Origin of the sequence: Fervidobacterium sp. (assembly GCA_026419195.1) — a bacterium.
In the GTDB taxonomy this organism is placed as follows: Bacteria; Thermotogota; Thermotogae; order Thermotogales; family Fervidobacteriaceae; genus Fervidobacterium.
Genome location: JANZZV010000007.1, coordinates 29,078 through 123,078, shown reverse-complemented (window position 1 = coordinate 123,078; position 94,001 = coordinate 29,078). Strand labels below are relative to the sequence as shown.

83 protein-coding genes, 5 tRNA genes and 1 other RNA gene are annotated in these 94,001 nt (G+C 35.4%); 28 read left to right on the top strand and 61 right to left on the bottom strand.

Annotated features, from left to right (window positions below; translation table 11 throughout):
- Together N2Z58_07075 and N2Z58_07070 are read right to left on the bottom strand one after the other, a co-directional pair.
- Positions 1-551: AAA family ATPase (locus N2Z58_07075; protein MCX7654415.1), on the bottom strand; the 551-nt coding region annotated here is incomplete at its 3' end.
- A gap of 635 nt (positions 552-1,186) precedes the next feature.
- Positions 1,187-1,336, bottom strand: coding sequence for a hypothetical protein (locus tag N2Z58_07070; protein MCX7654414.1), 150 nt, complete (start codon positions 1,334-1,336; stop codon positions 1,187-1,189).
- 68 nt (positions 1,337-1,404) lie between these two features.
- Here N2Z58_07070 and N2Z58_07065 point away from each other — a divergent pair, with 68 nt between their 5' ends.
- Complete coding sequence (locus tag N2Z58_07065) at positions 1,405-1,608, top strand: hypothetical protein (protein MCX7654413.1); 204 nt, start codon at positions 1,405-1,407, stop codon at positions 1,606-1,608.
- A gap of 79 nt (positions 1,609-1,687) precedes the next feature.
- On the opposite strand, the gene N2Z58_07060 is transcribed toward N2Z58_07065, so the two are convergent.
- From N2Z58_07060 to N2Z58_06910, 31 genes are all read right to left on the bottom strand, one after another.
- Positions 1,688-1,764, bottom strand: a tRNA-Met gene (locus N2Z58_07060).
- A gap of 34 nt (positions 1,765-1,798) precedes the next feature.
- A tRNA-Leu gene (locus N2Z58_07055) sits at positions 1,799-1,888 on the bottom strand.
- Positions 1,889-1,924: 36 nt separating this feature from the next.
- On the bottom strand, positions 1,925-3,646 hold the full coding sequence (locus N2Z58_07050) for a phospho-sugar mutase (protein ID MCX7654412.1): 1,722 nt from the start codon (positions 3,644-3,646) through the stop codon (positions 1,925-1,927).
- A gap of 14 nt (positions 3,647-3,660) precedes the next feature.
- Complete coding sequence (locus N2Z58_07045) at positions 3,661-4,422, bottom strand: SIMPL domain-containing protein (GenBank protein ID MCX7654411.1); 762 nt, start codon at positions 4,420-4,422, stop codon at positions 3,661-3,663.
- Between the two features lie 447 nt (positions 4,423-4,869).
- A complete protein-coding gene (locus tag N2Z58_07040; GenBank protein ID MCX7654410.1) occupies positions 4,870-5,160 on the bottom strand; it encodes a hypothetical protein in 291 nt (96 codons plus the stop codon).
- 116 nt (positions 5,161-5,276) lie between these two features.
- Positions 5,277-5,786 carry a peptide deformylase gene (gene def, locus N2Z58_07035; protein ID MCX7654409.1) on the bottom strand — a complete coding sequence of 170 codons (510 nt, stop codon included), beginning with the start codon at positions 5,784-5,786 and terminating at the stop codon, positions 5,277-5,279.
- Complete coding sequence (surE, locus tag N2Z58_07030; protein ID MCX7654408.1) at positions 5,764-6,543, bottom strand: 5'/3'-nucleotidase SurE; 780 nt, start codon at positions 6,541-6,543, stop codon at positions 5,764-5,766. Before surE ends, def begins: the two co-directional genes overlap by 23 nt.
- A 79-nt stretch (positions 6,544-6,622) precedes the next feature.
- Positions 6,623-7,657, bottom strand: a complete 1,035-nt coding sequence (gene ispG, locus N2Z58_07025) for a flavodoxin-dependent (E)-4-hydroxy-3-methylbut-2-enyl-diphosphate synthase (GenBank protein ID MCX7654407.1) — start codon at positions 7,655-7,657, stop codon at positions 6,623-6,625.
- Positions 7,658-7,674: 17 nt separating this feature from the next.
- Positions 7,675-9,165, bottom strand: coding sequence for a site-2 protease family protein (locus tag N2Z58_07020; protein ID MCX7654406.1), 1,491 nt, complete (start codon positions 9,163-9,165; stop codon positions 7,675-7,677).
- Positions 9,166-9,188: 23 nt separating this feature from the next.
- Complete coding sequence (locus tag N2Z58_07015) at positions 9,189-10,304, bottom strand: 1-deoxy-D-xylulose-5-phosphate reductoisomerase (GenBank protein MCX7654405.1); 1,116 nt, start codon at positions 10,302-10,304, stop codon at positions 9,189-9,191.
- The gene (locus N2Z58_07010) at positions 10,283-10,894 is read right to left on the bottom strand and encodes a thiamine diphosphokinase (protein MCX7654404.1); all 612 of its coding nucleotides are present in this window, start codon (positions 10,892-10,894) and stop codon (positions 10,283-10,285) included. The genes N2Z58_07015 and N2Z58_07010 overlap by 22 nt, the downstream gene beginning before the upstream one ends.
- 41 nt (positions 10,895-10,935) lie before the next feature.
- A complete protein-coding gene (locus tag N2Z58_07005; GenBank protein ID MCX7654403.1) occupies positions 10,936-11,361 on the bottom strand; it encodes an SRPBCC domain-containing protein in 426 nt (141 codons plus the stop codon).
- 17 nt (positions 11,362-11,378) lie between these two features.
- Positions 11,379-12,260, bottom strand: coding sequence for a deoxyribonuclease IV (locus N2Z58_07000; GenBank protein MCX7654402.1), 882 nt, complete (start codon positions 12,258-12,260; stop codon positions 11,379-11,381).
- A 120-nt stretch (positions 12,261-12,380) separates the two neighbouring features.
- Positions 12,381-14,129 (bottom strand): ATP-binding cassette domain-containing protein, encoded by a 1,749-nt coding sequence (locus N2Z58_06995; protein ID MCX7654401.1) that lies wholly within the window; start codon positions 14,127-14,129, stop codon positions 12,381-12,383.
- Positions 14,130-14,160: 31 nt separating this feature from the next.
- Positions 14,161-15,105 carry a hypothetical protein gene (locus N2Z58_06990; GenBank protein ID MCX7654400.1) on the bottom strand — a complete coding sequence of 315 codons (945 nt, stop codon included), beginning with the start codon at positions 15,103-15,105 and terminating at the stop codon, positions 14,161-14,163.
- 52 nt (positions 15,106-15,157) lie between these two features.
- Positions 15,158-16,024 (bottom strand): DMT family transporter, encoded by an 867-nt coding sequence (locus N2Z58_06985; GenBank protein MCX7654399.1) that lies wholly within the window; start codon positions 16,022-16,024, stop codon positions 15,158-15,160.
- A 14-nt stretch (positions 16,025-16,038) separates the two neighbouring features.
- The gene (pheT, locus tag N2Z58_06980; GenBank protein ID MCX7654398.1) at positions 16,039-18,381 is read right to left on the bottom strand and encodes a phenylalanine--tRNA ligase subunit beta; all 2,343 of its coding nucleotides are present in this window, start codon (positions 18,379-18,381) and stop codon (positions 16,039-16,041) included.
- A 38-nt stretch (positions 18,382-18,419) separates the two neighbouring features.
- A complete protein-coding gene (locus N2Z58_06975) occupies positions 18,420-19,034 on the bottom strand; it encodes a hypothetical protein (protein ID MCX7654397.1) in 615 nt (204 codons plus the stop codon).
- Positions 19,035-19,069: 35 nt separating this feature from the next.
- Positions 19,070-21,520: a hypothetical protein gene (locus N2Z58_06970; protein ID MCX7654396.1), complete on the bottom strand. Its 2,451-nt coding sequence runs from the start codon at positions 21,518-21,520 to the stop codon at positions 19,070-19,072.
- Positions 21,521-21,551: 31 nt separating this feature from the next.
- A complete protein-coding gene (locus N2Z58_06965) occupies positions 21,552-22,088 on the bottom strand; it encodes a bifunctional nuclease family protein (protein MCX7654395.1) in 537 nt (178 codons plus the stop codon).
- The gene (locus tag N2Z58_06960) at positions 22,069-22,821 is read right to left on the bottom strand and encodes a 1-acyl-sn-glycerol-3-phosphate acyltransferase (GenBank protein ID MCX7654394.1); all 753 of its coding nucleotides are present in this window, start codon (positions 22,819-22,821) and stop codon (positions 22,069-22,071) included. Before N2Z58_06960 ends, N2Z58_06965 begins: the two co-directional genes overlap by 20 nt.
- Positions 22,818-23,441, bottom strand: a complete 624-nt coding sequence (locus N2Z58_06955; GenBank protein ID MCX7654393.1) for a hypothetical protein — start codon at positions 23,439-23,441, stop codon at positions 22,818-22,820. The genes N2Z58_06960 and N2Z58_06955 overlap by 4 nt, the downstream gene beginning before the upstream one ends.
- On the bottom strand, positions 23,438-23,890 hold the full coding sequence (locus tag N2Z58_06950; GenBank protein MCX7654392.1) for a tetratricopeptide repeat protein: 453 nt from the start codon (positions 23,888-23,890) through the stop codon (positions 23,438-23,440). Before N2Z58_06950 ends, N2Z58_06955 begins: the two co-directional genes overlap by 4 nt.
- Before the next feature lie 48 nt (positions 23,891-23,938).
- Positions 23,939-25,516: a hypothetical protein gene (locus tag N2Z58_06945; GenBank protein ID MCX7654391.1), complete on the bottom strand. Its 1,578-nt coding sequence runs from the start codon at positions 25,514-25,516 to the stop codon at positions 23,939-23,941.
- Positions 25,503-26,105, bottom strand: a complete 603-nt coding sequence (gene plsY, locus N2Z58_06940) for a glycerol-3-phosphate 1-O-acyltransferase PlsY (protein MCX7654390.1) — start codon at positions 26,103-26,105, stop codon at positions 25,503-25,505. Before plsY ends, N2Z58_06945 begins: the two co-directional genes overlap by 14 nt.
- Positions 26,106-26,128: 23 nt before the next feature.
- Positions 26,129-26,758 (bottom strand): HEAT repeat domain-containing protein, encoded by a 630-nt coding sequence (locus N2Z58_06935; GenBank protein ID MCX7654389.1) that lies wholly within the window; start codon positions 26,756-26,758, stop codon positions 26,129-26,131.
- A gap of 187 nt (positions 26,759-26,945) precedes the next feature.
- The gene (gene flgG, locus N2Z58_06930) at positions 26,946-27,731 is read right to left on the bottom strand and encodes a flagellar basal-body rod protein FlgG (protein ID MCX7654388.1); all 786 of its coding nucleotides are present in this window, start codon (positions 27,729-27,731) and stop codon (positions 26,946-26,948) included.
- Positions 27,732-27,742: 11 nt separating this feature from the next.
- Positions 27,743-28,510 (bottom strand): flagellar hook-basal body protein, encoded by a 768-nt coding sequence (locus N2Z58_06925; GenBank protein ID MCX7654387.1) that lies wholly within the window; start codon positions 28,508-28,510, stop codon positions 27,743-27,745.
- A gap of 63 nt (positions 28,511-28,573) precedes the next feature.
- Positions 28,574-29,584 carry a rod shape-determining protein gene (locus N2Z58_06920; protein MCX7654386.1) on the bottom strand — a complete coding sequence of 337 codons (1,011 nt, stop codon included), beginning with the start codon at positions 29,582-29,584 and terminating at the stop codon, positions 28,574-28,576.
- Positions 29,571-30,389: a DMT family transporter gene (locus N2Z58_06915; protein ID MCX7654385.1), complete on the bottom strand. Its 819-nt coding sequence runs from the start codon at positions 30,387-30,389 to the stop codon at positions 29,571-29,573. The genes N2Z58_06920 and N2Z58_06915 overlap by 14 nt, the downstream gene beginning before the upstream one ends.
- A gap of 47 nt (positions 30,390-30,436) precedes the next feature.
- On the bottom strand, positions 30,437-30,976 hold the full coding sequence (locus tag N2Z58_06910; protein MCX7654384.1) for a TIGR00725 family protein: 540 nt from the start codon (positions 30,974-30,976) through the stop codon (positions 30,437-30,439).
- 131 nt (positions 30,977-31,107) lie between these two features.
- Here N2Z58_06910 and N2Z58_06905 point away from each other — a divergent pair, with 131 nt between their 5' ends.
- From N2Z58_06905 to N2Z58_06855, 11 genes are all read left to right on the top strand, one after another.
- The gene (locus tag N2Z58_06905; protein ID MCX7654383.1) at positions 31,108-32,238 is read left to right on the top strand and encodes a methyltransferase domain-containing protein; all 1,131 of its coding nucleotides are present in this window, start codon (positions 31,108-31,110) and stop codon (positions 32,236-32,238) included.
- Between the two features lie 5 nt (positions 32,239-32,243).
- Entirely contained in the window at positions 32,244-32,993 is a 750-nt protein-coding gene (locus N2Z58_06900; GenBank protein ID MCX7654382.1) for a hypothetical protein, read from the top strand.
- Positions 32,994-33,011: 18 nt separating this feature from the next.
- Positions 33,012-34,781 (top strand): response regulator, encoded by a 1,770-nt coding sequence (locus N2Z58_06895; GenBank protein ID MCX7654381.1) that lies wholly within the window; start codon positions 33,012-33,014, stop codon positions 34,779-34,781.
- A gap of 30 nt (positions 34,782-34,811) precedes the next feature.
- On the top strand, positions 34,812-35,375 hold the full coding sequence (locus N2Z58_06890) for a chemotaxis protein CheB (GenBank protein ID MCX7654380.1): 564 nt from the start codon (positions 34,812-34,814) through the stop codon (positions 35,373-35,375).
- A gap of 22 nt (positions 35,376-35,397) precedes the next feature.
- A complete protein-coding gene (locus tag N2Z58_06885; GenBank protein ID MCX7654379.1) occupies positions 35,398-36,705 on the top strand; it encodes a response regulator in 1,308 nt (435 codons plus the stop codon).
- Positions 36,706-36,731: 26 nt separating this feature from the next.
- Entirely contained in the window at positions 36,732-37,985 is a 1,254-nt protein-coding gene (locus N2Z58_06880; protein ID MCX7654378.1) for a methyl-accepting chemotaxis protein, read from the top strand.
- A gap of 19 nt (positions 37,986-38,004) precedes the next feature.
- Positions 38,005-38,616, top strand: coding sequence for a nucleoside-diphosphate sugar epimerase (locus tag N2Z58_06875; protein MCX7654377.1), 612 nt, complete (start codon positions 38,005-38,007; stop codon positions 38,614-38,616).
- 23 nt (positions 38,617-38,639) lie between these two features.
- On the top strand, positions 38,640-40,442 hold the full coding sequence (locus tag N2Z58_06870; protein MCX7654376.1) for a methyl-accepting chemotaxis protein: 1,803 nt from the start codon (positions 38,640-38,642) through the stop codon (positions 40,440-40,442).
- 30 nt (positions 40,443-40,472) lie between these two features.
- The gene (locus tag N2Z58_06865; protein ID MCX7654375.1) at positions 40,473-41,780 is read left to right on the top strand and encodes a hypothetical protein; all 1,308 of its coding nucleotides are present in this window, start codon (positions 40,473-40,475) and stop codon (positions 41,778-41,780) included.
- Positions 41,781-41,802: 22 nt separating this feature from the next.
- The gene (gene lgt, locus N2Z58_06860; protein ID MCX7654374.1) at positions 41,803-42,699 is read left to right on the top strand and encodes a prolipoprotein diacylglyceryl transferase; all 897 of its coding nucleotides are present in this window, start codon (positions 41,803-41,805) and stop codon (positions 42,697-42,699) included.
- A gap of 81 nt (positions 42,700-42,780) precedes the next feature.
- Positions 42,781-43,149 (top strand): hypothetical protein, encoded by a 369-nt coding sequence (locus tag N2Z58_06855; protein ID MCX7654373.1) that lies wholly within the window; start codon positions 42,781-42,783, stop codon positions 43,147-43,149.
- Between the two features lie 67 nt (positions 43,150-43,216).
- Here the strand turns inward: N2Z58_06855 and fmt are convergent, their stop codons facing one another.
- Together fmt and N2Z58_06845 are read right to left on the bottom strand one after the other, a co-directional pair.
- Positions 43,217-44,167, bottom strand: a complete 951-nt coding sequence (gene fmt / locus N2Z58_06850) for a methionyl-tRNA formyltransferase (GenBank protein MCX7654372.1) — start codon at positions 44,165-44,167, stop codon at positions 43,217-43,219.
- A gap of 116 nt (positions 44,168-44,283) precedes the next feature.
- A complete protein-coding gene (locus N2Z58_06845) occupies positions 44,284-45,630 on the bottom strand; it encodes an MATE family efflux transporter (GenBank protein MCX7654371.1) in 1,347 nt (448 codons plus the stop codon).
- Between the two features lie 165 nt (positions 45,631-45,795).
- On the opposite strand from N2Z58_06845, the gene rnpB reads away from it, so the two are divergent.
- Positions 45,796-46,128: RNase P RNA component class A (rnpB, locus tag N2Z58_06840), an RNA gene on the top strand.
- 322 nt (positions 46,129-46,450) lie between these two features.
- Here rnpB and N2Z58_06835 read toward each other — a convergent pair.
- Positions 46,451-47,620: a 6-phosphofructokinase gene (locus N2Z58_06835; GenBank protein ID MCX7654370.1), complete on the bottom strand. Its 1,170-nt coding sequence runs from the start codon at positions 47,618-47,620 to the stop codon at positions 46,451-46,453.
- A gap of 168 nt (positions 47,621-47,788) precedes the next feature.
- Between N2Z58_06835 and N2Z58_06830 the strand changes: the two genes are divergently transcribed.
- Positions 47,789-47,876: transfer RNA gene (locus N2Z58_06830), tRNA-Leu, on the top strand.
- A 66-nt stretch (positions 47,877-47,942) separates the two neighbouring features.
- On the opposite strand, the gene N2Z58_06825 is transcribed toward N2Z58_06830, so the two are convergent.
- Complete coding sequence (locus N2Z58_06825; protein MCX7654369.1) at positions 47,943-48,746, bottom strand: flagellin; 804 nt, start codon at positions 48,744-48,746, stop codon at positions 47,943-47,945.
- A gap of 267 nt (positions 48,747-49,013) precedes the next feature.
- Between N2Z58_06825 and N2Z58_06820 the strand changes: the two genes are divergently transcribed.
- Positions 49,014-50,138 carry a hypothetical protein gene (locus N2Z58_06820; GenBank protein MCX7654368.1) on the top strand — a complete coding sequence of 375 codons (1,125 nt, stop codon included), beginning with the start codon at positions 49,014-49,016 and terminating at the stop codon, positions 50,136-50,138.
- A gap of 26 nt (positions 50,139-50,164) precedes the next feature.
- Here the strand turns inward: N2Z58_06820 and N2Z58_06815 are convergent, their stop codons facing one another.
- From N2Z58_06815 to N2Z58_06755, 13 genes are all read right to left on the bottom strand, one after another.
- Positions 50,165-53,560, bottom strand: coding sequence for a hypothetical protein (locus N2Z58_06815; GenBank protein MCX7654367.1), 3,396 nt, complete (start codon positions 53,558-53,560; stop codon positions 50,165-50,167).
- A 321-nt stretch (positions 53,561-53,881) separates the two neighbouring features.
- Complete coding sequence (locus N2Z58_06810) at positions 53,882-55,579, bottom strand: ABC transporter permease (GenBank protein ID MCX7654366.1); 1,698 nt, start codon at positions 55,577-55,579, stop codon at positions 53,882-53,884.
- Positions 55,580-55,594: 15 nt separating this feature from the next.
- Complete coding sequence (locus N2Z58_06805) at positions 55,595-56,560, bottom strand: ABC transporter permease (GenBank protein MCX7654365.1); 966 nt, start codon at positions 56,558-56,560, stop codon at positions 55,595-55,597.
- Between the two features lie 135 nt (positions 56,561-56,695).
- The gene (locus tag N2Z58_06800) at positions 56,696-58,432 is read right to left on the bottom strand and encodes an ABC transporter substrate-binding protein (protein ID MCX7654364.1); all 1,737 of its coding nucleotides are present in this window, start codon (positions 58,430-58,432) and stop codon (positions 56,696-56,698) included.
- Between the two features lie 2 nt (positions 58,433-58,434).
- A complete protein-coding gene (locus tag N2Z58_06795) occupies positions 58,435-59,439 on the bottom strand; it encodes a dipeptide ABC transporter ATP-binding protein (GenBank protein MCX7654363.1) in 1,005 nt (334 codons plus the stop codon).
- On the bottom strand, positions 59,432-60,430 hold the full coding sequence (locus N2Z58_06790) for an ABC transporter ATP-binding protein (GenBank protein ID MCX7654362.1): 999 nt from the start codon (positions 60,428-60,430) through the stop codon (positions 59,432-59,434). Before N2Z58_06790 ends, N2Z58_06795 begins: the two co-directional genes overlap by 8 nt.
- Positions 60,431-60,729: 299 nt before the next feature.
- Positions 60,730-61,467, bottom strand: a complete 738-nt coding sequence (locus N2Z58_06785) for a hypothetical protein (protein ID MCX7654361.1) — start codon at positions 61,465-61,467, stop codon at positions 60,730-60,732.
- A gap of 33 nt (positions 61,468-61,500) precedes the next feature.
- A complete protein-coding gene (locus N2Z58_06780) occupies positions 61,501-61,764 on the bottom strand; it encodes an exodeoxyribonuclease VII (GenBank protein ID MCX7654360.1) in 264 nt (87 codons plus the stop codon).
- Between the two features lie 48 nt (positions 61,765-61,812).
- On the bottom strand, positions 61,813-63,306 hold the full coding sequence (gene xseA / locus N2Z58_06775; protein MCX7654359.1) for an exodeoxyribonuclease VII large subunit: 1,494 nt from the start codon (positions 63,304-63,306) through the stop codon (positions 61,813-61,815).
- The gene (locus tag N2Z58_06770; protein ID MCX7654358.1) at positions 63,281-65,419 is read right to left on the bottom strand and encodes a DUF5110 domain-containing protein; all 2,139 of its coding nucleotides are present in this window, start codon (positions 65,417-65,419) and stop codon (positions 63,281-63,283) included. Before N2Z58_06770 ends, xseA begins: the two co-directional genes overlap by 26 nt.
- A gap of 67 nt (positions 65,420-65,486) precedes the next feature.
- Complete coding sequence (panC, locus tag N2Z58_06765; protein MCX7654357.1) at positions 65,487-66,323, bottom strand: pantoate--beta-alanine ligase; 837 nt, start codon at positions 66,321-66,323, stop codon at positions 65,487-65,489.
- A 55-nt stretch (positions 66,324-66,378) separates the two neighbouring features.
- Positions 66,379-67,377: a DNA-processing protein DprA gene (dprA, locus tag N2Z58_06760; protein ID MCX7654356.1), complete on the bottom strand. Its 999-nt coding sequence runs from the start codon at positions 67,375-67,377 to the stop codon at positions 66,379-66,381.
- A 37-nt stretch (positions 67,378-67,414) separates the two neighbouring features.
- Positions 67,415-67,702, bottom strand: coding sequence for an RnfABCDGE type electron transport complex subunit B (locus N2Z58_06755; protein MCX7654355.1), 288 nt, complete (start codon positions 67,700-67,702; stop codon positions 67,415-67,417).
- 379 nt (positions 67,703-68,081) lie between these two features.
- Here N2Z58_06755 and pelG point away from each other — a divergent pair, with 379 nt between their 5' ends.
- The 5 genes from pelG to priA all read left to right on the top strand — a co-directional run bounded on the left by pelG (position 68,082) and on the right by priA (position 75,241).
- A complete protein-coding gene (gene pelG / locus N2Z58_06750; GenBank protein ID MCX7654354.1) occupies positions 68,082-69,488 on the top strand; it encodes an exopolysaccharide Pel transporter PelG in 1,407 nt (468 codons plus the stop codon).
- The gene (locus N2Z58_06745) at positions 69,463-70,704 is read left to right on the top strand and encodes a hypothetical protein (GenBank protein ID MCX7654353.1); all 1,242 of its coding nucleotides are present in this window, start codon (positions 69,463-69,465) and stop codon (positions 70,702-70,704) included. The genes pelG and N2Z58_06745 overlap by 26 nt, the downstream gene beginning before the upstream one ends.
- On the top strand, positions 70,685-71,548 hold the full coding sequence (locus tag N2Z58_06740; GenBank protein MCX7654352.1) for a hypothetical protein: 864 nt from the start codon (positions 70,685-70,687) through the stop codon (positions 71,546-71,548). The genes N2Z58_06745 and N2Z58_06740 overlap by 20 nt, the downstream gene beginning before the upstream one ends.
- A 470-nt stretch (positions 71,549-72,018) precedes the next feature.
- A complete protein-coding gene (locus N2Z58_06735; GenBank protein ID MCX7654351.1) occupies positions 72,019-72,870 on the top strand; it encodes a methylenetetrahydrofolate reductase in 852 nt (283 codons plus the stop codon).
- Positions 72,871-72,913: 43 nt separating this feature from the next.
- On the top strand, positions 72,914-75,241 hold the full coding sequence (gene priA / locus N2Z58_06730; protein MCX7654350.1) for a primosomal protein N': 2,328 nt from the start codon (positions 72,914-72,916) through the stop codon (positions 75,239-75,241).
- Positions 75,242-75,390: 149 nt separating this feature from the next.
- On the opposite strand, the gene N2Z58_06725 is transcribed toward priA, so the two are convergent.
- The 5 genes from N2Z58_06725 to N2Z58_06705 all read right to left on the bottom strand — a co-directional run bounded on the left by N2Z58_06725 (position 75,391) and on the right by N2Z58_06705 (position 81,393).
- The gene (locus N2Z58_06725) at positions 75,391-76,950 is read right to left on the bottom strand and encodes a sodium-dependent transporter (protein ID MCX7654349.1); all 1,560 of its coding nucleotides are present in this window, start codon (positions 76,948-76,950) and stop codon (positions 75,391-75,393) included.
- A gap of 302 nt (positions 76,951-77,252) precedes the next feature.
- A complete protein-coding gene (locus tag N2Z58_06720; GenBank protein MCX7654348.1) occupies positions 77,253-78,794 on the bottom strand; it encodes a CotH kinase family protein in 1,542 nt (513 codons plus the stop codon).
- Between the two features lie 49 nt (positions 78,795-78,843).
- A complete protein-coding gene (locus tag N2Z58_06715) occupies positions 78,844-79,527 on the bottom strand; it encodes a hypothetical protein (GenBank protein ID MCX7654347.1) in 684 nt (227 codons plus the stop codon).
- A gap of 21 nt (positions 79,528-79,548) precedes the next feature.
- Entirely contained in the window at positions 79,549-80,688 is a 1,140-nt protein-coding gene (locus N2Z58_06710) for an ABC transporter permease (protein ID MCX7654346.1), read from the bottom strand.
- 21 nt (positions 80,689-80,709) lie between these two features.
- Complete coding sequence (locus N2Z58_06705; protein ID MCX7654345.1) at positions 80,710-81,393, bottom strand: hypothetical protein; 684 nt, start codon at positions 81,391-81,393, stop codon at positions 80,710-80,712.
- 163 nt (positions 81,394-81,556) lie between these two features.
- Between N2Z58_06705 and N2Z58_06700 the strand changes: the two genes are divergently transcribed.
- The 8 genes from N2Z58_06700 (at position 81,557) to N2Z58_06665 (ending at position 87,335) form a co-directional block, all read left to right on the top strand.
- Positions 81,557-81,646, top strand: a tRNA-Ser gene (locus tag N2Z58_06700).
- Between the two features lie 127 nt (positions 81,647-81,773).
- Positions 81,774-81,850, top strand: a tRNA-Arg gene (locus tag N2Z58_06695).
- A 203-nt stretch (positions 81,851-82,053) separates the two neighbouring features.
- Positions 82,054-83,280, top strand: a complete 1,227-nt coding sequence (locus N2Z58_06690) for a competence/damage-inducible protein A (GenBank protein MCX7654344.1) — start codon at positions 82,054-82,056, stop codon at positions 83,278-83,280.
- Positions 83,268-84,269: a LacI family transcriptional regulator gene (locus tag N2Z58_06685; GenBank protein MCX7654343.1), complete on the top strand. Its 1,002-nt coding sequence runs from the start codon at positions 83,268-83,270 to the stop codon at positions 84,267-84,269. Before N2Z58_06690 ends, N2Z58_06685 begins: the two co-directional genes overlap by 13 nt.
- A gap of 34 nt (positions 84,270-84,303) precedes the next feature.
- Entirely contained in the window at positions 84,304-85,287 is a 984-nt protein-coding gene (locus N2Z58_06680) for a D-alanine--D-alanine ligase (GenBank protein MCX7654342.1), read from the top strand.
- Entirely contained in the window at positions 85,277-86,233 is a 957-nt protein-coding gene (locus tag N2Z58_06675) for a M48 family metalloprotease (protein MCX7654341.1), read from the top strand. Before N2Z58_06680 ends, N2Z58_06675 begins: the two co-directional genes overlap by 11 nt.
- A 20-nt stretch (positions 86,234-86,253) precedes the next feature.
- Positions 86,254-86,808, top strand: coding sequence for a metal-dependent hydrolase (locus N2Z58_06670; protein ID MCX7654340.1), 555 nt, complete (start codon positions 86,254-86,256; stop codon positions 86,806-86,808).
- Between the two features lie 20 nt (positions 86,809-86,828).
- A complete protein-coding gene (locus N2Z58_06665; protein MCX7654339.1) occupies positions 86,829-87,335 on the top strand; it encodes a hypothetical protein in 507 nt (168 codons plus the stop codon).
- Positions 87,336-87,387: 52 nt separating this feature from the next.
- Here the strand turns inward: N2Z58_06665 and N2Z58_06660 are convergent, their stop codons facing one another.
- The 6 genes from N2Z58_06660 to rsmG form a co-directional block, all read right to left on the bottom strand.
- On the bottom strand, positions 87,388-88,455 hold the full coding sequence (locus N2Z58_06660) for an ABC transporter ATP-binding protein (GenBank protein ID MCX7654338.1): 1,068 nt from the start codon (positions 88,453-88,455) through the stop codon (positions 87,388-87,390).
- A gap of 63 nt (positions 88,456-88,518) precedes the next feature.
- On the bottom strand, positions 88,519-90,660 hold the full coding sequence (locus N2Z58_06655; protein MCX7654337.1) for an iron ABC transporter permease: 2,142 nt from the start codon (positions 90,658-90,660) through the stop codon (positions 88,519-88,521).
- Positions 90,636-91,622 carry an ABC transporter substrate-binding protein gene (locus tag N2Z58_06650; GenBank protein MCX7654336.1) on the bottom strand — a complete coding sequence of 329 codons (987 nt, stop codon included), beginning with the start codon at positions 91,620-91,622 and terminating at the stop codon, positions 90,636-90,638. Before N2Z58_06650 ends, N2Z58_06655 begins: the two co-directional genes overlap by 25 nt.
- Before the next feature lie 191 nt (positions 91,623-91,813).
- Positions 91,814-92,170 carry a 6-carboxytetrahydropterin synthase QueD gene (queD, locus tag N2Z58_06645; GenBank protein MCX7654335.1) on the bottom strand — a complete coding sequence of 119 codons (357 nt, stop codon included), beginning with the start codon at positions 92,168-92,170 and terminating at the stop codon, positions 91,814-91,816.
- Positions 92,154-93,248, bottom strand: coding sequence for a Gfo/Idh/MocA family oxidoreductase (locus tag N2Z58_06640; protein ID MCX7654334.1), 1,095 nt, complete (start codon positions 93,246-93,248; stop codon positions 92,154-92,156). Before N2Z58_06640 ends, queD begins: the two co-directional genes overlap by 17 nt.
- Before the next feature lie 197 nt (positions 93,249-93,445).
- Positions 93,446-94,001, bottom strand: a 556-nt coding sequence (gene rsmG, locus N2Z58_06635) for a 16S rRNA (guanine(527)-N(7))-methyltransferase RsmG (protein ID MCX7654333.1), incomplete at its 5' end; no start/stop codon positions are given.

The following is a 94,001-nucleotide window of genomic DNA, read 5'->3' as shown; positions in this document are numbered from 1 at the left end:
CCTGTGAGAAAAACAAAGCGAAGATTCTCATCCATACTCTTTATCCTTCCATAAACTTGCCTTAGTACCTCCCTCATATCCTTTGCTTTATCTTTGTCTGATATGTGATCAAGTATTGGCTTTTCGTATTCATCTATCAATAGTACTACTTTTTTATCATACCTCCTGCTCAGTTTCACTACTAACTCATAAACAGCTGATAGACTGATTTCATAGTCTTGAGCAATTTCAACAAGTCGTCTGATTAATGATTTTTTCAGTTCATCAACATCCGAAGTATCCAGATTGTTCATATCCAATCTAACCACAGGAAAGCTTTCCCAGTTCCATTTGTCATATATCCATGTATCAACAAATAATTCTTTCTCTCCTTTGAACAAACATTCGAGTACGCTCACAAGTAAACTCTTCCCAAATCTCCTCGGACGAGACAAGAATACGTATTCGTTGTTTCTTATCATTTCGTACACATATTTTGTTTTGTCTACGTATATGCAGCCTTTTTCTTTTATCTTCCTAAAATCACTTATTCCTATCGGTAGTTCTTTCATCCTACCACCTCATATTCCCATTCTGATACGTTCCTCTTACTACTTTCTATATTCACTTTTAATACTTTTTTCAAGTGCTTCGTTTGCATTTTTTCTATCTTTTATGCAACTTGCCGGTTACACTTTATATATTATACCATTTGATAAATAAAAAAGCAGACCTGAGGATCTGACTTTTGCATTTTTCGACCAAACAATCCTGTATTCATCAAGTTTTTTCTGAATTTGTACCAGGTGCTTGCACAGATCCGTAAGATTTTGTTTGATAGCATACAAATGATAATTCCAACTTCCCATGTAAATGGCATCTGATTCTATCGCTGGACTGGAGCTTATACTTGAACCGGTTTGGAATCAATTCAAGAGTTGTTTTTGTATCTTGGTTGGTTGAATATTTGATACTGAATTTGTTAGTTATAGTTTTCTATCCGCTGTTTTTTCAAGCTTTTCTATTATCCAAAAGTTTGGTGTTTTTGCTATCGTCAGTTATGAGTCTGTGTTGAATGCACTACTGATGCTGCAAATGGTTGTTCTTGCGAGGTTTTGTAGTATTTTTTCGATTAGTGTACGCACGATCAGGGTATCTGTTTGATATTATAGTACAATGCATCGGGACGCTGTTCCTTCAATTGTTTTTAGATACGATGGAAATTTTCAAATAGGCCTACTTCTTTTGTTACCAATATTTTTTCTATGAACTTTATGCCTTTTGTTTTAAAGATATATTTACCATTTTTCCAACCGCATCTTTCAAATTCAAAGATATTTTTACCCAAGGTCACCAAGTAATGAACTCGTAGTAGAAACATTCCCAAAACAACCAATAGTGGAGTATAAACTTGAAGGTAATCATGTGGTGTTAATGGTATCTGACCTGTCGTCTATTTTAAAGGCAGAAAGTTTTGTTATTTTGTGCGAAACAAATAGATTTGAGACAACAAGCAACAAGGTTAGCGAAATTATTGATACTTCAAAGATTTTACACGAATTTAAAATGTTTAGTATGTATAAAGAAAATTTATCCCTTCAAGCAACGGTTGTTGTTATAGTTGAATAGAATGTGTTATCAAAAGACCATGACTAATTGCTCATGATCAAAAAAGAAAGCACCACATTACAACGTGGTGCTTTTTTTCTGGTAGCGGGGGCAGGATTTGAACCTGCGACCTTTGGGTTATGAGCCCAACGAGCTGCCAGACTGCTCTACCCCGCGACGTATATCTGATTAAGATTCTATTATGTTTACCTGGTGCCGGGGATCGGAGTCGAACCGACACGGAGATCTAATCTCCAGCGGATTTTAAGTCCGCTGCGTCTGCCAATTCCGCCACCCCGGCTCCGAAGGATATTATATCACCGTAACTGTTGTTTTGTCAAGCTTCGTTTATTATTTTTGTTATTGCTTCTTTCATCGTTGTCAGTTTCTTTCTTGCCTCTTCTTTCACCTTATCAACTGTATAAATGTATACTTTGAGTTTTGGTTCCGTACCAGATGGCCTAATGGCGTACCAGGAGCCATCACTAAGGAAAAATCTGAGGACGTTTGATGCTGGTATGTGTTGTTCGATTTCTCCAATTATGTTTCCATGCTTGTCAAATATTTTTCTTTCTTTGTAATCGATGTATTCTACAAGTTCAAGAGTGCCTATTTCTTTTGGGAACTTTTTCCTAAAAGTTTCCATAATTCTTCGTATTTTTTCCATTCCTTTGAGTCCTTCGTAGACCAGTGAGAAGTTGTCTTCAAGATAGTAGCCGAACATTCTATACAAAGATTCTAAAACATCGATCAATGTTTTTCCTTGCTTTTTATAATAAGCTGCCATTTCACAGATAAGCATTGACATCATTATTCCATCTTTGTCTCTTACAAAATCTCCTGTTACATACCCAATGCTCTCTTCATAACCAAATTGGAAAGAATATTTACTTTCAAGTGCGTTCTCTAAACCGCATATGTTTTTAAATCCTGTGAGTGTTTCGAATGTTTCAACACCGTATTGTTTAGCTATGTTTTTGCCCAAGTCACCTGTAACAATTGATTTTATTATTATTCCATTTTTTGGCAAAAGTTTTTTAGCTTTTCGTTGTGAAAGTAAGTATTCGATCAGTAGCGCACCAGTTTGGTTACCGTTTAGTGGAATGTACTCGTTGTTGTGTTTTACAATTACAGCGTTTCTATCCGCATCCGGATCTGTGGCAAGTATTAGTTCAGCATCCTTTTCTTTTGCATATTTCAAAGCAAGGTCAAATGCCCTTAAGTCTTCAGGGTTTGGATATTCGACTGTTGGGAATTCACCGTTTGGTTCTTCTTGCTCAGGAATGATTGTAAAGTTTGTAAAGCCACGCTTTGTTAAGATAGTTCTAACAAATTTGCCACCAGTACCATGTAATGGTGTATAGATTATTGGAATATCTTTGTCTATGTCTTCATTCAATGATAAACTTAGTACTTTTTCAAAATAGGCTTCGTCTATCTCTTTACCAACAAGTTTAATTAAGCCTTTTGATAAACCTTCATCGAAGTCTATTTTCTTTATTTTGTCAAAATCATCTATCTTTTTTATATTTTCTTCAATTGTTCTTGCTACATCGTCCATTATTTGAGAACCTTCTTCCCAGTATACTTTGTAACCGTTGTATTCTGGTGGGTTATGGCTTGCTGTTATAACTATCCCAGAAGCAGTTTTTAGATGACGAACAGCGTATGACAAGATAGGAGTAGGTCTTATGTCGTCAAATAAGTAAACTTGTATGCCGTTCCCAGCCAAAATTTGTGCTGTAATACGGGCAAATTCGTATGACATTCTCCGCACGTCATAGGCAATCACTACACCCTTTTTAATGTATTCTTCTCCTTTACTAATTATATATTCAGCGAGTCCCTGCGTGGCTCTTCCAACGGTATATATATTCATTCTGTTAGTACCAGCACCTATCTTGCCTCTTAAACCAGCTGTACCGAACTCGAGGTCGAATAAAAATCTTTCTTTTATTTCTTCTTCATTTCCTTCAATTGCTTTTAGCTCCTGTTTTGTTTGGTCGTCTATATGAGGACTTTGTAACCATTTTCTGTACTGTGCCATGTAATCTCTCATCACTTTCACCTCCACTATTTTGCTTCAAATACAACGTTAACTGTGACCATTATCTCTTTCTCTATTGTGGATGTGTCGTAAGAACCGTAATCGCTTATTTCTACACTATTCGGAGCAAGTACTTGGACAACACCGCTTTTTGCACTGAGAACTTTTCCTACTTTTAGCCCACCACTCTTAGCTATTTCCTCGGCACGTTTACGCGCATCTCTAACGGCTTGTGATAATAACTGGACTCGCTTCTCTGGCAATTTTGAGTAATAGTATTCCACTGGATAAGATTGAAATGCTATGCCTGTGTCAAGTACTCTTTGAGTTATATTTTTCGACTTTTCGTATACATGCTGGACGTCTTTTGTGACTAAGTATATACTTTGATAAAGTACGTATGAGCGCTCGGTCTTAATTTGTGGATCAGAGTACTCTTCGTTAACACTTATTGCGGATAAGTCCAGTTGGTTAATATCTATACCGTTTTCTTTGAATATTTCAAGTACTATTTTTTCGTATGATTTCATTAATTTAAAACCATCCTGCAGATTCGACTCTGAAACTCTGACAGAGTAACCTGATTTCCATTTAGCTATATCCGAAATAACCTTTTCTCTGGAAGAACCAGTTACTGTGAGGGTTTTCTGTGGAAGCCTTGAAAGATAAAGTAAATATCCAAATATTGTCATACCCACAACAAATGAAATGCCAACTATAACGCCAAATACAAATAAATTTCTATGAACCTCTGTAAAACTATACGTTTCCTTTTCACCTGACTTCATATTTACCCCTCCCTTTGTCAAGATTTAGATTGAAGTTTTCTTTTTGCATGCACCTAGTCTATGCTATATCTTACCTTTTTCGACCCCAATTTTTCTACTTCTTTACCTTGATCAAAATGATTAACCTATCAGATTTTTAATTTTGTCTTGTTCATTATATCTTTTTTACTCAAGTTTCCTTTTATTTTTTAACTTGATCACATACGCTGCCTTAACTTAATGGCGTTCCATAATATTATATCACAACAACTGATAATAGCTCACAGAGGAAAAATAGCTGTTTTAGGTTTTCATAAATCAATATTTCGCGAAAAAACATTTACGAAATCAAGAGAGGATTATAGAAATTTAACTTTAAAAACAACAGAATTCAATAGGTCTATTATAAAACATCGCCGAAGCAAACGCTTCGGCTATGTTTTGGCTACTTCTCAATTCAAGACAATTTCATACTTTTTGTTGTTTTGACTTAACATTCTGGTCGTTATCATTTTCATATCCAACCGAGTTTAACCATTCTTTGATATCCATCCCTGTCCAAGCCATAACACGCATCTCTGTCAATGCTGTGTCGATAATATCTTTGTACAACGCCTTTGAGAGGAAATCACCTGAAGCTTTTAGTTCTTTGAGAAAATCTTTAAGCGGTGTTTCTGGCTTTTCGTTGACCTTAATCTTTTTTTCCAGCACATCAAGTTCATACTCAAGTACAAAATTCTTTTTGACTTTTCCATCCATATTTTGCACCTCCTTAGGAGGAAAATTGGCAATCACCTTTATACTTGATTGCCAACTTAATTATATCAGATATTCCAAAAAATTCAATAATTTCCTTTTAAGAAATATTATATAATTTATTCTCTTCTTTTCTCTTTTTCTTTCTTTTTATCTTCCATTATCTTTTTCAATTGTTGTGAAAGTGCAGTACGAGTTTTCGAATCGAGGTGATCTATGAAAAGAACACCATCGAGGTGGTCATACTCGTGTTGGAATATTCTTGCTGTGTATCCTTCTAACAGTTCTTCATGATAGACGCCGTGTTCGTCCTGATATCTTACTCTTATCCACCTGTGCCTTTGAATATTCGCGAATACCCCAGGTACACTAAGGCAACCTTCTTCTCCGATTTCTTTTTCTTCGGATTTTTCCAGTATTTCCGGGTTTACAATCATTTTAAAGCCGGTCCCATCGTCCATACCAAAGAATCGCATAGATATTCCTACTTGTGGTGCTGCAAGTCCAACACCGTCTTCCGTATACATGGTCGATTTGAATTCCTCCAAAATTGCACGTACTTTAGAGAAATCAACAACAGGCTCTGATTTTTTTCTAAGTATCGGATCACCTAAAGTCCTTATTATCACTGTATATTCCCTCCAATTCTTTGAGCAATTCCTCATTGGTCATAAATATACTTATTGGAGTTACGGAAATATATCCATTTTCCAAAGCTTTATAATCAGCTTTTGGATCATTATCATCTTCTATTATGTCTCCTAACATCCAGTAATATTCTCTTCCATATGGATCTATACGTTTTTCAAAATAGTCTTCGTACCTGCGCCTGCTCTGTCGAGTCAGTTTCCATCCTTTTATTTTTTCAAATGGTAATGACGGTACATTTATGTTCAGTGCAGTAAATTTTGGAATTTTTTTAATGTCAAATTCTTTTAGAAATTTGAGTAAGAATTTAGCAGCTGTGTCATATATTGGATCTTTGAAGTCGGCAACTGATATAGCGATAGAAGGTATACCTGCGATAGCTCCTTCAAGGGCTCCACTGACTGTACCAGAATATACAACATCTGTACCTAAGTTTTCTCCACGATTTATTCCACTGATTACCACATCCGGTACCAAATTCTTGTCTTTGTAAATCACGTCAAGCCCTATTTTTACACAATCAGCGGGTGTACCACTGACGGCGTACATTTCAAATGGTTCGTTTATGTCAAGCTTTCTTGCCCACAATGGAAAGCGTAAGGTTATTCCGTGTCCTACCGCACTCTGTTCTGATTCAGGAGCAGAGACTACCACATAGTGTTCTTTGCTTAAGTATCTTGCTGCGCATAGTATACCAGGTGCTGTAATTCCATCGTCGTTGACAAGCAGTATGTTCATTGTTCTCACCTCATTGTTTTGTTTACATGTATAGTGCCTATTATGAGTTGTACTGAGAAATTAATGCTTTAATGAGCTATTATGACTTTTCAATTAGTTCTTTTACTTTATTAATACCGTCTTCCAAGGTATAAGTTCCCACTATCTCACCTTTGTAAAATACTACTACCCCATTCCTAATGCCGGCTATACCTATATCGGCATCTTTACCTTCTCCGATACCATTAACAATACAACCTAAAACTGATATGGTTATATCCTTACTTAGGTTGATGACTTTCTTTTCAATTTCAAGAGCAATTTTCTCGACGTCGAATACTGCTCTTGCACAAGTTGGGCAAGCAATTACATTAGGCCCTGCTCTTAACTTCAGAAATGTAAGTATTTTTTTTGCTGCAATTACTTCATTAACAGGATCACCTGCTATAGATATTCTAATTGTGTCAACCAATCCTTCAGATATAAGTACACCGAGTGCTAGGGAAGACTTTATAAGTGAATTGTATAAAGTTCCAGCTTCAGTTACTCCAACGTGCAAAGGATAATCAACTAATTGTGCGATATATCTGTTTGCTTGTATAGTTTCAATTACATCCGAACTTTTTACTGATACAACTATATTTTCAAAACCATATTTTTCGAGTATTCTAACTTCGCGTAGAGCAGCTTCACCAAGCGCTTTGAAACGTGGCAGGTTCTCTAAGTCCTTAGGTAAAGATCCACTGTTTGCTCCAACTCTTATTGGTATACCATACTCTTTTGCTACTTTAACAATTTCGACAACTTTTTCTTCGCTGCCAATGTTGCCCGGATTTATTCTAATTTTATCAGCGCCACACTTTATACATTCTATTGCTATGCGATAATCGAAGTGTACATCGCCAACTATGGGTACCGAAACGTATCTTTTCAACTCTTTGATAGTTTTGGCACTTTCTATGTCTGGTAAAGAAACCCTAACTATTTCACATCCTGCTTTTACAAGTTGGTCAATCTGTTGCAATGTTGCTTGAACGTCTTTTGTATCAGTATTTGTCATCGATTGTATGGCTATTGGATTACCTCCACCGATTAGCACATTTCCAACTTTTACTATTTTTGATTTTCTCAACATAATCACCTCAGATTGCTTTATTTTGCAAAGAATCTGCTCACATCTAGGAATGTGATGAGAAAAACAAGCCCAAGCAATAGGAAAAACCCTATTGTATGGATTATGTTTTCTACATTTCTGTTTATTTTTCTTCTTGAAAGCATTTCGATTACTGCAAAAACAATTCTTCCACCGTCAAGAGCTGGTAATGGAAAAAGATTAAATATTCCGAGGTTTATGGTGATGATTGCAACAATTGTTAATATAGTTTCCAATCCTACTTGCGCAGCTTGACCTATAATTTGTACCATCCCAACAGGGCCTGTTACATCTTGCAAATTCCGACCTAAGAAGATACCAGGTAGTGTTCGCCATATGTACAATGCAAGTCTGTTACTACGTGCGAACGCTATTGATATACCTCTCAATCCTTTTGGTTTAAATTTCTGAGCAGCTGGTTCAAGTACACCGGGAACAGATAGTACATCAATTAACTTCGATTTTTCTAAGGTAATTTGTGTAGTTTCGCCTGCATTCGTCTGAACTATTACATTTACTTTTTCAGAAACTGGTCTAAGAACACTTTCTACAAAGTCACCATTTGTGGTAAAGTAAAGTTCGTCTGGCTTCAAATTGAGGGATGTCAATAAATCAATTAAATCTGTGCTTCCATTTATCCTCAATCCGTCAACTTCCAGTATTTTGTCACCCTTCTTAAACGGCGGAATATCTTTTGCAAATACGTTTGAAAATTGTCCATAATATATCCCTATGGTATATCTTTCTGGTAATGAGGATACATTATCTACAAATCCTCGTAATTCACCAAAATCAGATTTTATGTTGACAAATTCCTTTTTGTAATTTTTCATATACATTTGAAAATCTAGATTATTTACACTCAATATTTTTCCACCAATGTCTCCCTTGACATCTTTCATGTACACGTAATATTGTTCTTTTGACAATCTTGGCGTAACTGATATCTGTAAAAGTTTGTCATTTCTAAAAATTTCAAGTGTTATAGTTCTTCCTTTACGAATAATGCCTGTCATATCTACATTATCAAAGACGTATTTACCATTTATTTTAAGTACTGTGTCCCCACTTTCCAATCCAGCTTGTTGAGCTGGTGAGCCAGGAATTACTTTGTCAATGACTATAGGTGTGTAGCCCCAGAAAGATATTATTAATACAAAAAGCATATAACCTGCCAGAATTGAGAATAGTGGACCAGCAAAAACAATAAGAAACCTCTTCCACGCACTTACACCATACAGTGAATCTGGATCTTCTTCTTCAGCTGGGTCTTCTCCTTTCAATCTTACGTAACCTCCAAGTGGAAAAGCATTAATTCTGAAGTCAGTTTTTCTTCCTTTCTTTCTGAATATTTCTGGACCGAAACCTATAGCAAATTCATGAACTTTGACACCAAAAATTCTGGCAAACATGAAATGCCCCAATTCATGGACAACAACTATAAACATAAATACGAGTAAAAATGAGATGATGTTGATTAATATCGTCATATTTGTAACCTCCTGGATGTAGTTTAATTTTTCAAATTTTTATTTGCTACTTCTTGTGCAATTTTTCTTGTTAATTTATCAACTTGATAGATATCTTCTATATCATTAACTTTCAAGTTTAGATTGGTAATTTGTTCCACACTTTGTACAATTATTTTTTCGATAGTACCAAACTTGATTTTGCCGCTTAGAAAATATTCTACAGCCACTTCGTCAGCACTGTTGAAGGCAATTCTTTCGGCAAGTGTGTGTCTTTTAGCAATGTTAAGCCCAAAGAAAAAAAGCGGATACCTTTCTTTCTCAACAGGTAACAAACGCATGTCAAAATCTTCAACCTTAGATACATACGATTCGTATTCTCGAAGCGGGTAAGTCAAAGCATACGCTATTGGAACTTTCATGTCAGGTTTGCCAGCATGTATCTTAACAGTACCATCTTTTAAGAATACCACACCATGTATAAAACTTGAGGGATTTATGTAAACTTCTATATTCTCATATGGTAAGTCAAACAGCTCGTGAGCTTCAACTACTTCAAAGAATTTGTTAACCATCGTTGCTGAATCTACAGTTATTCTGCCACCCATATTCCACGTTGGATGTCTAAGAATTTCCTTAGGAGTCATATTTGAAATTCTTTCTAATGGAACATCCCTTACGGCTCCTCCTGAAGCTGTCAATATGATGTGGTGTATATGTGGTTCATAAAGCTGGAATATTGCCGAATGTTCACTATCTACAGGAATAATCTCTACTTTGTTAATACTGGCTAACTTCTTTACAAAATTACCGGCGCAAACCATTGCTTCCTTTGTCGCAAGTGCTATTCTTTTTGTGTAATTCAAAGCTTTTAACGTAGCTTTGACACCTTCAAAACCTGGAATAGCACATATAACTATATCCGGCAACGTTTTCTCAAGTAATTCTTCAATACTTTCAACTTTAACGCCTGCTGACAATTCCAAATAACTATGGTAATATTTAATACCATGCTCCTTAAGAATTTCTTCGGCTGTATTTCTATTTTTTCCAAAAGATATTCCAACTATTTTGAATTTATTTAGTTTTTTTATTACATCGACTGCCTGAGTGCCTATGGAACCTGTGGCACCAAGTACTACAACGGTTTTCTCTTCCAACGTACGTACACCACCTTACCGTTTTTAACTTCTACACTAACTTCGTTTCTGAGTGCTTCATTACTTACTCCGAGTGGTGACTCAATACACATTTTACCGTTAAATTTATATTTGAATCCATCAACAGAAAATTCTGCTTCGCAAAGTGGTATGAACGACCAAGTTTCACCGACTGATGCTTTGAGGTTGTAACTGCCCGCGCAAAGTACTCCAAGTTCACAATTTTCTGAGACTGCGGTTATATTTTTGTATTTACTTATCAAACCTATCATTGCAAGGATCATATCGATTCTTTCACCTTGCCAATTTAGAATTTCTATTTCCGTTGCACCGTGTTTAAAAGCATAATTGATTGCAAGTTCAAGATCAGTTTCGTCTTTTTCGTGTGGATAAACTTGTATTCTCACACCTTTGTTTTCGAAGTACTCTAAGGTTGCGTCAGATATGGAATCTAGATCACCGATGATAACATTGGGCAGAACATTTCTTCTTCTAAGCTCCTCCGCTCCGCCATCAGCTGCTATGATTAATTCTCCGGTTAGGTACATTGTTCCATTTGTCATTCCGTTAAGAACAATGGTGGCCTTCATGTTATCACCTCTGGGAAAGTTTGTCGAAAGATTTTTAATTTTTATATTACTATCAAATCCTTTTCAATGTAAAGTTTTGCTAAAAGCATCATCTGTCCCCATCCGTATGCACAACCGTACCTTACATGAAGCTCGCTTTCGTCTTTGATGAATGTTCTATCTTTTATTGTCACTATCGTTTCGTTATCACCTGTAGGCTGTAGAATAATCTCGACAAATGATCGGTAACCATCTTCGTACTCATACCACCAAAATGACAACAATCGTTCTTTGATAATAGTCACTATTTTTCCAGTGTCAGTAACAACTTCACCATCTGTGAGTCGAAACCACCTGAAGTAGATTTCTCCATCTTCCGAAATTTTCATACCATCTGTAAACCAAGGATCCCAACCATTTTTGTTGAAAAATACCTTCCATACTTTATCAACAGGAGCTTTAAATCTTTCGTTGAATTCCATTTCCATAAGACTTAAGTTTGTACTCACTTTCTAACCTCCTTTGAACTTTGGATCTCAGACCAAATCTGTTTTACCTTGGCTATATCTTCTGCATGTTCTGGGTTATCTCCAGGAGTTTCGAGAATTAATGGTAAGGATGAAAAAACGGAGTTTGAAAGAAAGGCTTTCAATCCACTCTTATTAAGCTTACCATTTCCGATGTTCTCATGTCGGTCTTTGTTAGAACCAAGTTCACCTTTTGTATCGTTAAGATGAACAAATTTGAGCCTTTCAATTCCTATATTCATTTCTATTTCTCTAATTAATTCTTCGATTCCTGATTCATTAGTTATATTATATCCAGCATCGTAACCATGGCATGTATCGAAAGTCACACCGATCCTGTCAGGGTAATCGCACATTTGTATGATGCTTTTCATTTGGGAAAAATTGTATCCAATGTTTCCACCTTTCTTAACAACGTTTTCAAGCAGCACATGTACGTTTTTTACATTTTTCATGACTAAATTGAGTGCTCGTACTATCCTTTCTACACCTATTTGCTCACCTTTCCCAAGATGGCTGCCTGGATGGACGTTGAAATATTTTATGCCAAGTTTCAAGCAGATTTTCATTTCGATTTCTAACAATTGTACAGATTTTTCCCATACATCATCCCTGGGACTTGCTATGTTGATTAGATAACCAGCATGGCACAAAAAATACTCCGGGTTCAAGTTGTATTTCTTTACATTACGCAAAAAGTGCACGATATCGTCCTCAGATGGTAGTTTTGGTTGCCACTGACGCGGATTATGCGGGAAGATTTGGAACGCATTCCCTCCTATTTCTATCGTCTCTTTTGGAACTTTTGAAAATCCTCCACCTATCGGCATGTGTGCCCCAATTATGAGTTCTTTTTTCATTTTTAACACCTCAAATTCGCAAATTCTTTTTTTGAAAGCCATAAATAATTATATCTTAAAATTCTGATTTGTGGTACTTAGCTCCTACCTGGCTTTTTTGTTTGAATGAAGAGTTAGGTATTAATCCTCTTCTCCTAAGGAAAATGAGAGTAAAGTTATTTTTTCTTTTAAATTATCTATCTCTTCCATCATACTGAGCAATTCTTCTTCAAGATTCTGTTTTTGCTGAGTAAGCTCCATGAGCTTTATGTAGTCAAATGTGGAATTTATCTTCTTATCTAAGTCGTCTATTTCTTTTGTTATTTGATTCTCCCTTTGTTGCATTTCTTCTAAACGTTTCTTCAAGCTTTTGAGTTGATTTTTTAACTTCTTTTTCTCTTCGAAGTCTAAGTTCTTTTTCTTCTCGTCTTTTTTAACTTGCTTTGCGAAAAACATTGGTTTGTCAACTTCTATTATGGTGCTATCTTTTATACTTAAGAATCTGTTGCATACGTTCTTAATTAACTCAACGTCGTGTGATACAATTATGATGCTGCCAGAATATTCTTTCAGGGCTTCTTCTAAGGCTTCTACAGTTTCTAAATCCATATGGTTAGTTGGTTCGTCTAAAATTAGCAAATTTGGTCTTCGAAGAAGTATTTTTGCAAGCGCAAGTATTTGCCTTTCACCACCACTGAGTGAATCAACAGATTTAAACACATCCTCTCCCCTAAAACCAAAACGCCCTGCATAAGCTCTGATTATGTAATCTGGTTTATCTGACATTTCTTCGAATAGTTCATCAAAAACTGTATTTTCAAGGTTAAGTTGATCAACAAACTGGTCAACATAAGCAATGTTTACTTTGTAACCATACTTCACATTTCCAGAATATGGTATTTGATTTGATATTATCTTGAGTAATGTAGTCTTCCCGGAACCGTTCGGTCCAACTAAGGCTATTTTATCTTTTTGATAGATAGTGAACGAGACATTCTTCAAAAGGTTGTTCCAATTAACATTCTCAACTTGTAATACAATATAGCCTGTATTTTCTGGTTCAGGTATTTTTATTCTCCTTTGTTCTTCTTCAAGGTAAAGATTTGGCATTTTTTCAAGTTCTTCAAGCATTTTTTCAAGTATTTTTTCTTTGCTTTTTGCTTGCTTGGTAAATTTTTCTCTCCCCCATTTTTTGTATCTTTCTACAATTGTTTTCAACCGTTCAATCTCTCTTTGGATATTTGCTAATTGACGTCTTTGAGTTTCCATGATTCTTTGCCGTTCAATGTGGTAATGTTCAAAATCCATGTCAAATATCCAAACTTTCTCGTTATTGATTTCCCAAAACTTTTTGCATACACTTCTTAGGAAGTCTCTATCGTGAGAGATAATGATGTACCCACCTTTAAATGAATTTAGGAGGTTTTTGAGATATTCTATGCTTTCTATGTCTAAAAAATTCGTAGGTTCATCTAGTAATAGAAAATCTGGTTCTTCAATAAAAAGTCTACCGAGTTGAAGTTTGGTCTTTTCACCTCCACTGAATGTTGATATATCTCTATGCCAATCTTCTTCTTTGAATCCCAATCCTTTGAGTATACTTCTGACTTGTTTTTCTTTTTCCGGTGTACTGGCTACTTTGGAATAATATTCAAAAGGAGATTGCCCATCAAAAGTTCTGTACTGATCCATATAGAGTACTTTTCCAGAACAAGAAATCTCTCCGTTGTATTCATTAAATAAACCAGCAATGGCTTTTAAAAGTGTACTCTTACCAGAACCGTTCTTTCCCATAAGACCTATTCTATCTTTGGGGAAGACCGTTGCATTGAAGTTTGTAAACAAAGTTTTTTGGGGGAAGGATATACTCAAATTTGATATACTTATCACTTTACAGCCTTCCTTTCTTGTTTTTTTAAGATTACAGCAAATTTTTTATACTCATAGGTTGACTTAATAATATTTTAACTTTCTTAGGTAGCAAATTAATCGCTGTGTAAGTTGAAAAGAATACTGCGCTAAAAGTTATGTACCAGTAGTTTTTTAAATGCTTTTCTGTTATGTTAAATCCAAATCTTGAAAGTAATAGCATCAATATTCCACCGAACAAAATGTGGTATCCAAGAATGAAAATAGCATCATCTGAGATTTGCTTGAAGATTTTTCCAAGCACACTTTTAAGTTTATCTTTTTTCTCAACAAATTGTGCTATCCAGACTATACTCAAAACACATGCAATTTCTCCAAATATACTAACAACTGCATTTTTCCCATATTCATCAAAATTCCAGCTTGTCCCTCCATTTAACAGAGCCACAAATATCCAGATTAATAGCGTAGCTAAACCCAAATAATTTTTTATTTCTATTCTCTTTTGATTGAAAAATCTACCAAGTTCAAACATATAGATACTAGCAAATGCAACATCGATTTTAAATGGCAAACTTCCGGGAAAGTACAGTCTTGATATTATTCCAACCATTATTACAGGTATAGTAATTTTCAATTTTCGGGAAATGTAGTATAGCATTTCTGCGGAAAACAGAAACACAAGGTACCATAAAGGTACAATATTAAGCGGTATGCTATCAAGTTTGTCAGTGTTAACCAAAAGAAAGTTCCATAGATAGGTTAGATTTTCAACTTTTTTGAACTCTTTACCCACAAAAAATACCCAGATCAAGTAGTTTATGGCACCTATGTAATAATAACTTGACAAAAGTGGCAACCTTTTCCTGAAAAGTTCTCCTAGCGATTTTGAGTTGTGTAGACATCCCGATAAAAAAGGAAATACAACTATTATGAATGAAACGAATTCGAATAATTTCCACGGTACCTGTGAATGTGCAAGTATAACTATGATCAACGATAAACCTTTTGCATAATCTATCCATTCTATTCTTGACTTGAAGTATTCATCACTTTGTTTGCTGCTTTGAATTGCTCGTACCAGTCTGAATCACTCCCAATATGATTGAAATCATCATAATTATAATTCCGATACCCTGAACAAGGTTTATCCTCTCGTGCAATATAATAGCCGATAGTATCATTGCAAATATTGGTTCGCCAACAAATATAAGTGCTGATACGTTGCTTCCAACAACTCTTTGATATTTTGCCTGAATGACAATCGCTATGATTGTCGCGCTGATAGCAGTAAATGTTGCCACACCAAGTGCCGATAATGAGAATCTCCATGCACTACCAGAGCTTTCATAGAAAATATTAAATCCAGTGTTTAAAATTGCTACCGTCAAAAACTGCGGAGTTAAAAGGGCAAACTCTTCTGTTTCTTTAGAAAAATGTGTTATTAAAACCACATGAAGTGCGTACATTATACCACATATGATTGTCAAGAAATCCCCGAAATTAAAACCTGTGATACCACCATTAGTCAGTAAATACATTCCAAAAGTTGCACCAGCAAATCCAACTATTTGAACGAGTTTAATTTTTTCTTTTTCGATCAAGAACGAGAAGAACGGAACTATAACTATATAAAGGGAGGTGATAAATCCGCTTTTTGTGGATGTTGTAATAGTCAATCCCCAAGTTTGTGTTGCGTATGCTATAGCCATTACAACTCCAAGTATGATCGCTCTCTTCCAGTCAGATTTTCTGAAAATAGCTGCAGATAAAAAAGCTGCGATCCAAAATCGGATCGCGTTGTATAAAAATGGAGATATATTTTCTGTCAAAACCAATTTCTGTATCGGAAAAGTAAGCCCCCACAGAAATGTCAGAATCAGAAGCCAAAATACAGCAACGAATTTTTTATTCAAGTGATCAGCTCCTTTTAGAATCTTGGATTGATATCGAATTTTTCTTTTATCTTCTTTTTAATTTCTTCAAGCGCCAAGTCAACTTCTTCATCATTTAAAGTTCGTTCTGAATGTCTGAATTTGGCGTATATTGTAACACTGTAATGTCCTTCTCCCACTTGCCTGTAAATGTCATCTACCCCAACTTCTTCCACGAGTGGATTTGACTTGTAAATCTCAAGTATCCCAGCTATTTCCGTTCCGATTGGTATCAAATAGGACACGTCTCTTCGTATGTATGGAAATTGCGGAATGTTTTTATATGGCTTCGAGAATTTTGCTATGTCATAAATTTTTTCTATGTATATTTCCCCAATGTATATCTCATCTTTTACATCGTAAAACTTATCAGCCAACTCTGGTTCTAACATACCTAAGAAACCGATTTCTTCGTTTGAAAATTTGATAACAGCACATCGGGTTGGAATTAAGCCATTTATTGAAGCCTTTTGATAAACAACATCAATTCCAAATCTTAAGAAAATCTCATCAATCACTCCCTTGAAAGTATAGAAAGATATCGTTCTTTTGTCTGTATAGTCATCCACTGATTCACGGCCAGTAGCAACTAAGGCAAGAGCCTCTTGTTCGAAGGGTTTGTTATCAACTACATTAAAGACTTTTCCGATTTCGAATAACCTAACATCCTTAATCTGCCTTTTGTAGTTGTAAGAAAGTGACTCAAGAAGACCGTAAATTATACTTGGCCTCATTGTGTCAAAATCAGATATTATTGGATTGCTAATGTTAAGCCCTTTGCCTCTTATTTCGAGTTTCTCAATTACCTTGCTAGATGTAAAGGATAATGTATTTGCTTCGTTGAAACCCATGCTTATCATTAACTGTTTTATCTCATATCTTGTCTTTTGTTTCTCACTCCTACCTCTTTCAGTTGCAAGCATCCGAGGAGGCTCAGAGTGTAAATTATCATAACCATGGATTCTTCCTACCTCTTCCATTATGTCTTCAGGTATAGAAACGTCAAAATATCTGAATGATGGAACGTAAACATTATACCCATCTTTTAATTCTTCAACTTCAAAACCCAGAGGTTGTATGTACTCACCTATATGTCTTATCTCTATACCAAGTACTTTTTTTGGGAGATGTTTTGGTACGAATATTACCTTTTGCTCAAGCTTTTTTTTGTAAGCATCTACAATCTCCGATGATGGTGCACCTCCAGCAAGTTGTTGAATTAGCTCAGAAAGTCTCTCGATCACAAAATATGCATCGTCAAAGTCCACGCCTCTTTCAAATCTATATGACGAATCTGAACTAATACCGAGTTTTCTTGCCGTTCTTCTTATTCTTACTGGATCGAACATCGCAACTTCAAGCAAAACATCAGTTGTAGATTGTGAGATTCCAGATTCTTCACCACCCATAATTCCACCAAGTGCAAGTAGTTTTTCTCCGTCGGTTATCAGAACCTCACCACCACTAAATTCATAAGTTTTACCATCGAGTAACAACATTTTCTCGCCAGGTTGTGCGTCTCTGACAACAATTTTTCCTGCTACTTTATTTAAGTCAAACGCGTGTACAGGGTGTCCTGTTTCAAGCATCACATAATTCGTTATGTCAACTATGTTATTTATTGGTCTAATCCCGGAGGATATTAATCTTTTTTGTAACCACAACGGACTTGGTTCAACTTTCACGTCTCTGATAACTCGAGCCGTGTAGCGGTAACAACCATCCGTATCTATTTCAACCTCAATCTTGTCATTCCCAAGCGATTTAACTGCAGCAATAGGAAATCTGGGAACCCTTTTCAAACCAGCGGCTAATTCGCGAGCTATACCAAAGTAGGAAAGACAATCCGGACGATTAGGTGTTACTTGTATTTCGAAGTACCAATCGTTTAGCTTCAGGAGCTTTATAACGTCTTCACCGAGTGGTAGGTGTTCATCAGTCATGTAAACATGCTCACTTTTTTCAGCTAAACCTATCTCTTCTAATGAACACAGCATACCTTCTGAGGTTATCCCTTTCATTTCCCTTCTTTGTATTTCAACGCCGTTTGCTAGTTTACTACCTTCGAGAGCAACATACACATACTTACCACACTCAACTGAAGTGTCGGCTGTGAGAATTGTTCTGTGCTCGTTACCTATGTTAACGTAACATATAACAAGCCTCTCAGCATGGGGATGTTTTTCTACTTTCTCGATTTTCCCAACAACTATAGGACCAGACAAGGAAAAAACAGGACCATCATTATCGATATCAAAACCAAGTTTTGGTAATTTTTCGTGAATCTCTTCTCTTGATACATTAACGTACTCGTTTAACCATTCTAAGGAAATCTTCACCTACAAGCACCTCCCAGTTCACACCACGCGAAATTCCTTTAGTATATCAAAAATTTCCAAAGAATTGTTATCGAGATCCCGAGTGCTGGGCTTAGTAACCAAGTGAATTGAAATTTTCTTTTCCACAACTTGTAAAGTAACCCAAGTCCAAGTGAAAGAAAGGCAAACAGATAGTTCTTCGCTAAGAAAAATACGAAAAACGCCAATCTTTCAGATATACCATCAAGGTCGTTGTAATTTAAGTCAGCTGGATAGAAATTCCTGAAAATATACGTCACTGCCATTGTAACAACTGCCATACCAAGCAGATAGAGTGCAAATTCTTTGGAAATATACGAATAAACAAATAGGTCTGATACTATCATGTTCAAAATAAATGCGATCAGCAATTCAGATAGTTCAAGCAGATGAATTTTCTTTAAATCCTTTATTTTTGTCCTTATTATATCACCAAAGACATGCAACAAAGCCATTATTGAAAGAACAATTATCCCTTTTTGAGATTTCAACAAGGTATCAAATGTGAAAATAAGTAATGCAAAGATAGACCAGATAATGTGTTCGAAAAGTTTGTAACCTTTGTAGCTTCTTATCTTTGTGTTATCTGTGAAGCCGTGATCTGCAACAAAATGCGCCAAAAAGAGATGTATCATCTTCTGAAACCTCCCAGTTGTGAATTTTTGATTGATTATCCAATTTTGTAGATGAAAACTCCCTCACTTGTCATAATGTAGAGTTTATCTTCCCAAACTGTGGCATCGTAGACTGTAGCAGGAATGTTTTCTACGATTCTATCAATTCTTTTCTTTCCAAAATCGATTAATGTTATGAAATTGTCACCAACAGCAACTATATAATTACCCGTTTCATACAACCCCATATTCCCTATCCATCCTTCACCCACATAAGTATAATTTCCTGCTCTGTTAAAAACTATTAAACCATAAGCTCTTGTTGTTGCTATGACGTAATCGTCAACAACAATAGCGTAAGTCATGTCATAGCTTCTATAAAGACCAACTGGCGCTGTATATTTAATACCATAATAGTATCTGTATATTTCCCGGTTTGTCATCAATATTATCTCATCACCATCGTAAATAACCTTTCCATATATTCCTCTTAGAGTGATTATCAGATTACCAGTTTCATCGATAAAATCTACTTTTTCATTTGGGCGTGGCTTTGCAAAGATAACGAAATCTTTGGTAGATATGAAATCATCAGCAGAAGATTGCTGATAAGTTAACACATCTGCAAGTTTACGATGGTACACTTTATTTTGTGTACCATAACTTATCCCGTCAATTGTTTCTTTTAAGTTTATTATCATCTCTTCCCATACCTTTGTCCCAGAAACGTATAATCCAGTTTCATCTGCCGTGTAAATTATTCCACCATAAACAGCTATTTGAGTACCTGGGAAATTAAATGACTGTATAAACTTCACGTACGGGTTGTCCGATATTTTCCATTCATCTACTTCAAATTGCTGAGCTTTTTCACCAGTTAAGAATCTTTCGAATATCTTTTCTTTTTCACTCGAAACTTTCTCTGAAAACGTGTCGTCTTCGTAGGCTGGTATATCAGGTAATTCATATTCAAAATATCGTTTTAGTTCCTGGACAAATTCATCAGTTGTATAAAAATTACTCCAACTTCCATTGAAAATTTTCAATGTCATATAGGGCAGTCGAGCTGTACCTTTAGAAACCAAACCATCACCGAGATTGATTACCAACTCTGGATAAAATCTCTCAAGTAGACTGGCAGTAACATCAATAGACATAGGAGGCATATTTCCCATGTAAGCAACACTTTCAATATCTGTCCTATATGGTAGGTACCTGAGTTCTTTTAAAAACTCAGAATTTGGAATCAAATCAAAGTAATACACGTTTACTGCCTCGATGTAGGACTTTAAATAAGCTTGCATGCTCGAAATTACAGAACTTGGTAAGTTAAACAACATACCAGCAGGTCCTGGTTTAGAAGGATAAAGCGATATAGCCAATCTGGGATCCACAATGTTTGTCCCATAAAATGGTGTAGAAACATACGCTACTTTTCTGACATTCTTTATCTCAGGATGTTTTGCAAGACAATAATAAACAATGAGTCCTCCTATTTCGTGAGCAAGTATGTCTATTTGTGTTTGTTGATATTTCTTAAGCTCTTGAGCTAACCTCTCTGCTTCAAATATAATCGGACTTGGAAGAGGATTAGATTCTTTAAAAAGCTTAAATGCTGAGGTATAATTGTAAGACCTTGATTCGTTAACAGGGTATTTATACAATGCGATTGATCTGTCTTCGAAAACACTTTGCCAAAGCGAGACACCAGGAACCTTTGTCGATTGGAAGTATCCCGAAAAATTAGGTTCGCTCCCAGGAACTATTAACAACGTAGGTTTTGCAGAAATGGTTTTGTGAATGTCGACTATTCCTGTATCAAGGGTCTTTCCAGGCATTGATACAACACCAATCCACTTTGGTACTATAAAGAAATTCGCTTCAACATAGTAACCTTTATTATCTTTGTTGATAAAACTTCCAGGGATTACATTGTACGTGCTACCATCGCTACTTATGGCTGCAAAAGCAATGGAATTTGAGTCGTTGCTACCTATCAACGAAGATGAAAAATAATAGCGAACAACTATTGGTAACACTGCCATATCGTATCTTCCATCACTTGGAATTAGCTCGTAAATCGGACTGATAAAATTTCCGGTATCGATAATTTTTTGAAGTTCACTTTGATTTGGAATCCTTACTCTGAAAGATTTGTCGTACGGAAAAGCACCCGATGGGATTGAAATTACAAGATTTTCAACCGTCTGTGTTCCTTCAGATATAACAGTTTCTTTTAACCTTGGTCTTGTGGCGAAAAAGAGAACCACGGAAAACAACAAGAAGCTCAAAACCACAATTCCCAAAAGTAATTTTCGTTTCCATAAAGACTTAAACAACACTGTTATCTTAGACAATGCAACTTTTAGATCGAATTTGTCAAATCTACCAGCTCGTTTCACGTCAACTTTTTGTTCTTGTAATGCACTTTTTGCAGTTGGATAATCCTTGTCAACTTTTCTAAAAATTTTGCTAAACTTTCCAAATAGATCACCCAAGTTGGGCATAAATTACCCCTTTCTAGGCTATTTTTTTATCTTATTCTTCAATTTGGTTGCTGTCATCATCAAGAAATTTTCTAAACTCATTTATATCCATATTTTCAACAAATTTTTTGAACTCTTCTTCACTTGAATCGAGACTATCAATATTAATAGCTTCTGTTGCTATAATGTCGTTAGCAACATATATAGGTACACCTGTTTTTAAGGACAATATTATGCAGTCAGATGGTCTGGCATCTATCTCTATGTATGGATTGGCACCTTCTGATAAGTCTTGTTCTGACAGCGCCAAATCCTTTAACACTATTTTTGCGTAAAATATGTTATCTTTCAGCGAATGTATGACAAAGCGTTCAAATTTAAGATTTAGTTCTTTTACTATATTCATTATTAGATCATGTGTTAAGGGTCTATCAAAAGGGACTTTTTCTATGGCGATTGCCATAATACTTGCTTCGCAAGCACCAATCCAAATTGGTAATATTTTCTTCGTATTTTCAATTCCAAGCAAAACCACTGGTGTATTTGATACTTTATCCAGTACAAGCGCTTTAACAATCGCTTTTTTCATAGCTTACCACCTCTTTCAACTTTTTCACACCTTCTTTTATCATATTTTCTACGTGTATCCTCATTTCCTCTTCGCTGGGAAAACTCTCAGGATACACCAAATTATTTATGTATATTCCTACTTTATTCCCGCTAACAGTAAGTTTGTGTTTTGGAATAACTAAGTGATTTCCCCATATAGAAATTGGAAGAACAGGAACTTTTGACTTATACGCAATCTCTAAGCTCCGTGGCTTGAACGGATAAACTTCTCCATCTGGTGACCTTGTACCTTCTGGAAAGATCACAAAGTGGTATCCTTCGTTTAATTTTTTCATAACTTCTCTTATTACAAGAGCTGTTTGACGAATGTTACCTCTATCTATTAATTCACTGCCAAGGTATTTTAAGTAAAGATTAATCATAGGAAACTTTCCAAGTTCTTTTTTGGCTATGAATGGTGTTGGACCAACATAACCGAGCACTAATGGTATATCTAATATACTCTGATGATTACAAGCAACAATATAATTTCTATTAATATCAGGCTTTTTTCCGCATACGTAAACCTTTACACCCAAAAGTTTAAAAGCAATCCTTCCAAAAATTTCAATTTGTCTTAAAACAAATTTCCTTCCATCCCTCTTTCCAAGAATAAAGCCAATTAATAAAACAACCGCACCATAGACAAATATGTACAAAAAAGCACCTACCAAGAACCAAATAGTACGCAAGAAATTTATAACACTTTTCATTTTTGCTTCCCCCAAAACGTTTTCATCCTTGAAAACAAAAGGACCAAGAAAACTATTAATATCGACCATAAATAAATAAGATCGCTGAATCTGTAGACGTACTTTCTAAGTAGAGCTACTCCAACTGCTGAGATTACAAAAGAACCAAATATGATAGCGAATAATCCTACAAATTTCGAACTCTCTCTACTGGCAAAAGAGCCTGCGACAATACCAATTATCAAACCAATCACCACAAGTATGTACCATTCTATTGAGTTTCCAAAAAATGTCTGCAATAAAAACAAAGAAGCAAGAAAAGAAATGACAAAACTACCAGCAAATATAGCTGCTTTGTAAATACCGTAAAAGACTATCCCACATAAGAGAGAAATAACTATGTTCATTATCTCTGGTCGAACAGTGGTAAACAATTCAAGGTCCTTAAAAAATTTCACAAGTGAAGGTGACACATAACTAGCACCGATCGTCCAGCCAAATCCGAAGATTGAAACGAATTCAACAAGATTAGGGAAAAAATAAAAAAACAACGAAATTGGTAACGTAATGTACCAGGTTGTAGAAAAATAATCAGCCCAATCTTTGACATAACTCAAATTTAAGGTATCGAGATTAATCATTTAAAAACATCCCCTTCTACATACTTCTGTACTTCGCAACGTACCCTTTCATCTTCTATCAACTTTTTGGCTTTTGAAATATTTCCCGTAGCAAGGTAGCACAAAGCTAGTTGAACACGCAAGTCAAAAGATTCCAATCCTAATTTTTCCGCCTTTTCGAAAAATAAAATAGCTTCATTGTATTTTTCAATTTCCATTAGTGCACATGCCAAATTGAAGTAAGGTAAAGAAAAATTAGGATCCAATTGTATAGCCTTCCGATACATCTCAATTGATTTTCCGAGCATCCCTTCTCTTCTGTAAAGATTTCCAATGTTATTATACACCTCTGGAATTTCGTATTCCAGAAGAGAAATATATATTTCCAAAGCTTCCTTTATCTTCCCACTTTCCGACAACTCAACAGCTTCTTTAATTTTCTTTAAAATGTCTTCGTTCAATTGACTCAAATTACCGACCACCCATTTCCTAAAAAATAATGGAAAAATATCAGCGATTCATTCTTTTCTCAATTGCTCTGCTTTAATAAGTTGATGAGTATAAAACGATGTATCAAAATACGAAGCATTCTTAAAGCTTACCTTTGCCGTTAATTTTATCACGCCTGGTGGAACAGGGCGCATATATGACCATTTTATGATCCAATTTATTCTCGTTTTCCTACCAAGTAACGTTCCATCAGATGGTGCCCCTGTAAATTTTGACATAATCGGACAGTTTCCGATTGCCCAAACGCCTTGCAACTTGTAACTTATCACTTCTCCATTACAATTTTGCAATGATAAGTACTTTGCTTGTACACTTGCACTTGTAGTTTCTGAAGGAACATAAACATCGTGCTCGAATATACTTAGCGAATGCTGGATGTAGTGTATCTCATCTCCAAATAAATCCTCCACTCTAACGTAGGCATATGCATATTTATCGTCAAATCTTAAGGTATCAATATTCACAAAAATAGGCTTGTCGTCTTTAAGAGTATAAATATCTATACTTTTGTTTTTCCAACTAATTAAAAATAGTGTTGGATAACTGTACTCTATAAGATCTCCAGTTTTTATATCAAACTCCTGCATACCTGCTACAACTTTATTCTTACCGAGGTATATAATATCACCGTAAGGTGTTACTTCAAATGACCATATTTTTTCCTTAAGCTTTATTCCATCAACTTTCGACAAACTTTTCAAATTATAAACATCAATTGTTTGTCTTAAGCCATCAAGTATGTAAAGTTTATCAACAGTGATTTCGGCATCCAAAGTAAATGTAACATATGGTAATTTTTTCTCAACTGCAGATTTTGTATAGGTGTTGTACATAATTACTTTATCAAAGTCAATCAAATATATGTTACCTGCTCTATCAACGCCAGCTACATAAGGTGCTTTTAAATTACCCAGTAATTCTAATTCGTTAGCATCGTAAAGTGATTTATCTGACAACAAGTACATGTTGCCCTCTCTATCGTAAAACAACTGCTTAATGTTGTTTATGACTTTCTTAATTCTTGTCATTCTGTTATTTTTGAAAAATACAATCCTTTTGTTTCTGCTATCTAAAACACAATAGTTGTCCCCAAATACAGCAACACTCACAGGTGTGTGAAAATATTCAATACCATTTACTATTCCACTTGCAGAGTTGATGTACTTTAACTCAAACGTCTTAGAAGGTGATAAATTTAATTTTCTGAAATAATCAACTCTTTGAATTAAATTCTCTATATCATCATTTCTAACAAGCTGAGTAAATGTTTTAAAATCTTCAACGGCTTTGTCGATTAATCCGTTAGCAATTGCCAATCTACCTCTCAGAAACCAAAAATGCGAAAGTTCATTTACATATACACGTCCAGAAAGCGCCTTTTTCGATAATTCGTAAGCTTTGCTGAAATTCCCACTGTACATCTCCAATAAAGATTGTGAAAAATAATTACGCGCTGTCTCTTCGTCAATAACAGCAAAAATGTGACTTACAAAAAATATTAAAATAAACAAGACGAAAAACTGGGTGTATCCACAGCCCGACAAACCTGTGTGTAAAGTATTCATCAATTCCTTACCTTTTTTCATCTTTTTTCTCCATCCAGCCAAGGAAGTAATCCACTATGTTGGTTTTCCTTTCGTTTCCTTGAATAAGTCTTTTTATATTTTCTTTATGTCTTAATAATGAAAACAATGTGAGCGCTAAGAAGACAAGCCAATAATCCTTTCCAAAAATTAATGAAAAAATACTACCAGCTAGCAATCCTATTATTGAAGCAAGAGATACATATTGAGTCAACGCAACAACACTTATCCATATTCCGAGTGCAAATAACCCCGCGGGTGGAAAAATGCCAAAAAGCGTGCCAAGTGTTGTAGCTACTCCTTTACCTCCCTTAAATTTGACAAATGGTGAATAGCAATGTCCGAAAACAGACATTGCACCTGCCATAACCATAGAATTTTCACCATGACCTTTAAATATTATCACAGCTATAACTGCCTTCATTATATCTAAAAACATAGCTAAAGCTCCATACTTCGTGCCCAAATTCCTTAACACATTCGTACCTCCAACATTTCCACTACCTACTTTTGTAATGTCTATTCCTTTTAGCATTGGAATGATATAGCTAAATGGAATGGAACCTATAAAGTATCCCACAACAGCCGCCACAAAAAGCAAAATGATCCCTCCCGTCACTTTACTATGTACTTTTCAAAATTGTCTTCGCCAACTATGTTAATTAGTATCTCTTTATAAGTTGGACGTATGTTTATGATGTTTGTCAGCGCCTGCTTTATTATCTCAAGATCCTCACCAGAGAAATCATCACTGTCTATGGCATCAACAAAATCATGTACAACTTCAGGTATATCCAAATAAGACATTACAATAGCAACTTGCGGACCCAACAAAAACCGCTCTTCACCTTCCAAAAGCATATATCTAAGCAAAGGATAGAATTGCTCTCCAGCACCGAGTTTTGCCAAGGCTTCATAGATAATAAGTTGTGATTCCTCCAGGTCGTATAATTCAAGCGCTTTAAGAATATCCTTAACAGAACGTTTTGCGTTAAGATCTCCAAGCAAATCTATTATGTACAGTAAGCTTATTTTGTTCCTTTCGCCATTCTTAACTGCATTTTTTAAAATTTCCTCTAACTTACCTACAACACTTTCTCCAAGTCTGTAAATAACTTCTGCAGCTATCTCTCGAACATTTTCATCTTCATCCTCAAGTAATTTTATCATATCATCAAAGGCATCTGTACCTTTTTCTCTCAATATTCTATCAATTAGTGCCTGCCTTTCATTAAAGTCATCCATAACGATTCCTCCATTAATCCAAATAAATTCAGATGGTATTTTTTCTAAAATTCTTACTCGGAATCTTTTGTTCCAACTAAATTATTATATCATAGCTTTCAATTATTCACATTCAGTTAAAAAATCCCCGGAGAAAATTGCTCCGGGGACGTCTGCTTATTGATTTTTCAAACTTCTAACCAAGTTATTATCTTCTTAGGTTGCTTGCCGTTTGCAACATTTGATCCGCTGTCATTATTGATCTCGAATTGAATTCGTAAGCTCTCATAGCAGTTATCATATCTACCATTTCTTTAACAACATCAACGTTCGACTTCTCAACATACCCCTGCATTATCGTTCCAAATCCGTCTTGTCCCGGTGTGCCTTCAATTGGTTCACCACTTGCCGTGGTAGCGATGTACAAGTTATCACCTATGGATTTCAAGCCGGCAGGGTTTACAAATCTAACTAATGTTATATTTCCGAGTTGTTGTATAGTGCCATCTGCTAGCTCAGCAGAAACTATTCCATCTGGAGAAATCGTAAGTGAAACGGCATTTTGTGGAATGTTAATCGCGGGAGATAACAATAACCCATTTGCCGTTACTACTCTTCCCTGGTTATCCACTTTGAATTGTCCATCTCTGGTGTACGCAATTCTTCCATCTTGAAGTTGGATTTGAAAAAATCCATCACCACTTATTGCCAAATCCAAGGCATTACCGGTATTTTCTATATTACCTTGTGTAAAGATTTTTGTAGTTGCTGCCAGCCTAACACCGTGTCCAACGTATATACCTGTTGGTGTTGTGGAGTTCTGTGCTGTTGCAGCACCAGCGTTTTTCGAATAACTGTAAATCAAATCCTGAAATTCCGCTTTAACCTTCTTAAAACCAGCGGTATCTACGTTAGCAATATTGTTCGACACAGTATCCATTTTGAATTGCTGAGCCCACATGCCAGTAGCTGCGCTGTAAAGACTATTGATCATCTGACTCCCTCCTATCTCAACGTTCCAACATTATTTATAACCTTGTTAAGTAGTTCGTCATGTACAAGAATAGCTTTAGATGTAGCTTCGTAATGTCTGTGTGCATCTATCATCTTAACCATCTCGCGAACTACATTCACATTGGATTTTTCTAAATATCCTGACAGGATCCTTGTGTTTGACTGTGTTAATTGATCATCCCGTATCAATTGCGCATTTCCAGAAAATAGCGTCTCACCTTGCTTCCTTGGGTTTTGTAATGAGTAGATTCCTATTCTATCAATTATCTCTCCATTCTCGCCCAACACATTTCCGAAATCATCGATGGAAAAATTTTCTGGAAGTTGCAATTGCTGGCCATTGCTATTCAATACGTAATACCCTTGTGTATTAACCAAATAGCCGTTAACATCCCTAATAAATTCACCATTTCTGGTATAATAAACTTCATTTCCTTTCCTGATTGCAAAAAATCCTTCTCCATGTATAGCTAAATGCGTTGGAACGTTAGTCTGCTCTAAAATTCCTTGCTCAAGCCTTGTGCGAACCTCGTCAAGGATAACAGCTTGTTCAAGTCGACCAATTCTTTTAGCCTCAACCTTTTTATCTTCTGGTTTTGGTCTGATTCTGTAGATTTCTTTCTCAAGGTACGTCTTAAAAGCCAAAGCATCAGCTTTATACCCATTTGTCTCCACATTCGATAAATTGTTAGAGATCGTGTCTATTTTCGTTATGTCTACCAGCATTCCCATTGCCGCTGTATAAACACCTCTGTACATAGACACCTCCAAACATCTTTCTCCGTCGAAAATTACAACACTTTGCAAATAAAACTCAGAAATTTATCTTTCATATGTGACTGCCACATGTTTGAGTAATTCTTCATCTTCAAGTAATCTACCAGTACCACGAGCTACACATAAAAGCGGTTCATCTGCAACTTTACAAGGTACTCCAATTTCTTCCTGAATAGCTTTATCTATACCTCTTAACAATGCTCCACCACCTGTGAGAACTATTCCGTGCTGAACTATATCAGCTGAAAGTTCTGGAGGAGTTTTTTCAAGAACAAGCTTGACTCTCGATATAATGTTTTCAATGACAGGTCTCAACATTTTGTAAACATCGGTTGAATTTACAACTTCCGTTCGTGGTAAACCAGTAACTGCATCCCTACCTTTAATCTCCAATTCTAAGTCTTCTATATCAGGATGAACTTTTCCTACCTTTATTTTTATCTCTTCTGCTGTTGATTCACCAATTATCAGCCCGAATGTTCTTCTAATACCCTTAACTATTGCGTCATCAAGAGCATTTCCTGCAAGTTTTATCGAATCTCCAACGACAATACCTCCAAGGCTTATTACAGCTATATCTGTCGTGCCACCACCAATATCGATAACCATATTACCGATCGGTTTCATAACGTCCAAGCCTATCCCTATTGCCGCAGCTGTAGGCTCAAGAACAATATGTACTCTTTTTGCTCCTGCTTTCAAGGCAGCGTCGTAAACAGCTCGTTGTTCAACACTTGTCGTCTTTGTAGGAATGCCTATGACCATGTTACACTTGAAAAATAGACTTTTATTCAACTTTCTCATGAAGTATTTTAAAACTTCGGAAATAATTGTGTAATCAGCAATAACACCATCTCTCATCGGTTTAATTGCGAGTACCTTATCTTCAGGTGTTTTACCAAGCATTTCTTTTGCCTCGTAGCCTATCGCTAAGATTTTATTTGTCTTTCTTTCAATAGCTACAACTGCCGGTTCGTTAAGTACAATTCCTCTACCTTGTTGATAAACTATAAAATTAGCAGTACCAAGATCGATACCAAGATCACTTTTTCCCATACTCTTCTCCCCTTTCAAAGATATATAATCCTGTTATTAACGACAGAACACCCAAAACACTATAAAAAGTTAATGGCGTTTTTAACATAAGATTTTCAGATATTATAGTTACCATTGGAATAAAGTATATGGCATTCGTAGTTCTTCTATCTCCAATCAAAGTAATGGATTTATTCCACAATAAATAACCAAGTGCTGAGCATATTATGCTAAGGTACAACAGACTTAAGAAACTTCTTATTTCAAAAGCTGGCTTCATATTTTGGAAAAAAGAAAATGGAATCAAAGTAACCACACCCCAGAACGTAATTGAAAATATCTGATCTATACCATCGCTATTTTGCATTTTCGTTACATAATGTGTGTAAAGTACCCAAGAAAAAGCTGAACCAAATGCTAAAATGTCGCCTAATGGATTTAATTTCAAAATTCTACCATTTATTATAACAAGTGCTACGCCGAAAAATGCTGTTAAAGAACCGATATAGTGAAAGAAATTCGTCTTTTGTTTGTGGAATATATGTGTGAATATTACGTACAAAATCGGTGCACTTGAAACAATTACAGCAGTGTTTGTGGGATTTGTGTAAACAAGAGCAGTGTTTTCAAAAACAAAGTACATCGTAATACCCCAAAAGCCAGACCAGAAAGCATTGAAATCAAATATTTTCCTATTTTTTGAAAACGGAAACAAAACAACTAAAGCAATCAAAAACCTATAAAATGCTGCAGGAAGTGGGGCAAAGACATTCACAACAAATTTGGTTGCAACAAAAGACATTCCCCAAAAAATAGTTACAACCATTACTGGGATATATTTGAAGTATCTATTCAAATGCTCCACCCCTCTTATCATTTTAAAATTTCTTGTATTAGTTTGATTATTTCCTCAATGTTGTGTGCCTGATATACAGGAACTAATTTTCTATTGTCCAAATACTTGCCATCAATAAGCACTTCAGCAATTCTATCTGTCCATCCACCAGTACCTCTTACTAATACAACTGGTTTCTTATTTGCATAAGCTGCGAGTATTTCCAATCCTGTTCCTATCTCACCACCGACGGATACAATAACATCTACACTCTTTACAAGTATAAATGACCTCATTTGAAAATCAAGACCCGTATTAATCACTAAGGAATTGTATCTGTTTGCGTCAGTACCTTCCCAAGGAAGTACACCTACGGAAAGTCCATTAACATCGGCTACACCTCTACAAACAAGCTCCATCACACCATCTCTTCCGCCTGTGAAAACTACATACCTTTTGCCAAGTTCTCTACCAAGACTTATGCAAAAATCGTATAATGAACTTATAGGCTCTGAATTAATATCTCCAGAATAACCAATAACTCCTATCTTATTTTGCCTTTTCAAAGATTCCAACATTTCATCATCTCCTTGTAATATCTATTTTTGATGTTCTGTTATAAGTATAGCATATGTAATATAAAAAGTGCTATAATATAAAAGAAAATGACAATATGATTTTAAATCTATGAAAAAAGGAATGACAGCACATGCCAAAATTTGACATAATTAGAGAGAAAGTTTTGAGAGTAGTAAAAAGGCATGGTTTGAAAATTGAAGAAGGTCGTTTAAAAAGATTTTTAGAAAATATACAAGACCTACCAATAGTCGACATGCCAGATGAATTAGTAGAACTTCTTGTTATTGAAAATCTCACAATCGGAGAATCTTATTTTTTTAGGGATAGGAAAACATTTGAAAGACTAAAGGAAATAATGACAAGAAAACCAGAATGGAACGTACTCTCCGTAGGTTGTTCCAAAGGAGAAGAAGTTTATACAATGGCGATAATTTCAAAAGAAATAGGTGTCAAATGCAAAGTCGTTGGCATAGATGTGAATCATCAAAGAATAAGTGAAGCAAGAGATGGATGTTATAGGTTCTGGAGTTTGAGATTTTTAACCGATGAAGAAATCGATAAGTATTTTACAAAAAAGGATGATAAATATTGTATAAAAGAAGAGTTCAAAAATAATGTTTTCTTCTATCAGTGTAACATAAACAGCTGTGAAATCGTACATGAAGGTAAATTTGATATAATATTTGTTAGAAGGGTTTTATTATATGTTGAGAATACTGGATACATCCTCAGAAAACTGTACGACTTATTAGAAGACGATGGTTATTTAATAACGGGTAGTGGTGAGTATTTCCCGGAAGTTTACGATCACTTTGATGTTGTTTACCAAGATATAGGTTGCATATTCAGAAAAGTCACTAAAAGCAGCATACCTAAAAAATTACCTGAATTCAAAAAAAAGTATGAAACATCTAAAGGTTCTTACGACGGCACTTTGGCAAACATTCCAAGTCCACGCACCCATGAGAAGAAGCATATTCCACTTGTGATATCAAAAAGTTTTGAGGAGGAAATAAAAATACTTGAAAGTATGTTGGAAAACAGAATATACCAGCAAGCGTACGAAAGAGCAAAGGACTTAGCTTTAAGGTATCCCACGGAATATTTAGTATGGAAATACAAAGCACTTTTAGAAATTGAATTATCGATGAAAGATGAAGCGAAAAAATCTTTGAAAAAAGCTTTCTTTTTAAACCATCACGACGATGAATTATTACAAATTAGGCACTTTATTGAAAGAATCGAGAAGTTCAAGGGGTGAGCAATATGAGGTTTTATACCTGTGAGATAGAACATCAAGCGGGAAAGGTTAACATAGCAATTCTAAAAAGTGAAGTATTAGGAATCAGTACGAAGTTTTATCCTGGCCCAAATCAAAGCGAGCTTATTGGTTTTTCAAAATATGGAGAGTACCTATACCCCGTTGTTACACATTCAAAAGTTACAAATCCAATTTTGAAATACTTTCTCATATTACCAAAATACGCATTCGGGGTTACAAGGATAATAGAAGAAGTTGAAGCAGAAACTATTCAAATATCACCAACCGTCGAAATTTCACATGGATCAGGGCTTGAATCTATTTCGGAATATACAGGCATTATTCAGCTTTCAGGGGAGATTTATTACGTTTACAATATCCACTATGTAAAAATGCCTCTTGATGCAGAGATTGTAACCTCAGAGAAGGATTCACCAAAAACCAGAGGTAAAGAAGAAATACCTAACTTTTTGATTATAGGGGAAAAGTATGCTGTAAGGAAAGAATCTGTAAAGACTATTCTTCAATCTGATTTAGTTACACCGTACAAATTCCACGGTGTGGACGGTTTTGTGGATTACAAGGGAATAATACCTGTTAAGATGATAGATAGTGGACGTTTTGTCGTGGTTTTAGAAACCGAAGCATATCAAACTAGCAAAGTTCGACTCTCTTCTGGAAAAATACTTGTACACGAACAGTCTGGTAAAAAACTTGTTGAGACAGATAGTGGTACGTATGAAATGATAGAATAAATCTTTGGGAGTGAGATTATGGATTTTCTTGAAATATTTTTCCAAGAACTCAAAGAAAAAGGTCAAGAATCAATTGAGCTAATAAAATCTTTTCTACAAACCAAACAGGGAAGTCTAATTAACGAAATTTACAGGATTTTTCATACAATTAAAGGTTCTGCAAGTTTGGTAGGACTTGTAGGGTACAAAGAACTTTTTCACAAGATGGAAGATTATTTTAGGAATTACTCTACCGGAGAATATGAACTTTCCGAAGAGTTTCTCGCTAAATTGCTCTCAGTACTTCCAAGTATCTCGGAGAGAAGCAGCGACATTTCGGAGGAAGAAGTAAAAGAGATTATAGCAAAGCTCGAAGGTAAAAAAGAAATGGAAAGTGTAGTATTACCTTACAGCGTTCAAATGGTATCACCTGAATTTATCCAAGAATTTCTCTCTACAGTTCTTACTGTTGAAAATAGTCTGATGCGAAACGATATCAGAAGCGCGTTACGTAATATCAGGATTATAAAGAGCAAACTAACCTCTACGATGCAAGAAATGTACTATGTGAAACTGAGGACGCTACTTTCGAACTTTGATACACTCGTGATACAAGAAGCAACTCTGGCTAAGAAGAAAGTTAAACTTCATGTAAAAGTTGGAGATGAAATGGTAGAGAAAAAGGATTCCCAATCACTTATTGATATGCTTGTACACCTTGTCAGAAATTCAATTGCACATGGTATAGAGAAACCAGAGATTCGAAAAGATTTGGGAAAATCGGAAATTGGTAATATAACTATAAGAAGTTATATTATGAACAACGAAATCTATCTTGAAGTAGAAGATGACGGACAAGGTATTGATTTTGAGAAAGTCAGGAAAAAAGCAGCTGAAATGAACTTAGGTTATATGAGGCCTGAGGAGATTATCTTTGTTCCTGGATTTTCTACAAAAGATAATGTTGATACCACATCTGGCAGAGGTGTGGGATTAGATGCAGTTAAGAGTTTCGCTACTGCACGAGGTGGTGATGTAGAACTTGTGACGGAACCAGGAAAAGGGACAAAATTCGTAATACATTTTCCTGTTAAGTCTTTCTTAGTGCGTGTCCTCGTAGTTGAAGGTGATGGACAACAGTTTTGTATCAGTACATCCGACATAATTGAAATAATCTCAAAGGCTCAGATATTTGATGGAATGGTAAAATACAAAGATAAATTCTGTGACATCATTTATAGTTCGACTCAACCAAGATTCGGTGTTATAACAAAAAACTACAAAGCTGTGCTTATAGATAACATTGTTGGAACATTTGATGGACAAATTAGTGGAGAAAAGTATCCATCTATCAAAGGCTTTGTGAAAAATGTATACGTATACCCTTTGCCTGTCATCGATGTGGAGAATTTTGTTCAGTACGAAAGGAAGAAGGTGGAAAAAAGAAGCGTACTATTGGTCGACGACTCTTTTGTAACAAGAAATGTTGTCTCCAAGCTGTTGAGGACTTTTGGTTACGAAGTTATCGAAGCAAAAAATGGGATGGAGGCTATAAAACTTATAGAAAAAAAGCCGGATGTGGTTGTATGCGATGTGGAAATGCCAGACATAGATGGATTTGAAACCACAAGACAAATTAAAAAAATAATGCCAAACATACCTGTAATATTGTTCAGCACACTGTCCCATGAACAACTATCCAAGGGCATGGAAGTTGGCGCTGATGCATATATATCTAAAGACGAAACACCTGAAAGATTACTTAAGTTGATTGAAAAATTGGTTTCCGGAGTTTATGTTTCAGATTAACAAGTTTAAAAACAATAATATGGAGTGATAATGTTGAATAAAGTAATTGTAGTGGGTTCAGCAGGAAGTCCTAATGTGGCAATTCGCATAGTTAAAATAGACATGGTTTTGAACATACCTATCATAGTTTGTATTCATTTTACTGGAAGTGCTATGGAAACGTTTGCAAACCACATAATCTTAGAAACCGGTCATAACGTGATCGTAGTTCAAAAACCAACGGAACTGAAACCCGGAATTTATTTACCTGAAGGTGGAAAGGATTTAATCTTTCTTTCTGAAAACATTGTAAATTCTGTTGAAAGTGAAAAAACTGTACATCCTTCCATATCTAAGTTATTTCAGTCACTCGTCAAGTACGGAAGCAATAATACAACAATAATAGTACTTGGCGGGCTTGGTGATGATGGAAGGGAATATGCAAAGATCTTAAAAGATAAAGGTGTTAGATTTATTATTGAAAAATCACCAAGATTTCCATACTTACCTGAGAATATTTCAAAAGAGCTAGATATGCGATATGAAAAACTTGAAATAGAAGAGATAATCGATGTAATAAAGAATTTAAATACAAAACTTAGGCATAAAATTTGAAAAAAGTTCGGGGGGATACTATATGAAAAAAGTACTTGTAATAGATGATTCAACCGTATGGCGGAATTTTCTCCAAAACTTTATAGAAGCTAAAGGCCACAGTGTAGAAGTAGCCAAAGACGGTCTTGATGGAATAAACAAATTTTTTTCGTTTTTGCCAGATATTGTTATAGTTGACTATGTAATGCCAAAGTTGAATGGTATACACTTCACAAGGTTTATAAGAAGCTACAGAGCTGCTCGAAATGTCGGAGTACTTATGCTAACTGGTGCAGAAGAGACTGTGAATCCTTTCTGGGCAAAAAAGAGCGGAGTTGACTTGTTTTTAAAGAAAACTGCTCCACAAGACGAAATAGAAAGAACGATATTGAACTTTATAAACCAACCATTTAATATTGAGTGGTCGAGAGAAATATATAAGATTCATCTCGAACCGTATGGTGAGCTCGTGGATATAATAGAAGAAAGTTTGAAGGAATCAACTTTAGTTCGTGAGATCATAAGTTATTCTGAATTTATTTACGATGAGGAACTTGTACTAAGAAAACTTCATGAACTATTCAGCGAATTGTTTGAATACAAAAGTTTATACATTGGAGTTTCCGTGCTTTCAGAGCTAAGACTATACAGCTTCTCAAAGGAACCAGCTGCTCCAGAAGAGGTCTATTCAGTTGTCTCAAATTTCACTGGGGTAAAATATTATTCGCATGTTGAAACTTATTTTGATGGCAAGCGAAAGCTTTCGGATAAATTCATGATAGAAATAATCTACCAAAAAGATGCCCCCGTAGGTTTCATAATCATAGAAGAGCCGCATATTATCGAGGTAACGCAACAAATACTCTCGATGATAAACACACCGCTTGGCGTACTTTTCACGCTGTTGAACGATTATAAAAATCTTTCCGCTGGTAAAGAAATTGACGAAGTAACGGGGCTTTACAACGAAACCGCTTTCAGAGCAAAGGTAATGTATGCTTTAGATTTTGCTAAGCGGAATAACATACCGTTGACTTTTGCAAAGGTAAAATTGAAGAATCTAAAAGATATAAGCGCAGCACATGGTGAAATGTTCACAAATCGTTTGCTAAGGGAAATCGGAAATTATTTTAGTAAAAAGGTACCAGATTTATCAGCAAGACTAAGCTCAGACCAATTTGTATGCATTTTGCTTGGTTCGAATAAACAAAGAGCAGAACTTCAAAAACAAGAGAGCATAGAAAAGATAAAAGAAATTTTAGTAAATTTTGATAACCTCAAACTCGAATTTGAATGTTCTATAGTCGAGTGGAACGGTGAAACACTTGGTGAAATTATGGAGAAATTATAACAGTCAACAAAAAGGGGGAGATATTTGTGAAGTTGAATCTGAAATATGCATTCATTATTGCAGCGCTTATATTTGGAAGTATTGGAACATTACTCTTATTTTTAATGCCACATGTGGCTAATATAATTGAGGACATTGCGCTAACAAGCTTTCTAAGTGAGATAAAATCGTTTGCGAAGTTAAAAAATTATGACTTTTTGTTCACTGGAAAACCTCATTTCGGATATTACTACGTATTGGACAATGAGGGAATAACCGTTCAACATACTGATTCGTCGAAAATCGGTATAGATGCCAAAACTTCAGTACCTGGACTCTTTGAGTATATGAAAGAAAAAAAGGAAGGTATATATTCTTATGTATATCAAAATATAAAAAGATACATAGCATTTACCTACGATGGAGAAAAATACCTTGCCCACGCGGCAACAGAAGACGATCTCTTCAAGGGGCTAAAAAAGATAAATTCAACAATTCTTAGCTTATTTTTACCAATTTCTATAATATCTTCTCTCGCAATTGGCTACTTTTTTGGCGAACTACTTCTCAAACCAACTAAGAGACAATACTTAGCAACGAACAATTTATTGAGGAACGTTTCAGAAAACATAGTTTCAACTGCTTCTTCAACTGCTGAAATTAAATCATTGGCCCAAAACACAGAAATGGCATCCCTAGAGTTAGACAAAGCAGTAGAAGAATTCGCCGCATACTTTGAGGAAAGTAGAGCAGAGATTGAAACTACTTTGTACAAATTGAAAGATTTTACGAACACAATTGAAGAAATAACACACTCCGTCACTGAACTCACAAAACTAGTAGAGTCAATAACTGGTTTTGTCGAAAAGATAACTGAAGTTTCTGACAATATTACTGTGCTTGCGATTAATGCATCTATAGAAACAAGTAAGGAGAGCATTGATAGAGAGGGTTTATCACGGATTGCAGAAATGATCATGGAACTTTCAAATTCAACACGTTCACTCGCGAAAGAATCCAAGAATTCTTTAAAAGATGTGGAAAAGGTTGTAGCATCAACGGTATTTGTAACCGAGAAGATATCAAAAGATTTGAACCAAGTCAGAGAATCTCTTGGCCTTATAAATCAAATAACACAGGCATCAACGCAAAATACAGAAAGGTTATCAAAAATCTCAAGGGCTACTCACGAATCTGTTGAACAACTTTACGCAGGTGTTGAACAGCTTGAAGAAGCTGTTAATGGGATAAAATTGGAAATAGAAAAATTCGGTAATATGTTTAAAGGGATAAAATTCTAAATCTGAGTGGTGATAAACGATGGAAGGATTTGAATTCTTTGAATATTCGCCCCTTTTCAGACAGATGATGATATTGCAAGCATTGTCAGAAGGTTTGACATCGCACAGCGAGATTGCACTAAAGGCAGGTATTGTTCCTTCGCTTGTTAACAAATATCTGAGAGACTTCTTAAATGAAGAATTAGTGAAAAAGGAAAGAGGGAAATACAAATTAACTTCACAAGGTATAATCAAGCTGAACTACCTCCGTTTAGCTTATCTTTCTGAAATATCAAATTTATACAAGGATATTGAGACCAAATTCCAAGATATCTTTCTAAAACTTGTTGGAAAAAGAGACATATGTATATATGGTGCCGGTGTTGTTGGTAAAATGATTTTTACATTACTTGCCAACAAAGAAAAATTCAATTTGGTAGCCTTTCTTGATGAAGACAATGAAAAAATAGGTAAAAAGATTGAGGGAATACCAATTTTGTCACTAAACACCTTGATCCAAGTAGATGCTGTAATTGTAGCATCCTTTAAAAATGCAGAAACAATGATGGAAAAAGCGCTGAAACACGGATTTAAAAACGTTTACACGGTTGAATTTCTGAAAGACAGGTTAAGATTAATATGGAGGGGTTGAAATTACAAAAGGGGGCGAGCTGGATGAAAATAAGAACCGTCTTGGTTTTTTTCTATCCGTTGTTAATAGTCATTGTTGTGACTTTGCTTTTATTTATGAATTTAACAATTCACCAATTTACCATGGTTAACTGGATGAATTTCCTGGAAAATGAACTGAAAAGTGACTTTGAATCTAAGGTGTTGCTTGAACAAGAAAAAGCAGAAATAGTAGTAAAAACTTTATTGAAAGACAAAAACATTTTAGAAGCTTTCGAGAAAAAGGACAGACAAAAACTTATAGAGTATGTAATGTCTTATGCTGAAATTTATAAAGATTCCGGAATCTATCAGATCCACTTTCACGATGAAAATGTGGTATCTTTTCTAAGAACATCTAACTTGGAGAAATACGGAGACGATCTAAAAGGCTATAGGAAAGACATAATAAGGGTAAAAGAAACTAAGCAGCCCGTTTACTCAATATCCGTAGGTGCGATGGGAGCTATGATAAGATACATAGTACCTGTAATAGTTGAGAAAAAATACATAGGAAGCGTTGAAGCGAATGTCAAAATTGAGAAAACTTTCGCACAAAAATTTTCTGGTGATGTAATAATAAAACTCTTTTTTGATGAAAACAAAAATAAAGTAGATTTAGTGAATAAATCCCGTCAAGACATGGAAGACTTCACCACACTGTTCGACGAAAAGAGAATTCTTGAAGGCAAAATAATAAAATTTATGAAAGGTGGATATGTTTATATATCTTTTCCTATAAAAGATTACAACGGAGATGTTTTTGCAGCCTTTTACAGGAAGATCGATGCAAAAAGCCTCCATAGACATATTCAGGTGAACACTGTAATCACTGTATCGGTAAGCTTAGCGTTACTAATCCTTTCCATCTATTTGAGTAGAAAAATCGCGAAAAACTTCGAAAAAAGGTTACAGCATTTAGTTTCAGAGGTTCATAAAATTTCCGAGGGAAATTTAAATTTGGAGCTAAGTTTTAAAACTGACGATGAGATATCGAATTTGGGAGAGAACATTAGGATCGCAACAGAAAAGCTGAAAATGATACTCAGTGAGATAAAACAGCTTACAAATAGGAGTATCAGCAAAGATATACAATTGTCAAAAATTTCCGAAAATGTTGTTGCAGCAGCTTCTTCTGCATCGGAAATCATGGCCATGAGTGAAAATACTGAGAAAGCATCCATAGAGCTTGATAAATCAATCGAAGAATTTGCTGCGTATCTTCAAGAAAGCAGAGCAGAAGTTGAGGTAACGGTTCAAAAAATTAAAGACTTTACAGACACCATAGAAAAAATAACAACTTCTTATTCACAACTTACAGACCTTGTAGAAACACTTGGCAATTTAGCAGAAAAGATAACGGAAATAGCTGATAATATAACCGTTCTTGCGATAAACGCCTCTATAGAGACAAGTAAGCAAATGATAGACAGGGATGGACTTTCAAGAATTGCTGAGATGATAATGGAACTCTCAAATGCCTCAAGAACACTTGCCAAGGAATCTAAAATATCTTTGGACAGTGTTGAAAAGACAGTAACCAATACAGTCTTAGTAACTGAAAAGATAATAAAGGATCTAACTGGTGTCAGAGATTCTCTTGACTTGATTTCAAACGTAACGTCAGCATTGACGCAAAATGTGGAAAAGTTGATTAAAATCTCAAAAACCACCCACAACTCTGTCGAACAAATGTACGGTGGTGTTGAACAGCTTGAAGAATCCATTGTGAACATAAAAGTAGAAATAGAGAATCTTTCAAAGTCTTTTAAAGAGATTATCGAAGCTTTTAGGAAGCTTGAGCTTTAAACTATTTATCATGTTGAAAGGTGTGATATCTTGGAATATTTTGAAAAGTTGTTCCAAGGTGTGGATGAGGGTTTGAAAGAGGAATTTTTCAAAAGAAAAAGACTTCAAGAAGAAAATTTTAATGAGAATAAAGACAGCTTTTCGGAGACCTTCTGGGATTTGTACCTAAGCATTGCCGAGTTACTCGATGATAACAGTCCGCTGGAACAAAGATTTTTTATAAGGGCTGGGATTGTTGATCCTAGATATATGACAAAAGAAGATATTGAACGTATAAAGGAGGTCTTGAGGTCTGAAGAAGATGATGTGATTTTCTATGCAGACGAGTGGATAATAAATGTAAAGAAGGGTAAAATACTCCCTTCGACTTTTGAAGATGTAATACAAGAAGCAAAACAGGAACGCTTTTTTGACGTTACTTGGATAGAAAAAGAATATGAAAGAAAATTGTTTGAAAGGACGGTGGAGGAAGAAAGACTGAAAGATCTTGTTAAAGGTGTACAAGGTAAAGGACCGTACTCAAAAGGAGTGTATGCTATTTTCGACGAAATAATAAGGTCCATAGGAAAGTTAAAAAAGATCGATAGTGATATCAAAAACCTAAAGGAAACAGTTGATAAAGTCAGTGAACAGCAAAAGTCAGTTTCTCCGAAAAAATCAGTAGAAAAACAATTTACCGAACATCTTGTCATAAAACAAATGGTTAAGAAAATAGTTGGAAAGGTAGGAATTCAATATCCAGCCTTAACGTCGAGTTATTTGAAGGAAACAAACAAAATACTTTCAAAACAATTTGTAAAGAACCTTTTGGAAAAACTAAAAAAAATTGATCCAACTGTATTCAATAGAAGTATACGTGGGACGGAGGTCTTTTTACCACCGTACGTGATTCTTCTACCAGGATACGGAGAAAATGGTTTTTGTTGGGAACCAATTGAAGGTACCAATATATACGGTAGAGGAAGAATTGTAATACCCATATTCTCAAGAAAGGGTGAAGATCCATTCTATCAGGCGTTTGGTGAATATCGTTGGAAACTTGAAAAAGAATTGTCTTTTGGACGATGGATGGAAGAAGGATTAACAGGTGAGTATTACAGATATCTTGAGAACAACAAGCTTAAAGGTAATCCCGCTGAATATTTCGTTAAAGATTACGTGCTTTGGGCAACAAAGGAAGTACAAGGTATACAAAAATTGGAAAAACCAATTCGTGAGATTTTTTGGCGGTATGTTCCTTTTGATGATTCTATCAAAGAAAGACTTTCAAAGGTGAGTTATATCTATCAACAGCTTTGGGAGAAGGATTTGAGAAGAAGGCAAAAAGAAAATTTGTAAATGGGCAAAGGAGGAATTTAAAGTGAAAAGCAAAATTGTAACATTTTCAATTATCATCTCTATAGCCATCGCTATAGGGTTATTTTTCTTTTTACGTGAGGTCTTTTCTGGTAGAGTTATACTTAGAGAATATATATTCCAAGTAGGTAAATTTCAGTTAAGGTGGTACAGTTTATGTATTGCTACAGGAATATTGACATCCTATGTGTTGGCAAAAAGGAGATTAAAAAACTATCCTATTAAAGATGAAGACCTTGATGAGGGGTTATTTTGGGGTATCATATCCGGTATTATAGGTGCAAGAGCTTATTACGTTGCCTTTAACTGGTCATATTATTCAAAATATCCATCAGAAATCTGGAAAATATGGCATGGTGGATTGGCAATTCATGGTGCAATATTTGGTGTGTTGTTAATGATATTTATCTATTCGAAGATAAAGAAATATTTTACATTTTTTCATGCAACAGACTTGTTTACTTCTGTCTTACCACTAGGGCAAGCAATTGGTAGGTGGGGAAATTTCTTTAATTATGAAGCATACGGAAGACCAACAAATTTACCATGGAGGATGTATATACCACCGGAAAAAAGAATTCCTGGATTTGATACGGCAGAGTTTTTTCATCCTACATTTTTGTATGAAAGTTTATGGGATCTATCAATCTTCGTGTTTTTGTATTTCTTTGCCGAGAAAAAGAAACGAGAATACGGAGAAACAACGGCGCTATATTTAATTCTGTATTCCTTGGGAAGGTTCTTGATAGAATCGTTAAGACTTGACAGCTTGATGGCTGGTGGAATGAGGGCAGCCCAACTTGTAAGTCTTGTGTTAATTGGAATAGGTGCCTCATGGTACGGTTACATCCTTGGAAGATCGCGCAAATCAAACAGAGAAGAAAAAGATCAAACGAAATAGAAACTATAGATGTCTAAATGTATGCATAGCTATGGAACGAATTATAACTTGTTACTGACCTTCACCATAAGGGGGGATTGTATGGAAAGAGCTGAAAAGATGGTGAGTTACGTAAAATACGAACGTGAACTTGAAAATGAGTACAGAGAAAAACTTTCCGATGCAAAACGTAAAAGCGATGTTCGTGATGTGTTTTCAGAATTTTTGATAAAGCTTTTGAAAAGGATAGTTCCAGAAGTTTCTTTGTCATTAGTGGAGTACATAAAATTCGAAGACAAAGAGTTCAAATTTGAATTTACCGGAGAACTTCAAAAATTAATAGATGATCTAGGAAAAAGTAGTGATTTAAAAGCCATCATAAATCGCATGTACGAAAGTGCATTGCACAGATACAAAAAGATAGAGCATGACGAAAATCTTGATTACTTTAGAATGAACAACAGCAGGTAAAAAATAAAAAGTTCTCCCCCTCCCCACCCCCTATTAAAACATTATCCCCGCAAACGCGGGGATTTTTTTATTCTCCAAAAACCTGACTTAAAAAACACATTCCTTCTTTTACAACCCCACCATTTTTCGCCGCATAGAAAGTGATTTTATTTTTTCCAGGAAACTGTATGTATTTCACATGTACATAACCATCCTTAGCTCTTAGTACCCCTTCTTCTGTTGATTTATCAATCCTTACAATTGTTCCTGGCTCTTCATCTTCTAATATATGTTCCGACGTGCTTTCTGTTTTACAGGCTCCAAATAATTTAACTTCAACATTGTTTAAAATGCACCTAGCACCTGGGGATGGATCGTAAGCGCGTATCTTATTTCTGACATCGCAAGCTGTTTTTGAAAAATCAATGTATAGATCTTCCTTTTCTATTTTTGGTGCATATGTAGCTTTTGAGTGTTCTTGAGGTCTAAGTGCAACTGGATAAGAATTCAAAAATCTCCCAAGAAGCTTGGTACCAATATCTATGAATCTCTTGTATAGATCCCCAAAGGTCTCACAATCTCCGATTTCAAATTCTTCCTGCAAAGCAATATCTCCTTCGTCCATTCCTTCGTTTATTTTAAATATAGTAACTCCTGTTACTCTGTCACCGTTCTCGATAGCTCTCTGCATAGGTGCGGGTCCTCGGTACTTTGGGAGGAGGGAAGTATGTACATTGTACAGTGGAATTGTGTCAAGAAAAGGGCTTTTTATAAGCCTTCCATAAGCAACTACAATACCTATATCTGGTTTATATTCATTTATTATCTCTAAACCTTCTTTATTCAAATTCGCCGGTTGAAAAACAGGGATATGATATTGCAAAGCCACTTCTTTAACAGGTGTTGGTAATAATTTTAGCCCTCTACCCCTTGGTTTGTCTTTTTGTGAAATAACCGCTACTACGTTAAACTTGTTTACTAAGAGATAACGTAAATATTCAGCGGCAAATTCTGGAGTCCCCATAAATAAGATCCGCATAGATAAACCTCCTATGTGCGGAATTATAAATCCAAAAACAATAAAATTTTTACACGCTATCTAGAACAATTTCAAATTTGATTAACTACCAATCAGAGTTATTAAGTCAACACTCATTATACCACAACTTTTCTCCAATTAGAGAGTTTGAAAAACAGATAGGTTATCAAAAAAACAATGAGATTACTTATGATCATTCCTATAAATACCCCTTTAAAACCAAGCGTCATAGAAAGAAAGGCGATTATTGGTATTCTAATTCCCCAAAGTCTGAGTACATCTCCTATCATGGTCAAAAATGTCTTACCGGCTCCTATGAGTGCATTATTATAAATCATGTATGCAGTGAATATCGGCATGGAAAAAGATATATACTTGAAAAATATCTCACCCATAGTAATAACTTCCGAGTCATTGATAAAAAATCTTGTGACTTGTTTACCATAAATAAACGTAATCGTGGATAATATACCGATGATAACAACATTCCATAAAAACGCCGTTTTAACTGTCTTTTCAGCATCTTGGAATCTTCTTGCCCCCACAAATTGTCCAACCATCGTAGAGACTGCCCCAGCTAACCCAAAGGATACCATTGAAACAAGATTTATAATTCTGTTGCCAATTCCATAAGCACTTATAACAGCCGGTCCAAACATAGCAACATACTTCATAATCACAGCAAAGCCTGCAGAGGTAATAGACATACCGAGTGCATTAGGTAATCCTAGTTTAAAGATCAGCGCTATTATCTTCCAATCAGGCTTTAAATCCTTTCTTGATACACTAACAACGGCTTTTTTTGAGACAACATGATAAATCGAAATCAGCGCTGCTACAAATCTTCCAATGTTGGTTGCCCAAGCAGCTCCCTCAACTCCAAGTTTTGGGAACGGTCCTATTCCAAAGATCAATATTGGATCAAAGAGTATGTTAAGCAAATTCATATAAAGTGTAATTCTCATGCCAAACTGCGAATCTCCAACTGCCCTCATAGTAGAGGTTGTAGCATTTATAATAAAAACTAATGGTAAGCCCAACATGTCCACTATGTAGTAAGCTTTTGCATATGGAATAACCGAATAACTCTTGCTACCTGCTATAGTTTTTACTATAAAAGACGCAGATGCAATACCTAATACAGTTGATAACACACCAATAGCAATTGTAACAATGTATAACTGTCCTATAGATTTCCTTACGGCGTCAATATCCCGTTTTCCATAATTTTGGGCAACTATGGCAATACCTGCATTTGAAAAGCCAATCGCCAATGAGATAAAGGTAAAGATAACCGGCCACGTTATTGTAGAAGCTGAGAATTGAACTGATCCAAGCTTCCCAAGAAAATAGGAATCCACTATATTGTACAATGTCTGAAATGCATTTGAAATCACAAGAGGCCAAGCTAAATGAAATATAGAGTATTCAATTCTTTCGTTAAGAACATCTACCCTTGCCATACCATAACCCCTCTTCTCAAAAATGAAATTAATTCGCTATACGAACAATTTTAACATATGCTTTCATTATATTCAAGTATCTCGTTAATAAACAATTGAAATATATTCGGAATAGTAGTAAAATATCAAAGCAGCAAAAAGTTCCGAAAGTTTTTCAAATACTCCCAAGAAGAGCGGGCAGGCGCGGGATAACCGTACGAGGTTTTCCCGAGGAAAGTCCGGACTCCGTGGGCAGGATGCTGACCAACGGTCAGGTAGCGTGAGCTACGGACAGGGCCATAGAAACGGAAACCGCCTGAAAGGTTTTTAACTGAGTAAGGCAAGGGTGGAAAGGTGAGGTAAGAGCTCACCAGCAGTGCAGTGATGCACTGGCTTGGCAACCCCCATCCGGAGCAAGGTCAAGCAGGGGGTGGGCGGTCCCACCCATATTCCCCCGGGTAGACCGCATAGACAGATGCCTGCTTAAGACAGAATCCGGCTTATAGCTCTTCTTGGGAGTTTTATACTTTTTAAAATAAAAAAGGGGTAGTCTAGAAGTCAAAGATGTGTTTTGCGAAAGAGCGGTTCAAGTTGAAGAAGCTTTCCCAAAACTATAAAAAAGAAAAAATGGGCACAATAAATTATGCCCATTTGTTCAAGTACCTCATAAATTATCTAACTTGCCAATTAAAATGATTAGTAAACTTCTTGATAATGGTAATAGCGAGATGTTATTATCTTTTTTGGAAAGACAAAAGGTATACCAAAAATTCCAGCAATGGTGATAAAATCAAAACGTTTATTATTTTTGTAAAGTTGTATATGACTTTTCAATCAAATATTATAAAATCCTATATTCCGGTAATCCATTTTTAAAAGGTGGATAAACTTCACCTTCGATAAGAGGCAATGCATAAGAGAAAAATTTATCTGTTATCATATAGCCATCATAAAAATCTTTTGAGAGTTCTCTCGTTTGTTCTGCTACAAGGTTTAATGGAACAGAACCATACTTTATTTGATATGGACTATTAGATACACGTTCCATAGTTACCATTACACCATAATTATCTTCCAACGCATATTTTACGGCCATTCTTCCACACATTTCTGCTTCATGCAAATCAACAGCACTTGCTATATGTCGACCACTTCTTTGTAAATAGTCAGGGATAGCTACGTGGGTCTTTAGCCCGAGCTCTGATCTAACCATTCCAGCAATTGTAAAACCTACACCTCCAAGTTGTCTGTTACCAAAACTATCAGTGTATCCCATATCAGATACAAAGAAACCATCTGGATACTTGAGCCCCTCAGCCACGGCGATCGAGCAATAGCCCTTTTGTGAAATTACCTTTTCTACAGCACCAAGAAATTCATCTTTATTAAATGGCTTTTCTGGCAACAAAATAACATCAGCCCCTATGCCATTTATCCATCCAAGTCCTGCTGCAGCAGCCAGCCAGCCAGCATGTCTACCCATTATTTCCATAACAAAAACCTGGGTTGAATCGACATACATGCTTCTTAAATCAAGAGAGGCTTCCATCATCGCTATAGCGATATACTTTGCTGCAGAACCATATCCCGGACAATGATCAGTGTGAGGTAGGTCGTTGTCTATCGTTTTTGGAACACCAACAACTTTGAGTTCATAACCTCGTTTTTGAGCCTCCACTTGTACACGCCATGCTGTGTCCATTGAATCGTTACCACCGTTGTAAAAAAAATACTTAATATCATTCTTCCTCAGTATTTCAAATAACTTCTCTATATCAGCATCACTTTTCATCTTCTTTCTACAAGAACCAAACGCTCCCGCGGGTGTATACCTAAGAAACTCAATATCCAACTCTGTTGCGTCGAGGAATTTCTCTTTGAGTATCCCCGTCACACCATTAATACCGACAAGTATCTCAAGACCATTTTTTCTTGCCTCATCAATAACTCCATATGCACTTGCATTAATAACACTTGTAACTCCTCCTGATTGTGCGTAAAGTGCTCGCATACGATTGACCCTCCTTATCGCCGGTGTTCGTTCTGTTCTAAGAACTTTCATTTTTTAATTTTATCATAAACTATCGAAACTTGTGAACAATTAATTGAGAAAAAAAGGTACTTGAAATGAAATAGGTTCCATGCTAAAATATTTATTGTCAGGCAATTGTCAAATAATGCCGAGGTGGCGGAATTGGCAGACGCGGTTGACTCAAAATCAACAGGAGCTAGGCTCCGTGCGGGTTCAAGTCCCGCCCTCGGCACCAGATGATAAAAATCAAAAAGTGCGGTGAAAAAACACCGCACTTTTTGATTTTCTTTTGATTTTTGACTTATCCAAGCAACCTCAAAACGTTTAAACTATTGACATTCGATTGAGAAATTACACCAGCTGTTGCTTGTATTTGAAGTCTGTTTCTCACCCAATCCATAATACTGCGTGCCATATCTGTGCCTGTTAATACACTTACCGAGGAAGTAAGATTCAGCATAGTTTCACTTAAATTTCTTGCTGCACTCTCAAGTCTGTTTACAGTTGAACCTATATAACTCCTGGTATTTGATACATTGGAAATTACCTGGTCTAATGTTTTCAAAGCGTTTTGTGCGTTTTCTGTACTGTTTATGTTAACATTCTCGAGTCCTAAGGACCTAATGTCCATGCTTGGGAGGGTAACCGTCATTTTTTGACCTTGATTTGGACCAAGTTGGACCTCCATATTTCTTATATCACCGCCAAGTACTTGCCTGTTGTTGTAAGTTGTTTGCTGTACAACTTTATTGATCCCTTGAGAAAGTTCTGAAAACTCTCGTTGTAAAGCTGCTCTCTCATTTTCACTCAGTGTACTATTTGAAGCCTGAACTGCAAGCTCACGCATCCTTTGTAAATTGGTTGTAATACTTTGAATACCTCCTTCAGCAACATTCATCACACCTATCGCATTATAGGTGCTCACCATTGCTTCACGATAACCATTAATTTGTGAGCGTATTCTCTCACCTATAACACTTGAAGATATATCTTGCCTAAATGGTATAGTAGCTTGTGCTATGCTCTGTTGTTGTAACCCTTGTTGTGTTTGAAAATTTTGAAGATATCTTATCGCCCACATACTAACGTTATTACTTATACGCATCGGTTATCCCTCCCGATAAGCACGGACGAAGGTTTACAAGGAGAAAAGGAGTTATGGCAAGATCGGTTCATTGCTTTTTCCTCATTCATTTTATATTAGACTTTATAAATCTTGAAATCGTTCAAAAGTTTTTTGACTTTCAAAGAAAAATTATGGTATACTAATGTATAGTATCATTTTTGTTTTGTGCCTTTCTGTATTTTTGTTTTATGAAGAGGTCATGCATTATTGTTTATAAATACTTAAAACATCAAGGAGGTGTAGGAGTTGTTCAAGCAGATTGCACTTTTGGATATGGATTCTTACTTTGCATCCATTGAATGCGTTAAGAATCCAAGATTAAACAATTACCCTATTGCAGTTGTGGGAAATGGTAAAAATCCTGTTGTCACGAGCGTAAATTACAGAGCGAAAGCTTTTGGTATAAAAGCTGGAATGGGATTAAAGGAAGCAAAAAATCTTTGCCGTAACATATTATTTCTAAAGGCTGATTTTTCTTATTACGAATTCACCACGTTGAAAATCGTTAGTATTATAGATAAATACTTTCCAATTTATAAAGAGGCGAGCATAGATGAATTTTATATTGCTTTGGATAATACGGACCAGCCAATAAAGAGATTAATGGATCTAAAAGATGAGATAAAAGAAAAGCTTTCGCTTAGCTGTACTGTGGGAGTCGCTAAAAATCCTATAATCGCAAAGATTGCGTGCGAATTTGCAAAGCCGGATGGTTTTCTTATAGTGGATGATTTTGATAAATTTTCAAACCTGGTAAGTATAAACTTTGTACCCGGAATAGGTCAAAAGAGTATTAAATTGCTTAATGAATACAATGTTTGCACTTTAAAAGATTTTTTAAATCGCAAAGAGATTCATTATCTTTTTGACAAACTAAGAATTTGTATTCTAAAAGATTACACAGAACCTGAATTTTTCAAAATTAATATTCCAAGGAGTATTGGACACTATCTTACATTAGATGAGAAATTAGACAATTTAGAGGAAATTTTGGAAATTGGTAGATATCTTCTTTTTGGTTTATACTCAAGATTGCTAAGATACAGACTTGGTGTAAAGACTTTATCTGCCTATTTAAAGGATAGCTTTGGTAATTTTTCATCCTCAAAAAGCCTATGGTTTTATTCTAAGGATTATGTTTTAATTTCGAAAATTTTAGATGATTTGTACAAAGGTTTGTTCTCAGGGAAACCAGTTAGTAAAATTGGGCTAAGCTTGAATAATTTAAAATTGATTGAGAATTTTCAAGAAAGTTTATTTTGGGATGATATAACAAGAAAATTTGAAAATTTGGCAAGTATTAATATTAATAATCTGTACTTTGCTGGTTTTCTTACATTGAAAAGAAAAAAAGAAGGTGGCTCTTTCTAAGAGCCACCTTGGATTAATGACGATATTTATTTCACTTTGAATATCCAAATGTCACTGCCGCCTATGTTTTTACCAATGTCAATGTCTTTTGAGAAGGATGTGCCAATAATTACCGCTGTTCCATCTTCTTCTAAGTGAATGTCGTATGCATAGTCGGCAAGCGTGCCACCGTATGTCTTATACCATCTGAGGTTTCCAAGTTCATCTATATCGACTACAAGTATATCTACTCCTCCTTTGTGACCTTCAAACTTAGATAATGTATGTCCAACTATCATAAATCCACCATCTGAGAACTCGGCAGCACTGTAAGCAACATCTTCTTCAACTCCACCGTATGTCTTTTGCCATATTATGTTACCTTGCATGTCAACTTTTACAATCCAGAAGTCCCAATAACCAGCATTCTTTTGCACATCACCATCAACAGAAGTCGTATAACCTATCAGCAGGAGATTTCCGTCTCTTGTTCTAAGTAGTTTGGAAATTTCGTCTTGATCACTACCGCCGTATGCTTTGTTAAGTGTTATCTTCTTGAGATCTTTAGTTACTTTAAACAACCAGATATCGGAGCTTCCATGGTTGTATGGAATATCTCCTTCAAGTGAATAGGTAACACCAGCTATAATGTATCCATCATCCACTTCGATTAAATCAATGGCTTTATCCCTGTCAAGACCACCAAATGTTTTGCCAGTTAACAAGTTACCTTTTGGATCAATTTTGATTATCCACGCATCCCATGTACCTATATTGCCACCAGTATCTCCGTTAACAGAATTTGTTGTACCAGCTATAAGATAATTACCATCTGAAGTTTGAATAACTTTGTAAGCTAAATCGTTACCTGTTCCTCCGTACAATTTCGTCCACAACGTGTTGCCTGACTTATCAAGCATCGTTACAAGGTAATCCCATCCACCTTTACCTTTCTGACCATCAACTTCTGTGGAGGCCGTGTAGCCCAAAACAATGTAACCGTTCTTTGTTTCTATTACATCAGATGCCTCTTCCCAACCGTTCCCACCGATAAGTTTTATCCATTCAACGTCTAAGTTTTTGCTTAATTTAACCACAATTATATCGGATTCACCTTTGAATCCTGGTAACTCTGAAGACTGAGTGTTACCAACGATTATGTAACCACCATCTGAGGTCTTGGCAATTGCTTTACCACCATCAGCCTTAGTACCGCCAAGAGATTTTTGATTATCTATTGTTGGAAGCTTAGTTCTAAACTTGAATTCACTCTCTATCTCTCCAAATTTGTTTCTTGCTATGACCTTCCAATTGTACCATGTTCCATAGTGCAATTTTGGTAAGGTATACTCTGGTGATGTAAGAGTACCAAGTGGTTCAAGTAGCATTGTGCCAAAGAAAAGATCAAATTCCTCTGCTCGTTCACTCTTCCATTTAAGTGTTACATCAAGTGGTACCTCTTTATCACCATCTTTTGGATATATTGCTACCGGTTTTTCTGGAATTTGGCCAGTTGTAAATTTCCAGATTGGTCCTTCACTATTACCGAACCTGTTCTTTGCTATAACTTTCCAATAGTATGTTGTCCCGAATAGTAAGTCGTAAAATTCCACAGCGCTCAGTTTGATGTCACCTTCAAGTAAATCGAGTTTGTCCGGAGCAAATCCTATATACAGATCGTAACTTTCAGCTTTGGAGCTTTCCCACCTGAGTACCAATCTGTTGAATTGGTCAGTTGCACCATCAGGTGGTTCTGGATTGAACGGTACTGCTGGTACGTTACCTACGGTGAACTTCCAAACTGGACTCTCTGTTTCACCAAATTCGTTCTTGGCTAAAACTTTCCAATAATATGTCACACCGAGTTCAAGCTCTTCAAGTTTGAGTGTGTTCTCAGTAATGTTCTCGGCAACAAGCTCAAGTTCGTCCGCTGATTTACCAAGGTAAACGTCGTAGTTATCTGCGCATTCAAATTCCCATTCAAGTATTGGCGATTTCCACACATCTTCTTCACCATCAAATGGCTGAACAACACCAATCAATTCCGGTGCTTTTCCTGTTTTAAACATCTCTACGTCGCTAATGCTTTCACCAAAATCATTTTTAGCAACGACTTTCCAAAAGTAAGTTGTATCCATTGGAAGGTTGTATGGTAATGCGTATTCTTGTTCAGTAGTCGTTGCTATCAACTCCATGCTATCGTACGTTTCACCAAGGTACAAGTCGTACTCGTAAGCCTCTTCACTTTCCCATTTGAAAGTAGGTTGTAACCGAATTTTGTCACCAATAGGTTCTTTAAGAATTGGTTTAGTTGGTATATCGCCAGTCGTAAATGACCAAACAGGTCCCTCTGTTTCACCATAGGCATTCTTCGCAATAACTTTCCAATAATAAGTCGTTCCAAGTTCGAGTCTTGGTAACTCAAAACTATTCTCAAGGGATGAACCTATTAACGACAGGTCAGAGGCGTTCTTGCCAAAGTAGATGTCAAACTCAGATGCTCTCTCAGATTCCCATAAGAGGACAGGTTCAACCCAAACTTTCTTTGCTCCATCGTGTGGTACAGGATTTTCCGGTGTCGTGGGTGCGTCTCCCGTTCTAAATGAAAAGACCGGACTCTCAGCTTGACCGAATGCATTTTTAGCAACTATTTTCCACTGATATATCGTTCCAGGCTTCAAATCTTCCACTGTGTATTGCTTGTCAAAATAATTTGTTTCTTTAAGTTTTAAGTCTCCTTCTTCTCCGAAATACAGATCGAACATCTTGGCTCGTAATGAATCCCATTTCAAAGTAACGTTGGGCAAGACATCACGTTGTCCATTTTCAGGTTCTATTAAAGCAACCTCACCTGGTATAAATTCCGAATTTTGGAAATCTAACAAGGCATTAACAAGTACGGCTCCTGTTCCTATTATTACTTTTAGTGGAATGTTTGCAAGGGATATTTTATCTCTTACAACCTCAACAGCATCCTTTCTACCATAAGCAACTATTCTCTCATCTTTGTTATCGATAATTCCAAAAACCTTAACAATAACGTTGTATTTTCCAGTTTTTAGCTTTGTTATAAGTCCTGTGGCTTCTCCCGTATCTCTGTTGTAATTCAATTCAAAAGGTCCTTCTACAACTTCTTGGTTAAATATTTCTACAGTTGCCCTTGTAATCCAAATGCCGAGATCTAGAAGTGCCTTGTCAAGCTCTGATAACGTGAGAGAATACTCTTCGTACTGTCCGGGAGGTAATATTGGTTGAACTATAGGTGCGTATTTCTCCAAAAGCTCGCTGAGAGCCTTGTTTAAGTCAATACCAGGTTTTTCTAATAAGGCCTTGAGTTCGTGATACAGTTTTGACAAAGGTGTCATTTGTGGGTTTTGAGCAAAGCTGACAAACGAAAAAAGCAGAAAGACACAAACCAAAAAAAACATGGTAGATCTGCGCATAAAAGTTTTCCCCCCTTCTGTAAATAGTATTCGCACAATATAAAAATCCTTCTGTGATTATTATATCACAACAGATTTTAAGTTATGCAATACTTTTTTCAAAACTCCAAATTTGAAACCAAAGTTTGTTATCAAGAATGATAAACTAAAAAAGCCGATAATTTATTTAACATAAACCTTCCGGTTAAGAATCTAATTCTCTTGATTCCAATACATTTTCGCAGTTTGAAGCAACATAAAAATCAGTGGTGGTCTTAGACCACCACTGATTCTCATATCTCAATTCAAACATTGATATTAGTTGATATTAAAAGTTATAAACTAGCTAAGTGCCCTTGGATCAAAAGCGTCTCTAAGTCCATCTCCAATGAAGTTAAAAGAGAGAACAACAATGAATATGAATGCACCAGGTATAAGTAACCATGGGGCTTTTTCAAGAATGTACACGTCCTGAGCAGCTGTCAACATGTTACCCCAGGATGCCGAAGGTTCTCTTATACCAAGTCCAAGATAGGAAAGTCCAGCTTCACCAAGGATGTAGCCAGGAATTGCAAGTGTAGAACTAACTATTATGTAAGTTGCAAGATTTGGTATAATGTGACGCCACATGATTCTCATGTCTGGGTAACCAAGTGCAATTGCAGCTTCAACATACTCCCTTTGCCTTTCAGCAAGTATCTGTCCTCTTATGATTCTTGCTCTTCCAGGCCAACCAAGGAATGCGAGTATGAATATCAGTAACATGTATGTTGTTGAACTTGGGATATCAATTGGAAGAATTGCACGCAACAAAAGTAGTAAATAAAATCCAGGAATAGCCATTAGAATTTCACAAAATCTCATTATAAGTTCATCTACCAAACCACCATAAAATCCTGCGATTGCCCCAAAAAAGAGCGAAAGTACAAGTGTAACGAATAATCCTATAAATCCTATTGTCAGTGAAATACGTGAAGCAAATATAATTCTACTCCAAACGTCTCTACCATATCTGTCTGAGCCAAAGATATTAATAGAGGCATACTCGTTGTTATCATAATTTTCAATGCCGAAGAGATGATAATGTAGTGGAATTAACCAAAATAGATATCCAACTCTTTCTGGGTCTGTGTCGTTTGGTCCCCATGATCTTACAAAAAATTTGATTGGATAGAACTTGTAATCATAAGAGACTATTTTTGCCTCATCCAATGAAATTTCATGTTCATTGCCTTGTTCATCGTAATATTTTATCCCTACAAGGTCTTGTTCAAGTTTGATTGCGGTAAGTCTTTCCATCGCTTCTTGTTCGTTCATTGCATAAAATCCTATTTTCCATCCCTCATTTTGTGCAACAAACGAACGAGCGGTTCTTGAAGTCGTTGTTCTTATGTTTTTGCCCTTTTCTAATATTTCGTTATCAACACCAAAAACAAGTGAATTAACAGTCTCTGTTTCGTCGCTGTATTGTTTCCATTCGCCATCAATCTGTGCATGTTTTATAGTTCTGACAACCAGTTTTATCGATTGAGCAAGAACAAACTTATCATCTAGTTCTCTACCTTTTGGAAGATACTTTGGAACAATCGTTCCATCGCTTCTGATTTCAACAACGTGCTTATCAATTATAGATAATTCTTCCCCGCTATTGTATTTAACTTTTATTCTACTTGGAAAAAGCATCATTCTAAAATTTTGTGTATAGTCCAATTTATCTATATAACTTATTTCGGGCAGCACGTATGGAGATAATCTTGTCTTCAAGTCATTTACTTGATACTTTGTTAAAACAGCTGTTGGCTTTTTAAGAGAGTGATTCAGGTTTTGTGTAAATGGATTATAAGGAGCCAAGAAATCAGCAAATATCATTGCAATGTACATTATTATAAGCACCCACAAGCCGAACATTGCAAGTTTATTTTTTTTGAAAGCGCGCCACATTAATTGTCCTCTTGTTAGATATACTTCTTCAAAATCTATTGCACCACTTTCGTCTGTTGGAATGTTTTGTTGATTGATTTTTCTCTTTTCTTCGCTCATTTTTTCAAGCCCTCCTTATTCGTATCTAATTCTTGGATCTACTGCTGCGAGTAGTATGTCACCGACAAGATTACCAAGTACTAATAACACAACACTAATGACCGTACTTGCCATGACAACATAATAATCTTTTTGGAGAAGAGCTTGATAAGTAAGCCTTCCAAGACCTGGCCAGGAAAATATCGTTTCTGTGATTACCGCACCGCTGAGCAAACCAGCTAAACTTCCTCCAAACATTGTAACAAGCGGGTTAATGGCATTTCTTAATGCATGCTTGTATATGACAACCCTTTCGGGCATTCCTTTCGCTCTTGCAAATTCAACGTAATCTTCGTTGAGAACATCGAGTAGAGTACCTCTTTGATACCTCATCAATCCTGCAAATCCACCGAATGTTAACGTGAATGCTGGAAGTTGTAATCGCCAGAATATGTCTTTAAATGCATTCCATACATCGAGTCTAACAGTTTCTGGACTATACATACCACCTACGGGGAACCATCCAGTACGCGCTGCCATGTAGAGTAAAAGTAAAGCCAAGAAAAATCCTGGCAGTGCCAACCCACTGAATGCAACAACTGTGAGTATTTTATCAGTTGTAGTGTACTTTTTCAGTGCTGAAAGCACACCAAGAACGATTCCTATAATCCAGGAAAGAACAAATGAATACAATGAAAGTACAAACGTACCAAGTAATCTTTCCGAAATCAAATCTATAACAGGTCTTCTGTAATAAAATGAATAACCAAAGTCCAGTCTGAGTAGTTTGCCAAACCAATAAAAATACTGAACAACGGCAGGTTTATCCAATCCAAGTTCTTTTGCCATCGATTGTAAAGTCTCCTTAGAAATCGACGGATCAAGTTTGTACTGATCCAAAAATGTACCCGGTGATAACTGCATAAGTGTGAAGACAATAATCGTTATTATCCATAATTCTGGCAGCATTATTATTAGTCTTCGTGCAATATATTTGATCAAACCTATTCACCTCTCCCTCTTTAGTATGACTTCATCAGATGGTTAAACATATAAAAATGAATTGTAATTCATCAATATTTAAGTTAACCGGACTCCGGAAACCGGATTCCGGAGTCCGGAAGCAGGTTGTTAGTATCAGTTTTCGTCCTTATAGAGCCAATCGATGTTCCAAGTGGTTCCACCAAGCATTGTTATCCTAACGTTCTTTACTGTGTTTCTCCATGCAAAAAGCCTTAAGCTATTAACCGTGTAGATAAGTGGTAAGTTTTCAGATGCAAGTTTTTGGAATTTTGCCCAGTAGTCTTTCACAACTTCGTTATCAAGTATCCTCACATTTTCCCTGAATATCTTGTCGATTTCCTTTTCAAAGTCTGGTAAGAAATAAGCTTTCGCATCAACCCAGCTTGCTACGTTAGGTGACAAATTCCAGAAATGCAATGAACCATCGACAGCCCAAACGTTTCTTCCACCTTGCGGTTCGTCAGAACCTGTTAATCCGATGATTATTGCATCCCAATCACCAACATTAAGCATTCTGTTGACAAGTGTGTTGAAGTCTCCAGGAACAAATGTAATATCCATACCGAGTTGTTTAAGAGCAGCTGTTATGATATTACCCATACCTTCACGAATTGTATTTCCAGCATTCGTTTCAATAACAAATTTGACTGGTCTGCCTTTGCTATCGATGAGTTTACCGTTTTTGTCCCAGCTGAATCCACCAAGTTTAAGTTCTGCCCTTGCCTTGTTAAGATCGTATGGATATTTGACGGAGACTTTTTCATTGTAAAATGGAGAAGCCATTGATACTGGTGACCATTGTTCTACAGCAAGACCATTGAAGAGTGTATCAATCATCTTTTTCTTATCCATTGCATAAGCAACTGCTCTTCTGAAATTTGGATTTCTAAACCATTCCCTCTTTGCCTCGTCTTTGTTGTTCCAGTTGAATGTGATAAATTGTGTACCGTAAGCTGGACCGTAAGCAAGGACTGTTATGTTGAATTTCTTTTCATTTTCCTTGAAGTAGTTGAATTCCGTTCCCCTTGGTGAGTAAATGTCAACTTCACCTTTTTCAAATGCAAGCTTTTGTGCATCTTGGGAGGAAATAATCTTGTACACTACTTCCTTTAAGTAAGGAAGTTGTTGACCGTTTTTGTCCTTTTTCCAGTAATTTGGATTGGCTACAAATCTGACAAATTGGTCTGGGACGTATTCCACAGGAATAAATGGTCCCAAGCCAACGATTTCTTTTTTATTTATTGCGTCCACTGTCCAGAACTCAGCAAACTTTTTGTTCTTAACCCAACTTTCAGCTTTGTGTTTCGGGAATATGTACATTCCTCCAAGGTATCTGAGAGCAAGCCTAAATGGTTCTGGATAGTACATTCTTACTGTGTAATCATCAATCTTTGTAGCTTTTGGTAAATAACCATTTGTACTTTTGATAATGTCTTTGAATGAACTTGGGATATCTGGGTTTGTGTAGATTTCGTTTAATGTGAAAACAACATCATCAGCATCAAATGGTGTTCCATCACTCCATTTTACACCTTTTCTAAGGTACCAAATAATTTCCATGCCACCATCTTTTGTTAGACGTGGGCCAACCCATTTTTCAGCAAGTGCCGGGTAAAATTCCCCATCGATGGCTGATCTTTCAATAAGTACACCGCCCCAACCCATGAAAAGTGAAATAACATCTGAAGAACTTGTTTCTTTTGATACAGTGTCGTTAACTGTTCTCGGACCGCTGAGTGTTGGAATGATGAGTGTACCACCTTTTTTTCCTGTTGCATCAAATCCGATGTAGTTAGCAAATGCGAAGAAAACAAATAGAGAAACTAAAAGTGTCACGAGAACCTTCCTCATACCTACACCTCCCTTTTATCTACCAGGTAACATGCAACCTGGTGATTTGAAGAAATTGCTTTCATCTCAGGATATTCTTTATCACATATATCCATTCTAAATGGACATCTTGGGTGGAAGAAACATCCCTTTGGCCTTGCTATTGGACTTGGAACGTTTCCAGTAAGTATTATTCTTTTTCTTTTCTTTTCAATTGCTGGATCAGGTATTGGTGAAGCAGATAACAACGCCTTTGTGTACGGATGAACTGGGTTATCAAATACCTCATTTACATCTCCCATTTCGACTATCTTTCCTAAATACATAACAGCGACTTTGTGACTTATAAATCTAACAAGTGCCAAGTTGTGCGAAATGAAAACGTAGGTTAACCCCAAATCAGCTTGGAATTTGAGTAAAAGGTTCACTATTTGAGCCTGAACTGAAACATCAAGTGCAGAAGTAGGTTCGTCAAGATAAATTATTTCAGGATCAACACTCAAAGCTCGTGCAATAGCTATTCTCTGTTTTTGTCCACCACTGAATTGATGTGGATACCTATCCATATGGAATGGTTTTAGTCCAACCATTTTTAGTAGCTCTACAGCCTTATCATTTGCTTCTTGTTGGTTTTGTACAATTTTATGAAACAACATCGGCTCTGTCAAGATCTGTCCTACGGTCATTCTTGGGTTTAGCGAACCTATTGGATTTTGGAAAACTATCTGCATCTTTCTCCTAAACGGTAATAATTCTTCTCTTGAAAGTCTAGATATATCTTTTCCAAGAACTTCTATCTTTCCATCAGTAGGATCTATCAATCTTAACATTGTTCTTGCCGTTGTTGTCTTACCACATCCAGATTCTCCAACAAGGGCAAATGTCTCACCACGTTTAACTTCGAAAGAAACTTCATCGACTGCCTTTACGTCTGCAACGTGCTTTTTTATTAGAAACCCTTTGTATATTGGGAAATACTTTTTCAACTTTTCAACTCTTATGATTGTTTCGTTTGCTTTATCAGGCATTTACATCCCCTCCAGCCTCTACAGGGTTAAAACACCTTACATAGTGACCTGGTTGTAGTTCTTCAAATTTTGGTAATTCTTTTGAACACCTATCAAGTCTCCTTGGACACCTTGGTGCAAATGGGCAAACATCTGGAACATCTATCATTCTCGGTGGTTGGCCAGGTATCGATTCTAATTTTTCTTGTTTAATATCAACCCTTGGTATAGACTTAAGAAGCATATTTGTATACGGGTGCATTGGTTGGTGGAAAAGTTCTTCTGCAGGGGCAAGCTCCATTTGTCTTCCACCATACATAACCATAACTCTATCCGCCATCGCGGATATCACGCCAAGATCATGTGTTATAAATATTGTACCTGTTTTCAGTTCTTTTTGCAGGTTTTTCATTAATTCCAGTACCTGAGCCTGTATCGTAACGTCAAGTGCTGTAGTTGGTTCATCCGCAATCAATATCTTCGGATTACATGAAAGTGCTATAGCAATAACAACCCTTTGTTTCATACCACCACTGAATTCAAAGGGATAAGAATTCATCCTCTTCTCTGGTTCCGGAATCTGAACTTTATCAAGCATCTCCACAGCTAATTTCCAAGCTGTTGGTCTATCGACATCTTGATGTTGCATAATAGTTTCCATCAATTGGTCACCTATTGTGTAAAGAGGGTTAAGAGATGTTAATGGATCTTGGAAGATCATAGAAATCTCTTTCCCTCTTATTTCTGTCAATTGATCTTCATCCATCTTAACTATATCTTCTTCTTTACCGCGGCCTTTGTAAATTATTTGCCCACCAACGATTTTACCAGGATAGTGAATCAGTCGCATAATACTTCTAACCGTTATACTCTTACCAGAGCCTGTCTCTCCAACTATTCCAAGAACTTCATTTTCCGAAAGTTCGAACGATACATCGTTGACTGCTTTAAGCACACCTTCTTCCAAATAAAACCAGGTGCTCAGATTTCTAACGCTGAGTATGGATTCCAAAACTACCAAGCCTCCTTTGTAATTTTGTCTATTTCTATTACTCCAAGGATTTTGCACATATCCCAGTTTGGAAATTGGGAAGTAATAACAAGTTGTCGGATTTGATACAATCAATTGACTGTTAGAAATTATAACACAAGTTTATGTTTTGAAACAATACCTTCTTTTTTTGAATATTTTTGAAAACTTTGTGAGTTTCTCTCTTATTTTAAATGTTTTTTTGTTAACCTCATCTATGTTGTAGATATTGTACATTCGCTTATGTCAGAAAATTTAAAATACATTTTTCAGAGTTGGTCTCATTTATTTTGGTAATTCCTATTCAACATTCTTATAGTCATCATTACCTTTGTCACGAATTCTTCCCTAAGATTGCTTATGTTACCATATTTTGATAAGATTTCTTCTTCAAAAAGTTCAACTTTAACCTCTCCACCACTTGTTCTAATTTGAATGGAATAGCTTGTTGCACCAATTTCACCGGATTTGGTTGGGAATAAAATTCGCTCTTGTGAAAAACTTGCTGATAAGATGATTTTAGTTGGTACGACATAGTATCCAGTTAACAAATACGTTTTGCTCTGAATTTGTGCTTTTGCTTCTTGGATATAAATTACATCATCCTTAATGGTAAAAGCGACCAAATAAACTGGAATAAAGATTTTTGGAATTCCTTTTTTTGATTTTACATAGAATTCATCTTCCATCCACGGCCTGAACGATATAAAGTCTCCAATTAGTATGGAACCGTCTTTTGTTGCGTCTTCTAAAAATGCTTTTCTAATTTCAGATAAATGACTCTCAAATTTTTTCGATGGAGAAAATCTCAGAAGGTAGATTAAAATCTCAAATGAGAAATATAACAAGACAACAATTCCAAAGGCATTTTTTATAAATTTTAGTATAAAGAGAAATTCTTTAAGAAAATCAATGTAACCAAGGAAGTCAATTGAAATACTTAACAATATGATTCCAACTATTGTACCAAAGATAGCACCTACCGGAAAACGTAGAAAAAAATCTTTATCCGTTTTCATCAATATCCCCCTTTTTCAGTTAAGTTCCGTATCTTATTCTTCGATATTTTTAATGAACTCTTCATACTTTCTGTCTATTTCTTCCTTTTCTTTTTTTATCAACGAAAGTTTTTCTCTTGCTTTCATCAGTAACGTTATAGCCTTAGAGTAAAGTTGCATTTGCTTTTCTATTTCAAGTTCAGAAGACAAAAACTTTGATTTTATGAACTCAACAATTTCTAAAAGTTCTCTAAATTGAAGCTTATCTATATCTTCTTCTTTGAGCTTTAACACATCCTGTATATCCTTTAACTCCATGACTATTCCTCCTTAATCAAATTGCTCTTCAAATGACAAAAATAATATTTAATCTCTATTGATTTTTTCAATCCTAGCACCAACACTACCGTCTAAGAAATTAAGTATCACAAGATCATTTTGTGATAAATGCTTTTTGCCTTGTACAATTGTCCCATCTTTTGTAACCACAGCTCCACCAAATAAGAATGCTGAAAATGGCCCACCTATTTTCATCAAATCTTCCCTCTGAGTTTCAATTACACTCATCGTAGAAACGTATGTTTTTTCAAGAATTTCCGATAGACTTTGTAAATTGTCAATTCTTTGCTTTTGTAGTTGGATTTCCATTTGTATGGTCCTTGATAATAATTCACTGTCCTGCTTAAATGTTTTGTTTATCTTTTCAATATGGAAATCTATGTTATTAGATAATGATTCTAAAAAGTTTTTTGAAAGCAACTTTTCGTATTCACTTATAGAAAACAAGTTATAGATTGTTTCACTGTCTTTTGCTAGCTCTTTATACATTTTGGCAAGATTTTTATTAAATATATCTTCGAGAACTGTCTTGGTATCTCTACCAATTCTTGTTGCTACAACTTCTATTCTGTTGAGAATTAATTGCCTTATTTCTCTGTAGTTTGTTTCTGTCAGGTTAAGGTAACCTTTTAACTGATTTGATATTTCTTTTGCAACCGCTGTTGGTGTAGGGAACCTGCGCCAAGCGACAAAATCTGGTATCGTTTCATCCTTTTCATGTCCTATTCCGGTCAGTACCGGAATAAATTCATTCATATAAGCAATACGACGTGCCAAGTTATAGTCGTCAAAGTACATCAAATCGCTTGGACCACCACCACCACGAATTATAACTATAACATCATATTTTATCATAGATTCTCTGCAAAACAATTCTATCCTATTCAATGCCGAGATTACTTCCTCAGCGGTGGTTGCACCTTGCATCGAAGATTCGTACAAGTGTACAACAGGACGCATAGTATCAGGCACAAGGAGGTTAGACAAAAAGTCAAAATATCCTTGTGCTGTCTTAGATGAAATCACGGCTATACATTTAATTGGTTCAAGTTCGGTTAATTCATGTAGGACTTCCGTTAATAATCCCTCTTTTTTTAACAATTGCTTTATCTTTTGTCTTCTTTTCAGTATATCAGATTCTCCTTGTGGTAGTACAGAATCTGCCCAAAAACTAAGTTGGGCTCTATCAGAGTAAAATGACAACCTTCCTTGAAATTCCCATTTCTTGTGTTCCAACTCATCTGGACTTTTTAAACCCAGTGTATCTAAAATCGTACGCGTAAGGTTTTTCCATATTATAACAGTTAACTCTGTCTTTTTGCCGTCTGTTGTTTCTTGGGAAACAGTTATATAAAGTGAACCATTATACGGTTTTACCTTAACCACATCTGCAGAAAATTTGTATCTTGTTTTCATAAAATCTGTTTCTTTGAGTCTGGATTCAACGTACTCCATAAAATCTCTTAGTGTTGAAAATTCAATAATCTGTGAATCGTTATATTTGAATGGTATACTTTCCATCGCTACCAACCTCAATATACTTTGTTTTCATTTCTCCCCTCTTGTCGATTATCCTAAATTCCCACAATCTTTTTCGAGTCTCATAAGCATTTTTAACGGTCTGAATTTCAATATATTTATCACTTACAATTATCTTTTTCAAGTTGTAAATTCCCTTTTTGTAGTCCAGACTTACTCCGTCATCTTCATAAAACCATGTTTTTGCTCGTTTACCTAAGAAAACATTCCAAACTATTTTATCAATTTTTTCAAACTCGACAAATTGTTGTGGCTGTGCAGTTGGAATTGCCGTGTTAATAAGCTGAAATGCAGGTATATATTCAATCGGAGTATCTACCACATTCCACCCCTTTTTATATATTTTTCCATCGAAGATATTTATGGCTTTGTTGGGTAACCAAACAAGTCTTTTTTGCACATCGGGTCTGTAAACTGGCGCAACAACTATTGCTTCACCAAACATGAACTGATCTTCTATAGAAAGCGCTTCAGCTCTTTTGAAATCGTAAACCATTGGTCTAACTAATGGAACATTCTTCATTAATCCAACCATGTACTGTGTATATATGTATGGTATCAGGCGATATCTGTATTCTATAACGCTTCTCAATATATTTTCAACACTTTTTCCAAACTCCCATGGTTCTTGCCTTTTTGTACCTATTGCTGAATGATTTCTAAACATTGGGCTGAACAAACCAAGCTGCATATATCTTATTAACATTTGTGCATTTACATCACCGCCGAACCCTCCTACATCAAACCCGGAATAAAACACCCCACACAAGCTCAAAGAATTAATTCGAATCACTTCTTGAAGAATATGTTCCCACCAACTGTGGTTATCCCCAGTCCAGACACCACCGTATCGTTGTATTCCAGAATAAGCAGACCGCGTTATCAGGAAAGGTCGTTTCTTGTGCTGTTTTTGAATCATTTCACTTGTGGCTCTTGTCATATTTAAGCCATACGTATTTCTAACCTTCCAGTGTGGTGTTCCGTCGATATGGAATATCTCGTCTCCGTGACCCTTTCGACCAATTTCTCCGATTTTTCCAAGTGTACTTGCAAGATTTATTCCATCTTCCAAACTTGCGCTTTCGAGCCATTCACGAGCTTCTCTCAAATCTTTTTCAGTAGCAAATATGGCTATTTCGTTCATGTCGTTCCAAAAACCATCAATCCCTTCTTCAAGGTACTTTCTTGCATTTTTCGACCACCATCTACGCACTTTTGCTGCTCTAAAATCTGGGAATCTTACCCTACCAGGCCAGACTGCTCCTTCAAAATCTTTCCCGTTTTTATCTTTCAAGAAATACTTACCCTTTGCTTTTTCAAAAATTTCATAACCATTTTCAACCTTGACACCGGGATCGAGTATAGATATCACCTTAAAACCTTCACTGTGAAGTTTCTCAAGCATATTTTTATAATGTGGAAAGTTTTTGCTGTTCCATGTGAAAACTTTATACTGCTCCATATAATCGATGTCAAGATAAATAACATCGCAGGGAATTCTCTTCTCCCTAAGCTTTGCAGCAACGTTTATCACTTCTTCTTCATTAAAATAACTCCATCTTGACTGTTGATATCCAAATGCCCAAATTGGAAATGCTACGTTCTTTCCTGTTAGATTTATGTATTGAGCTAGAATATCCTTTATGTCTTCACCTGTAATTATGTATTGAAAAAATCCAGAGCCTTTTATTTTGTAAGTCAACAGCCTATTATTGTCAGAATCTATATCAATCTCCATCCACCCAGGATAGTCTGTAAAGCAACCATAAACTGTTTCTAAATCATTGGAAACAAATATGAAGAATGGAAAACTTTTGTATAAAGGATCTGCTGAAGGATGGTGCGTAAAATTGTCTGTATTCCAAAATGTATATTTACGTCCTTTTCTGTTTAATGGACCAACCTTGTCCCCAAATCCAAAATAGTGTCCATCAGATTTTGATAGCCTTTTTAACACTAGCAAACCTTCTTCGCGACCTAAGTATATATCCTCGAACAGATCAGCAAATTGTCTTGGCTTGGCATCAATAAAAGAATTTCTAACGACTGCTTCACTGTCTACATCTGGGAGAAAATATGTGAGTCTGTAGACCACAGTAATACCTCCATTCGAAGTTCAGAGTTCTTTATTTCCAAATACTTTGCAAATACTTAAAGTTGTTTCATACTATTATATTATCTATCAATCTCGCTTTTCCAACAAAGGCAGCAACTGCCACTATCACTTTTTTTTCTATCCTTTCTACGGGAACTAAAGTTTCTTCATCTACTATTTCAACATAATCTATTCTAATTAGAGGATGATCTAAAATTTTGTGCATAGCCTGTTTTATAACCTCAATATTTTTTTGACCGTTATCTATTAGTTCCTTAGCTTTTAATAAAGATTTATATAATCTTGTAGCTTGTTCCCTTTCATCCTGGTTCAAATAAACGTTTCTCGAAGACATGGCAAGACCATCTCTTTCACGTACAATTGGTAACTCTATCATCTGGACATCCATATTCAAATTTTGTACCATTCTACGTAAAATTCTGAACTGCTGAGCATCTTTCTGGCCAAAATATGCCCTTGTTGGTTTTACTATATTAAACAACTTAGTAACAACCGTGCATACTCCCCTGAAATGTCCAGGCCTTTTCGCACCACAAAGATATTTAGAAAGTTCTACTTCATCAACATAAACAGAATAATTTTGTGGATACATTTCTTCCACAGTTGGATAAAATACAAAATCCACATTTAAAGGTTCAAGCAACCTTAAATCTCGCTCGAGATCTCTCGGATATCTATCAAGATCTTCGTTTGGCCCAAATTGAGTCGGATTTACAAAAATGCTCACAACAACTATATCGTTTTCTTCACGCGCCTTCTGAACTAAGCTTAGATGTCCGTCATGTAGATATCCCATAGTAGGTACAAATCCAATACTTTTCTTTTGTTCGAGTATATCACTTGAAATTTTTTTCATCTCTGCAATTGTGTGTACAAGTCTCATAAAAAATCCTCCTTTTTAGGTTGAAAGGTTTATAACATGAATAAGTCAAATGTTATCAAATTGCTTTTGCATACATTCCTGACTCAGTTCTATAAATAAGTCCCTTGAGCTCAAGAATTGTAAGTAGTACCATTATTTCTGAAAAATCTTTTGACGTTTTTTCCAAAATTTCTTCCACAGTATGTTCAGTAGACAAAATATCTATAATTAACTTTTCTTCCTCAGATAATTCTACCAGTTTTTTGTGCTCTTTAAATCCATAATATTCAAGTATTTGATATGGATTAGTTACCAAAAATGCGCCATTTTGTATGAGGTAGTTTGTTCCCTCAGACGAGGGTTTATATATATCTCCAGGAACTGCGAATATGTCCTTCCCTTGTTCTAAACCAAATTTAGCTGTTATGAGTGCACCGCTGTCTATGCCCGCTTCTGTTACCAACACACCTTGCGATAAGCCAGATATTATTCTATTTCTTGCTACAAATGTGTATTTTTGGGGTCTTTCCCAAGGCAAATATTCACTCACAACACATCCTTTTTTGATAATTTCTTTGTAAAGTAACTCATTGGATTTCGGGTAAACAACATCAACTCCGCAACCTAAAACAGCAATTGTACGTCCTGCGGAATTCAAAGCCGTCGTATGAGCAACACTATCTATTCCATACGCCATTCCACTGACAATAACAAAATATTTTGTCAGTTCTTTAACAAACTGTTCCGTGACTTGTTTACCATAACTACTCATTTTTCGTGTTCCAACAACAGCAAAAAGGTTGTAAGCTAAATAATCAACTTTGCCTTTCACAAACAAAAAAACCGGAGGATCGGAGATATTTCTAAGAACCTCCGGATATTCTTCATCCCAGTAAGTAATAAGATAAATATCCTTTTTTGATAACCTTTCCTCAATCTTTGAAACCAATTCTTTAAATTCGGAAGGCAAAGATCTGCTGGTACTTATAGATTTTCCATAAGACAGAAACTCTTCAATTTCCGAAAGGTTTTTCTTAAACAACTTGCAATACGCTACCAATTCGGAACTTTTCATAAATTTCCTCTTTTAAATGTAAAATATAGTTATAATTTCAAGAAACTTTCTTATTCTTCGAAAGTATTTCTTTTATCGCCTCTTCTACCCCAGATTTTTTCCCAGGCAAGCACTTGTCCGGTTTGTCCCCCTTTGCTACCGCTTTTGCGTATGCCTCGCAACCAGGATAACCGCAAGCACCGCAGTTTATACCAGGTAATGCTTCTAGTATTAATCTAACTGTTGCATCTTCTTCAACTTTGAACTTTTCACTCACAAAAGACAAGAATAGTCCAAAAACAAATCCTATACCACCAAGTAAAACAGCAGAATACACAACGACCACGCAGTTCACCTCCAACAAAACCAGCCCTGGATTCAATGTTGATTAAAGAACTTTGCTTTCTTGAATTTATTATATCTTAAATTGTGTTTAAATGCAAATCATAAACTCGCGTTGATTTTTTCTGTAGTAAAAACTCTATTGATTCATTCGTTTCATTGAATTAACATTGTAAAACTTGAAAATTTACATAATTACATGTATAAATGTACTGCAGCGACCCCCCTATCCCCCCTTGGAAGAGTTGAGAAACTTTTTCAAGTACCCCCGGAAAACGTCCGGGGGATTTTTTGTTTTTCTAAAGAAAAATGTTATAATTATAATAACTTAGAAAATGTGACTTTACTTTTCTTAATTTGAAAAAAGTCTGGTTGGTGATCCTGTGGCTGGTATAGGTTTCGAACTTAATAAATTACTGAGAAGAAATTCCTTTTTTTCGGATATATTTGCATTTTTTTATTCGGCTAACATTTCAGCTGGCCCGTGGATTATATCTTCAATCACGGTATTTCTAATACAATTGCTTATTCCACAAGAAAAAATTCCGTTTCTTATTTCCGGCATAATATACACATTTATATTCTCCACCATATTATTTGGTAGTGTTTCAACTTCCGTAACACGTTATCTTTCAGATCTGATATATAAAAAAGATTTTCAAAAGATATATCAACTCTATATATCTAGTGTAAACTATGCTCTTTTGTCTTCAGCTGTTTTTTTGGTTATTTTCTTCACAACGAATCGCATTTTTGATGTTGTCAAGATAGGACTTTTCTCTTATTCTCTAACAGTATTAACCGTAATATGGGTGCAGATAGTTTTCATATCGTCCATCAGAAAATTTTTTCCAGTTGTCAGCACTTTCCTCATCGGAGGTTCAATTAGTCTTATATTTACGTTAATTCTCTTTAAAACCTTTGGAGAATACTATGCTTACTTTGGTTTCAACTTGGGTCTAATGACGATCATGGTGTTATTACAGACTGTTATAAAGAGTCATCTATACACTAAGAATGAACATAGATCAGGAACCGATTTATTTATTGAAGCAATAAAAAAGTATAAAATACAAACAATAGCGGGGATTTTCACATATTTGGCAGCTTGGGTTGATGATTTTATAGCGTGGGCGTATTTCAAATATTCAATTTCAAAAGGTTTTGTCTTCGCTCCACAATACGATATTCCGATGTTTATTTCTTACCTGTTCATTATTCCAACTCTCTCACTTTTTGTACTGATCTTAGAAACTGATTTTTACAATCACTACAGACTATTTTACAGATCAATCGAAGAAAACAGAACATTCAAATTCATACGACTTGCTAAATCAGGTCTTGATGATGTTTTACATTCAACAACAAAATCTGTCCTATCGATTCAATTTTCATTTATGCTTGTTGGATTAATTCTTTCAGATAAACTAGCTAACTTATTATTACTTGATGAATATGGATTAAAGACTCTTAGATTTGGTATCGTTGGTGCCGCTCTAAATGGTATATTTTTATATATCTCACTCATAGCACATTATTTTGATTTGCCCGATATACCCATGAAAGGAGCGATAATGGCTTTCTCGATTAATATTATTACTTCCATATTAACTATAAGGATTTATCCTGGACTCGGGTTCCTAATCGGCTTTTGTTTTTCAACGATCTATGCTTTCCTTTCTTTCAGAAAAATTTACTCAGATCTTATAAGATTTGAGTTTACAAGAAGTAAGCTTCTGATTGCGCGAAGGGAGTTAATTGTTCATGAGAACAAACAAATTGTTCGATAGACTCTCAATTATTTTTAATTATATGAAGTTTTCCTTTACAAATGTAAAAAAGCACATCGGTGTGCAGATAGTAGAACTTCTGATTGTATTTCTTATAATCATCATACTTGAAATATTTTCTGTAATTGAACCAATAACGTCAACTATTCTTATCATGACTTTCATTTTTATCTGGTCGGCAAGATACGGCCTGTTACCTTTCCTTTTTTCAGTATCACTTTTCCAAATCATAATTACCTACTTCTACAGAAATAAAGAATTAGGCTTGGACGCCAACGTACTATCGATTTATACAATAACAGTAGGACTTGCGCTTGGAATAGTAGGAGAAATCCTAAATAGAAAAATTAAAACCATCAAAAACGAAAATGAAAAGTTAGAACTTGAGAATCACAACTTAATAGAGAGCCTAAGTAATTTGCAATCAGTTGTTAATCAATTGCGGTTAAGGGTTTTTTTCGAAGGAGAAGGATTGATAAATCTACTTGAACGTCTAAAAGAACTTGAAGTACTTGACTTAGATGAGATATTAACAAGATTTGTTGAAATAGTTGCCGACTTTTTTCAACTTACGAATCTTCAACTCTATCGTGTAGAAAAAAACTTCTTACGATTTGTCAACGGTGTCGGAACTCGTAAATTACCAAACTCGTTGGCTGTTGATACATCTAAGGTTATTTTAAAGGCCATCGAAAAAGGATATAGTACTCTTCCAGAAATCATATTGGAAAGTGAAATTGACTCTTTTGAACCTTGGTTCTGCGTTGCGATTGGAAGACAAGGTGATTTATCAGGTGTTCTTGTTGTTGAGGATATTCAACCTGAGAATTTTTCAGAAATACTTGTGCAATACATAAGAGCCATTGCATCTTGGTTTCATGCCAACATGAAAATAATAAGCGAACAAGAAGCATTGCTTGTTGAAAAGTACAGAAAGCCAGATGGTACTTGGGAGGCAGAGTATTACACAAAAAAGAAGTCTATCTTTGAAAAGAGAAAAGAACGCTTTGGTATACAATTTAAAGAAATTTGTTTTAAGTACCCGAGAGTGTACCATGAAAACATAGTTAAAGAATTTAGAAGCTCAGATATTTTGTATTCTGAAGAAAGTGGTAATTTTGTAACAACAAAGGCCTTACTGCCCGTGTGTGATGAACTTGGAAAAAGGAAGGTATTGGAGAGGTTGACTAAAAAGTATGAAATATCAACATGCTAAAAGATCCATTATGGAGGATAAGAAAAGTTTTGTTTACATATTCGTTGACATCTTAAACGCAGCTCTGATAATTATAAATACTGTTATGATGTTCCTACAGGGACTAAGGATTCCAAACTTTGTGGTATGCCTTTTATCAGCCTTTATTTACTATTTAACAAGAAAAAATATCCCAGAGAGTATCATTTTCATTCTTTCGTATCCTTTATCTTGGCTCTTGCTGATACCGACAAAAACTCAGGAAATTGAGGACTTCTTTAACGTTCCTATACCACCTGAAATTACCGTTAAGATAGAAGATGAAATAATGAACGCTTTACCGGTAAAAACTTTACTTTTGATAGGCAGACCATCTGAAAAAAAATTACTCACAAAGACTATAGTTACCTACGTCACTAAAGGAATAGACATAGAAAAGAACATGAACTATTTAAGAGCATTATTGAAAGATCCACACATGGACGTAGCTCTTTACGCCAGCCAGGCTTTGGAGGATATTGAGAATTACTTTGAGACAAATATTTCAAAAACGAAACAGGATAATTCGATAACATCATGTTTGCACATCTATAACTATCTTCGTACAAGAATACCTAAGGGTGTTATCGAAGAACAACTTAAAGAATTACTTTTAAACAAACTTAAATTTACGACAGACAGAGTTCAGATATACTATGAGATGATGTACTATTTGAAAGGAGATTTGAATATACTTATTGATGGATTTAGAAAAACTAAAAATCAGGAACTACTAAAAAAGTATCTAATTGAAAATCTCAGGAAAGGAAATTACAGCCAAGTGCATACTGCTTATAGAAACAATGGTCTGAAAAATCTTGGTTAATTATACTTCAACTGCTTGAAAAGCAACAGAACTACCTTAGGTTGACACAACACTATGAAATTTCGCTCAAGTTTCCCGTCCCGTTGTTTGTCGAGAAACGACTCTAAATTTTTAAATAGTAGAAAAATTTGGTGAAATTATGCTTGATGCAATTAGAAATCGTATAGAAAGTCATATAGAACAGAATGCTGAAAACATACAGGCATTGAAATATATTCTAATAGGCCAAGAAACTTCTTAAGAAAAATTTTGGTTGCTGTACATGTCAAATAGATAAAGATTATAACTTTTCAACCAAAGCAAGAAAATAGGGAAAACAGCTTATGCAAGGTATAAGCAAAACAATAGTTTCTTGAAAAAAGCTAAAGATCTTACGTTTTCAAGTATTTAGCTTTCACAAAGGAAAGGTTTTTAAAATTTCTTCTAAAATCCAGTATAAAAGTAAAAAGGTTAGCTTGTGAGGTGTTGAAATGGAATTTTTTGAAAATCGATTTATATTGGAAACTCTACCACCAAGAGGTACAGATATTCAAAAGTATATGGAATTCTGTACTAAGGCACACGAAAGTGGGGCACAAGTAATTGCCGTAACAGATTTACCGATGGGAAGCACCAGAGTTTCCCCAATAGCACCAGCACACATGTTGTTAGAAAACGGTTTTGAGGTACTAATGCATTTTTCAAGGACAACGAGAAATGCGATAAGAATAGAAGGAGATTTGATAGCTTCTCATATGCTTGGAATTAGAAATTTGCTTATTCTTTCTGGAGATGACCCACGTGTTGGTACGTATCCGTTTTCCTCAAGTATAGAAGATTTTAGTATCTACGATGTTTTTCGATTAACGAAGTTACTAAACGAAAAAGGAGAAGACCTTGTAGGAGTAAAGATACACGGGAAATTTTCATTCAACTCTGGCGGGGTATTCAGTCCTTTTGAAAAAGACTACAAACAAACAATCGAAAGAATGAGGTTGAAAATGGAAAATGGGTGTAAGTTTTTTGTCTCACAACCAGTTTTTAGTGAAGAAACTATTTTAAAATTTCTTGAGGCCGACGAGGAACTTTATAAATCTACAAAAATATATGTTGCTATAATGGTGTTTGAATCACTTCAACAACTTGAATATTTTTCAAAAGTTCCTGGTGTATTTGTTCCAAAAGAATATTTTAGGCAAAAGACGGATGTTGATATCAAAAACTACTCTTTGACAAGAGCAGCGGTAGTTGTCGAAAAATTATCACAATATGTTCATGGTTTTTATTTGACATCAACAACAAAAGATCTTGAAGTTATAAAAGCCATAAGTGATTTGCTTTAAAAATTTTAGTGATTTCAAAATTTTTTCATGAGGTGATGCTGTTTTGTTCTATGCAATAGCTCTTTCCAATTCTGCCCTAAGCAAACTTTTGCTTTGTGAGTCCTTAGAAGATATAGAAATCGGTGAGAGAGTGATTATAAGATACAAGGAAAAAAAAATGAAAGGTTACGTAGTTTCCAAAGCAAATGGTTTGAATGATTTCGCTGAAGATACAAGTTCGGTCATTTTAAATGAAACATTAGAGGATGTTTGTCAAATTTCAGATAGATTGGACTACAGATCATTCTTAGAACCTTCAAGAGTAGAAGCTCTATTAAAACTTGCTAAAAGGTTTGGTTCAGGTATTGGCCAATATTTTGATATATCATTTCCACCAGGTTTCGATAATTACTTTTCATTATTTGTTGAGAGTGTTAATCCCTTGGTAAACATACCAAAAATGCCTTATGAAGAATTCAAAAAACTAAAAAATTATAGGCAATACATCCTAAACGGTGTTGTGAGGGTGTATAGAGATTTCGAAGTCAATATACCTAAACCAAGGTCAAAAGAGATTTTTGTTAGATTAAAAGTGTCTTATGATGAAATTTCTAAACTCAAATTTACTTCTGATCAATGTATGGTCGTCAACTATCTTTTGTTAAATGATTGCGTAAAATTGCATACTCTAATAGAAGATACTAAGGTAAAAAGAGATGCTATTGTACAATTGAAAAACAGGGGAATAATTGAATTTTTGGATCATATAGTTGAAACAGAGCAACGGAAACAAACCGTAGTACTTGAAGACGAACAAAAGCAAGTCGTAAATAACATACTGTCGTATGATATGAACAAACCAAAAAAACATCTTATATTTGGTCCTACAGGTAGTGGTAAAACAGAAATCTACATGGAAGTTATCGAAAAATACTTATACTTTGGCAATGTACTTTACTTAATTCCAGAAGTATCACTTACAGAACAAACTATAGCAAGGCTTAGAAAAAGATTTCCTGATGTGCCTATAGAAACTTACAATAGTTATCTTACAACATCTAAACGTGTCGAAGTTTGGGCGAAAGCAATCAAGGGTGAAATTAGTATCCTTGTTGGACCAAGAAGTGCAGCATTTATTCCGTTAAAGGATTTGAGGCTTGTAGTTATTGATGAAGAACATGACGAGAGTTATTACAACGATTCAGAGCCTTTCTACGATTTGCGCGATTTCTTAGAATTTTTACCTGTAACAGTAATCTATGGCTCCGCTACACCATCCTTAGGGACTCTAAAGAATGCAAAAGATAAAGTTTATGTGTACAATAAGCTTACAAAACGTTATAGTTCATCTTTACCAGATGTCGAAGTTGTGGACATGAGAAAAGAGAAGAGATTAACCTCTTCTATTTCCGAGAAGCTTTACAAAGCCATAGACGAAACACTTCAGATGAAAAAGAGTGTACTTATCTTTACAAGGAGAAAAGGATTTTCACGTGTACAATGTGCCGTCTGCGGTTACATACTAAAATGCGATAATTGTGATGTTAGCATGACTTACCATATTGAAAGAGATAAATTAAAATGTCATCTTTGTGGTGGGGAAAAAAATTTAATAAGCAAATGCCCAAATTGCCAAGCTACCTTGTTTATTGACAAAGGTACGGGCACGGAAAAAGTTGAAAAGGAACTTAGAATACTATTTCCAGCTAGGAATATTGGAAGAATTGATGCAGAAGTAGTTGATAATCCAGAAAAGCTCAAAAAATTTTTTGACTCTTTAAGAGTAGGAGAATTGGAAATCGTTGTCGGAACGAAGATGATAACAAAAGGACTCGACATTTATAAAATAGGACTTGTAGGTGTTATCGATATAGATGCTCTTATATCATATCCTGATATTAACGCACCACTCAGAACTTTTCAAATGTTAGTTCAAGTTGTAGGTAGAGCAGGAAGAAGGGAAAAAGGAAAAGCAATAATCCAGACTTATAATCCAGAAAGTCCTATAATTTTCTATGCATCCAACCAAGATGTGGAAGGATTTTACGAAAGGGAGCTTGAGTTGAGAAAAGAACTTAATTATCCACCATTTGCAGATGTTATTCAGTTGATGTACTCAAATTTGGATTCAAAAACAGCAAGAGAAACAATGGAAACTGTGGTTGATGAATTAGAAAGAATAATCAAATCAGAGGACTTTTATAACGTCAACAATAATTACGTAGAATTACTTGGACCTTCAGAACATACCATATTTAAACTAGCAAACAAATACAGGTATCAAGTTTTTTTGAAAACAAATAAGGTTGAAAGAAGCTTAGAGATAATCAAAAAAGTAATTTCAAATTATCCAGGGGATTGGACCATAAAGGTTAATCCTATGGAGATTTAAAGACTGGATCCCAGGGAAATTCCTGGGATCCAAATGTTTTTACTTCTTCTTTGAATTTTTCATAATTGTTCCTATCGAAAATGTAGAAAGCACAATTATGCTTCCCCAACTGAATACCATAAACATTATTGCCGATGACGACATGATTTTCACTTCCTTCCATTTGCCTTATCAAGTTTCTGAGATATACTCTTGTAAGTTAAAATAAAACTCAACACAAATACTGTTACCAGTACAACCCTTGCGGCAATTACCCAAGGAATTAGTTTAGGAGTGTTAAGTGCAAAATCTGGTATTAATTTGAAATAACCGTTCTTTGCATAATCAATAGTGGAGAAAACAAGTAGTATTATTATAAAAGCAGGTGTAATAAAGCTCATTATTATCTTATAAAACCAGCTTGGGATTTTCCAGTAACTACCTTTATTTATTTCCTCCAGTCCTTTTGACTTGAACAACCAAACGGCTGCGATTATTTCAAGTAGTCCAAGCAAAACAAGGAAATAAGTACCTACCCAGTTATCAAGTTCAGTCAAATACATCAAATCAGCTGTTTTTGTTAGTATCGGTTCAAGTGCTATAGGTAAACCACCAATTATATACATAATAAAAACAAAAGTTGAACCTTTCTTTCTTTGGATCCCAAATTCCTCTTCTAAAAATGCTGTTAAGTAATTAAACATGGCTATTGAACTTGTAATTCCAGCAAAGAATAGTAACAGAAACCATAATGTACCAAAAATGGGCCCACCTACCATCGTTCTAAAGACGTTAGGTAAAGCGATAAAAGATAATCCTACACCACTTTTTAACCCTTCCGTGCCAAGAAATGTAAACGCTATAGGAATTACTATGGTTCCAGCTAAAATAACTTCTGCTACTTCATTCAAAGAAGCTGTTGCTGTCGCTGAAGCAACAATATCATCTTCATCTTTAAGATAAGACGCGTAATTTTGTATAATTCCCATTCCAAGGGAAAGTGTAAAGAAAATTTGTCCAGCAGCAGCAAGAGTTGAAGACCAACTAAGTTCGTTCCATCTTGGTGACCAGAGGAAATCCAATCCCTTTATGGGTGTCCAATCAGGGTTAACTGGAGAACCAAGAGTAAGAGCCCTTATCAAAAGAGCAAGTGAAAATATATAGATAGCTGGCATGGCAATCTTTGCAAGAGTTTCAAGCCCTTTGTTAACACCTTTGGTCGTTATGTACCACAATATTGCAAGTGTTACAATCCAGAAGAGAAATACTTTGTACGGACTTTGAATATAACCAACGAAATAAGAACCTGTATCAATCGATTTGTCCATATAACTACCGATTGCCGTTTCCCATGAATATCCAAGAGTCCAGCCGATAATATGATTATAATAGGAATTTAGTAAAATAACCACAGAGAGTGCAATAGCTCCAGATAAAGCTCCAAAAATTTTCGCAGCTTTGTGTCCAATGCTATCTCTTGCTTGCAAATATATCATGGGGCCTATAGTACCATGCCCGTACTTACCTCCATATCTACCTTGAGACCATTCGATAATTAGAAGAGGAATACCCATGAACAGGAAGGCAACAAAGTAAGGGATCATGAAGGCTCCGCCACCGTTCTTCGCCGCTTGATACGGAAACCTCCAGAAGTTTCCAAGACCTATAGCGTTTCCTGCCATAGCTAATATCAAACCAAGTTTGCTACCCCAGTGTTCTCTCTTCTCCACAAAGGCCACCTCCCAAGAAAATTTAGGGATATAGAATATAAAGAACATAAAATAAAAACAAAAATAATGCACAAATAGACGGATGACTATTCACTTTGCCAGTTATCTCATTCTTAATGATAACTAACACAAAAAATTTATCATACTACGAAAAGTTAATCAAGACTAAAATTAATCGAAATGGTAATTTCTAGTTAATTGATGTTACAAAACAAAAGTTTGTGAAACTAACGAAACTTATAAGTTTTTTCCGTGTTTTAACTATCTTTTTTGTTAAATACTCTCGAATAAAAAGCTACTTTTTACTCACTCTCAAAAAAGTTTTTGAAGATATTCTCGATGAATTCTTTTCTAAGATATCCAAAATTACTCAACCACAAACAGTCCTCTTTCCACAACTCAGCATCCGGCTTTCCCCATCTATTGCTATGAAGTACCATCTCATCCTTAAGAAGATTAATATAATTTTCTACAATTGTGTTTATGCGCTCAGGAATGAAGACATTGCTCATAATATAGTAGAATCTCTCAACAAATTTCTTTTTGAATTCCTCGTTTTTTAACAGTTTTCGCAGAAGTAGTGTTGCTTCATCTGTCATAGTCCATGGTACGTTTGGGTCACCAAAAATAGCGACGGTCAAGGTGTTATGTTCAGGTATCCAGAGAGAATTATCCATATCGTACATCATCCAACGCCATTTTCCATCCGCATATGTATTGTCCTCGATTTTTAAGACCCTCCACATTCTTTCATTGTTACCGGGCCAATCGTTATTTGCAGCTATAATTTCTGATAACTTAAAATTGATAAAGTTGTCAATATCAATTAGGTTACAAACTTTTTCGTAATTACTCTTGATCGAAAGGTCATTCTCTCTAACAAAATTAAGAAGCTCTACAAAACTTTGTTGATCACCTTCTTTTCCATCTTGAATAGTTAAATCGTAGTTTATAATAACCGTATTTTTTTCACTTACCCCATACTTTATTTGCAAATATCTCAAATCGTAATACTCCATCAGATAAACAATTCCCCAGTATTCACCATTTATGTAATGAACAACAGGATAATTATCTTGAGTATCAAATCCCAAAGCTTTAAAAATATTCTGCGCAACTGCATCCCTCATGTAACAGTATTCCCAATCATTTCCAGAATTTCGTAATAGCAGCTTTTTGTACCCACTTCTTCCGAAAAATGGATAAGTAAACTCCTTTTCTTTGTTACGCGCGTAAAGTCTTAAAGATTTTACTGGGAAGCTTCTTGAAAATTCTCCATGAATCCTGACTCCAATTTCGGTTCTGTACCTTAGATTGTTATTCTCGAAATACTCAAAAATTGCAGGACGTTCCCAAGCTTCTCCCCTTTGGTGATAATTCCCAGTCCAATACGGATTTGAAGGATCAAAAAGTTTTCCAGGAACATATATTCCCTTACCATCATCAAAAAGGTCTTGAGGATCGACAATTATCGAGACCACAGGTAACGAATGTCTAATACCTACGAAATAAGTTCGGACAGCTGTATCTATCACTTTGCTGTCCTTAACTTCCACGATTCTGATAACGGTCGCCTTTGGAAATAATTCTTTAGGTTCTTGCCATGTTGGAGATGTAGGAATGAACATAAGTTTGTTAGCGTAGTTTTTCTGAAAGGTTATTGGGGAAGAATATTTGTATGTTCCTTCTTTCCCAGGAGCTGGTACTGAACCATCGATAGTATAGTATATGTCTCCACCAACTGTGGAAAAGATACTAACCGTAATTGTTTCATCGTAAAAACCAGATTCATGAGAAACAAAAAGCTGAGCATGGATACTTTCTATCCGAAATATTAATAGCAAATTAGCAACTAAAATACTAAGAACAAGTTTTCTAATATATATCCCCCCTTTATCTATAAGCTTTTATCCAAAACCTATAACTCAGAATCCCTTCCTTCAAGTCTATACCTTTATTTCTCGCTAACTGAACCTTTATTTCTTCATTCATAGAATACTTTGGAGTAATTATTATCTCGTATCCTTCACCCGATACTCTAAACGTAACTTCGTACCTTTCAGCCAACGTTTCATCTGCCAACCCTGCATTCTTAACGTTCTCGCTATTCAACGTAGATATCCTATAACCCTTGCTTATGTATTTTCTAACAGACTGCTCAAATTCTAATATCTCAGAGTAAATTTTGTCAGCCGATTCCTCGAAAGAAGTTCCAGATTGTACTGGCGTACTTTCAAAATCCATTTTCACGTTTGTTTCAGAATAGGTTTCTATAATGCTTGGCGGTTCTGACATTTCTTTCGCTGAAAGTTTTCTCTCATTCCTCTTGATGAAATCTGTTTGTGTTTCAAGCGATGAGCTGGTCTTTGTATTCTCAGACAAGATAATACTACCTTCATCATCTGATTTTTTCACTGGTACCTGAGAACTTTCACTCTTTTGGAAGCCATTGTAACTCGCCTCTTCAGTAATTTGGTCTGAATAGTCGAAATCAATAACTCTGTTGGCTTTTAAAGATAAGAAAAGAATAATAACAAAAAGTATGCTCAGAACTATAAATTTTGTCAATGAATTCACGATACTCACCTCTTTTGAAATTTACGTCCAAAGATTCTTAACCCCAGGTAGATTGTCTGGTCCAAGACAAGTAAATAGAGCAATTATACTTATTACACAAATAATCAAGGATGATATGATAGAAAATGAAAGAAGTTCAAAAATCAATTTGATAACGTCATTACTTCTCCCAAAAAATTGAATATTTCTTACTATATAAGTACTCTTGTAGATTATTGAATACGTAACAAAATGTTTAAAAGATTCAGGTATTTGATTCACAGATACAAGAGTACCACTTGAAAGTAAAAATACTACAGCCAAGGTTGAACCAATCAAGTTTGAGGACAGACTGTTAGGTGCTAGCACGGAAATTAACAAACCAAATAAGGTATAAAAAATTGCGTTTATTGGTACTAAAATTAAGAAATAGATAAAATTAATCTTTAAACCAAGAAAATAGAATATGAGATAAGAAATCAAGCCTGATGTTGTGCTTAAAGAAAATAAAACCAAAAATTTTAAGAAAAAGTAGGATGAAATTTTAATTTTAGATAAAGCCAATAATCTGAATATACCTGCTTCTTTTTCACGAGAAATTAGTCCAGAACCAATTACCAAACCAACAAACATTGTAACTATAAAAATCATACTTGGTGCAAAAGCATGTGAAAAATCAAGTGTTTTATCTGTAGTGAGTTCAGGCGCAGGTACATTCGAAGCTGTATACATCTCGCGTAAAACTTTTGGATTGAAAAACGGACCACCACCAAGATCCTCAAACATCTGCCTAAACACAATATAGGCTGCAACTGACAATTCTGTGTTAATCGGACTTGGTATATACTTGAGCTTTGTCTTCTTGCCGGAAAATAGAGAACTGGTAAAATCTTCTGGTATCACAACAACTGCGTTGAGTTCCCCACTTCTTAGCTTTTCCTGGTAATTCTCATCAACATATTTTATTGTACCACCGCGAAAAAGAGAGACAACCACACCAACTGTAAATTTAGAAAGAGGAGACCTATCTTTACTGTAGACCCCTATACTTAATTTTGTAGTACTCACAGAACTAAAAAAAACAAGATTTATGAATACAAAAATAAAAGGAACGAGGATTAATACCACATAAGTCGAAGGCTTGGAAAAAAGTTTTTTGTATTCAAAGATCAAAAGCTGCAACTTGATCACTCCTATGAGATATCAAAACTTCAGTTTGATAGAAATGTTGTGACTAAAAATTGAAAATGTCTTTTCGAAGTTGGCTGAAGATACACTTTCAAAGTTTGGGAGGAACGGACCAAATACAGTAATTCCTATATGATAGTTAAAAATATACGCAAGTACTGGAAAATTGTGGAAATTCAAAGGAACTTCAATGGAAGCTCTCAATGTTCCGATTATATTCAAAAAATGGACTGAGTTGAAATGTTTGAAATCAACATTCTTAAAATCTGTAGAAGAATTTGAACTTCCTAAAAAAAGTTCAATTGTTTCCAAATTCAGTCCAATAGCACCACCAAAACCTATAATTGTTTCCGCTGATGAGTTTCCAAGCCTTATTCCAAAAAGTTTTGCTGAAAGGTTATAATCAAACCCGTTTACGCGGTATTTAAACGTGGAAGGTAATATACTTTTTATTGTGCTGTAGTAAGTAAAACCACTTGTTAGAACAGACGGTTGTCTTGGATTTGCATTGTACTCAAATGTATAACATGCAAGCAACTTATCAAATAAATCTATTTCCTTCTCTGAAATTTGAGCAAAATACCTTGCACCATGACTTGGTTCTGTTAAACATACACCGTACCAGTCAGCGTAAGTATTTGTATAGGCAAACAACCTCACAAAAATAACGGTTAAAATTAAAAAATACAGTTTTTTCACAGAACTCACCTTCCTTTTTTAAGATTTACATATAGTATTATAACATATAACAAATGAATACGGAAAGGATTTCAAAATCGAATCTTTCGTTAAGTTAATAAACGTTCAATAACCCCTTGAAATTTTAAAAGTATATGGTACAATCTTTAAGCGGAATGTATACGGAGAGATGGCCGAGTGGTCGAAGGCGCTTGCCTGCTAAGCAAGTGTGGAGGTTTCTCCACCGAGGGTTCGAATCCCTCTCTCTCCGCCAATTTTGGTAATCGGTGGTTGGTGAGTGGTGATCGGTGCATGAAAACAAATAACAATTGTCCTTGACACTGATCACTGGTTACTGATCACCGATTAATATTTTGGTACTATAACATATCAAATATTATGTGCCCGTAGCTCAATTGGATAGAGCGTCAGACTGCGGATCTGGAGGTTGTGGGTTCGATTCCCGCCGGGCACGCCAGAATACATCAAGAAGTTGTTTAAATTTTTCTTTTTATAAAACAAAAGCTACACATTATCGTGTAGCTTTTGTTTTTTGTTGTGGTATAATGATAAATTGAATTGAGAACAAAAAGTGTATAACTTTCTAAAAAAGGTGATTGGTCTGATAAAAAACCATATCTAAATATTGATGTATTTTTCTGTCATAGCGGGGGGATTTTCTTGAAAAGGGCTATTATTGTTGCCATAGGAAACGAATTGGTTGAAGGTCTAATAGTTGATACAAATTCTAAATACTTGAGTTCAAAGTTGAAGAATATTGGTTATTATGTAATCCGTACAGAAACTGTTCCAGATCGGTTGGATATAATAGTCGATAGAATATCATGCGCGATAAACGAAGCGGATTTAGTTGTTACAACTGGTGGTTTAGGACCCACAGAAGACGATTTAACACGTGAAGCTATTGCATATTGTACTAATAGAAAACTTCTGAAAAACGAAAAATTAGCAGAGAAGATTATGGAAAAAGCGTTGAAATATTATAAGAGGACCCCACAAAGTGTTTTGAAACAAGCCATGGTAATAGAAGGTGCTTTGGTAATTGATAATCCTGTCGGGACTGCTCCTGGTCAGTATATTGAATATGAAGATAAGAAAATTATACTTCTACCAGGTCCACCGGTTGAGTTAATACCAATCTTTGAGAACATAGTTGAAAGTATCAAGACAGAAGAGGCACTTTACACAAGGAGGATAAAAACCATAGGTATCCCTGAAGCTGTTCTAATGGAAGATTATAAAGAAATAATATATTCGAATAAAGATATTACTGTTGCTACGATGGCTTCATACGAACGAGGTGTTGAAATACGTCTTACTGGTTCTGTTGAATTAAAAAGTGAAATTGATGGTTTAATCCAAAAACTTGTATCAATACTCGGACATTATGTGTACGCTACTGACGATGATGAAATGAAAGATGTGATTTTCAAATTATTATTTGAAAAGCAAAAAACGGTAGCTTTTGCTGAGTCATGTACAGGCGGAATGATCTCCTCAACACTTGTCGATGTTCCTGGCATATCTTCCGTTTATAAAGGTACTATAGTAGCTTATTCAAACGAATCGAAAATAAAACTTCTTGGCGTGAAAGAAGAAACAATTAATAAATATGGAGCTGTTAGTGAAGAATGTGTAAGAGAGATGGCAATGAATGCAAGAAATATATTCAAGGTTGATTATGCAGTAGCTGTCTCGGGTATTGCCGGTCCAAGTGGCGGAACAAGGGAAAAGCCAGTGGGAACTGTTTGTATCGCCTTTGCTTCGGAAAATGACTTAGCATCTGAAACATACAATCTACGCGGCGATCGACAAATGATTAGAGCAAGAACAACTTTGTTAGCTTTAGACATGTTAAGGAGAGGGATTCTTAGATGCCAAGGCTAAAGAAAAAATTTCAAAGAGTTACCATAAAAGACGTAGCTGAATACGCCGGTGTTGGAGTCGGAACTGTGTCGAGAGTTCTGAATAATAACCCACACGTTGATGCTATGACAAAACAAAAGGTTTTAGACGCAATCAAAAAGCTTGGATATGCGCCAAATCCTCATGCAAGACGGCTCTCTACTGGTGAAAGCAACCTTGTAACAGTGATTACTCCAGAAATGAAAGGTGATTTCTATCAAATACTAATGTCTGCTATCGATGAGGTATTAATAAAAAATGGTTATTCATCTTTTTTATATCCACTATACAATCAAAAGAAATTCGAGGCATTAAGAAAATCTTCAGACATATTGTTATCTACTGACGGAATAATAGTGGACGGTGTTAGCGTCGATAAGTTACTGTCAAATCTTGTAAGCCCTCAAACTCCCGTTGTTTGCATTGAGCAAGACTCTGAAAAGTATGATTCTGTGATAGTGGACAATTACTATGGTGGGGTAATTGCCGGTGATTATTTCTCAAATTTTGACATGGATATATTTGTTGTAACACATCGAAAGGCACATGAACTTGAGAGCACTGTTTTTGACGAAAGACTTGAAGGGTTTCAAGAATCACTTGAAAGAAAAGGAAGGAATATAGACAAAATTTATTATGTCCCACTTGATTGGGAAAGTACGTTTGAAGTTGCAAGACGTATTTTTTCAAGATACAAAAGATGCGCAATATTTACAACGACTGATTATTTAGCCGTTCCCATCATCGAAGTTGCAAGAACGATGGGGCTAAAGGTGGGAACAGATGTTAGAGTATGTGGATTTGACGACTTGCCCATTGCACAAATACTTGAAATAACAACTATTAAACAACCAATATTTGAAATGGGAAAACTTGCAGCTGAGCTACTTATGAAAAGAATAAACGGCAAGCTTAAAGAAAAGGTAAAAAAATACGTACTCAAACCAGAGATTGTGATAAGATCAACTTAGTCACAATCACAGAACTTTCGTAGGGGGTTTATAGATGAAGATAGCAGTTTTGCTCGGTGGGATTTCTAAGGAAAGAGAGATATCAATTAGAAGTGGGAAACGTATCGTTCAAGCACTTAGAAAGGTAGGGCATGAAGTTGATGAAATAGATGTTAGAGAAGATTTCATTTACAAGGTTGCCTTATTAAAAAAATACGATGTTGCCTTCAACATACTCCACGGAACATTCGGTGAAGATGGAAGAATGCAGTCAATTTTGGACATTATAGGTATACCTTACACTGGTTCCGGTGTTGAAACAAGTGTGCTTGCGTTTGACAAATATCTATGTAATTTGTACGTTGAAAAACTTTCTAGCGTTTACTCAGATATTTTGTCTGTCCCAGGATTTTTACTGATTCGAAAAGAGCAATTTACTGAGAATACACTATCACGTATCGAAAAATTTCCTGGATTACCCTGCGTTGTAAAACCAAGAAACGAAGGTTCAAGTATAGGGACCCATATTTGTTTTAGTATCGATGAACTCAAAAATGCGTTAAAGCAAGTACTTGAAAACTACGGTGAGGCCATAGTTCAAGAGTACATCAAAGGAAAAGAGATAACTATATCCATAATTGACATCAATAGAAAATCTACAGTTTTACCCATACTTGAGTTAAGACCAAAAAAGTTGTTTTATGATTACGAAGCCAAATATACCGATGGGATGACAGAATTTGTTCTTCCTGCAGAGTTAGATAATGAATTGTCAATGAAAATTAGCAATTTAGCATTAAATATTTACGAATCAATAGGCTGCAAACATTTTGCAAGAGTAGATGGGATTGTAAAAGACGAAAAGTTCTACTTTTTGGAGGTAAACACACTACCAGGGATGACTGAATTAAGCGATTTACCAATGTCAGCAAAAGCTTATGGGATTAACTTCGAAGAACTTGTAGACATAATAGCAAAAGAAGCTTACAATAGTCCACCCTCTTTTTCAAAAAACCGAGGTGCTTCAAATGAAGATTAAAATTCATGAAAATATAATAAAATTGAGCAGGGAAACCGTGAATAAAATTTCTATGTATGTTGTCCTGGGAATTTTTATCTCTTTTTCATTGCTATTCGGATTTTTGCTTGACTTACTGTTTAAAACCAACGGATTATTTTCAATATTGTTCTTAATATTTTCATTATTGCAAACCCTATTTGGAATGTCGATCGTTGGAAGGGTTATAATAAACCTTCTCGAAGCCCAGCCAGTTAACCTATTTAACAAAGGTGATCTTAGGGTTGATTTAAAAGTAATCGAAGAGCTTTTTAAAAACACAAGTTCACAAATTGACCTTAAAGAAGATATAGAACTTTTCTTGGTTGATTCGCAAACAATAAACGCAATATCTATCGGGAGGCTAAAGCATGATCACAAAATATGTATCACGATAGGTGCTTTGGAGAAGCTTGAATATGGTGAACTTAAAGCATTATTTTATCATGAAATATTTCACATAATAAATGGTGACACAGATTATTTAACAACAGTAAGTGGTTCGTTTGGAAGTCCGATGTTGTTCTTTACAATATCAAATCGCAACCTGAAACGTCTGTTGAAAAACAAAAATAAACTCTCAAATACAGAGTTTTACAAAAACTTCTTTATTTTGTGGTTTATAAGCATAGCATCTTTTATCCTCCTTCCGCTTTCCTTATTAACCAATATTTTTGTTAGTGTAAAAAAAGAATTTGATGCAGATGTATTTGCAAGCAAAAACACAAGCTTAGATGAAATGATTAAACTTTTTGAGAAAGTCAAACTCAACTGCAAAAGCTTTGAAGTTAATTATTACTTTATGAAACATCTTTTTTTTACTCACCCAAACTGTAAAGATGTATCAAAAAGGCCAAACAGAATAATAGAGACGTACCCCTCGATTGATGAAAGGATAGAGTTCTTAAAAAATCTAGAAAATCAATGAAAAAAGAGGTGAACAAATAAATGCCCAATTTATTGAGCCATCTAAAATTTGGTATGATTTCTTATCCCGCTTATTTACTTGTTTATATAATCATTTGTACAAGCCTTAGGAGAAATTTCTCGCCTAGCACTGTCGAGCTAGCCATGTCATATCTCTTTTACATAATAGGAAGTGATTTACCAGATTTGGATAGTACTAACGCACCTCTAAGAACTTTCACAAAAGCACTTTCTCTTGGTTTTTCAATTTACATTTTCACACCTTACCTTGCAGAAAAAATCAAACTTATCCAACAAATAACAATTCCTAAGGTTCTTGTAATACCGATTGCACTTTCAATATCTATGTTGATAGGTGCTGGGTTAATAAACTTGTTTTTATCAATGCCAATATTTTCTCACAGAGGTTTTGCTCACTCGATTACATTCGCCGGAATTTATGGATTTATTATATATTTATTTTCAACCAACACGAATGATCCTGTATTCTTAGGAATAAGTGCTTTTGCAGGTGTTATGAGTCATATGATAGCAGATTACTGGAAGAATCCAGTAAAAATATTTAAATTCTACTAATTTCACAAGGAGGATTGTTGATGAAATTTCTTGATGGTGTGAGTGTAACGTATGTATTGAAAAGCGAGAAGAATAGTTTATCAAAACTAAGTAAAGAAATTGCAAAAATTGGAACAAAAATCGAGTTCCAACCTATTAATAGCAGATACTATGGACACTACAGGATAGAATTTTACGAACCATCCGACAAATTACCCACAATAAAACTCACAGGATTTCTCACACACGAAAATCCAATCGACTGGTTAATGGAACAAGATAACCAATCCGAAATCATTTTCAACGAAACATTTCACGTAGTAGACACGGAAATCATAGAGATTAGCAAAACAGATATCATTCAGTCCATCGTGGTCGAACAATACAAAATTTATTCGATAATCAACAAAGATAGTTCAAAGGATCTCACAATAGAAAAACTTGTTAAGCTCACGTTGAAAAAGCTATTTGAAATCTATTTTGGCGAAGAATTCAAAGAAGACGACTACGACATACAAATACATCCAGAACTGACAGATTATTTTTAAATAATTCAGAAAGCGAGCCATAAATGATAGGTGTTTCAACAAAAGCACATTTTTACCAAGGGATTATTTTGGCTATCTCTGGTACAATGTTAATTTTTACACCCATTCCTTCTACGAGATTTTTGTCAAATGGCGGGAGAATTTTAATCATTACCTCTCCAAAATCAGTATCAACATAATACTCACAAAAGTTGCCAAGATAAACTATTGTCCTTATTCTTCCCGAAATAGGTCCATCTTCAGAAATTTTCAATCCTTCTGGTCTGCATCCAAGAACAAATCTCTCGCCTTTTGCTGTAGGTAGAGAAGGTATTTTATAACGTTTGCCATTCAAATTTATATATGTACATTCAGATGATTTCTCAACAACTTCTATCGGAAAAAAATTAATCTTACCCATAAATTCCGCAGCAAATTTACTAACAGGTCTTTCATAAATATCTTCGGGTGAGCCAGTTTGCTCTATCTTGCCAGTGTTCATAAGAACTATTTTGTCTGATAAAGTTAATGCTTCTGTTCGGTCATGAGTAACATATATTGCAGTTATCCCGACTTCTTTTTGTATCCTCTTTATTTCAATACGCATTTGTTCCCTTAACAAAACATCGAGATTAGAAAGTGGCTCATCAAACAAAAGCACGCTTGGTTCAACCACAAGTGCTCTCGCAAGAGCAACTCTTTGTTGCTGACCACCGGAAAGGCTCGATGGCGGCCTTTCACCAAAACCTTCTAATCCAACTATTTTTAGTATAGCTTCTACTTTCCTTTCTATTTCCTCTTTCTGTAGTTTTCTCATTTTTAAACCATAAGCTATGTTTTCTTTTACGTTCATATGAGGAAATAGCCCATAACTTTGAAAAACCATAGCCGTATCTCTTTTCCATGGCGGAATATCCACTACGTTCACATCGTTTATGAGTATTCTACCACTCGTTGGTTTTTCAAAGCCAGCAATCATTCTTAACGTTGTCGTTTTCCCACATCCAGACGGTCCAAGTAATGTTACAAACTCACCTGGTTTTACCGTGAAGGTTATTTCATTTACAGCTTTAATTTCCGTTCCTCTAAAATCTTTGAATATTTTTGAAACGTTTTCTAGTTTGAGGGAGACTTGTTTCACAGCACATGCACTCTCCTTTTGTAAACATAATTCCAAATTAAAACATAGGGCTGATGTCTTCTTTCACTGAACAATTGTTTTTTCCAGGTATTCACTTTTTTTAACAAGTAGTCTAAGAATACCGAACACTGTTAGCACAATTATTATCAGCACAGACGAAAGTACGCTTGCCAAACCGAATCTTAGATTCTCAGAAAAGTTATAAATCTGCATAGTTATATGATACCATTTTGCTGATACCAAAAATACAACAGCACTGACCGCAGTCATTGCTCTGACAAAAGTATACGATAAACTTGATATAAAAGCTGGACGTATAAGTGGAAGTACTATTGTTGTAAATACTGTTTGCGGGTTCGCTCCCAGATTTTGCGCTGCTTCTTCAATAGATGGATCTATTTGCTTCAAAGTTGCTATGCCTCCTTCTACTCCAACTGGCAACTCACGAATCACATAATTTATGACTATGATGATAGCAGTACCAACGAGTAACAAAGGTGGTTTGTTAAACGCAATGACATAACTAATGCCTATAAGCGTGCCTGGAATTGAAAATGGAAGAAGAACTAATCCTTGAAGCAATTTTTTTCCGGGAAATTTTTTTCTTACGAACAAAAAAGCCACCACCATCGAGAATACACCTGCAACTGGCATTGAAATACTTGCTAAAAGAGTTGTATCAGCGAGTGCTTCTTTTCCTCTTTGAAGTGCTTCTTTTATATTATCCAATGTAAACGTATAATCTATTCCCCAATTCTTTACAAAACATCCCATAAATATAGTCGAATACAATCCGATAAGATAAATTATTATAAAATAGACCAATATTGTTAGTATTTTCTTAATTCTTGGTTCCACTACTTCAACAATTCTCCCGCTCGGTTTTCCAGTAATGGTCACGTAAGATTTTCTATTTACAATATATCTTTGAAGGTAAAAAGCAGTAAGGGTAGGTAAAAGTAAGAGTAAAGAGAGAGCTGCTCCTCTATCAAGCCTGTTCATTCCTGTAACTTCAAGATAAGCTGTAACCGAGAGTACATTAAATTTTCCACCAAGCATTAAAGGATTAGCAAAATCAGCTATTGAATTTGTGAACACAAGCAACCAGGAACTAAAAATACCTGGCGTTGATAAAGGAAGTGTTATTGTTCTAAAAACTTTCCATCTACTTGCTCCAATGTTCATTGCAGCTTCTTCAAGGGTGCTATCTATCGAGTCAAGAACACCTAAGAGTGTCAAATAAGCTATTGGAAACATTCCCATTGTTTGAGCTAGGACAAGTCCGTCAAGACCGTATACATCCCAATTCAATCGCAGAAGTTGTTTTGTTATTAGCCCGTTTGAACCGAAAAGCAAAATTAGGGATAATGTAAGTGAAAATGGTGGTGATATAACTGGCAAAGTAGCTACAATAGAAATAAATCTCTTACCAAGAATAGTCGTTCGCGTAACGATAAAGGCAAACAAAAAACCTATAATAGTCGAAGTCGTAGCTGTTAACACACCAAGTATTATACTGTTGTATAGCGCTTTGATGTAGTTTTTCTCAGTGAGTATAACTTTCCACACATTTAGTGTGAACGTGCCTGTTCGCATGAAAGTAAGTTTCACAGCTTCATATAATGGATATACAATAAAAGTGAATACAACTGCAAAGGTAATTAATATTGCATACGTTGTAACTGGGTCAACGGAAAAAATTGCTACTGAGAAACCAAGTGTAAAAAGTGCAAAAAGGATTATAAACATGACATCCACTGTGTTCATTAATTTCAAGGTATCAGCAGCATCATGCAATTGTACTATTATTCCTTTCAGTTCATAATCTTCCATAATTGGAGCAAAAACAACATAGTAAGTACTAGAATTTAGTTTAACTGTCTTATTTGAAATGTATATTTCCTCATACATTGCATGTTCCTTTCCATATGAATAGTCCGGAAGTTTCTTAATTATCTCACATAAGTTCTCAACTGTTTGAAAATTGTTATCCTTTAGATCAAATATACAATACTCAACACTTGGAAATTTTTCTTTTAAACTGTAAATATCACTTAAAGAAATTAACCTACTTAGATTGACCAAATTCTCCCGCGTAATGCGGGAGAATTCATTTTTCACAGTTGTCCGAATCCAGAAAAGTATAGAAAAAACTATGATTAAAACAGATATGAATTTTACTATTTTCCAATTTCTTTGTTCCATCTTTCCACTAACCTTTCTCTATTTTGGGCTTCCCAGAGCAAATCTTGTTGAATGAGATTTACATCTTCCAGCTTATAAACCAACTTATTTTTAGGCGCTTTAGGTGAAAGTGGAATAACATACCAGCTTGCAATAATTGTTTGAGCTTTATCTCCAAGTATCCAATTGTAAAGTTTTTTTGCTTCTACTGGTTCTTTCCCGCCCCTTATTAACGACATTGCAGCGATTTCATACCCACTACCTTCTCGTGGAAGTGTTATTACAATGGGAGCACCTTCTTTTTGAAGTTTTACAAGGTCATGAAGATAACCTATTGCTATTGTTGTTTCTCCAATTGCACAATCTTTGCCAGGAGCAGAGCCAGACTTTGTGTACATGTTTATGTTTACGTCAAGTTTTTTAAGGTAATCAAAAACTTTGTTTTCGTCTCTCTTGTAAATATTAACAAGAGTTGTAATAACATTGTATGCTGTACCAGAAGTATTAGGATTTGCCATTCTTATCAATCCTTTGTACTCTTGTTTTAACAAGTCAGCCCAACTTACAGGTGGGGTAATTCCAAGTTCTTTAGCCTTGTTTTTATTTGTTGCAAATGCAAGTGGACCAACATATAAACCTATCCAATACCCATCAGGATCTTTAAATTTTTCATCTATAAACTGACTATAAGGAGCCTTATAAGGTGTAGTTAGTCCTTTCAGCTTTGCCTCAACATGAAAGACTCCAACCCCACCAACCCAAATAGAAGCTTGTGGATTGTTTTTTTCAGCTTCTAATCTTGCAAGTACCTCACCTGTAGACAATCTTACCCAGTTAACTTTGATTCCTGTTTCTTTTTCAAACTCCGCAAACAGTACTCTTGCTAACGGTTCTTCAAGTGTTGTATAAACATTCACGTAATTTGCTGCTATTACAAACGCAGCACAAAGAAATACAACCAAAATACTCAAAAAACCTTTCATATGTCTCACCTCCATACTGAGATTTAACAACGTCTTTTATATTTGGCACAAATATATTCAATTATATCACATTTATTGTAATTCAAAGCCAAAAACACAAGAGAAACAAATAAAACCAGAAAAGATGCCAGTGTTCACAATTTGATCTCGCTGAAAGGGAAGTGCAAAACAATATCAAAAGTTGCATAAGTTTATTCGTTGTAAACAACAAACGAAGTCGGTGTTTCCCAAAGTCTTATTTCGGTGAGTTTGTATCTTTCAGTATGTAACCTATCTTTCAACCGATTCCAAATCCATTCTGCTATATTCTCAGCAGATGGTTGAGGGATGATATCATTTATATAAGAATGATCTAATACATTTAACACCTCGTTTTGGACTATTTGTTTCAACTCCAAAAAATCTATGACCATACCCTCTTTGTCACGTTCACCACAGACAACCACTTGCAATTTATAAGTGTGACCATGAAGTTTTTCACATTTTCCATGATATTCAACAAGATTATGTGCAGCATCAAAAGTAAATTCTTTAACCACGCACAACATAATGATCACTCCAACCTAACATATCTTCTGAGCTAAAATCAAACGGAAATTTCACAGGTTTGTTTTCAAGTGCTGATTTATATATAGCTAACACTATCTCCACGGCTTTCTTACCCTCTTCACCGTTTATTTTTGGCTCTCTGTTTTCTACAACAGCATTACAAAAATCTCTATAAAGAGGTACATGCCCTGAACCGTAAACAGTATCCGGATCTGGAAGATTCATAAATGGGTGTGAGTCTTCTTTCTCAAAACGCCAAACCTGTATTTTGTTAACTGCTAGACCTCCGATAATAACAGTACCTTTTTCACCAAATATCGAGAGAGTCTCCTCTAAATTTTTCGGATAAATTGTAGATGTACCTTCGATTATACCAACACTACCGTTTGCAAATTTCACTATCGCCCCTCCAAAATCCTCTGCTTCGATATAAGGATGCTGAAAGTTTCTTATTACCCCATATACCTCATCTATCTCTCCTCCGAGCATCCATTGAAGCAAATCAATATTGTGTGTACATTGATTCATCAAAGTTCCCCCGTCTAATCTCCAACTACCACGCCATTTTGCTTGATCATAATAATTCTTGTCCCTGTTCCATCTAATACTTGCCACACCGTAATTTATTTTTCCGAAACTTCCACAATCAATCTTTTTTCTAAGCTCAACTATTGGCGGATTAAAACGGTTTTGAAAACATACCCCAAGTTTTAAGTTATTCTTCTTTGCAGTATTTATCATTTCATCAATGTGAAATGTAGATAAAGCCATTGGCTTTTCAACAAGCACATTCACGTTATTTCTTAAGGCTTCCATGGTAATTTCGTAATGAAATCCACTTTCCGTGGCTATAACAACAAAATCAAGCTTTTCTTCTCGGAGCATCCGTTTGTAATCAGTATAAACTGATGGTTTGTAACCTAAGTGTTTGTTTATCTTTTCACAACAGCTTTCCGCTCTCTCTCTTACTATATCACAAAACGCTTGAACTTTCAGAACATCACTGTTCTTTATCATTGCTTCAACATGCTTTGTTGAACCTATTCTTCCACAACCAATTAGCGCCATTCTCAACATAATAACATCTCTCCCTTCTTTGTCTATTCATTCAGTGAATGAATATATACGCTATGATTATATCACCAGAGCCTACTTTGCTCAACATGTTAATTCGGTATTTATCGGTATTTACTTTAAGCCAACGAGAGATGTTGTATGACAAAATTAGAAAAAATAAAAGATTCCGGATGATTTATTCCGGAATCTGAGCTGATTTATTTTATTGGCCTCTTTTCAGGTATACCACTTCTTCTTGGATACTTATCCGGGGTATAGTTTACCTTCTCAAATACAAGCAGATATCTGTCTTTACCTTTTATGTTATAATTTCTAACTTCTTTTAGTCTTACGCCAAGCTCTTTCATGGCATTTATTGATTGACCAAGTTCTTCGTTGTAACCCGGTCCTTTATATATTAATATCCTTCCACCTATCTTAACATATGCAGCTGTGAGTTCGAGCACAGTAGCGATTTTGGAGACTGCTCGTGATGTGGCTGAATCAAAATAATCCCGGTAATTACCGATACTTTTTAATTCTTCTGCTCGTGTGCAAATAAACTCTATGTTGCAAATCTCCAACTCCTTGCAAATTTTACTTACATATTCAATTTTTTTGCATACACTATCTATCAAAACACCTCTTACATTAAATTCGATTGAAAGGAAAACACCAGGTACACCACCACCAGTCCCAACATCTAAAAAAATATTACCCAGATCTTCCTTTCTAACTGGTAAAATTGAATCAAAATAAAGATAAGAAAAGGCC

Bases quoted from the DNA above. Each gene is read 5' to 3' on its own strand.
- N2Z58_06795 (MCX7654363.1), bottom strand. From the start codon at position 59,439: ATGCCTGATAAAGCAAACGAAACAATCATAAGAGTTGAAAAGTTGAAA.
- N2Z58_06785 (MCX7654361.1), bottom strand. From the start codon at position 61,467: ATGAAAACGGATAAAGATTTTTTTCTACGTTTTCCGGTAGGTGCTATC.
- N2Z58_06885 (MCX7654379.1), top strand. From the start codon at position 35,398: ATGAAAAAAGTACTTGTAATAGATGATTCAACCGTATGGCGGAATTTT.
- N2Z58_06845 (MCX7654371.1), bottom strand. From the start codon at position 45,630: ATGGCAAGGGTAGATGTTCTTAACGAAAGAATTGAATACTCTATATTT.
- N2Z58_06900 (MCX7654382.1), top strand. From the start codon at position 32,244: ATGAGGTTTTATACCTGTGAGATAGAACATCAAGCGGGAAAGGTTAAC.
- N2Z58_06855 (MCX7654373.1), top strand. From the start codon at position 42,781: ATGGAAAGAGCTGAAAAGATGGTGAGTTACGTAAAATACGAACGTGAA.
- N2Z58_06955 (MCX7654393.1), bottom strand. From the start codon at position 23,441: ATGATTAATCTCGATACCTTAAATTTGAGTTATGTCAAAGATTGGGCT.
- fmt (MCX7654372.1), bottom strand. From the start codon at position 44,167: ATGCGGATCTTATTTATGGGGACTCCAGAATTTGCCGCTGAATATTTA.
- dprA (MCX7654356.1), bottom strand. From the start codon at position 67,377: ATGAAAAGTTCCGAATTGGTAGCGTATTGCAAGTTGTTTAAGAAAAAC.
- N2Z58_07040 (MCX7654410.1), bottom strand. From the start codon at position 5,160: ATGGATGGAAAAGTCAAAAAGAATTTTGTACTTGAGTATGAACTTGAT.
- N2Z58_06975 (MCX7654397.1), bottom strand. From the start codon at position 19,034: ATGATACATCTCTTTTTGGCGCATTTTGTTGCAGATCACGGCTTCACA.
- N2Z58_07020 (MCX7654406.1), bottom strand. From the start codon at position 9,165: ATGACGATATTAATCAACATCATCTCATTTTTACTCGTATTTATGTTT.
- queD (MCX7654335.1), bottom strand. From the start codon at position 92,170: ATGTTGTGCGTGGTTAAAGAATTTACTTTTGATGCTGCACATAATCTT.
- surE (MCX7654408.1), bottom strand. From the start codon at position 6,543: ATGAACATACTGCTTGTCAACGACGATGGAATTACAGCACCTGGTATA.
- N2Z58_06915 (MCX7654385.1), bottom strand. From the start codon at position 30,389: ATGGTTGTAACTATTTTTTGGGGAATGTCTTTTGTTGCAACCAAATTT.
- N2Z58_06670 (MCX7654340.1), top strand. From the start codon at position 86,254: ATGCCCAATTTATTGAGCCATCTAAAATTTGGTATGATTTCTTATCCC.
- N2Z58_06910 (MCX7654384.1), bottom strand. From the start codon at position 30,976: ATGTTGGAATCTTTGAAAAGGCAAAATAAGATAGGAGTTATTGGTTAT.
- N2Z58_06890 (MCX7654380.1), top strand. From the start codon at position 34,812: ATGTTGAATAAAGTAATTGTAGTGGGTTCAGCAGGAAGTCCTAATGTG.
- N2Z58_06655 (MCX7654337.1), bottom strand. From the start codon at position 90,660: ATGGAACAAAGAAATTGGAAAATAGTAAAATTCATATCTGTTTTAATC.
- N2Z58_06650 (MCX7654336.1), bottom strand. From the start codon at position 91,622: ATGAAAGGTTTTTTGAGTATTTTGGTTGTATTTCTTTGTGCTGCGTTT.
- panC (MCX7654357.1), bottom strand. From the start codon at position 66,323: ATGAGACTTGTACACACAATTGCAGAGATGAAAAAAATTTCAAGTGAT.
- N2Z58_06920 (MCX7654386.1), bottom strand. From the start codon at position 29,584: ATGGGAAAAAGTGATCTTGGTATCGATCTTGGTACTGCTAATTTTATA.
- N2Z58_06935 (MCX7654389.1), bottom strand. From the start codon at position 26,758: ATGGATGACTTTAATGAAAGGCAGGCACTAATTGATAGAATATTGAGA.
- N2Z58_06640 (MCX7654334.1), bottom strand. From the start codon at position 93,248: ATGTTGAGAATGGCGCTAATTGGTTGTGGAAGAATAGGTTCAACAAAG.
- N2Z58_06740 (MCX7654352.1), top strand. From the start codon at position 70,685: ATGAAATATCAACATGCTAAAAGATCCATTATGGAGGATAAGAAAAGT.
- N2Z58_07050 (MCX7654412.1), bottom strand. From the start codon at position 3,646: ATGAGAGATTACATGGCACAGTACAGAAAATGGTTACAAAGTCCTCAT.
- N2Z58_06825 (MCX7654369.1), bottom strand. From the start codon at position 48,746: ATGCGTATAAGTAATAACGTTAGTATGTGGGCGATAAGATATCTTCAA.
- ispG (MCX7654407.1), bottom strand. From the start codon at position 7,657: ATGTTGAGAAAATCAAAAATAGTAAAAGTTGGAAATGTGCTAATCGGT.
- N2Z58_06960 (MCX7654394.1), bottom strand. From the start codon at position 22,821: ATGAAAAGTGTTATAAATTTCTTGCGTACTATTTGGTTCTTGGTAGGT.
- N2Z58_06685 (MCX7654343.1), top strand. From the start codon at position 83,268: ATGCCAAGGCTAAAGAAAAAATTTCAAAGAGTTACCATAAAAGACGTA.
- N2Z58_06735 (MCX7654351.1), top strand. From the start codon at position 72,019: ATGGAATTTTTTGAAAATCGATTTATATTGGAAACTCTACCACCAAGA.
- N2Z58_06870 (MCX7654376.1), top strand. From the start codon at position 38,640: ATGAAAATAAGAACCGTCTTGGTTTTTTTCTATCCGTTGTTAATAGTC.
- N2Z58_06680 (MCX7654342.1), top strand. From the start codon at position 84,304: ATGAAGATAGCAGTTTTGCTCGGTGGGATTTCTAAGGAAAGAGAGATA.
- N2Z58_06965 (MCX7654395.1), bottom strand. From the start codon at position 22,088: ATGAAAAAAGCGATTGTTAAAGCGCTTGTACTGGATAAAGTATCAAAT.
- N2Z58_06905 (MCX7654383.1), top strand. From the start codon at position 31,108: ATGCCAAAATTTGACATAATTAGAGAGAAAGTTTTGAGAGTAGTAAAA.
- N2Z58_06780 (MCX7654360.1), bottom strand. From the start codon at position 61,764: ATGGAGTTAAAGGATATACAGGATGTGTTAAAGCTCAAAGAAGAAGAT.
- N2Z58_06675 (MCX7654341.1), top strand. From the start codon at position 85,277: ATGAAGATTAAAATTCATGAAAATATAATAAAATTGAGCAGGGAAACC.
- xseA (MCX7654359.1), bottom strand. From the start codon at position 63,306: ATGGAAAGTATACCATTCAAATATAACGATTCACAGATTATTGAATTT.
- N2Z58_06815 (MCX7654367.1), bottom strand. From the start codon at position 53,560: ATGCGCAGATCTACCATGTTTTTTTTGGTTTGTGTCTTTCTGCTTTTT.
- N2Z58_06665 (MCX7654339.1), top strand. From the start codon at position 86,829: ATGAAATTTCTTGATGGTGTGAGTGTAACGTATGTATTGAAAAGCGAG.
- N2Z58_06800 (MCX7654364.1), bottom strand. From the start codon at position 58,432: ATGAGGAAGGTTCTCGTGACACTTTTAGTTTCTCTATTTGTTTTCTTC.
- N2Z58_06875 (MCX7654377.1), top strand. From the start codon at position 38,005: ATGGAAGGATTTGAATTCTTTGAATATTCGCCCCTTTTCAGACAGATG.
- N2Z58_06945 (MCX7654391.1), bottom strand. From the start codon at position 25,516: ATGAAAAAAGGTAAGGAATTGATGAATACTTTACACACAGGTTTGTCG.
- N2Z58_07000 (MCX7654402.1), bottom strand. From the start codon at position 12,260: ATGAAAAAAGAACTCATAATTGGGGCACACATGCCGATAGGTGGAGGA.
- N2Z58_07045 (MCX7654411.1), bottom strand. From the start codon at position 4,422: ATGAAGTCAGGTGAAAAGGAAACGTATAGTTTTACAGAGGTTCATAGA.
- N2Z58_07005 (MCX7654403.1), bottom strand. From the start codon at position 11,361: ATGGAAATGGAATTCAACGAAAGATTTAAAGCTCCTGTTGATAAAGTA.
- N2Z58_06835 (MCX7654370.1), bottom strand. From the start codon at position 47,620: ATGCGAGCACTTTACGCACAATCAGGAGGAGTTACAAGTGTTATTAAT.
- N2Z58_06895 (MCX7654381.1), top strand. From the start codon at position 33,012: ATGGATTTTCTTGAAATATTTTTCCAAGAACTCAAAGAAAAAGGTCAA.
- N2Z58_06810 (MCX7654366.1), bottom strand. From the start codon at position 55,579: ATGAGCGAAGAAAAGAGAAAAATCAATCAACAAAACATTCCAACAGAC.
- N2Z58_07010 (MCX7654404.1), bottom strand. From the start codon at position 10,894: ATGAAGGCCACCATTGTTCTTAACGGAATGACAAATGGAACAATGTAC.
- N2Z58_06745 (MCX7654353.1), top strand. From the start codon at position 69,463: ATGAGAACAAACAAATTGTTCGATAGACTCTCAATTATTTTTAATTAT.
- N2Z58_06970 (MCX7654396.1), bottom strand. From the start codon at position 21,520: ATGCCCAACTTGGGTGATCTATTTGGAAAGTTTAGCAAAATTTTTAGA.
- flgG (MCX7654388.1), bottom strand. From the start codon at position 27,731: ATGATCAATAGTCTTTACAGCGCAGCTACTGGCATGTGGGCTCAGCAA.
- N2Z58_06925 (MCX7654387.1), bottom strand. From the start codon at position 28,510: ATGTACAGAGGTGTTTATACAGCGGCAATGGGAATGCTGGTAGACATA.